The sequence below is a fragment of the Micromonospora sediminimaris genome, from assembly GCF_016863575.1.
GTDB lineage: Bacteria > Actinomycetota > Actinomycetes > Mycobacteriales > Micromonosporaceae > Micromonospora > Micromonospora sediminimaris.
In genome coordinates, this window is record NZ_BOPD01000018.1 from 57,672 (window position 1) to 154,158 (window position 96,487).

The window sequence follows — 96,487 nt, forward strand, 5'->3', positions numbered from 1 at the left end:
TCGCTGTAGGAGAAGGCGCTGGCGCCGGTGGCCCGGCGGTAGCGGTCGGCGGCGTCGTACACATCGGTGGACCATGCTCCGCTGCCCATGGCAGCCTCCTTAGGGGTTGAGGGTGAAGGGGCGGAAGGTGCGCGGCCCGTAGAGGCGGTGCAGCACCTCGTCCAGTTCGCGCAGCAGCAGCCAGGCGTCGTCGGGGCGGGCGCGCAGGAGCCCCTGCCGGCAGCCCCGGGCGAAGTCGAGCAACTGGCGCGGGGCCCGGCGGTCCAGCAGCCAGGTCATGCAGTGGGTGGCCATGAAGATGTCGGTGCCCGGCCCGCACGGCTGACGGTTGGGCACCTCCGGCGGATACCAGGACTCGTGCTCGGGCACCATCGCCGGCACGGTGCCGCCCGGCTCGGTGGAGAAGCACCAGTCGACAAGCACCAGACCGTGCGCGTCGGGGTCGATGAGCACGTGCGACGGCAGCACCGCACCGTGCACCAGGCCCGCCCGGTGCGCCAGGCCGAGGGCGACCAGGAGCCGACGCCACATCCACGCCACGTCCCGGGCGTCCAGCCCGTCCGGATAGGCCCGCCGCACCTCGACCAGGCTGTGCAGGTTGGGCGCGGTGCCGAGCACGGTGATCCGGCGGTCCGCCCCGGTGCCGGCGTCGCGGTGGGTGAAGCTGTCGACCAGCCGGGGCACGTACGGCAGCCAGCGCGGGTCACCCCGCTCGGCAAGCGTGCGCAGGGCGCGTTGCTCGCGGACCATCAGGTCGTTGTCGGCCGCGTCGCGGGGCAGCTTGAGCAGCCGGTCGGCACCGACGTCGTACAGGTCGGCGAGGTCGCCGGAGTACGCGGGCCGCCCGCACCGGTAGCCGTGCAACACGGTGGCCCGCCGGGCCCGCCAGCGGGTGGTCACCCGGAGGAAGGCGTCGATGGCAGCGGCCCGGATCCCCGGACCGACCCAACCGAGCCGGTCCGGGTGCAGAGCACCGACGAGTTCCCGGTAGCGCCGCTCCGGCGCGTCGCCACCGAACAGCTCGTTGTCGTCACGGGCGGCGGTGACCAGGCGGATCGCCTCGTCGGTGGTCATCGCACCGTCTCCTCGCGTGCCGGACGCAGCAGCGCCGGATGCAGCAGCCGAGCGTCACCGGCCCGGTAGAGCCGGGCCCGCGGGCCGCCTCGGGTGCCACCGCGCTCGGTGCTTTCGCCGGTGCTCTCCACGAAGCCGGGCACCGAGAGCACCTTGCGGTGGAAGTTGCCGGCGTGCAGCTGATGGCCCCAGACCGTCTCGTAGACCGCCCGCAGTTCCCCGATGGTGAACTCGGGTGCGAGGAAGCGGGTGGCCAGCGGGGTGTATTCCAGTTTGGAGCGCGCCCGCTCCAGCCCGTCGGCGACGATCTGACCGTGGTCGAAGGCGAGCTGCCGGTTGGCCAACTCGGCGACCGGCGCCCAGGCCGCCTCGTCGGCGTCGGTGCCGGCCGTCGCGTCCGGCAGGTCGGGGGCGAAGGCCAGATGGGCGATCGAGACGATCCGCATCCGGGGATCGCGGTCGGGCGCGCCGTAGGAGGCCAGTTGCTCGACGTGGACGCGGCGGAGTGGCTCGCCGTCGAGACCGGTCTCCTCGGCCAGCTCCCGACGGGCGGCGGCGGCCAGGTCCTCGTCCGGCCGGACGAATCCGCCGGGCAGGGCCCAGAGACCTGCGTACGGCTGCTCGCCTCGGCGGATCAGCAGCAGGTGCAGCGCGCCGTCGCGGATGGTCAGGGCGACGATGTCGACGGTCACCGCGACCGCCGGATAGGCCCGCGGGTCGTAGGCGGCGAGGAAATCCTGCTCGTTCACGCTCGATCACTCTCACTTCGAGAACATCTCTAGTTGAGAACAACCTAACGGAAAAGAGAGGGCCGGGCAAGTGCCCGGCCCCGCTCAGCGGATGGTGCCCGCCAGGTGTGGGCGACCACGCCTGTCGTACAGACCGAAATCCCAGCCCCGGTCGAGCGCCGTGGCGCTGAAGGCGACCGTGCCGGGCAGCGGCACCGGAAGCTTGAACGCCACGTCCACCGTGTACGCCTCGGGCAGCCGGCTCTCCAACGCCGCGAGACACCGCGCCTTGCTCCACATGCCGTGTGCGATGGGCCGGGGGAAACCGAGCAGCCGCGCCCCCAGCCGCGAGGTGTGGATCGGGTTGTGGTCGCCGGAGACCCGCGCGTAGTCCGTACCCACCCGGGGAGTGACCGACCAGCGGGCGGTGGCGGCCGGCGGCGGTGGCCGCTCGCCGTGGTCGCGCCGCTCACCGCCGTCCGGGGTGCGCTGCCGGCCGAGGTACGTCGAGACGCCGCGCCACACCTCCTCGCCGTCGACCGACCCGACGAGTACCACGTCCACCTGCCGTCCCCGGTCGTGCGGACGCAGGTTCTCCGCCCAGGTGGTGAAGTCCAGCCGCTCGCCGATGGTGACCGGCCGCCGCAGCGTGATCCGGTTGCCGACGTGCACCACCCCGGTCAGCGGGATCGGGAACTCGGGCGCGGTGATCAGCCGAAGTGCCAGCGGAAAGCCCATGACGTGCGGAAAGGTCGCGGGCAGCCGATCGGCGAGGCGGAACCCGCAGACCCGGTCGTAGTCGGCCAGCCGCTCCGGATCGACCGCCACCCCGGCGACGGCCAGCTCGACCGCCGGCACCCCGGTGGCTTGCCGGCCGCCCAGCCCCGGCACCGCGTTCAGCAGCGCCCGCCGGTACAACGGACCAGCGGTCGGCATCCGAGGCAGTTCCACCCGGGCCCGCGCCGCGGGTTCGCGGGGGCCGACGGCGGTGTCGGTCGATCGCCGGGCACCGGTCACCGCCTTGCCCGGCCCGGAGAGGTCCCGGGTCTGTTCCAGGTCTGCCCCGCCGGCCAGCGCGGCGGCCCGGATCTCCGGCGTCAGGATCTCGGTCGGCCCGTCGATCAGCTCACCGACCGACAGGTCGTCTCCGGGCTCCTCGCCACGTCCACGCCTGGCCATCACGCCCCCAGCAGGCTCTGGCCGCAGACCCGGACCACGTTGCCGGTGACCGCACCGGACGCCGGCCAGGCCAGCCAGCCGATGGTCTCCGCGACGTCGACCGGCAGCCCGCCCTGCGAGAGGCTGTTCATCCGGCGGCCCGCCTCCCGCAGCACCAGCGGGATCCGGGCGGTCAGCCGGGTCTCGATGAACCCGGGCGCGACCGCATTGACGCTGATCTGCCGTTCCCGCAGCGCCGGGGCGAGCGAGTCGACCAGACCGATGACCCCGGCCTTGCTGGTGGCGTAATTGGTCTGGCCGCGGTTGCCGGCGATCCCGGCGATCGAGGAGACGCCGATGATCCGCCCGCCGGCCGGGATCAGCCCGCGCTCCAGCAGCAGGTCGTTGATGCGTTCCTGGCTGGACAGGTTGACGTCGATGACCTGGTCCCACCGGTCGGCATCCATCCGGCCGAGCGTCTTGTCCCGGGTGATGCCGGCGTTGTGCACCACCACGTCCACCCGTCCGTACCGGCTGGCCAGGTGCTCGGCGAGCCGGGCCGGCGCGTCGGGGGTGGTCAGGTCGAGCTGCACGGCGCTACCGCCGATCTCGTTTGCCACCGTGGCCAGCTCGTCCCCGGCGGCCGGCACGTCCAGCGCCACCACTGTCGCGCCGTCGCGGGCCAGCACCCGGGCCAACGCCGCGCCGATGCCCCGCGCCGCGCCGGTGACCAGCACCACCTGTCCGTCGAGTGGGCGGTCCCAGTCGGCCGGCGCGGTGGCCTGGCCGGCACCGACCCGGATCACCTGCCCCGAGACGTACGCGGAACGGCCCGACAGCAGGAACCGCAGGGTCGCCTCCAGGCTGGTCCAGGTGCCCGGGTCGGCGTCCCGCGTGACGTACACCAGTTGCGCGGTGACCCCTCTGCCGAACTCCTTGCCGATGCTGCGGGTCAGCCCCTCCAGCGCCCGCTGGGCGGTCGCCTCGCGGGGCGTGCCGCACTCGGCCGGCGGTGTGCCCAGCACGATCACCCGGCCGCTGGGCTGAACCGCCCGGGCCTGCGGGTGGAAGAAGTCGTAGAGCTGGCGAAGGTGGGACGACTCGGTGATCCCGGTAGCGTCGAAGACGAGGGCGGCGCTCTCCGGCGTACGACCGGTTGCCGGATCGGGCACGGCGGTGACCGGATCGCGCAGGGCGAGCCCGGCGGCGGCCAGGGCCTTGCCGACCGGCTCGCTGAGCCGCCCGCCGGTGGCGGCGCCGAGCAGGACCAGCCCGGGCAGAATCGGCTCGCCGGGTGCGTGCCGGCGCAGTCGCGGCGGATCGGGCAGCCCGAGGCGCTTGACCAGCGCCCGCCCGGTGCCCGACTGGACGAAGCTCGCATACCTGTCGGTCATAGGCGTAGCCTACTGGTGAGTAAGGTGCGGGCAACACTTTCGAGGAGGCGGATCGTGCAGAACGTTCGACGGGTCGCGATCATCGGCGGCAACCGGATCCCCTTCGCCCGCTCCAACTCGCGCTACGCCAGCGCCTCCAACTCCGACATGCTCGGCGCGGCCCTGGACGGGCTGATCGCCCGGTTCGGTCTGGCCGGGCAGCGGGTCGGCGAGGTCGTCGCCGGTGCGGTGCTCAAGCACGCGAAGGACTTCAACCTCACCCGCGAGGTGGTGCTCGGCTCGAAGCTCGACCCGCGCACCCCGGCATACGACATCCAGCAGGCGTGCGGCACCGGCCTGGAGGCCGTCATCCTGGTCGCCAACAAGATCGCCCTCGGTCAGCTCGACGTCGGAATCGCCGGTGGCGTCGACACCACCTCCGACGCGCCGCTCGCGGTCAACGAGGACATGCGTCGCACGCTGCTCAAGCTCAACTCCGCCCGCACCCTCGGTGAACGGCTGCGGATCGCCGCGAAACTGCGCCCGGCCCAGCCGTTCAAGCCGGAGATCCCCCGCAACGCCGAGCCGCGCACCGGCCTGTCCATGGGTGAGCACGCCGCGCAGACCGCGCTGCGCTGGAACATCGACCGGCAGGCGCAGGACGAGTTGGCCCTACGGTCGCACCAGCGGCTCGCCGCCGCGTACGACAAGGGCTTCTTCGACGACCTGATGACCCCCTACCTGGGGCTGACCCGCGATCAGAACCTCCGCCCCGACACCACCCTGGAGAAGCTGGGCACGCTGCGGCCGGTCTTCGGTGCCAAGGGGCCGGACGCCGAACAGGCCACCATGACCGCCGGCAACTCCTCGCCGCTCACCGACGGCGCCTCAACCGTGCTGCTGGCCAGCGAGGAGTGGGCGCGCGAGCACAACCTGCCGGTGTTGGCCTGGTTCTCCTGGTCCGAGACGGGCGCGGTGGACTTCGTGCACGGCGAGGAGGGGCTGCTGATGGCACCCGCGTACGCCGTGCCCCGGCTGCTCGACCGGGCCGGGCTCACCCTTCAGGACTTCGACTACTACGAGATCCACGAGGCGTTCGCCTCGCAGGTGCTGGCGACCCTGGCGGCCTGGGAGTCGCCGGAGTTCTGCAAGGACCGGCTCGGTCTGGACGCCCCGCTCGGCGCCATCGACACCGACAAGCTCAACGTGAACGGCTCCTCGCTGGCCGCCGGTCACCCGTTCGCCGCCACCGGCGGCCGAATCGTCGCCACCCTGGCCAAGCTGCTCGCCGCAAAGGGCAGCGGACGCGGCCTCATCTCCATCTGCGCCGCCGGTGGCCAGGGCGTCACCGCGATCCTGGACCGCTGAGCGCTGACCGCTGCCCCGATCCGCCTTGACCCCGCCCCGCCCTGCCCTTGCCCCGTTGATCATGAGGTTAACGGCAGTTATTGATCTTCAAGTCGCCGCCAACCTCATGATCAACCCGGACCCGCTCGGGTTGGTGCGGCGGGGGTCGGGAGAATGGGTCCGTGACGACGATCCCTAACGTGCTCGCCAACCGGTACGCCTCGCCCGAGCTGGTCACCCTCTGGTCGCCGGAGGAGAAGATCCGGCTGGAACGACGGCTCTGGCTCGCTGTGCTCCGGGCCCAGCGGGACCTGGGCGTGCCGGTGCCGGACGGGGTGGTCGAGGCGTACGAGCGGGTGCTTGACGATGTCGACCTGGCCTCGATCGCGGCGCGGGAGCGGGTCACCCGACACGACGTGAAGGCCCGGATCGAGGAGTTCAGCGCGCTCGCCGGGCACGAGCACGTGCACAAGGGGATGACCTCCCGGGACCTCACCGAGAACGTCGAGCAGCTCCAGGTGCGCCGTTCACTGGAGCTGATCCGGGATCGGGTGGTGGCGACGCTGGCTCGGCTCGCCTGGCACGCCCACGAGTACGCCGACGTGGTGATGGCCGGCCGATCGCACAACGTGGCGGCTCAGGCGACCACGCTGGGCAAGCGCTTCGCGTCGGCCGCCGAGGAGCTGCTGATCGCGTACGAGCGGTTGGAGGACCTGATCGCCCGGTATCCGCTGCGGGGGATCAAGGGGCCGGTCGGCACCGCCGCCGACCAGCTCGACCTCTTCGACGGCGACGCCGAGAAGGTGGCCGAGCTGGAGCGGCGGGTCGCCGAGCACCTGGGCTTCGGCCGGGTGCTGGGCAGCGTCGGCCAGGTCTACCCCCGGTCGCTCGACTTCGACGTGCTCTCCGCGTTGGCGCAGGTGGCTGCCGCGCCGTCGTCGTTGGCCACCACGATCCGGCTGATGGTCGGTCAGGAGTTGGCCACCGAGGGCTTCAAGCCGGGCCAGGTCGGCTCCAGCGCGATGCCACACAAGATGAACACCCGCTCGTCGGAGCGGGTCAACGGCTTCGCGGTGATCATCCGGGGTTACCTGTCGATGGTCGGCGAGCTGGCCGGTGACCAGTGGAACGAGGGGGACGTCTCCTGTTCGGTGGTGCGCCGGGTGGCCCTGCCGGACGCCTTCTTCGCCGCCGACGGGCTGTTCCAGACGTTCCTCACCGTGCTCGACGAGTTCGGCGCGTACCCGGCGGTGATCAACCGGGAACTGGAGCGGTTCCTGCCGTTCCTGGCCACCACCAAGATTTTGGTGGCTGCCGTCCGCCGGGGCGTCGGCCGGGAAACCGCCCACGAGGCGATCAAGGAGCACGCCGTCGCGGTCGCCCTGGCCATGCGGGAAAAGGGCACCCCGGACAACGACCTCTTCGACCGCCTGGCGGCGGACAGCCGCCTCGCCCTGACCCGCCCCGAGATCGACGCTCTGGTCGCCGACCGCGCCGCCTTCGTAGGCGCCGCCCCCACCCAGATCCAGGCAGTCACCGCCAGAATCACCAGAATCGTCGAATCCCACCCCCAAGCCTCCACCTACTCCCCACCCCCCATCCTCTAACCCCATCCAAAGACGGCGTTGATCAAGAAGTTTTGGTCGGGGATCCACCGGATCCACGACCAAAACTTCTTGATCAACGGGAGCCGGTGCGGGCCGGTGCGGGTGGGTGCGGGGTGCTGGGTGGGGTCAGTCGCGGGTGGGGGTTTCGGGGGCGGTGCCGAGGGTGGGGGCGCTGGGGGGTTCGGCGATCTTGCCGGGCTCCTCGGCGAAGGCTGGTTCCTGGGCCGTCTCGGCGGCCACCAGGGGCTGGTCGGGGGGCATGACGTCGGGGACCTTCGGCACCACGATCACGGCGGTGCCGTAGGCGCAGATCTCCATCCACATCTCGCCGCAGTCGCGGCTGTCGAACCGCATCCCCACCACGGCGTTCGCGCCGAGCCGCCGGGCCTCCTCGCCGAGGCGGGCGACCGAGTCGGTACGCCAGCGGGTGAGGTTGTCCGGCGCCATCGGGTCGTACGCGCCACCGCGCAGGTTCTTCACTCCCTCGCGGTACGGGTTGCGGGTTCTGGCCATGGAGGAGACCACCTCGCCGAGGATCTGGCGGATCTCGTAGCCGGGAAGTTGATCCGTCGTCACGACCAGCACGTTTCCGATGCTGGCAGGCCTGGGTGCGGCACATCGTGAGCCCTGTTCACCTGCTCGGATGCTGAAAAACCGCGCGGCGCGGACGGCGGGCGCAGGGCCCACCATCCGCGCCGCCACGGGCGCTAACCGTCAGACGCCGGAAACGGACCGGATCCAGGCACGGTTGTACGCGACGCTGCCGTAGTTCTGGATGCTCTGGCCGTCGGCGGTGGAGGCGACGCCGACCTGCTGACCGTTGTAGAACTGTGGGCCGCCCGAGTCGCCCCGCCAGGCGTTGCCGTTGATCCGGGTGCTCCGGATCGCCTGCCCGCCGTACGCGTCACTCACGTTCGTGCTGGTGACCCGAACGCTCGCGGTCTTGAGCTGGCTCGACGCCGAGCAGCCGCTGTAGCAGGTCATGCCCCAGCCGTAGATCGAGTTGGTCGAGTTGACCGGCGGGTTGCTGGAGGCCAGCGTGACGTAGCTAGTGCTCACCGAGCTGGACAGGCGCATCAGGGCCAGGTCGTACCGGCCGTAGGTGGCGCTGACCGTGCGGGTGACACCGCCGGAGGAGCGGTAGACGCTGCCCACCCGGACCGACATCGAGCCGCCGAGGCAGTGCCGCGCGGTGAGGACCCACTGCGGGGCGATGATCGTGCCGGAGCAGGTGAACGAGCCGTTGCTGAAGACCGCGGCGGCCCACGGTGCCGAGGAGACGGTGCCGCCGCCGATGATGAGGGGAGCGACGGGTGAGGCGACGGCGCCAGAACTGGCGCCCATCACCGCGGCCATGGCGGTGGCGAGGACCGCGATCAGGGATCGGATGCGCATGGGACTCCTTCGGGGTTCCCAGGACCCGGGTTCACCGGGCCGGCCTGCGGTGACGGACGGGGGTGATCCGCCACCGCGACGTCGGTACATCGACATCTGACGATGTACCGTAGGGCCCGGTGAGGTGTTTCACAAGAGGTTCATTGAAACAAGGTGATGTAACAGTTGGATTTCCCGTCGCCGGACCGCTCGCGACCGGCGGCGGCTCCCAGCTGCTCTGCAGCCAGGGGCTCGTCCGGCCGGGGATGATCGGCAAGGGTCGGCAACGAAGCCGTATCGGGATCGCAACGAACCCGTATCGGTCCCGATCGGTCCGTGCGGGTAGGGTCCGGGCGGCACCCGGACGGCGTCCGGCCGGTGCGTCTGGCGCGGCATCTGCCAGGTAGGCTGGCTGCGCTCGCCCGTTGTGGGTCGGCACCCAACTGCGTACACAGTCAGGAGTGCCCAGTGCCTCGCGTCGTCGTCGACGTCATGCTCAAGCCCGAGATCCTCGATCCTCAGGGCCAGGCCGTCGCAAACGCGCTGCCCCGGCTCGGCGTCAACGACGTCGCCTCGGTACGGATCGGCAGGCGGATCGAGATCGACTTTACCGGTGAACCGGACCTGGACCGGGCTCGGGAGATCGCCGACAAGTTGCTCGCCAACCCGGTCATCGAGGACTTCACGGTCCGTCTGGTCGAGACCGACGAAGCCGCGGAAGCCCGGTCGTGACCGCCCGGGTCGGTGTGGTGACGTTCCCCGGCTCGCTGGACGACGGGGACGCGGCCCGGGCCGTACGGATCGCCGGTGCCGAACCGGTCCGTCTCTGGCACGGTGAGGCGGAGCTGCACGGGGTGGACGCGGTTGTCCTGCCCGGTGGCTTCTCCTACGGCGACTACCTGCGCTGTGGGGCCATCGCCCGGTTCGCGCCGGTGATGGAGAAGATCATCGACGCCGCCGGCGCGGGCCTGCCCGTGCTGGGCATCTGCAACGGCTTCCAGATCCTCTGCGAGGCGCACCTGCTGCCCGGGGCGCTCACCCGCAACCAGCACCTGCACTTCCGTAACCGCGACCAGATCCTGCGCATCGAGACGACCGGGACCGCCTGGACGAACACGTTCCAGCCGGGCCAGGAGGTGCTGATCCCGGTCAAGAACGGCGAGGGTTGCTACGTCGCCGACCCGGCAACGCTGGACGAGCTTGAGGCCCAGGGCCGGGTCGTCGCCCGTTACGTCGGTGGCAACCCCAATGGATCGCAGCGGGACATCGCCGCGATCACCAACCAGGCCGGCAACGTGGTCGGCATCATGCCGCATCCCGAGCACGCGGTGGAGGCGCTCACCGGCCCCTCCCTCGACGGTCTCGGCTTCTTCACCTCCGTGCTGAAGCACCTGGTGGGGACGCCGGCGTGACCGTCCGCGACGGGATCATCGGTCGGCTCACCCGCCCGTCGGGCGGCGAGCGCAACAAGGAGACGTCATGACCACGCATCCGGACCCGGTGCGGGACAACCCGGAGGCGGTCCCGGCGCAGCCGCAGCCGGCCGCCGCTCCGCCGGCCACCCCGGCCCGGCACGCCGCCGCGTCCGAGGCCACCGAGTGGACCGACGGGGTGGACACCGTGCCGCGTGCCGCGGGCACTCCGGAAGAGCTCCAGCCGTACGCCGAGCTGGGGCTCGCCGACGACGAGTACGACCGCATCCGGCACATCCTGGGCCGCCGGCCGACCCAGTCCGAGCTGGCGATGTACTCGATCATGTGGAGCGAGCACTGCTCCTACAAGTCCAGCAAGGTGCATCTGCGGCAGTTCGGCGAGAAGGCCCCGCCGAGCGACCGGCTGCTCGCCGGCATCGGAGAGAACGCCGGTGTGGTGCGGATCTCCGACGAACTCGCGGTGACCTTCAAGGTCGAGTCGCACAACCATCCGAGCTTCGTCGAGCCGTACCAGGGCGCGGCGACAGGTGTCGGCGGCATCGTCCGGGACATCCTGGCGATGGGCGCCCGCCCGGTGGCGGTGATGGACCCACTGCGCTTCGGCGCCGCGGACCACCCGGACACCGCCCGGGTGCTGCCCGGCGTGGTCGCCGGTGTCGGCGGCTACGGCAACTGCCTCGGTCTGCCCAACATCGGTGGCGAGGTGGTCTTCGACCCCTGCTACCAGGGCAACCCCCTGGTCAACGCGCTCTGCCTGGGCGTGCTGCCGGTCGACCGGCTGCAGAAGAAGGACGCCAACGGCCCCGGCAACGTGGTGGTGCTGATGGGGGCCAAGACCGGCCGGGACGGCATCGGCGGCGTCTCCGTGCTGGCCAGCGCCACCTTCACCGAAGGCAGCGAGCAGCGCCGCCCGTCCGTGCAGGTGGGCGACCCCTTCATGGAGAAACTGCTGATCGAGGCGTGCCTGGAGCTGTACGACGCCGAACTGGTCGTAGGCATCCAGGATCTCGGCGGCGCCGGCCTGACCTGCGCCCTGACCGAGACGGCCGCCTCCGCCGGCACCGGCATGCGGGTGTGGCTGGAGCGGGTGCCGCTGCGCGAGCCCTCGATGGAGCCGCACGAGATCCTGGCCAGCGAGTCCCAGGAGCGGATGCTGCTGGTCGTCACGCCGGAGAAGCTGGAGGCGGTGCTCAAGACCGCCGAGAAGTGGGGCGTCTGGGCCACCGCCATCGGCGAGGTCACCGCGCCCGAGTCGGACGGTGCACCGGGCCGGCTGCACATCACCTGGCGGGATCACCTGGTGGTGGACGTACCGCCGGGATCACTTGTGGACGACGGACCGGTCTACGCCCGGCCGATGCGCGAGCCGGCGGACCTGATTCTGCTCCAGGCCGACCGGGCGGAGACGCTGCCCCGGCCGAGCGACCCGGACACCCTGCGCGAGACCGTGCTGCGCATGATCGCCTCGCCCAACCTCTGCGACAAGACCTGGGTCACCGAGCAGTACGACCGCTACGTGCTGGGCAACACCGTGCTCGCCCAGCCGGAGGACTCGGGTGTGATCCGCATCGACGAGCGCACCGGGCTGGGCGTGGCGCTGTCCGTGGACGGCAACGGCCGGTACGCGCGGCTCGACCCGTACCAGGGTGCCAAGTTGGCGCTGGCCGAGGCGTACCGGAACGTGTCGGTGACCGGCGCGACGCCGATCGCGGTCACCGACTGCCTGAACTTCGGCTCGCCCGAGGACCCGGGCGTGATGTGGCAGTTCGCCGAGGCGGTACGCGGCCTGGCCGACGGCTGCGCCGAGCTGGGCATCCCGGTGACCGGTGGCAACGTCAGCTTCTACAACCAGACCGGTGCGGCGGCCATCCACCCGACGCCTGTCGTAGGCGTGCTCGGTGTGCTGGAGAACGTGGCCGACCGGGTGGCGTCGGGCTTCGTCCCGCGTTCCGGCGCCGATCACGACCAGCTCTTCCTGCTCGGCGAGACGCACGTGGAGCTCTCCGGCTCGGAGTGGGCCTGGGTCACCCACCAGCACCTCGGTGGCGTACCCCCGCACGTCGACCTGGCGCGCGAGAAGCAGCTCGCCGGCCTGCTGGCCGACGCGGCCCGGGTCGGGCACCTCAGCTCCGCGCACGACCTCTCCGACGGTGGTCTCGCGCAGAGCCTTGTGGAGTCCTGCCTGCGCCACGGCGTCGGGGCCCGGATCGCGGTGCCGGAGCGGTTCGAGGGCACCTCGATGCCGTTCGTCTTCCTGTTCAGCGAGTCCGCCGGTCGGGTGCTCGTCTCGGTGCCGCGCGGTCACGAGAAGGCGTTCACCGCACTCTGCGGCGAGCACGGCGTGCCGTGGGAGCTGATCGGCGTCACCGACCCGACGGGCGGTGCGCTGGAGGTGCACGGCCAGTTCCGGATCGGCCTGGACGAGCTGCGCGAGGCGTACACCGGCACCCTGCCGGCTCTGTTCGGCGGCGTGCAGCCGTTCGAGGTGACCGCCCCGGCAACTGCCGAGGTCGTCCTCGACGGGCCCGCCGAGGACGATGCGGCTGCCGACATCGACGGTGCGCAGGCCGACGCGACGATGACCGGTCCTGCGCAGTCCCCGAGCCAGACCACCGGCCGGCAGCCGACTGGGACGGAGGCGGCTGAGCGGACCGCCCCGGCGCAGTCCGAAGCTGTGCCGGCATCGACCGGAGCCGCGCCGGTGCCGGCCGAGCAGGCGCCGGGCGCGACGGATGCGACAGGTGAGCCGGCCGACCGACCGGCCGAGCGGGCCACCCCGCCGGTGCGTGGCGACCGTGCCGCGGCGGCCCCGCCGTCGGGCGAGGCCGCCGATCCGGCCGCCCCGATGGGCGACCACGAGGAACCCGGGGCGGACGCTCCGCAACACGGTGACACCGAGCAGCCCCCCGCGCCCGACGAGCGCTGAGGCGTTGGCCGCGGCCGTATTCGCCCAACCCGGGTCGGGGGTCCGATTCGACTGGGGTCTGGCGGGTGCGGCCGAACTCGGCCGGGTCTGCGCGGCACTGGTGGTGGTGGACGTGCTGTCGTTCACCACCACCGTCGAGGTGGCGGTGGGGCGGGGGATGCGGGTGCATCCGTTCCCCTGGGGCGAGCAGGCCGCCACCTACGCACGCCGGGTCGGCGCGGTCGCCGCGACCGGCCGCCGGCAGGTCACCCGCGAACATCCGTGGTCGCTGTCACCGGCCGCGCTGAGTCGGGCTCCGGTGGTGCCCGACCTGGTGTTGCCGTCGCCCAACGGTTCGGCCATCAGCGCCGCCGCCAGCGCCACCGGGCTACCGGTGGTCGCGGCCAACCTGCGCAACGCACGCACCGTCGGGCGTTGGCTGAGCAGCCAGGGGTACGGCTCGACGACCGCCCCGATCGGCGTGGTGGCCGCCGGTGAACGATGGCCGGACGGATCGTTGCGCCCCTCGGTGGAGGACCAGTTGGGTGCGGCCAGCGTGCTGGACGCCCTCTCCGGTGCGCCGGGCGGGCTCTCGGTGGAGGCGGCAATGGCACTGGCCGCGTTGGCCAGCACCCCGGACGTACCGGCGGCGATCCGCGGCTGTGTCTCCGGTCGAGAGTTGATCGAAGGTGGCTTCGCCGAGGATGTCGAGATCGCGGTACGCGTCGACACCTCTGACGTCATCCCACTGCTCCGCCAGGGCGTCTTCTCCGCCGCCTGACCGCTGGCGGTGCACGGCGTCGGGCCGGACCGCCGATCCACACCCGCCGGCCGAGCCCAGAACCGCGAGGCTGCTCGGGCCTTGCCGGCCGCCGCATGGACCGAGAGCCCTCGGCTCGACCGGGGACCGCGATCGGATCTAGTCGTCCAGCCAGTCCAGGCGGCGACCGCCACGGTCCTGGGGCGCGCCCTCGGGTCGGCCGCGGCCGGCCTGCGCCGGGTCGCCGTACCCACCGCCCTGGCCGTAACCACCCTGGTCGTAGCCGTTGTCGTAACCGCCGCGCTGCCGTGGGGGCTCCTGACCGTACCCGCCACCGGCCGGGCCACCACCGTAGCCACCCTGGTCGTAACCACCGCGTGGCGGCGCGTCCTGGCCGTATCCGCCGCCGGCCGGGCCGCCGTAGCCGCCCTGGTCGTAACCGCTGTCGTAGCTGGTGTTGTCGTAGCCACCGCGCTGGTGCCCGGCGTCCTGGCCGTAGCCCCCGGCCGGCTGGTCGTACCCGCCACCGGGCGCCGCGCCGTAGCCGCCGCCCGACTGTCCCGGAGGGTAGCCGCGGTTCGGGTCGCCCTGACCGTATCCGCCACCCGGCTCACCTTCGCCGTAGCCACGGGTCGCGTCGCTCTGGCCGTAGCCACCGGGCTCGCCCGGGCCGTAACCGCGCGTCGGGTCGCTCTGGCCGTAGCCACCGGCAGGGTCGTGGCGACCGTAGTCGCCACCGGCCTCGCCTCTCCCGTAACCGCCGGCCTCGCTCTGCCCGTAACCGCCGGCCTCGTTCTGGCCGTAGCCCGGGCTGGCCTCCGGCTGGTACATCCCGGTGGCGTACGGGTCGGCGGGGGCCGGATAGGCCGTTTCCTCGCCCTGATAGCGGCCGGTCGGCTCGTCGTACCGCTCGCCGTAGCCGCCACCTGCCGGCGGGTAGTCCGGGCCGGCGTTGCCGGCACCGTAGTCGCGGCTGCCGTAGCCACTGCCGGAGGACGGACTGTTGCCATAACCGCTGCCGGAGGACGGGGCGTTGCCGTAGCCCCCGCCCGATGAGGGGGCGTTGCCGTAGCCCGGAGCGCCGTAGCCGGCCGGCTCGTCACCGTAACCGCCACCACCGGACCAGCCACCGGGCCCGCTCGCGGCACCGTAAGGCTGCGGCGGTGCGCCGTAGGGGTCCGGCGGAACGTCGTCGACGACCGGCTGGTGCATCATCGTCGGCGCATTCGCCAACCCGGCGCCGCCGACCATGGTCGGGTCCGGTGCGGCACCGACCCGGTTCACCACCCGGGTCTGGTCGTCCGCACCGGCGAACGAGCCGCGGGCCGCCGGGACCGCGCCGGCCGGAGCGCCGGCGGGAACATCACCGTCGGGCTCGACGTCCTCGTTCTCCTTGCGCTTCATCCAGAGCAGCACGATCGTGCCGACACCGACGGCCACGAAGAGACCGCCCAGCAGGATGAGCAGCCAGTTGCCGAATCCACCGGAATCCTCGTTGGAGGCCGGCGCCTGGGCGGCAGCGCTCTCGGCGGCGGTTTCCTCCTCCTCGCCGAGTTCCTCCTCGAACGGGTCCTCGGTCGGCACTGCGGACTCGCTTGCCGACGGGCTGGCGCTCGGGCTCTCCGACGCCGCGATCGGGAGGGTGATCCGCCGTCCGGTGATGCTCTGCCCGGCGTTGGCGGTGAAGCTCGCCACGGCGTTCTTGTTCTCGGCGCTCGCGCCGATGTCGATCCGCCCGGGCGCGATCGGGTTGTCGCTGCTGCCGGTGAACCGGAAGTTGCCGTCGCCGTTGGTGGTGGTGTCCCGCTGCTTGCCGGCACTGTCCTTCAGCAGGACGTATGCGCCTGCCACCGCGTCGCCGCCCTGGTCGACGACCTTGCCGGAGATCGACCGCACCGTCTGCGGCGCCTGCGTCGTCGGCGGCGGGTTGGGGCCGCGCACCGTCATGTCGCGCTCGTCGCTGCCCTGGTCGCCGCCGGCCCGGGCGGTCACCCGCACCTTGCCGGAGCGCTCCTGACCGGCCGCCACGTCACCCGCGACCAGGTCCACCGTGATCGACGCTTCCTCGCCGGCCGGGATCAACCGGGCTGGAATGTTGCAGTCGCCCTGACAGCTGAGGCCGTTGAAGGTGCTGACGGTGATGCTGAAGGGTAGAGAACTGTCGACGTTCCTGACCCGGAACGTCATCGACGTTTTCTGACCGGACTGGAGGGTACCGTTCGACAGACTCGTGATCTGGACGTCCGGGTCCTCGGCGAAGGCGGGTGTGGCTGGGACGGCGAGCAGGGCACCGATCATCAGCGCCACGACCACACCGGCCCGCTTGTGCCAGGCTCGTCGGTGTGTTGACACGTCCACCGCCTTCCGGACTGACCTCCCCTGACCGGCGGGTGCCGGGCGGGGGAACATCACGGTACGAATACGCCGTCGGCAACTATGCCTTGTCGGGCCGGATCGGCGCGACCCAGGGCCAGCGTGACGGTCGGCGCGATCACGCCGTATCGTCCCGTCGTGTCCTCTCCGTACATTAAGTCCGCCTCGGTAGCGGCGGCGTTGTCGGCGCTCGATGAGGGGCGTACACCCGAACGGCCGGTGCTCCGCGAGGCGGTCAGGGCCTTGTTGACCCTCCTCGCGGATCGCGCCCCCGGCCGATCGGTGGAGGTGCGAGTCCCACCTTACGGTGCAGTTCAGTGCGTTCCGGGGCCGCGACACACCCGCGGTACTCCCCCGAACACGGTGGAGATGGATCCGGAAACCTGGCTCGGGTTGGCCGCGGGGAGACTCAACTGGACGCAGGCGGTTACGGAGGGTCGCGTCAACGCGAGCGGGGCTCGCGCTGACCTGTCTGCATATCTGCCGCTCGAACTGGGGTGATGGCTGGGGCTGGATGACACATAGCGGCGACAGTGTGACTGTATGTGGCGACATGGATTCGCGTACACTGTCAGGCGACGACAGTGTGGTCCCGGCCGAGAGGTGCGGAGCAACCCCCGTGGTTCCGCCAGGCCAGTCCAGACCAGCAAGAGGGAGCGGCAGGTGCCCCGAGGCGACGGCCGGCTGAGCCACGACCTTGATCCCCAGCGACCCGGCCCCCAGGACGCGTGCGGTGTCTTCGGCGTCTGGGCCCCGGGGGAGGAGGTTGCCAACCTGACCTACTTCGGGCTGTACGCGTTGCAGCATCGAGGTCAGGAGGCGGCCGGCATAGCGGTCAGCGACGGCTCCGGCGTGGTGGTCTACAAGGATCTCGGCCTGGTTGCCCAGGTCTTCGACGAGCCAACCCTGGCCAGCCTGCGCGGTCATGTCGCGATCGGGCACGCGCGTTACTCGACGACCGGCGCGTCGACGTGGGAGAACGCCCAGCCGACCATCCGGGCTACCAGTTCGGGCACCACCATCGCGCTGGCGCACAACGGAAACCTGGTCAACACGGCCGAGTTGCAGCGTGAGGTGGCCGAGCGTGGCCTCGGCGCGGACGGTTCGACGAACGACACCTCGTTGGTCACCATGCTGCTGGCCAGCCGGCCGGATCTGTCTGTCGAGGCCGCCGCGCTGGAGGTCCTGCCGCAGCTGCGAGGCGCGTTCAGCTTCGTCTTCATGGACGAGTCGACCCTCTACGCCGCGCGCGACCCGCACGGTGTGCGTCCGCTGGTGCTGGGCCGACTGGATCGCGGCTGGGTGGTGGCCAGCGAGACCGCCGCGCTGGACATCGTCGGTGCCAGCGTGGTCCGCGAGGTCGAGCCGGGCGAGTTGATCGCGATCGACGCGGAGGGGCTGCGGTCCACCAGGTTCGCCGCCCCCGAGCCCAAGGGCTGCCTCTTCGAGTACGTCTACATAGCCCGGCCGGACGCCACCATCGCCGGCCGCAACGTGCATGCCGCCCGGGTCCAGATCGGGCGACAACTGGCCAAGGAGCACCCGGTCGACGCTGACCTGGTGATCCCGGTGCCCGAGTCGGGCACGCCGGCGGCGATCGGCTACGCCGAACAGTCCGGCATCACCTACGGTGCCGGCCTGGTGAAGAACCCGTACGTCGGGCGTACCTTCATCCAGCCGTCGCAGACGCTGCGTCAGCTCGGCATCCGGCTCAAGCTCAACCCGCTTCGGGAGAACGTGCGGGGCAAGCGCCTGGTCGTGGTCGACGACTCCATCGTCCGCGGCAACACCCAGCGCGCGATCGTGCGGATGCTGCGCGAGGCCGGTGCGGTGGAGGTGCACGTACGCATCTCCTCGCCGCCGGTCTCCTGGCCGTGCTTCTACGGCATCGACTTCGCCACCCGCGCCGAACTGCTCGCCAACGGCCTCGACAACGACGGCATCCGGCGCTCGATCGGCGCGGACACGCTGGGTTACGTCTCGTTGTCCGGCCTGATCGCCGCGACCGAGCAGCCGAAGACCCGGCTCTGTCGGGCCTGCTTCGACGGGGAGTACCCGATCGAACTGCCCGTCGGCAACCTGATCGGCAAGCACGTGCTCGAAGGGATCGGACGCCGGGTCGCCAACCACACGGCCGACGAGATCGGATCCGCCGAGCAACTCGTCCCGCCACTCGACAGCAGCTTCGGCGACCTCAAACCGTCGGCGACCACAAACCGCCCGTAGCACCGCCCGGCTGCCGTGCCGGTCACCGTCGACGCGACAGCCGAGAACCACAAAGGGGAGAACCGTGACGCACGTGTCCGAGCGCAGCGGCGCAGGAAGCAGCCCGAGCGGCGCTGGCGGGGACCGTCAGCCCTGGACGGCCGGTTCCGGCCGCCCGGCGCGCAAACGCGCGGTCTCGTACGCGGACGCCGGCGTGTCCATCGAGGCGGGTGACCGTGCCGTGGAACTGCTCAAGTCGAAGGTGAAGCAGACCCGCCGGCCGGAGGTGATGGGTGACCTCGGCGGCTTCGCCGGCCTGTTCCGGCTGGACACCACGAAGTACAAGCACCCGATCCTGGCCTCCTCCACCGACGGCGTCGGCACCAAGCTGGTGATCGCCCAGCAGATGAACATCCACGACACGGTCGGGATCGACCTGGTCGCGATGGTCGTCGACGACCTGGTCGCCTGCGGCGCGGAGCCGCTGTTCCTGCTGGACTACATCGCCACCGGCGAGGTGGTACCGGACAAGGTCGCCGAGATCGGCGCCGGCATCGCCGACGGCTGCCGGTACGCGGGTTGCGCGCTGCTGGGTGGCGAGACCGCCGAGCACCCGGGCGTGCTGCGCCCCGACGAGTACGACATCTCCGCCACCGGCGTCGGGGTGGTGGAGGAGAGCGAGATCCTCAGCTCCGAGCGGGTCGAGGTGGGCGACGTGGTGATCGCGATGCGATCGTCCGGCCTGCACTCGAACGGATACTCCCTGGTCCGGCACGTGCTACTGGGCGCCGGTCGGATGCGCCTCGACGTGGTGATCGACGACTTCGGTCGCCAGCGCACCCTCGGCGAGGAACTGCTCACTCCCACCAAGATCTACGCACAGGACTGCCTCAAGCTGATCGCGGAGGCCGAGGTTCGGGCCCTGGCCCATGTCACCGGCGGCGGGATCCCCGGCAACCTGGTGCGGATCCTGCCGGAGCACGTGGACGCCGTGGTGAACCGCTCGACCTGGAAGCCGCAGCCGGTCTTCGACCTGGTCCAGTCCAAGGGTCGGATCGAGGATCCGGAGATGGAGGCGACCTTCAACATGGGCGTCGGCATGTTCGCCATCGTGTCGGCGGAGGACGCCGACCGGGCGCTGGCCACGCTCACCGGTCGGGGCGTCGACGCCTGGCAGGTCGGCGAGATCATCGAGGGCACCGGTGAGGTGCGGATGGTCGGCCAGCACACCCGAGGATGATCACTTTGCGCTGATCGTCCGACCACCTGATCAGGGCTTCACCCGAGTGGCCGTCGCGGCCTAGCCTGAAGGGCACCCTCGAGAGCTGTGGGGGCGTGCCCCTGCCGGGTCGCGCCCGGCAGCCCAAGACCGCTACGGAGGAGGGCGATGGCTGGGCGGGGACGGTCATTGGGCGGGATGCGGGGCCTGGCCACCGTCCCGTCGTACGTCGTGATGCAGCCCACCACCCTCTGCAATCTCGACTGCGCGTACTGCTACCTGCCGTTTCGGGCGGCGGACCGGCAGATGCCGGTCGCGGTGGCCGAGGCGGTGGCCGCCTCGGTGAACCGGTGGGCGGCCACCGACCGGTTCTCCGTGGTCTGGCACGGTGGGGAGCCGCTGGCCACCGGTCGGGAGCGGCTGGCGGCGCTGATGGCGCCCTTCGGGCCCGAGGTGGAGCACCACGTCCAGACAAACGCCACCCTGATCGACGATGCCTGGTGCGAGTTCTTCGCCCGGCACCGGATGCGGGTGAGCGTGAGTGTGGACGGGCCGCGGGAACGCAACGGTGAGCGGGTAACCCGGGCCGGTCGACCGGCGTACGACCGGATCGTCCGCGGGGTGGCCGCGCTGCGTCGGCACGGGCTGCCGTTCTCGGCGCTCGCGGTGGTCAACGATCCGTCGCCCGGCCGGGCCAGCGAGCTGTACGACTACTTCCTCGACCTCGGTTGCGAGGTGCTCGGCGTCAACATCGAGGAGACCGAGGGAGTCAACACCCGGGACAACGCCCACGCCGCCCCGGCCGTGACCGGGTTCTGGGCCGAGCTGGTCGCGGCCTGGCGGCGGGATCCCCGGATCCACCTGCGGGAGGTGGAGTGGTCGTTGCGGTACGCCGCAGCGGTGCTGGACGGTACGGCGGACGATCTGCTGCCCAGCCGGCTCGACCCGATACCGACAGTGGCGTACGACGGCTCGGTCGTGGTGCTCTCACCCGAGCTGGCCGGTTTCCACGATCCCCGCTACGGCGACTTCTCCAGCGGAAGCGTGCTCACCACCCCGTTGCACACCATCCTGGCCGACGCGGGGGCGACGCCCTGGGTCGGCGAATTCATCGACGGTGTGGAGGCGTGTCGCGCCTCCTGCCCGTATTTCGGTTTCTGTGGCGGAGGCCACGCGGCCAACCGCTACTTCGAGCTGGGGCGTTTTGACGGTACGGAGACCGAGCACTGCCGCAACAGCAAGATCCGCCTACTGGAGGGAGTGTTGGAGCATGCCCGAGACCACCAGTCACCGGGAGCCTGAGACCGTGACGGGAGCCGAGCCCGACCGGGTCGCCGACCGGGTGCGGGAGGCCGCTGTCGGACTCAACGCCCTGCTCCACGAGGCCGAGGTCGCGCGTCAATTACGGGCGGAGGTGGCGGGTGGCGACGGGGCCAGCGCGGTCTGCGCCTGGAACCACTTCGAGAACATCCCGACGTTCTACAACTGGAACAACCGTCCCCGCTGACCTGTCGGTGCCGAGGGCCCGCCACGCTGCCGGAGCATCGTCCGGCCATGGTGGGCCCTCGACTCGTCGGGTGCTGCACGCCGCTGCGTAGCGGGCACATGCGTGAGCACGCGGGCAGTCACCGCGTGCTCAGATGTGACCGGGGGTCAGCGGGTCGGACGGACCCAGTTGTCCGGGTCGTCGTCGGAGTGGTCCTCGTCATCGTCGACGTACTCTTTGTAGTCGTCGTCGAAGTTGCGGTCCGACTTGCCGCTGCCGCCGAGTTCTCGCTGCAAGGCGGCGAGGTCGGTGTTCGGGGAGTGGTACTTCAGCTCCCGGGCCACCTTTGTCTGCTTGGCCTTAGCACGGCCGCGCCCCATGGCTCGACCCCCTCGCACAGAATGCGGGGCAGCCCGAAGGCGGGCCCCGATGACGTCAGGCATCTCTCGTGGCTCTTACGGTACATGGGGATGCCACCGTTCGGCACCTCGGGTTACCTACGACCACGACCGCGCGTTGCGGTTGTCAGGACGTCACCCATTGTACCCGGTAAGGAGCGGTGCCGAGATCGGTCGTGACACGGGGCAAATCTCCGCGAACAGGTCGCAAATTCAGCTTAGAGCGACCGGCAACAGGGCGGTGGCCTCTCGTCTCGCGTCCACCGCCCTGTCGGCAGTTCGGACCGAGGCGTCGGGGGCGGACACCGGCCCGCCCCCGATGGTGCGTCGTCAGCGGAGGTGGATCGTACGCAGCCGGCCGATCTCGGCCATCCGCCGCTCGGCCAGCCGGTCCGCCGCCACGGCCGGCGGCACGCCGTCGGTGTCGGCGAGACGGAGGATCTCCCGCGTGGTGTCGTAGATCCGGGTGGCGCGCAACTTGGCCCGCTCGAAGTCGAAGCCCTCGATCTCGTCCGCGACCTGGATCACGCCGCCGGCGTTCACCACGTAGTCGGGCGCGTAGAGGATGCCCCGGTCGGCGAGCAGCTTCTCCACCCCGGAGTGGGCGAGCTGGTTGTTTGCCGCCCCGGCGACCACCTTGGCTCGCAGCGCCGCCACCGTGTCGTCGTCGAGGGCGCCGCCGAGGGCGCACGGGGCGTACACGTCGATGTCGGCGGCGACCAGCGCGGAGACGTCGTTGACGAGGTGGACCTGTGGGTGCGTGGTGCGCGCCCAGTCCAGCGCCCGCGCGCTGACGTCGGTGGCGACCACCTCGGCCCCGTCTTCCAGGAGGTGACCGACGAGGTACTTGCCGACCTTGCCCAGCCCGGCGACACCGACCCGCCGACCGTTGAGCGTCGGTACGCCCCAGACGTGCTCGGCCGCCGCTCGCATGCCCTGGAACACACCCCAGGCGGTGAGGATCGAGGAGTCGCCCGCCCCGCCGTGCTCGACGCTGCGGCCGGTGACGTACCGGGTCTCCCGGGCGATCACGTCCATGTCCGGTACGTAGGTGCCGACGTCGCAGGCGGTGTAGTACCGGCCGCTCAGGGACTCCACGAAGCGGCCGTAGGCGCGCAGCAGCGCCTCGCTCTTGATCTGCTCGGGGTCACCCCAGATGACCGCCTTGCCGCCGCCCAGGTCCAAGCCCGCGAGAGCGTTCTTGTACGCCATGCCGCGGGAGAGGTCGAGCACGTCGGCGAGGGCGGCCTCCTCGCTGTCGTACGGGTAGAACCGGGTGCCGCCGAGCGCGGGACCCAGCGCGGTGGAGTAGATGCCGATGATCGCCTTCAGGCCGGTCTGCTTGTCCTGGCAGAACACGACCTGCTCGTGACCCGTGGATTCCGGATCGTCCGTGGTGGCGAATACGCCCATGACTGGCTCCTGTGTCGGCGGGCGCCCTTGTGGGGCGCGGACCTGGTCAACGTCGGCGGGGATGCTGCCGGTGTTGCGAGCCTAGTATCGGCGCGCGTCGCGCCGCTCTCCCCAGTGGCCGCCGTCCCGCCCTGCGGGCGGTCCGTCCCGGCTCCACCGCCGTCGAGGGTGCGGGGTGGCGCCGGGCTTTGCCCGGGTTGCTCCTGCGCCGCGCCGGCTCGACCGATGACGCCGAGCAACGCTCGGCTTGCCGTTCGTGGGAGGATCGCGCCGTGCCGTCGCTCTTCGCTTCATACCTGCGCGTGTACGAGCCGCTGACCGCCTTCGACCGGGATCGCCAGTCCTACTGGCGGCGCTACGTCGAGCAGGGGCGGGCCGTGGCGCCGGTCGAAGGGCCCGGCCGGCAGCGCACCTCGGTGATCGAGGCGCTCGGTGCCGGTTGGACGCGGCTGCCGGATCTGCCGGACGAGGCGTACGTGCTGGAGACCGACGAGACCCTGCTGGTGTGCCCGTGGAACCTGCGTATCCGGGTGGCTGAGGCGGCGTTGAGCGCACGGGACGGCGTACCGCCGGTGCTGGCCGACGCCTTCGTGCCGCCGGTGCTGGCCGGGCAGGCCAAGGCCGTGGTGGAGGACTGGCGCAGCGGTGCCCGGGTGCTGGAACACGGCGTCCCCCGCGTGCACGAGCAGATCGCGACCTGGGGCGTGCCGCTGCGCTGGTTCGTGCTCTTCGATGCGCAGGAGCGCAACCACGTCACCGTGCCGGACCGGCGCTCGCTGCGCTTCCGGACGGAGATCTCCAAGGCCCGCCGCCGCTCGTCCCGGGCGCTCGCGGTGCTCCGCAAGTCGGTCGGCGACGCGCCGATCACCGAGGCGGTGGAGGAGGCGGCCCGCTGGCTGGAGGAGTTCCACCCACGTTCGGTGGTTGAACTCGACTACGGCGGGCTCGTGGATCTGCTCTCCGACGAGACGTTGGCCGAGGACGACTCGCCGGAACTGGTCGCGGCCGGGCTGGCCGGGCTGTCCCGGGGCGAGGCGGAGGAGGCCTCGGCGGCGTACGACAAGTTGGTCGCCCGGTGGCGCGCGGTGCAACTTCTGGAGCGTTGCAATTAGGTCACCAATGTCCCTTTTCCGGGCGGCAATGCGAGGCTCCTTCGTAGTTGACGCATCACGAACCGTGATCATGAGTCCGATTAAGTTACTTTCTGGCGTGTAAAAGTCGTATAAATCGGGCATGGTTCATCCGTCCGTCTAGGGACGTTCGGCCGTTCGGCCCATGTCGGACATCGGGGACTAGCCGGACCATGGGAGACGCGTCGGCCGGCGGGACCCCGGCCGATGTCTATACATGTGGAGGAGTGACCGATGGCATCGCGAACGCACGAACCAGAGCCGCTACTCACACCGGCCGAGGTGGCGTCGATGTTCCGTGTCGACCCGAAGACGGTGACCCGTTGGGCGAAGGCTGGCAAGCTGAGCGCCATCCGGACCCTCGGCGGTCACCGCCGATACCGCGAGTCTGAGGTCAGGGCATTGCTGCAGGGTCAGATTCCGCAGCAGCGTCAGGGGGACTGACCGCACGGTTGATAACAGAGCTTCACGAAGGGCGGCGGACTCGTTCCGCCGCCCTTCGCCATGGTCGGGCCGGCGAAGTCCCGCAACGCCGGGCGAGACCGTCAGCCGGTCAGCTCGACGCGGATGCCCACCGTGCCACCCTCCCCCCGACGCAGCCGGCTGCCGAGCAGGGTCAGCCGGCCGATCACCCGGTACTTCTGCTTGATGAGGCCGCGGATGCGGTTGGTCGCGCCGGGGTCGTAGAGGCTCGCCCGGGCGGGTACCGCCTCGCCGTGCGGCCGGCCGCGTACGTCGCAGGGGGCCACCGTGACGTCCCCACTGCGGCGGATCCGTTTCACCTTGCCGGCGTCGGCCGCCGACCACACCGCCAGGGCGTCGCCGTCGCGCACCGCCCAGACCGGGGTCGGCACCGCACGACCGTCCTTGCGGAAGGTCGTCAGGAGGATGTACTTCTCGGCAGAGAGGCGGTCCAACGTGGTCACGCCGCCAGGATACGGGCGCTGCGGCCAACTGACCGGCCAGATAGCGTGAAGCATGTGACGGGGGAGCCACGGATCGGTGACGTCTTCGGGGAACTGCTGCGCGACGCGCTGGCCGTGGCGACGGGCATCGGTCCCCGGCCGCTGGCCGGTGGCCGCCTGCCCCGCCCGGTCATCGAGATCATCGAGCGGGACGACGGGCTGATCAACGGCGCACCGGCCGCTCACTATCTCGACGGACCAGAGGACTGGCAGCCGCACGACCACCGTGCGGTCGACCGGGTACACGGCGCGACACTTGACGTCGGTGTCGGTGGCGGACGGATCGCGCTGCTGTTGCAGGAGCGGGGCGTACCGGTCACCGGGCTGGACACCTCGGCCGGCGCGTTGCAGGTGTGCCGCCGCCGGGGCGTACGCGACCTGGTGCACGCCACAGTTGACGAGCACGCCGCGAGCGGGCGGCAGTACGACACCTTCCTGCTGCTCGGCAACAACCTCGGCCTGATGGAGGGGCGGGAACGGGCTCCCGCCTTCCTCGCCGCGCTGGCGGCGCTGGCCCGGCCCGGCGCACAGGTGATCGCCCACGGCACCGACCCGTACGGCACCCGGGATCCGGTGCACACCACGTACCACGAGCACAACCGGCGGCGGGGGCGCCTCGGCGGGCAGTTGCGGCTGCGCCTGCGCTACCGCGAGCTGGGTACTCCCTGGTTCGACTACCTGGTCTGTTCGCCGGAGGAGCTCGCCGAGCTGGTGCACGGCTCCCCTTGGAAGTTGGTCGACGTGGACAACCACGACGCCCCGTACTATCTCGCCACCCTGAAACTGACCGGCTGAACCGGCGACCCGCGGAAATGTTGAGAAGGGCTCCCTGCTCCGCCGGAGGCGTCAGCAGGGGCCCTTCCCGACACCTCAAACCTGAACGGTCGGCGGAAGCTGCTCCGGGGGGAGCCCGCCGTCGCCGTCGACCACCTCGTCGGGCTGGCCGTCCTCGTCGATGTCGACCATCGTGACGTCCACCTTGCCGTCCCCGTCGGTGTCGAACTGGAACAGGTCGGCCTTGCCGTCCCCGTCGGTGTCGACCACCCACACGTCGGTGCGGCCGTCGTTGTTGGTGTCGGCACGCAGCAGTTCGACGCGCTCGTCGCCGCGCGTCTCGACGGTCCCCTCGGCGCCCGTGCCGTCCACGGTCTCCGGTGCCTGGCTCATCTGCTCGTCCTTCCCTCGGTTGTCGGCGGTCTTACCCGATCCCGCCCGCCCCCACGCATGGCACCGGTGCCGGCGCTGCATAGGGTCGCAGCATGACTGAGCGGAGCGTACGGGCTGACACCCGGCGTGGCGGCGACCCCGCGCGTCGCAGGCGTCAGCCGGGGACCGATTCTCACGGTGCGGTGGTGTCGCGATGACTGAGCGGTTCGTGGTGGTGGGTGCCGGCACGATGGGTCTCGGCATCGCGTACGTGGCGGCCGGCAGCGGTCACACCGTGGAGCTTGTCGAGGTGGACCGGGAGCGTGGTGTCGCGGCGGTGCGGCGGCTCACCGAACTCGGCGAGCGGGCCGTGCGGCGCGGCAGACTCAGCGCCGAGCAGGCCGCTGCCGACCGGGAACGGATCATTCTGCGGGCAGGGCTCGCCGAGGTCGCACCGGCACCGGACGTGGTCGTGGAGGCTGTACCGGAACGGGCCGATCTCAAGCGGGCCGTGCTCGCCGAGGCGGAGGCACTGCACCCGGCGCTGCTGGGCAGCAACACCTCAAGCATTCCGATCGCCGACCTGGCGGCGGAGCTGACCCGGCCGGAGCGTTTCTGCGGGTTGCACTTCTTCAACCCGGTCTGGGCGATGGCGCTGCTGGAGATCGTGGTCGGGCCGGCCACCTCTCCGGAGACCACGGACGCCGCCGTCACGCTCGCCGGTCGGCTCGGCAAGGACCCGGTCGTCGTACGCGACATGCCGGGCTTCGCCACGTCACGGCTCGGCGTGACCCTCGGGCTGGAGGCGATCCGGATGGTCGCCGACGGGGTCGCCAGCCCCGCCGACATCGACAAGGCGATGGTGCTCGGCTACCGACACCCGATCGGGCCGCTGGAACTGACCGACCTGGTCGGTCTGGACGTGCGCCTGGACATCGCGCGGACGTTGCAGAGCGCGTACGGCGACCGGTTCGCCCCGCCGCCGCTGCTGGTGGAGCTGGTCGCCGCCGGCCGGCTGGGCAAGAAGTCCGGGCACGGCTTCTACCGGTGGACCGATGGGGTGCGCTCGGGCGGCAGCGAGCCTCTCGCGACCCCCGGCGGCGCTTCGGAGGGGCCGACCCCGGGCGGTACCGGCTCGCCGGAGGCGGCACGATGAGCGGACTGCGGGTCGAGGAGCAGCCGGACCGACTGGTGGTCACGCTGGACCGGCCGGAGAAGCGCAACGCCATCGACGCCGACCTGATCGCGGCCCTGCACGAGGTCTGCGCCGAGTTGGAGGCACGCCCCCGGATGCTGCTGCTGACCGGCGGCACCGATGGGATCTTCACTGGCGGGGCCGACATCGCCCAACTGCGGGACCGTGGCCGGCTGGACGCACTGGCCGCGATCAACTCGGCGGCCTTCGCCCGGATCCGGGCGCTGCCGATGCCGACCGTGGCGGCGATCGACGGCCCGGCCCTCGGCGGCGGCGCCGAGCTGGCGTACGCCTGCGATCTTCGGGTCTGCTCCGAGCGGGCGGTCTTCGGCCAGCCGGAGGTGCGGCTCGGCATTCTGGCCGGTGCCGGCGCCACCCACCGGTTGCCGGCGCTGGTGGGCGAGACCCTGGCCAAGGAGCTGTTGTTCACCGGCCGGCGGGTGGACGCTGCCGAGGCGCTGCGCATCGGCCTGGTGAATCGGGTGGTGGCCACGCCGGACGAGCTGCTGCCGGCGGCCCACGGGTTGATCGACGAAATGGCCAAGGGTTCGGCGTTGGCGCTGCGGTTGACCAAGCTGGCCGTCGACGCCCCGGCCGCCGCGCATCCACAGCTGGACCTGGTCAGCCAGGCAGTGCTCTTCACCGACGAGGAGAAGCAGCGCCGGATGACGGAGTTCCTGGAACGGCGGCGCGGACGCTGAGGCACCCGCAAGCAGCGACGGCCGCACCGCGTCGCGGTGCGGCCGTCGGCTGGATCAGGAGGCCAGCGCGGCCAGCGGCACGTCGGCGTCGGCGAGCGCCCGGATCACCGCAGCCGACTCGCTGAACCCGATGATCAGCACCGCGTCGGCCCCGAACTCCTTGATCTGCTTGGCGCCCTCGCCGAAGTTGATCGGGGCGGCCTCGGCGTCCTCTCCCGGCTCGTAGCCGAGCAGCTTCACCTTGTCGCCGCCGAAACCGGCCCGCTCCAGCTCGGCCCGGACGACCTCCTGGAGCCCCTTGCCGTAGGAGTCCTCACGCGCCACGATAGCGATCTTCCGCGGCCCGTCCCGAAGGATCACGTCGGCCAGCGCCCGCCCCTGAAGGCTGTCCGGCGGGGCGGTGCGGAAGTAGAGGCCCTTGTCGTCGGCCTCGGTGAGGTCCGCCGCGGTGTTCGACGGGGAGAAGAGGATCAGACCGGCGTCCACCACGTCGGGCAGTACGGCCGCGGAGATGCCCGAGCCACCGGCACCGATGATCACGTGTACGCCGGCATCGACGTGACTGGCCACGGTCGCCTTGGCCACTGCCGGGCTGGTGCCGTCGTCGCCGTCGATCCAGACCACGTCCTCGCCGAGCACCCCACCGGCCGCGTTGATCTCCTTGAGCGCCAGCGCGGCACCGGCCGCCAACGGCGGGTTGGCCAGCGCCAGGTCACCGGTCTTGGGCAGCAGACCACCCAGGACCAGCGGCGCGCCGCTCTCCGGGTCGGGGAAGTCGGCGTCCTGCCGCTTCGCCTTCGGCGGTGCCTTCTTGCTGGCCGTGGACTCGTCCCCGGCGCCGACGAACTCCGTCTTGGCGTCGTTGAGCTGTTGACCGTCGAAGTGCAGGGTGGCGTAACTGGCGGTGGCCGGCTCGCCCGCGTCCGTGAAGCCGGCTCGGGTGATCGACACGCTGCGGTACTCGATGTCGGTGCCCTGGCGGGCCAGCCGGAGGCACTGACTCGCCGTGGTGCAGCTGGTGCCGTTGTTCGTGACGCCCACGATCTGCTTGGCGATGTCCGCAGGGTCGGTCGACCCGGCCAGCTGCGCCGCGAGCGCGCTGATCAGCACCGCGTCGTACGCCTCGGCCGCGTAGAGGTAGTCGGTCAACCTCGGGTCCACGGACCGTAGCCGGTTCTTGAAGTCGTCCGGCAGCGGCGTGAGCGGGGTGGTGCCCTTCATCCCGTCGACCAGGCCGGCGCGATCCTTCAACTCCTCCGGGTACGAGTTGAGCATGTTGCCGTCCGTGCCGTAGAGGCGCACCTGTTGGGTGGTCGCCTCCTCGGGCTGGTCTTCCCCGCAGGCACTGGTGGCGAGCAGGACCGTGGCGCAGGCAGCCAGGATGGCCGTCCGCGAGCCGCGCGACATGTGCATGGTCGTCCTTCCTCGGGCGAAGGTCCGCTGCGCAGACTAGCGTGCCGTGACGGGCGGCGGGACCGTGGAGGCAGGTCTATCCGCAGGTCGCCTCCACCATGTGCGGAGAGTAACCGAAGCGGGCTCCTTGACCGGCACCCGTACTGTGCGGTCCGTGACCGACTCGCCACAGCAGATGTTCGAGGATGCCGCCGCCATCCTCAGCTCGGCCCTCGACGGGGACTCCGAGGCGGTGGTGGGAACCTTCGACGCGGTGGTGGACCGGGCCGGCCTGTCCGGGGCGTACGACGTGGCGTGGTGCCTGGCCGCGACGATGGTCGGGGATCCGGTGCCGCCCGGGGCCTGTGCGCTCGACTTCCCCGGGATCGACCAGGCCGGGTACGACGCTCGTTGGGTGGCTCGTTTCGTCAGCGCGTACGCCAACGCCGACCTCGACACCGCGCGGGCGCTGTTCGGCGCGGCGGCCGCCGACGGGCTGCTGCCGGAGTGCCTGCTCACCCTGGCCGGCTCGACCGTGGCGACGCTGCGGCATCGGGCCGCCTGACCGTTCGAGTCGGTCAACGCGCCCGGCGCGGCGCTCATGCCGGCGAATGGATAAGTGTCGTCGCGTAGCGGGAAAGCAGCTCGTGCCAACCGGCGGTCAGGGCTTGTCGGTAGCCCTCCGCCGCCGAGCCGTGCCGGTCGAAGTGCCGGTGCGTCACCTCGATGAGGGTGCCGGATTCGGCGGGCGTGAAGAGCACCTCGACCTCGCTGGCCTGCGCCGGGTCGGGAACCGGTGCGCGATCCGCGCCGATCTGCCAGGTGAACACCAGCCGGCGGGGTGGATCCCAGGTCAGCACCCGCCCCCAGTCGTTGCGGAAGCCGTATGGCCCGACCTCGTAGAGCATCCCGCCGGGGCGTGGCTCCATGCCCAACTCGGCCAGGATCTCCGGGCCCGACCAGGTGTACTCCATCACCCACCAGTCGGCGAGCCGACCGGTGAAGACCTCGTACGCCCGCTCGGCGGGGGCGGGCACGCGCAGGGTGTTGCGGAGCGCGAACCGCTCAAGGTCCTGCTGGATGTCGGTCGGATCGGCCATCCCCTGTCCCATAGGCCCGGACCATACCGGCTCATGCCCCGGTGCGCAGCTTCCCCCGATGTCCGTCCCGCCTGATGATCGTCGTACTCGTCGCTATCGATCGATCATGTGCTGTCGATGCGCCTTCGTGCCGGGATGGCCGTCCGCAGAGCGGGTATGCGTGGCGGGACGTCGCCGGGCGGTCCGCGACGGTGAGGCGGAGCGGGACATGACAGACAGCGAAGAGCCCTCGGTGTCCAGTGCCGGGCAGCCGACCGGTCCGAACGGTGGCGGTGAGCCGGAGCCGGACGTGCTGCTCGACGTCCCGAAGGTCTCGGTCAAGTCGATCCAGCTCTCCGTGGACCGGCTGGACGCCGACCTGTCCCTGCGGGCCCGGCTCGCCGGTCTGCTTCAACTCGACGCCGGCGTCCGCGTGCACGTCGAGGGCGTCGAACTCGACATCGAGGGCGTGGAGGCGCAGGCCCTGCTGAAGGTGCGTCTGGAGAAGTTGGTGACGATCCTCGATCGCGCGCTGACCACCATCGATCGGAACCCGCAGGTGATCGACGCGCTGGCCCGCACCGCGAGCGCGGCGTTGGAAGACGTGAACCGGGTGGCGGGAACGGCTGCCGACGTGAGCGAACAGGTGGCTGCCGCTGCCGGACCCGCCGTCGGGCAGGCCGTGGGCCGGGCCGAACCCGCTGTCGGGCGGCCTGGCCCGGTGACGGACCGGGCTGCACCTGTCGCTGCCCGGTCCGCTGGGACGGTGGGCCAACCGCTCGCTCGACCTGGCCGGCCCCTCGGCGAGCAGGAGAATTCCACCGGCCCGTCGAGCCCGGCCGCCAGCGGGCCGGGTGCGGTGGCTGCGCAGCCGGGCGGGCCGGGTCCGGTGGCCGCGCGGCCGGGCGGGCCGGGTCCGGTGGCCGCGCGGCCGGGCGGGCCGGGTCCGGTGGCTGGGCGGCCGAGCGGTGCGACGGATGAACTGGGTCAGCAGGTGGGTGCCATCGGCGCGGTCGCTGGCCGGGCACCCGGACGCGAGCCGGACGACCGGGATCGGGGCCAGGCTCGGGTCGAGGGCCGGGCTCGGGATCAGGGCCAGGCTCGGGTCCAGGGCCAGGACCGGGACCAGGGCCAAGGTCGGGAGCCGGAGCCGGCCGAGGACCGGGATTCGAGCCCGGGCCGGGAAGAGGAGCGGGGTGAACAGGGTGGCGGGAGCGGCCGGAGTCAGGATGGGCCCGCGTCGCCGGAGCATGGCCCGCCCGCTCACGGCGAGACGTCCGGCACTCGGCAGTTGGCCGAGCAGGCGGGAGAGACGCTCCTACGGGCCGGGCGCAGCGTGTGGGAAGCGATCCAGGGCGGTGTGGCGCAGAGCCGACAGCAGCACCGGTGAGCCGGTCGGCGTGCCGAGCGCAGACGAGCGCCGGGGTGGATCGTCCGACACGCCCGATGGTCCGCCGGCTGAGGCCGGAAGGGTCTCAACTGGTAGGACCGCAACCTCGGCGCAGCCAAGCGACGCGAGAGCCGCGTCCGCTACCGCCCCGAGGGCCAGCCGACCACTCGCCACCGCACGAGACACCGCAACTCGCGCCCTCCACCGCCCCGGAGACCGCGCCTTACCGCAACCCGCGCCGCCACAGCAGAAGGAGATCGGCTTTCAGCCGGTGAGCCGACCCAACCCGGGCAGGAAACGCCCGACTCGTCCTGCATAGCGGCGGTAGGCGTCGCCGTGGGTGGCGAGCAGATAGGGCTCCTCCACCGCTCGGACCTGCACCTGCAGCGTCACGATCAGGACGAGCAGGGCGACCAGCGCCACGGCATTTGGCACCATGAGACTCAGGCCGAGCATGGTCGCCGCCATGGCGGAGAAGATGGGATTGCGGGCGTACGCGAAAGCACCGACCGTCACCAACTCGGTGCGTTCGTTCGGATCGACTCCGATGCGCCATGAGGCGCCCATGGCGAGTTGGGCGGCAAGTGTCGCGACGAGGCCGGCGGTGGTCACGACGAGGCCGGCGACGTGCAGCGGGCGATGGTCGAGACTGGATAGCGGAGACAGCCCGGCGAGGGCGGCGGCCGGGCCGGCGAGGCCGAGCACGAGGGCCGCGACGAACAGCAGCTTGGCCCACCACCGCAGCGTGCCGGCCGGGCCGGCATCGAGACGCAGGCCGGTGTCTCCGGTGCGCCGCCACTGGGCGAACGTGCGCCAGCCGAACGTGAGCAGCAGACCGAGCAGGTAGAGCAGCAGTGCGAGCCGGGCCATGTCGTCACACCTCTCAGTTGGTGCAGCAGTTGTCGGCGCAGCCCGAGGCTCGACCGGTGGTCTCCGCGACCGGAACGGGTGCGCAGTCGTCGCAGTGCTCGCCGCGCCACGCCTGCACGCCTTCCCTGACCGCGACCCCGGCGATGACGAGGGCGGCGATCGGGTCGGCCCAGGGCCAGCCCAACAGGGCGTTGAGCAGCAGACCGACGAGCAGCACCGCGGACAGGTACGTGCACAGCAACGTCTGGGTGGAGTCGGCCATGACCGTGGCGGAACCGAGTTCACGGCCGGTGCGCCGCTTGGCGGCGACGAGCAACGGCATGGCGATCAGAGACGCCACGGCCAGGCCGATTCCGACCGGGCTGGCATCGGCGTCACCGCCGGCCAGCAGCGAGCGGAGAGCGTCGAAGGTCACCCAGGCGGCCAGGGCGAAGAAGGAGAGGCCGATCAGCCGCAGCGCCAGCCGTTCCCGGTCCTCAGGGACCCGGGAGCGGAACTGCCAGATCACCACTGCGGCGCTGGAGACCTCGACGAACGAGTCCAGGCCGAAGCCGATCAGCGCGGTGGAGGAGGCCGCGGCTCCGGCGGCGATGGCGACCAGACCCTCCAGCAGGTTGTAGCCAGCGGTGGCGTAGGCGAGCCACAGGCTCCGTCGGGACAGCACCGCCCGCCGTTCGGGAGCCAGTGCCCTCGTGCTCACGTCCACGTCCCGTTCGGGGTGCCGGAGAACCGGTTGGTCGGCGACCACCGGCCGTCGTTGCCCCCTGCCGCGAGTTCGACGAAGGGCAGCGGGCAGCTCGGGCTGTCGGCGCAGGCGATCAGGTCGTCACAGCCGGCGGAGATGGCGGCCCGCAGGGTGTCGCGGATGACGGTCAGGTTGGCCAATTTCCGCTCGACCTCGGCGAGCTTGTTCCTGGCCCGAGCTTGCAGGCCGCTGTCAGGCCGCCGGCCGTGCCGGTGGCGACCGGCGTCGAGCAGTTCGGTGACCTCGTCGAGAGTGAAGCCCAGACGCTGGGCCGTCTTGATGATCCGTAGCAGGGTGACCGACTCGGCCGGATAGATCCGGTGCCCACCCGGTGACCGCTGCGGTGCGGCGAGCAGGCCGCGGCGCTCGTAGTAGCGCAGGGTCTGGCGGTTGACGCCGGCCGCGTCGGCCAACTCCCCACTGCGCAGCCCGTACGTCGTCATCGGCGTCGCCGTACGGCGGAGACCCGGTCGGCGAGAGCGTCGAGCACGTCGACATGCCCGGCTGGCACGCGGACGTCCAAGGTCAGCGAGGCCGGATCGGGTCGGAACAGGTCGAAGGCGAAGAACGAGCAGCACGACGACTCGCGGGCGGTCAGATCGCGGGCCGTCTCCTCCACCTGCGTCGCGTTGTCGAGTCGCAGCCGCAGATGCTGCGCCGACACCCGCTCCGCCGCTCGTACCGCCGCGCCGAAGAACCGGTCGAATTCGGCGAGCCGCAACGGCCGTTGCGCCGTCGGCAGGGTGCACGCATCCGGCGCCCACGCCGCTCCGGTGGTGATGTCCTGATCACTCATACCTAGACGGTAAGCCTGTACCCAGGTGCCGGATGCAAGCTCGGGGCCGGGCATTGACCCCACGTGATTGTTTGGTCAGATGACCGTGGATGACCCGGACCCGGTATGGGTCGCACTGCGTCTCGTCAGCGCGCTTCTCAGCCTTGCCGTGGTCGTCCTCGGCGTGCGGGTCGCGGTGACGCGACGGTTTCCCGTGGTCTGGGTACGGGCTGCTCGGCTGACCGAGAGCCAGCGGTCCCAGCCCCTCCGTCGTGGTGGCTTCCTCGCACTGCTCGGTGCGAGCCTGCTCGTGCAGCAGGTGCCGCTTCTCGCCCCCGTGCCCGCCGTGGCCGGACGGGCTCTGTTCGCACTGGCACTGCTTCTGCTCGTGGGCGCGGTGGGATGGTTCGTCCTGCTCCGGCGCTGAGATCAACCAGCGGAGGGCGCAAAAGCAAAACGCCGACCGGCGTTTCCGCTGATCGGCGCTGCAATAGCCCGGCGAAAGGCTATGTGGCCAGGGGCGGGGTCGAACCGCCGACCTTCCGATTTTCAGTCGGACGCTCGTACCAACTGAGCTACCTGGCCGTGGTGCTCGGCTCATGCTACCCAACCTGCGGGATCGCCGCTGGGACGGGTCGCATGCCCCGATACGCAGAACGCCGCGCGAGCTGCGCGGCGTCAGCGCTTGCGGTCCTGACGGGACTTGAACCCGCGACCTCCGCCTTGACAGGGCGGCGAGCACTCCAACTGCTCCACAGGACCTTGCTGGTGTTGCCTCCGGCCTGAGCCGAACCGTGCCCCCAACGGGATTCGAACCCGTGCTACCGCCTTGAAAGGGCGGCGTCCTGGGCCGCTAGACGATGAGGGCGGCCCCGCCATCATTGCACACTCGCAACGTTGAGCGGACTTGCTCCCATCCGGCCCCGCCGGAGGCTTCGAAAGCATACGTGATGGCGTACCGGTCGACCAAACCGGTATGGCGGCAGCCACAACGGCCCGAAAAGTGCCAGCTCGGAGCCGGTCTAGGTGAGCCTGGCGACGCCGTGGTCGCGCTTCAGGCCGGCGATCAACTTCGTGCAGGCGGCGAGGGTGGCCGAGCGGTTACCGCCCCCGTCGTGCAGCAGGACCACGGCGCCGGGGCGGGCCGACCGCTTCACCCGCTTCTCGATGGTGGCCGCGGTCGGCTTGGCCCAGTCCTGTGGGTCGACGGACCAGTGCAACGAGCGCATGTCGAGCTGCTTGGCGACCTTCACCACCTCGGCGGTCCACCGGCCACCGGGCTGCCGGTAGAACGGCACCTTCGCGTCCGGCACCGCCCGCCGGATCTCCCGGTTGGTGCGTACCAGGTCGGCGCGGATCTCGGAGACCGGCCGCCGGGCGAGATCCAGATCGTGGTTCCAGCTGTGGTTGCAGAGCTGGTGCCCCTCCCGGACGATCCGCCGCAGCAGGCCCGGATGCTTGCGGACCTGCTTACCCACCACGCAAAAGGTGGCGGTCACCTTGGCTGCCTTCAGCCGGTCGAGCACCTTCGGCGTCCAGGCCGGGTCCGGACCGTCGTCGAAGGTGAGGGCCACCTTGTCGGTGCCGGTGGTGCGGATCAGTCCGGCCGGCAGTTTCACCGGCAGCGGCCGCAGCCGTGGCTTCGGCGGCACGGTACGGGTCGGCGACGGGGCCGGCTCCGGCGGCAGAGCGGCCGAGGGCGGCGGACTGGACGGGGCGGTGGGCGCTGGGGTGCTGCCGCCGCCGCAGCCGGCGACGAGCAGGACGACCAGGCCGGCGAGGGACGCCAGTAGGGCACGGTGACGCATCGTTCGCTCCCGAGAAGGGTTCGGGGTACGCGGACGCCCCGACGCTAGTTCACCCGACTCGGGGAGACCTACGGCGGGTCAGGAGGCGGCCGGACGGTTCAGCGAATCGTGCAGGGCGACGGTGAGGGAGACCGCCTCGGTCAGGTCGGTCGGGTGGACCACCCCGGTGGGCAGGGCCCGGGCCGGCCAGCCCGGCCCGGCCGCGAGCACCAGCATCGGCCGGCTCGACGCGGTGAGCAGTGCGGTGAGTTGGGCCGGGTCGGCGGTGGCCCGAGTCTGCGACCAGAGCACCACGGCGGCCGGACCGGTCCGGTCGATCGCGGCGAGCAGTGCCGTCGTCGGCACCCGGGCACCGAGCATCCGGTAGCCGACCCCGGCCTCGGCCAACGCTGCGGCAAGCGCCTCCAGCGGCAGGCTGTGCTGCTCCTCGTCGGCGCAGGAGAGCAGGACGCGGGGCGTCCCGGGGGCGGGGCCGGCGGACGCTGCCACGCTGAACGCCGCCGAGATGCATCGGGTCACCAGGTGCTCGACCTCGATCAGCGCACCGGTGGCGGCATGCCGCTCGCCGATACCGACGAGCAGCGGGCGCAGCAGCCGGTCCCAGGTCGCGACCACGCCGTCGGCGGCGATGGCGCGGCCGATCGTTTCACTGATCGCCGCGGCGTCCAGGCGCATCGCGGCGCGGGCCAGTCCCCGGGCCGCCGGCCCGGCCCGGCCGACCGGGATGGTCGTACCACCGCCGTCCCGTCGGCGTACGGCACGGGAGATGTCGACAGGCGCAAGGGCGTCGGGTGCCTGACGAGCCCACCGGGCCGCCTCGGCAGGGCTCACCCCTTCGGCGGTGAGGCGTCGCATCACCTCGAGCCGAGCCAGATCTGCCGGTGTGTAGCGCCGGTGATGGCCCGGAACGTGCTGGCTGGGCCCGAGGCCGTACCGCTGGTGCCAGGTGCGCAGTGTGGTCACCGCGACCCCCAGGCGCTGGGCGACCACGCCCGCGCTCAGCGCCTCATCGGCCACCCGGCCGCTCCGGCGCGTCGTAGGCCGGCTGCCCGGGCGGTTGCGAGGGTTGCAGCAGCCGATCCAGGACGCCACCCAGCCACGGCGCGTAGGCGTCGGGATCCTGGCGGAGCGCGGCGGCGAGCCGGGCCGGCTCGACCCAGCTCAGTTCCGCCACCTCGGTCGGCTCGGGTCGTAGTGACCCGTCGGGGTGGAACTCGCCGCGCAGGACGTGGTCGTACTCGACCTCGACCCGCCCGGTGGCCGGATCCTCGGCGCGGTAGACGTAGACGCCGATCTCGCGCAACGGCACCGGCCCGGCACCCAACTCCTCCGCCAGCCGCCGGTTGGCGGCCTCGGCCAGGGCTTCGCCCGGCTGGGGATGGCCGCAGCAGGAGTTCGCCCAGCGTAACGGGAAGCGGGTCTTCGTCGCGGCGCGCCGCTGAAGCAGCACCCGGCCGTCCGGTGCCACGAGCAGTACGGAGAACGCCCGGTGCAGCTGACCGGGCGGTTGATGGGCGGCGGCGACCGTGGCCTTCCCGACGGGCTGCCCGGTGTCGTCGACCAGTTCGACGAGGTGGCTCTCCCGGGACTGCGGCATCAGCGCCACTCTCCGTTCCTGAGCTCAGGGCTCGGCGCTGCCTCGTTCCTCGTGCTCACCGAGGCTCCCCGGTGATCCGGCTGGCGGCGAGCTTGCCGGAGATGAGCACCATCGGTACGCCGACACCGGGCTGGGTGCCCGAGCCGACGAACACCACGTTGGACAGTGAGCGGTGCAGGTTCGACGGTCGGAACGGGCCCGTCTGGAACAGCGTGTGCGCGGAGGCGAACGGCGTACCGGCTGCCATGCCCTGCTCGGCCCACTCGGCCGGGGTGATCGCCCGCAGCACCTCGACACCCGCGCCGAAGCCGACGTAGCCGCGCTCCTCCAACGTGGCGATGAGCTGGTCGGTGTAGCGGGCGGTGAGGTCGCCGCGCCAGTCGAAGGGCGCCCGGTCGAGGTTCGGCACCGGAGCCAGCACGTAGTAGGTGTGCCGGCCGGTCGGTGCCACCGCCGGATCCGTCCGGCTCGGGTTGGTGACCAGCAGGGACGGGTCGGACATCAGGTTTCCGCGCCGGATCACCTCGTCGAAGGTGCCCTGCCAGGCCCGGCCGAAGTGGATGTTGTGGTGGGCGATGCGGCTGTAGCCCTGGGTCGAGCCGACGTGCAGCACGACACACGAGGGCGAGTAGGTGAGCCGGCGCTGCCGGGCCGGCGGCAGCAGGTCGCGGTAGGCGACCGGGAGGTCGGGGTTGAGCACCACCGCGTCGGCCGGGACGAACTCCCCGTCGGCGGTCACCACCCCGGTGGCCCGCCCGTTCGCGGTCTCGACCCGGGTCACGGTGGTCCCGTACCGGATGCGTACGCCGTGCTTCTCGGCGGCGCCGGCCAACCCTCGGGAGACCGCGTGGATGCCGCCGCGCGGGAAGAAGACCCCGGCCACCGAGTCGAGGTACGCGATGACCGCGTAGATGGCCAGCGCATCGTGCGGGGCGAGACCGGCGTACATCGCCTGGAAGGAGAAGATCCGTCGGGTACGCGGATCCCGGAAGAACTGGTCGATCTTGGTTTGCAGCCGCCGGAAGGCGCCGGTGGCGACGAGTTTGAGCAGGTTGCCGGTGAGCAGGTCGGTCGGCGCGTCGAGATTACGTTCGATGAAGTCGGCCCGCTCCAGACGCCACAGGTTGCGCGCGAAGTCGACGAACCGCAGGTAGCCGTCGGCCTCCCGGGGCCCGCAGACCCGGGAGATCTCCGCCGCCATCGCGGCGGTGTCGGTGAGCACGTCCAGCATGGAACCGTCCGGATAGTAGGCACGGTAGGCCGGGTCGAGCGGCACCAGGTCGAGCCAGTCGGTCAGCTCCTCGCCCACCGCGGTGAGCGCCTCGGCGATGAGATCGGGCATGGTGAGCACCGTGGGGCCGGTGTCGAACTCGTAGCCGTCGACGCTGAGCCGACCGGCCCGCCCGCCCGGCACCGGCTCGCGTTCCAGCACGGTCACCTGGCGCCCGCTGCCCGCCAGGTGCAGCGCGCAGGCCAGCCCGCCGAGGCCGGCCCCGACAACCACCACCCGATCAGTACGCCCGTCAACTGTCCGCACCGGCGACCACCTCTCTGTGCAGGAAGCCCATCATGCCCTCCGGTGCGTGGCGGCGGTCGCGAGGCCGACAAGCGCGGTACGGGCGGTCTCGTCGACGGCGACCGCGTCGAGTGCGGCCAGCGCGTCCTCGACCCGCTCGTCGATCATCCGCTCGATCCGTCGTACGGCGCCGGTGTCGACCACGACCTCGGCGAGCCGGGCGATCTCTGGCTCGTCGGCGCGCCGGCCGGCGCCGTCGAGTGCCCGCAGCTGGGTCGGCGTGGCCAGTTCCCGGGCCAGGACGAGCAGCGCCGTCGGCTTGCCGGTACGCAGGTCGTCGCCGGCCGGCTTGCCGGTGGTGGTCGGGTCACCGAAGACACCGAGCAGATCGTCGCAGAGCTGGAAGGCCTCGCCGACGGCGACGCCGTAGCGGGTGTACGCGGCGGCCAGCGCACTGTCGCCGTCGACGCCGGCAAGGCTGGCACCGAAGAGCAGCGGCCGTTGCACGGTGTAGCTGGCGGTCTTGTACCGGGCCACCCGGAGCGCCCGATCCACCGACCAGCTCTGCGGTTCGGTCTCGCCGAGAACGTCGAGGTACTGCCCGGCGACCGTCTCCACCCGCATCCGGTCGTAGCCGCGCCGTACCTGGAACAGCCGGTCCGCCGGCAGATCGGCGAGGGCCAGCAACTGGTCGGCCCAGACCATGCAGAGATCACCTATGAGCACGGCGACGGCCTCGCCGAAGCGGCCGGAGTCGCCGTTGCGACCCGAAGCGGCGTGCTGGGTGGCCACCGCCACGTGGGCGGTCGGTCGGCCGCGCCGGGTGGCCGAGGCGTCCATCACGTCGTCGTGTACCAGCGCGAAGGTGTGCAGCACCTCCAAGGTGGCCAGTGCGGGCAGCACCGGGGTGACCGGCGTGTCACCGCCGACCGCGCCACGCCATCCCCAGTAGGCGAACGTGGGCCGGACCCGCTTTCCGCCGGAGAGGACGCAGTCGCGGGCGGTGGCGGCGAAGCCGCCCATCGCCGGGTCGATCGCGGCGAGCGCGTCGACCTCGGCGGTCAGGAACTCGGCCAGCGTGTTGTCGACGGCCGTGACGATGTCGCGCGTGTAAGCGGCCAGTACGGCAGCGATCGGGTCGTCTCCACCGATCGGCTGCTCAGGCACCACGCGAAGGAGGTTACCCGTTGGTCCGTCGCTGGCCATGCCGACGAGCGTACCCTAAGGTCTCAAGTTGCGTCGATTGGTGCGTCGAATCAGAGGAGGGGCCGGTGGACCTGGATCTCGCCGCTGCCTACGACAGATGCCGTGAGCTGCACAGACGCCACGGCCGCACCTACTATCTCGCCACTCGGCTGCTGCCCGCATGGAAACGGCGGCATGTGCACGCTTTATATGGGTTCACCCGCTACGCCGACGAGATCGTCGATCAGACCGACGCCCTGCCACCGGCGGAGCGCGCGGCACGGCTGGACGACTGGGGGGGACGGTTCGTCGCCGGGCTGCACGGCGCCCAGGTGACCGATCCGCTGCTTCCGGCGGTGCTGCACACCATCGCCGTCTTCGACCTCGATCGGGAGGACTTCGCCTCGTTCCTCAAGAGCATGGCGATGGATCTGACCGTCACCTCCTACCGCACCTACGAGCACCTGCTGGACTACATGGAGGGCTCGGCAGCGGTCATCGGCACGATGATGCTGCCCATCCTGGGCAGCTCCGATCCGGTGGCGGCCCGGGAGCCCGCCCGGCAGCTCGGCTTCGCGTTCCAGCTGACCAACTTCATCCGCGACGTCGGGGAGGACCTGGCCCGGGGACGGACGTACCTGCCCGACGAGGACCTGGCCGCCTTCGGCGTGACCCGGGACGACCTGGTGGCCTGTCACGCCGCCGGACGAGCCAGCGGGCCCGTTCGCGAACTGATCCGGTACGAGGTGACCCGAGCCCAGGCGCACTACCTCGCCGCAGCGCCGGGCGTGGTGCTGCTCGACGGCGCCTCGCAGGCCTGCATCCGCACCGCCTACCTGCTCTACGGGGGGATCCTCGACGAGGTGGCCGCCCAGGACTACGACGTCTTCGCCCGTCGCGCCACCGTCCCGCAACGGCGTCGGCTGGGGGTGGCGACCCGCGCCCTGCTGACCCCGGCCGGCAGCCCGGTGGCGGTGCCCGGACCGCGGCTGCGGTGAGCGAGCGTACCGCCGTCGTGTTGTTCACCCGCGACCTGCGGGTGCACGACCACCCGGCACTGGCGACCAGCTGCGCCGCCTTCGAGCGCGTGGTGCCGCTCTATGTGCTGGATCCCGCGCTCGCGGAACTGTCGCCGAACCGCACCCGCTTCCTGCACCAGAGTCTTGCCGCGCTCCGCGAGGCGCTGCGTGCGCTCGGCGGTGACCTGGTGCTGCGGCACGGCGATCCGGTGGCCGAGACCGTCCGGCTGGCCGGCGAGGTGGGCGCCGAGGCTGTGGCGCTCTCCGCCGACGTCTCCCGGTTCGCGGCCCGCCGGGCACAACGTCTGCGTGCCGAGTGCGACCGGCACCGACTGCATCTGAGGTTCTTCCCCGGACTGACGGTGGTCGAGCCGGCGGAACTGGCCCCGGGCGGCGGTGACCACTACCGGGTGTTCAGTCCGTACCACCGGGCGTGGAGCGCGCGATCGTGGCGGGAGGAACTGTCCGCACCGGCGACCGTGAGGTTGCCGGCCGGCGTGCCGGTCGGACGTCTCCCGGCGCTGCCGCCGGGAGAGTCGCCGGACGTGGTGACCGGCGGAGAGGACGAGGCGCGGCGTCGGTTGGCGCGGTGGCTGCCCGACGTCACGGGCTACGGCGACCGCCACGACGACATGGCCGGCGACGCCACCTCCCGGCTCAGTCCCTACCTGCGCTTCGGCTGCCTGTCACCGCTGACCGTGGCCAACGCGATCGACGACCGGGAGTCCCCGTTCGTCCGGCAGCTCTGCTGGCGCGACTTCTACCACCAGGTGACCGCCGCCTTTCCCGACCTGCCCCGCAAGGCGTACCGCCGTCGGGCGACCGAGCACTGGCGCTACGACGAGCAGGCCCTCGCCGCCTGGACCGAGGGGCGCACCGGCCTGCCGGTCGTAGACGCCGGCATGCGTCAGCTACGGGCGCAGGGATGGCTGCACAACCGGGCCCGGCTGATCACCGCCGGCTACCTCACCAAGACCCTCGGGCTGGACTGGCGGGACGGGCAGGCGGTCTACTTCCGGTGGCTGCTCGACGGCGACATCGCCGACAACTCGGGCAACTGGCAGTGGGTCGCCGGCACCGGCAACGACACCAGGCCGTACCGGGGATTCAATCCGGTCCGGCAGGCTGAGCGGTACGACCCCGACGGCGCGTACGTGCGGCGGTGGGTGCCCGAGCTGGCGTCGGTGGCCGGCGTGGCGGTGCACCAGCCGTGGCGACTGCCCGACGCGCTGCGCCGCACACTCGACTACCCACCGCCGCTGGCGCCACCCGGCGAACCCCCGGTCTGGTTGCGCTAGTCGGCCCAGACCGTCACCTTCAGCAGGAGCCCGCCGTTGCCGACGCTGTTGACCGCCTGTACCCAGCCTGGGCGGCCCTGCGACGTGGTGAAGCACTTCTGCTGGTTGCCGCCGCCGATGTAGGTGCTCGTGGCACCGTCCCGGCCGGCCACCCGGTAGGTGCGGCAGCGATCGCGGGCCCCCTGCTCCGGCCCCGCGTTGCTGTCGTCGTGGAGCTGACTGTGCCGGGCGCTGCCGTAGAGCACATACCCCCAGTCCAGGTAGAGATCGACGGTGGCGTCCTGGACGTACCTGCGTTCGGCCCGACCGTCGTCCAGGTCGACTCCGGTTTGCTTGTCGAGTTGCACCACGTCGCTGAAGACGACGGTGCCGGCATCATCGACGACCGGCTCGGCGGAATCGCCGGTGCGTGGGCCGGACGTCGGGTCACTGGAGGGGGGCCGGCTGGCCGTGGTCGGGGACACGTCGTCCGGCGCGGCGCCGGCGGGCGTGTCGGCCGGTTGCTCGACGCCAGCTCCCGTCAGTGCCAGCAGGGCACCACCCCCGCCGAGAAGCAGCAGGACGGTGAGGCTCACCGCCGCCGCGCGCCAGCGCCGCTGCCGCAGCCGGTACGCCAGCAGGCCGGCGAGTGCAAGGGTGCCGAGCGCGACCCACAGTGCCCAGAGCGGACCGGCGCGGAGCGCCTGCACCACGCCGACGAACCCGGCGGCGGCGGTGAAAATGTCGGCGGTCAGGCTGGCGAGATCCCGGGAACGGGCCGGTGCCTCGGGGGAACGCCCCGTCGGACCGTCGGACGTTTCGTGCTCCACAAGCCAGGGATATTACTTTCGGTCACTTTTCGATCGCATCCCAGCTGGCCGACAGGTCGGGTCCGGTATCCGTCAGAGGACGGCGTGGTCGGGTGGCCGGGGGCGGGCCGGTGCGCGATGCTGACGGCATGGCGGAGCCGGAACTGGTGGACGTGGTGGTGCTCGGGCTCGGAGTCGGCGGGGAGGAGGTGGCCGGTCGGCTCGCGGAGGCCGGGCTCACAGTGGTCGGCGTCGAACGCAACCTGGTCGGCGGGGAGTGCCCGTACTGGGGGTGTGTCCCGAGCAAGATGATGATCCGGGCGGCGAACGCAATCGCGGAGGCCCGCCGGGTCGACGGCCTCGGCGGCGCTGCGCAGGTCACCCCGGACTGGGCGCAGGTGGCGAAGCGGATCCGCGCAGAGGCCACCGACGACTGGGACGACCGGGTGGCGGTGGAGCGGTTCACCGGCAAGGGTGGGCGCTTCGTACGCGGCAGTGGCCGGATCGACGGTCCGGGCCGGGTGCGGGTCGGTGACCAGGTCTTCCAGGCGCGCCACGGGATCGTGCTGGGCACCGGTACCCGACCGTCGGTGCCGCCGGTGGACGGGCTGGCGGATACCCCGTACTGGACCAACCGTGAGGCGATCGAGGTCGAGGAACTGCCGGGGTCGCTGCTGGTGCTGGGCGGTGGGGCGATCGGGCTGGAGCTGGCTCAGGTGTTCGCCCGCTTCGGCGTACGGGTCACCGTGGTCGAGGCGCTCGACCGGGTACTGGCCGTCGAGGAGCCGGAGTCGTCCGAAGCGGCGGCTGCCGCGTTGCGGGCCGACGGGGTGGAGATCCACACCGGGGTCAAGGCCGCTCGGGTCGAGCACGGTGCCGCCGGCTTCACCCTGCGCGGCACCGGGGGCGAGGTGTTCACCGCCGAGCGGCTGCTGGTGGTGACCGGCCGCCGCGCCCACCTGGACGAGCTGGGGCTGGACACGGTGGGTGTCGACGCGGGTGGGCGGTACCTGCCGGTGGACGACCGGCTGCACGTCACCGAGGGGATCTGGGCGGTCGGCGACGTCACCGGCGAGGGTGCCTTCACCCACGTCGCGATGTATCAGGCGTCCATCGTGGTCGCCGACGTGCTCGACCACATGCGGCGGTCGCAGGGCGGCGCGGACCCGAGCGGTACGGCAAGTGTGGTCGGTGGCGCGGTCGGCGTGGCCAGCTCGCTGGCCGCCACCGGATCGAGTGGTTCGGCGGGATCGGTGCCCCGCGCCGACTACCGGGCGCTGCCCCGGGTCACCTTCACCGATCCGGAGATCGGTGCGGTCGGCCTCACCGAGCAGCAGGCCCGTGATCGTGGAATCAACGTGCAGGTCGGCTTCACCCGGCTGTCGTCGTCCACCCGTGGCTGGATCCACAAGACCGACGAGGACGGCTTCATCAAGCTCATCGCCGACGCCGACCAGGGAGTGTTGATCGGGGCCACCTCGGCCGGACCGGCCGGCGGCGAGGTGTTGTCCGGCCTGGTCGTGGCCGTGCACGCGGCCGTCCCGCTGAGTCAGCTCCGGCACATGATCTACGCGTACCCGACCTTCCACCGGGCGATCTCCGACGCGCTGCGCAATCTCGGACAGTGACCCGGCAGCGCAATCTCCACCGCTACCCGCCGCAGGGTCGGCAGGTCAGGAGGCGGGGGTGCCGTGGCGGCCGGCGCCGGCGGTGAAGCGGGCGGCGCCGGCCGCCGCGTCGGTGGCGAGGGAATGCAGGCCGTAGGTCAGTTCGGTGGCCAGGGCATCGGGCTCGGGCTGGGCGGCGGCGGCAAGGACCGAGGCGCGGTCGTTGCGCAGGCAGGTCTGTGGGTGGCGGGCGATCTCGGCGGCCAACTGCTCGGCCGCCGCCCGGGACTCGCCCGGGCCGACCACGCGGTTGACCAACCCCATCGCGTACGCCTCCTCGGCGGGCACGGCACGCCCGGTGAGGATCAGGTCCATGGCCCGGCTCTCGCCGATGAGCCGGGGCAGCCGGACCGTCCCACCGTCGATCAGCGGCACTCCCCACCGTCGGCAGAAGACGCCCAGCACCGCGTCGGACTCGGCGATCCGCAGATCGCACCAGAGCGCCAGCTCCAGTCCGCCGGCCACCGCGTAACCGGAGATCGCGGCGATGACCGGCTTGCCCAGGACCATCCGCGTCGGACCCATCGGACCGTCGCCGTCCGGCTCGACCCGGTTGCCGCGCGGCGTACCGATCGCCGTCAGGTCGGCACCCGAGCAGAAAGTTCCTCCGGCGCCACAGAGCACCGCCACCGCCGCCGCCGGATCCGCGTCGAAAGCGCGGAACGCGTCAGCGAGCGCCCGGGCGGTCGGCCCGTCGACCGCGTTGCGGACCGCCGGCCGGTCCAGGATCACCGTGGTCACCGGCCCGTTCCGGGCCACCCGTACCGTCATCCCGTCAGCATGCCCCGGCGTCGCCCGGCTGGCTATTCGTCCCCGGCGACCGGTTTGCGGCCGCGTACGACGGGAAGTCGTTACTCGTGCGAGCGTTGTTGACGAAGATCGAGCAAGCCTCCGGCCTCGACCGGTTCGGTGACCGGTTGCAGCAGACCGTGCAGAGTGTGCTGCGCCCGCAGCGGGTCCGCGACCTGTTGCACGGGGTCTGGCTGGGCCACCCGTTGCACCCGGCGATGGTGCAGTTGCCGGTCGGCGCGTGGATCAGCGCGGCGGTGCTGGACCTGATGCCCGGTCAGCGGAGGGCGGCGACCACCCTGACCGCAGTCGGCACGCTGAGCGCCCTGCCGGCGGCGGTCGCCGGGCTCAACGACTGGGCGGGGCTCTCCCGTGACCAGCGTCGGGTCGGGTTGGTGCACGCCGCGTCGAACTCCGTCGGGCTGACGCTGTACGGCGCCTCGCTGGCCGCCCGTCTCTCCGGCCGGCACGGACTCGGGCGCACCCTCGGGTGGCTTGGCCTCAGCGCCGCAGGTGCCGGGGCGTATCTCGGCGGGCACCTGGCGTACAAGCAGGGTGCCCAGGTGAACGTGAGCGTCTCCGACCTGCATCTGATCAGCGACGGCTGGCACCCGGTCGCGGAGATGACCAGCCTGCCGCAGCGGGAACTCGTCACCCGCAAGCTCGACGACGTATCGGTGATCCTCTACCGGCACGGCGACGACGTGACAGTCATGTTGGAGCGTTGCCCGCACCAGAGCGGCCCGCTCGGCGAGGGCGAGGTACAAGAGATCGATGGGCACGCGTGCGTGGTGTGCCCGTGGCACGGCAGCACCTTCCGGCTCAACGGCGGTGAGGTGGTGCACGGCCCCTCCCCGAACGACCAGCAGATCCTGCCGACCCGGATAGTCGACGGCCGCCTGGAGGCCCGGCTGCCCTGACCCGGGAGCCGACCGACCGGATGTGTGGCAGTGACGGTGGTCAGTGGTCGGCGTGTCGGCCACTTCGACTGCCACACATCACGGACGTGGGGTGCGGCTGCGAGGTGTCAGTCTTTGCGGTGTCGGCCGATGGGCAACTCGCGGGGAAGGGTGACGGGCGGCTGGTGGCGGGTGCCGGTGCGGGACATGGCCGGTCGGCGGCGCAGGCCGAGCACCGCGCCGATCTGCGCGCCGACGATGCTGGCCACGGCCAGCACGGCGGAGACAGCTAGCGGACGGTTCACCCGATCGGGTTCGCCGGCCCGGGCCGCGCCCACTGTCACCACCGGTGCCTGCTCCTGGGGCGTCTCGGCCGGCTCCGGTTGCCGCCCTTCGGGACTGGCCGGTGTGGTGGTGGCCGATGCCGGTCGCTTGGTCGGGTCACCGGGTAGTTCCGCCGCCTCACCGGGCCGTTCCACCGAGTCGCCCGGATTGGCCGGTGCCGGCCGGGTCGGCTCGGTGCGCTCCGGCCCGGGGGTGGGACGGGGCTTCGGTGCGACGAGCCGGCCGGTGGCGTGTGGCCGGGCACCCTGGTCACGCGCCTCCTCGGGAAGTTTGATGAGCTGGCCGGGGCGGATCCGGTCCGGGTCACGCAGCTTGTTGAGCGCGGCCAGCCGGTGGTAGTCGTCGAAGTCGTCGAGGTACCGGTCGGCGACCCCACCCAGGTAGTCGCCCTTGGCGACCCGGTAGACCTGTGCGTCGGCGGGGGCACCGAGCCGATCCGCCCGCACGGCTTCCGCTGGCCCGGTGGTCGCCGGTGCCGCCATCGCGGGAGCCGGAGTGAACGCGACGGCGGTTGCCGGGCCCCCGCCGTATGCCGTCGCGCCGTACGCCGTGGTGGCGGCCGTGGCGGCGGGGCTGGCGGCGAGGATCAGCGCTACCGACCCGACCAGCGCGGCGGCGGCCCGCTGCTGCCGGCCCATGCCGGGCAGCCGGGGTGCGGGCCGGTCCAGTGCCTGTGCGCCCAGCTCCACGAGCACCGACAGGGCGAAGGTGGCCCAGCCGAACCAGCCGGCGACGGCCAGCGCCCGCAGGAAGAGTTGCCCGTCGTCGCGGCTGGTAAGCGTGGTGCCGATCTCCGCGAGCGTGGGTACGTGGTCGGGGAGCGGGTTGCCGGCGAAGGCCAGCAGCGCGATCGGCCCGCCGACCAGCAGACCGATCAGCACGACCAGCGCACCGAAACCGGTGAGCACCCGACCGACCCGCCGTACGGCGGTGCCACCCGATGCGGCCATGGCTACCTTCCTTCCTAGGACCCGGTAAGCGCCCGCGCGGTCGCCTCACCGGAGACGGTGACGGTGTCTGAGAAGCCGAACAGGCCGAGCGCCGCCCGGTCGTAGGTGACCTGGACGCGTACCCGGATCAGGGTCTCGCCGTCGACCACCGGGAAGGTCACGGTGTGATCGCTGGCCCCGGCGGTGGCGAGGTAGCTCCGGACGGCGCGGCAAGCCTCGCGTCGGTTGATCCGCTTGGGTCCGCCCTCAATGGCGGTGGCCCGGTCGATGGCCTGGCCGCCCGCGCGGGCCGCCTCGGCGGCCAGATTCTCGGCGCGTTGCAGTGTCCGCAGCTGACCTGCGCCGTCGAACGCCATGCCGATGATGGCCAGCACCCCGATCATGGCCACGGCCAGGAAGATGCTCACCCGACCGGCGTCGCCCCGCCCGGCCGTCATCCCCGGCTCCGGTAGCGGTCCAGCGGCGAGGTGAACGACGCGGTGATTCGTTGTCCGTCCGGCATCGTCAGCGCCGGCAGTTTGATGTCCGAGTAGGAGACGGTGCAGGCGATCTCGACCGTGACCGTGGCGTTCTGCCCGAGGTCGCTGCTGAAGGCACGGTTGAAGGAGGTCGACCGTCCGTCGACCGCGCCGCGGAAGGTCACCTGAGGGGCCCCCGAGCAGGACACCCCCCGCCAGTCGAGCTGGCGGCGGGCCGCCTCCCGGGCCTCCCGGCGGGCGGTGGCGGCGTCCCGGGAGATCGACGCCGCCCGGGCCGCGTCGTGCGCGGCCGCCTCCAGCGCCGCGCTGGCCACCGCGGTACGCCCGGCGACCCCGCCCAGCACCATCATCGCCACGAAGGCCGGCGCCAGCACCGCCACCTCGATCGAGACGGAACCCCGGCTCATGGCTCGGTCCATCGTTCCACCGTCCCGTGTGCCGTCTGCCGGACGGCGAAGCTGACGCCCGGCACCACCGACAGGGCCTTGCCGGTCACCGTGCAGTTCACGTCGGTGTCCGTGGCGGCGCAGCTGGGCCCCGGGTCGTCCCAGTCGACCAGCCAGTCCCCGGCGGCCTGGAGGAACTCGGCCGCACGCTCCTCCCCGGCACCCGTTGGGGCGTCGTAGAGCCGAGCCGCGTTGACGCCGCTCTGCGCGGCGTTGAGCGCGGTCGACCGGGCGACGAACACGACGGCGACCTGGATCGAGGCGAACAGCATCACCAGGATCGCCGGCAGGGCCACCGCCAGCTCGACCGGATTGCCGCCCCGCTCGGCGTCCCCGGGCAGCAGACGGTGCCGGGTGGCGGCGACCACCCGGCACCAGCCGGCGGTGAGGCGACGGGACATCGATCAGTCGGCCGTCGGGTCCTGGTGGGCCGGGATGTTGTCCATCCAGTCGTTTGCCGCACCGAGGGCGGCGGCGGTCACCGCCATCGCCACGGCCACCAGACCAAAGATGATGACGGCGGTGGGCACCGGGCTGTCGCCACGGTCGCCGCGCAGTTCGGCCAGCCGCGCTCGCAGCGCGACGTGCAGGTAGGTGATTACGGACATCGGGGCTCCTTCACTCGGGTCGGCCTAGAGGCGGGCCAGGAACGGGTAGATGGCGAAGCCGAGCAGGACAAAGACCAGCAGCGCGCCGGGGATGTCGAGCCGGCTGGTCACCCCCTCGGCCCGGGCCAGGTTGTCGGTGCGGATCTGATCGCGCAGCGAGTCGGCCCGGCTGCGCAGGGTCTCGTGCACCTGCGCGCCCTCGCTGCCGGAGGAGCGCATGATCGCGCCGACATCGCCCAGCTCCGGGATGCCGATCCGGTCAGCGAGATCGCGTAGCTCGTCCCAGGGCGAGTGCATCTGCATCTGGGCCATCCGCAGCGCCTCGGAGATCCGGTCGAAGACCCAGCCCTCGCAGATCGCGGCGGCCCGCTCCAGCGACTGCACCGGACCGTGCGCCGCGGACAGTTGCAACGCGACCAGGTCGAGGTAGGTGCAGACCGCCTGACGGAACTCGTCCCGCGCGGTGTCGGCCCTGGTCAGCACCGACCGGTGGGCCACAAGCGCGCAGAGCAGCGCCAGGCCGAGGCTGCCCAGGACCGGTACGGCCAGCGGCAGCGAGACGCCGACGGTGAAGAGGGTGACGCTGAGCAGCGCCGGAGCGGAGAGTCCGATCAGGGCGGACAACAGCAGGGAGAGGGCGTACTGCTCGGGGGTGCGGTCGAGCAGGGCCAGTTGCCGGTGTGGGGGTCGCAGCCAGCGGGCCATCCCGGTGAGCCAGTCCAGCCGCCGGTCGGCGGGCCCGGTGCGGGCGCTTCCCGGCGGTTGGTGCAGCCGGCGTAGTGCCGGGCCGAGCGCGGGAGTCGCCGGGACCAGCTCACGGACCACCAGGAACACGCCCAGGCCGAGCGTGGCACCGGCCACCACCGCGAGGGTGAGGTGCAGGTTCACGCCACCACCTCGCTCGGGTCGGGTGCCGGCAGGAAACGGGCCGGTCGGGGCGGCTGGCTCATCGACCGCACCCAGGCCAGCAGCGCCACAAAGGCCGCACCGAGCACCGCCATCACCACCTGCCCGAACGGGGTGTCGTACGGCTGCACGTACTCGCGGTTGAGCAGCCCGTACGCGATGGTGGCCAGCGTCATCCCGGTGAGGAAGCGGACCGCGAACCGGGGCTGGGTGCGCTTGGCCTCGATCTCCCGGCGGGTCGCGACCTCCGCGGCGGCGGCCGAGGCGATCGAGCCGAGCACGTCGCCGAGGCGCTCACCCCGGTCGGTGAGGTGCAGGATCAACGCGGCCACCACCTGGTCGCAGACCGGGTCGCCGATCTCGTCGGCGAAGGCAAGCAGGGCGGAGCGGGCCAGCCAACCGGCCTGGAGCCGGGCGGCGAGCAGGCGTACCTCCTCCTGGATCTCCTCCGGTGCGGTGGTGACCGTACCGATGATCGCCTGCTGGAGCCCCTGCCCGGTGGCGGAGACGTCCTTGAGCCGGCGGGTCCACTCGCCGACCGCCTCGATCCGGGCGATGGCCCGTTGCTCGGCCCGCCCGACCGAGAACAACCACGGGGTGCCCGGCACCGCCACCGCCACCAGCAGGCCCACCACGGGCAGGCCGGTCAGCAGGAACGCCAGCGCACCGGCGACCACCGCGCCGATCAGCAGCGCCTGGTGCGCTTGCTGCTCCCGGGCCGTGGTGCCGGAGCCGCGCCAGAGTCGCCCGAGCCCGGGGCCGGCTCCGGGTGCCCGGCCGGGCGGCCGGCGGGTGCCGACGAGCGCGACGACCGCCAGCACCAGGCCGGCCACGCAGGCCGCCCCCGAGACCAGGGCGATCAGCTCGATGTTCGTACGCACCGGCTCACCGCCGACCGAGTCGGGTCTGCCGGGGCCGACGCCAGGCACCCTGGCCGGCTTCGATCCAGCGGCTCAGCAACCGGGCGTCGTAGCCCACCCGCAGCAACTGGTCCCGGACCCGTTCCGGCAGGTGTCGAGGGACCGCCCGGCCGTCCGGGCCGGGACCGAAGACCTGCGTGGTGGTGATCCGGCTGCTCTCACCGACGCCCAGTACCTCCTCGACGTGCGAGACGAAGCGGTGCTTGCGCCCGCCGATGCCGGTCTCGTCGTCGACGGTGACGTAGACGATCAGGTCGAGCGCATTGCCGGCCATCCGGCGGGCCTGGTCGACCGTCATCTCGCGGCCGTGGGCGAGCGCCAACTCGATGATCCGCTCGCTCACCCCGGCCGGGGTTCGCGCGTGGATCGTGCACATCGATCCCCGGCTGGTGGTCATCGCCTGGAGCATCGGCACGATCTCCCGGGACCGCACCTCACCGACGATGATCCGCAGCACGCCCATCCGCAGCGAGACCGGGATCAGGTCGGCGATGCTCACCTCCCCGGCCGGTCGACCGTCCGGCCCGCGTTCGCCGTGCCCCTCCCGGGCCTCGAAGCTCATCACCGCCCGGTGGCGATCGCCGCGGCGGGCCGGTAGCAGCTCCCGACTCTCCTCCAGCAGCACGTACGGTTCGTCCGGCGGGATCTCGCTCATCATCGCCCGGATCACGGTGGTCTTACCGGCGCCGGCCAGCCCGGCGACCATGATGTTCAACCCGGCCCGCATCGATGCCCGGAGGAAGTCGCGCAGCAGCGGGTCGATCATTTCGTCCAGGTCGCCCCGGCCACCGGCCAGGTCGTCCAGGGTCACGTCGAGGGTGTTGTGCTTGCGGATCACCGCGTACGGGCGGTGACTGACCAGGAACACCGCGGCCAGTCGGCTGCCGTCCGGAAGTTGCAGGTCCAGGGTGGGCTTCGAAGTGGACAGGGAGCGTTCCGTGGCGCCGGCCCGGCGGGCCGCCGCCTGGAGTATCTCCACCAACTCGTCGTCGCTGTCCGCGATCGGGTCGGCCCAGTCGACCCCACCACCGTGCCGGGTGATCCGCACCTGGTCACAGCCGAGGATGTGCACCTCCTCGATGGTGTCGTCGACAAGCAGGGTCTGAAGTCGACCGAGGCCGGCCAGTTCGGCGGTCACCTGGTCGAGCAGCAGCCGCTCCTCGCCCGCGGCCATCGGCGTGCCGGCGCGGCGCACCGCGTCGGCGTACTCGGCGACCAGCTCGACCGCGAGCCGGGCGCGCTCGGTGTCCTCCTCGGCGACACTGAACTCGCGGCCACGCTGCCAGCGGGTGAGCCGCTCGCTGAGCTGCCGGCGCAGCTCGCGCACCACCTGGAAATCCACCCGTGGCCGGGGCGGCGGCGCCGCTGGTGGTGTCGCGACTGGCACCGACCCGTTCGGTGGTTGGTGCCAACCGTTGACCGGGGGCAGCGGCGGGGCGGTGGAGGTGGCGCCCGGTGGTTGCCGGCGCGGGTCGGACGAGACCGGTTCAAATCGCATCCGGCACTCCCTGGGAGACGGGCCACGCCAGCCGGGCCCGCCGCCGTTCCAGCAGCGCGCCGATCGGCACCTCCAGCTCGCGGGCCGCCCGCAACAGCGGTCGGGTGGCCCGCACGGTCCCGCCCAGACTCAACACCTCGGCGGTACGCGGATCGTGCGGCAGCCGGGCGATCACCGGCAGCTGAAGGGCCTTGCTGACCTCGCTTCTGCCGTGGCCGCCGCCGATCAACAGCAGGCGCAGGGTGCCCGACGGCACCCGATGCTCGGCGAAGTCCCGCTCGATGGCCTGGAGCATGGCCCGGGTGCCGGACAGGTCGGGCAGCTGCGCCCGACTTACCACCAGCACCACCGAGGCGGCGCGCAGCAGCGGCCAGGGCGGACCGAGGACGTGCAACCGGCCACAGTCGACAAGCACGTCGTACGGTGGGTCGCCGCGCTCCAACCCGGTGAAGAAGTCCGCGAACCGCTGCCAGAGCGGCGTGACGCTGCCGGCCTGGGCCGGGTCGACCACGCCCGGCAGCAGCAGCCGTTCCCGGCGCGGCGCGTCCAGGTCGACCAGCTGCGACCAGAATGCGCTCTCCAGACTGCCGTCGCGCAGCTCGCCGACGGCCAGCTCACCGATGCCGCGCGGCCCGTCGAGCGCCCCACCGAGATAGCCGGCGAGGACGGAGCCGCCGGCCGGGTCGCATTCGGCGAGGATCAGCCGCCGGTGCCAGCTCAACGCACAGGCCAGCGCGGTGGTGGTGACCCCCGGCGAACCCTTGGCCGAGACCAGCGCGATGATCGCCATGCTCAGGCCGCCTTGGTCAGTACGACCGCGATCCGATCCTGGGCAGCCAGTGCCACCACGGCCGGTACGTCCCGGACAGCGAGCGCCAGGTAGACGACAACCTCGTCCCGTCCGTCGGTGGAGACGGCGTCGGTGACGGTCGCGGTGAACCGGGTGGCACCGGACGACGAACCTCCGCCGCTGTCGTTGCTCGGCGTGCTGACCAGCAGTATCTGGTCACCGGGGCGCAGCTTCGGCGCCGGCACCTGGGCCGCGCGCAGCCCGAGAGCGAGCTGCTGCTGCCCGGGGCCGAGCAGTGGTTCGTCGGTGAGCTGGGCCATCGTCAGCAGGGAACCCGGGGCCAGCGAGACGGCGGCGCGCATCCCGATCACGTCGGCGAGCCGGGAGGCGGGCACCGGTTCGAGTCCCTGCCCGCCGGCCACCTGCACCGAGATCAGGTCGTCGGCGCGGAGCACGCTGCCCACCTCGACCGCCCGGGCCACCGCCAGGTAGCTGCCGGTCGCCCGGACCGAGGTCACCGCGAACGCCGAACCGAGGCCGCCGAGGGCGATCAGCAGGACGGCGAGGCCGAGCAGCCCGGGCCGGACCCGGCGTTGGCGGACCACCCGGGGAGGGGCGACCGGCGCATCCACCGGAGTGTTTCCGTTGCGGGTCGCCACGCTCATCGGGTCACACCTTTCGTTCGCGACTGCGGGGCTCGCAGGACCGGCTCACTCCTCGCGCTCACGGACCTCACCTTTCGTTCGCGACTGCGGGGCTCGCAGGACCGGCTCACTCCTCACGCTCACCGGGTCACCACCTGAAGCTCGTTGATCTGGATGACGATCGGGCCCGTGGTGCGGGTGACACCGCCGATGCTCCCGCTGTCGCCGCCGTTGCTGGTCCACGTCACCGACCAGTGCGTGGTCGCCCGGACGGTGTACGTCCCGGCCTCGGCGTAGCCGTCGTGGTAGCCGCAGTCGGGGGAGCGTCGTCCGGCGTGCGGGCCCCGGCGTTCGTACTCAGTACCGGCGTCGGCGCAGGTGACGGTGTCGCCGTTGCCCATGTCCCAGACAACCCGGTTCACCTTGGCCCGAATCGTCACCTCGAGGCCTCGGTCCTCGGCGGTGGCGCTCTGTGGGCCGAATTGCTCGCGACCCCATTCGGCCCACATCCAGACCGGCAGACCGACCAGCCCGGGGCCGATGGACTTGCGGGGCGCGACCGACGCGCGGGGCGCGCGCAGGGTGATCGAGGCGAACGCCCGACGGGCCAGTTCCTCCGGGTCCGGCGGAGCGCCGAAGCCCTGCGGCGGCGCGTCCAGCAGCACTGTCCGCTGGTCACCGACCGCCCCGCCGTAGCAGGTACGCACGTACCACTGCTGGCCCTCGGGCGCCTCCGGCTGCGGCTCGGCCAGCTTGTAGTAGCAGCCGTCGCCGCTGTTGAACCAGCCGAGCACGTCGTCGTAGCAGGGGATGGTGCGGCCCTCCCACTGGCAGACGCCGCCACCGCCCCCACCGCCGTTGTCGCCGCCGCTGCCGTTGTCCCCACCGTTGCCGCCGCCACCTGGGGTACCCGGGTCGTCGTCCCAGACGTTGCAGTTCGGTTGGGCCGGCGGGCATTCGGCACCGGGGTCGGCGGCGGTCGCCGGAACCGCGCCAGCGGTCGCCAGCAGCACCGCCAACGCGCCGCCGAGCAGAGTCCGCCGGACGGCACCGGTACGCGGGGCGGCCGGGCGGCGGCGGTAGGTCAGCCCGGTCAGCACGGCTGGTCCTGGTGGGCCGCGCCGGTGCTGATCCGCCAGCGACCGTCGGGATAACGGGTCGCGGTGGCGGTGGCCAGGTGGCGGGAGCCTCGGGTGCCCGGTACGACCTTGTCGTCGGCGACGTAGATCAGCCGGTAGTTGCTGGCGTCGACGCAGTCCTGGATCTCCACTGTGGGGGGTGTGGCGTCCAGGTCCATCGAGATGACGGTGGGCCCTTCGGAGCGAAGCGTGCCGGCGCTCACCGCGCCGTTCTGGCGGGCCTGCCGCAGGCTGAACCGGACCCTGGTCAGCAGCGGGTCCGCGAGGAACCGGGTCAGCGCCGGCTCCTGTGGGTCGCTGCGCCGGCTCGCCGTGCGGGACGCCGAGAGGTAGCCGGAGTAGGCCGCCAGCGCCGCCTTCTCCGCAGCCGTCTCCTCGGCGGCCCGCTCGGCGCCGGCTGGTCTGTGCCGTTCGGGTGTCGCGGTGGTGGACGTCTCCTGGGTGTTGCCGCAGGCGGTGCTCGTGCCGACCGTGGCCACCGCGACCAGGCCGGCCGTCCAGCGGCTCAGCTGCCGTGCTCGCACCTCGTGCCCTCCTCGGTGCCGACCGGCGGACGTCGAATCAGCGTCGCCGGGCGTGCGGCGGCGCGATCGGACGGATCTTTCCGGCCCTGTTTCGTGCCCAGCCGCATTTGCTCTTGTGGATCTCCTGCTAACGCATTGGCCTGGCTGCTCGTCGGTAACGGACGTGGGTTGCGTCACATCCAAGGGGCGAGCATAGGCTGACGCTGGCCGATGCAACAGAGGCAATTCATTCGAACACTCTGAGTTATGAATGGTGGTGGCGCCGCATGGTTACCGGTAGATTGCCGGCGTTGATCGACCCGGGGTGCGGCTCGGGCGGGTGCGGGTGGCGAAGCGGACGATCCCACCGCCGGGTGGGCGGCCCACCGGCTGGTCGCAATAGGGCGGGAAATGGCAATCGGTCCGATCCGTCCCCGGCAAAAAAGGGGCCAACTGGCCGCCAGTTGCGATCTATGGGAATTCCATCTGCCCGTTCCGGGCATCTGAGCCGACGGCGGCGCGGCGGCGCGGCGGACGGCGTCGGACATTCGGACCGCCACCCGAACCGACCGGGCACACTACCCTCCGTGAAGGGGTGGTCGAGATGACCCGGCAACCTGCTCCGCCGGTGCCCCGGGCGGCCGCGCCGGATGATCCATCACCCGGGCACATCACCCGGTCGTGGCCGCGCGCCTCGGCTCTGCTGACGATCACCCCACTGCTCCGGTACGCCGTCGCCCGGCACGCCGTACCCCCGGGAACCGTCTGCCGGACCGGCTGCGACGCCTGTGGCGCGCCGATCGGCCCGCACCGCCCCTGGCCGGCGCTCGGCCCGACCGCCCGCTGCGGCGGCTGCGGCGCCCGGGTCGGTGCCCCGCCGGCCACCGTCGAACTGGCCGCGCTGGCCGCCCTGGCCGCGCTGCTGCTGACCCGCCCACCCGCCGTCGAGGTGGCCGCCGCCGGCTGGTGGTTGGCCTTCGCGGTGCCGTTGATCTTCATCGACGTCGCGGTGCACCGGCTGCCGAACCGACTGACCTGGCCGGCCGCCGTCGGCACCTGGCTGCTGCTCGGGCTGGCCGCGCTGACCGGGGCCGGTGCGACACCATGGCTGCGTGCCGTCGCCGCCGGGCTCGGGCTGGCCCTCTTCTTCGCCACCACCACCCTGTTGCTCGGTACGCGAGGCTTCGGCATCGGCGACGCCAAGCTCGCGCTGAGCGCGGGTGCCCTCCTCGGCTGGTACGGCTGGAGTGTGCCGGTGCTCGGGCTGCTGCTCGCGCTGACCCTGTCCGGACTCGTCGCCCTGGGCCTGCTGGTGAGCCGTCGGGCCCGTTGGTCGAGCCACCTGCCGTTCGGGCCGTACCTGGTGCTCGGCACGCTCGGCGCGTTGCTGCTGGTGTGGTGAACGACGCTGCTGGTGTGGTGAACCGGGCGGTGGGGAATTGTCAGCTCGCAGGGACCGGCGGAGAGTCCTGGAGGTACTGTGCACCCCACCCCTGACCAGCGAACGGACGAGCCGCAGCCCGACGAGCGGTGGCGGATCCGGCGGACCTGGGACGACCTGGACCGGCTCGGCGAGACCGAGTCGGTCTTCGCGTTGAGCAACGGATGGCTGGGCTGGCGCGGCACCCTCGACGAGGGCTTGCCGGTCGACATGCCGGGCAGCTACCTCAACGGGCTGCACGAACGACGTGAGCTGAACTACCCCGAGAACGGCTACGCCTTCCCGCAGCTCAGCGACACCGTGATCAGCCCGCCGAACGCCACGTTGGTGCGGCTCTGGGTCGGTGACGAGCCGCTGGACCTGCGCACCGGCACGGTGCTCGCCCACGAGCAGGTGCTCGACCTGCGGGCCGGGGTGATCGAACGGCTCACCGAATGGATCTCGCCGGCCGGCTACGGGGTGCGGGTACGCAGCACCCGGCTGGTGTCGCTGTCCCGCCGCCGGGTCGCCGCTGTCGACTGGACGGTGGAACCCCTGGACGGACCGGTCGACCTGCGGATCTGCGCGGACCTGCTGGCCAATGAGCATGTCCCCGAGCGGGCCGACGACCCCCGGGCCGCCTCGCTGATCCAGGATCCGCTGACCGCCGAACTGCACCGCGTCGACGGTGCCGACGCGCTGTTGGTGCACCGTACCGAGCGCAGCGAGCAGCGGGTCGCCGTCGCGGTCGCCCATCGATCGGCGGCGCCGGCACACGTGACCACCGATGCCGACGCCACCCCGGATCGGATCCGGGTGACTCTCGCCGGGCCGCTGCGAGCCGGCGAGCGGGTGCGGCTGACCAAGTTCGCGGCGTACGAGTGGGCGCCCGTTGCGGACTCGTCCGTCGACGAACTGGGGGCGCAGGTGACGGCCGAGGCGGACGCGGCGCGTACGGTCGGCTTCGACGACCTGCTCGCCGAGCAGCGGACTGCCCTGGACGACGCCTGGCGTACCGCCGACGTGCTGCTCGACGGCGACGACGAGTTGCAGCTGGCGATCCGGTTCGCCATGTTCCACCTGATCCAGGCGGGCCGCTCGGACGGCGACCGGACCATCCCCGCCAAGGGGCTGACCGGCAACGGTTACGACGGGCACGTGCTCTGGGACACCGAGGGTTACGTGCTGCCGGTGCTTACCTACATCGCGCCGGCCGTGGCCCGGTCGGCGTTGCGCTGGCGGCACGCGCACCTGCCGCAGGCGTACGACCGGGCGGCGAAACTGCGGCTCACCGGCGCCACCTTCCCCTGGCGGACCATCAGCGGCCGGGAGTGTTCCGGCTACTGGCCGGCCGGCACCGCCGCGCTGCACGTGAACGCCGACATCGCCGACGCGGTCCTGCGCTACGTCGGTGCCACCGGCGACGAGGATTTCCTGACCGGCCCCGGGCTGGACCTGCTGGTCGCCACGGCTAGGTTGTGGCACGGTTTCGGGCACTTCACCGACGACGGCAGCTTCCACATCGTCGGTGTCACCGGCCCGGACGAGTACGCCGCCCTTGTCGACGACAACCTGTTCACCAACCTGATGGCGCGGCGGAACCTGCGCGGCGCGGCCGACGCCGTCGAGCGGCACCCGGAGGCGGCCGGCCGGCTGGGCGTGGACCCGGCCGAGGTGGCGGGTTGGCGGGCCGCCGCCGAGGCGATGACCTTGCCGTACGACCCCAAGCGCGGAGTGCACCAGCAGGCGGCCGGGTTCACCGACCGGCCGGAGTGGAACTTCGCCGACACCGGCGACGACGACTATCCGCTGCTGCTGCACTTTCCCTACCTGGAGCTGTACCGGCACCAGGTGGTCAAGCAGGCCGATCTGGTGCTGGCGATGCTGCGCTGCCCGGGCGAGTTCACCGCCGAGGAGAAGGCCGCCAACTTCGCCTACTACGAGGCGCGGACGGTGCGGGACTCGTCGCTGTCCGCCGCGCCGCAGGGGGTGCTCGCCGCCGAGCTGGGCCACCTCGATTTGGCGTACGACCTGTTCGCCGAGTCGGTGCTCCAGGACCTGGAGGATCTCGGCGACAAGACGGGCGACGGGCTGCACCTGGCCTCGCTGGGCGGGGCCTGGCTGGCGCTGGTGCAGGGCTTCGGTGGCCTGCGCGACGACCGGGAACTGTTGTCGTTCGACCCGCGGCTGCCCGACCGGATCGACCGCCTCGCGTTCAGCCTGCTCTGGCACGGCCACCGGCTGCACGTCACGCTGACCGCCGACGAGGCCCGCTACGAACTGCCGGACGCCGACGCTGACGTGGCGATCGAGCTGTGGCATCACGGCGAGCGGCTGCGGGTGGCCGCCGACCATCCGACCACCCGACCCATGCCCCCGCTACCCGATCTCGGCCCCGAACCACCCTCGCCACCCGGCCGTCGCCCGGCCCGCCGCTGACCGCATGGGTTGTCAGTGGACCGGCTCACCCAGGTCACCGTGGACCGGGCCGCCGGACATCCGCTGCCGCACGGCCGCCAGATCCTCGAAGGCGTACGCCCAGTTGTGGCACTTGAAGCTGCGCAGTCCCTCGATCGGTGACCGGCAGTCGGCGCAGCGTACGCCGGGTATGGCGGCGGGCAGGCCGGTGTTGACGTAGCGGCGGTCACCGAGGATCACCGTCGCGATCATCATCGGGTCGTGCACGCCCTTCAGGGCCGAGGCGACGATGTCGTACCAGGTGATCCGACGACCGCACTTCGGGCAGTCCGGCTGGTCGCCGCTGACCCACAGGGGCGCGCCGATGGTCCGGGGCGGCATGTTGAGCAGCTTCTCAATCCGCCGTACGTCGGCCTCCGGAGTGGTCCAGCGGTGCCGGCCGGGCAGTGCGGCAGGCGAGTCGTAGACGGCTTGGAACAGGGCGGGGTCGACCTCGACGGTCTCGCGTTCGCTGGTCATCGGCGTCCTCCGGACTTCTCGGCGCCCCCACCGTGGTCACCGGTGGGTGGCGGGCACAACCGGATCAACGACACGGCGGGACGGCCGGCCCCGGTTGGGGCGTACCCGGGTGGGAGCACGACCCCGAACCGGGCCGGCCGAGACGGTCAGGCTGGCGAGGCGGCGAGCGGCGTCGTTCGCGGCGTCTCGGTGAGTGCCCGCTTCCGGACGCCGAAGACGACCAGGTAGCCGAGAATCCAGAGTTCGCCGACGGTGGCGGGGACCACCAGCAGGTCGCCGACGATCCCGGCGCCGGGGGCGAGGTACCCGACGAACGTCATCAGCACGTAGCCCACACCACCGGCGACGAGGATCCAGCCGAGGGCCCGGGGCAGCCAACCCGAACGCAGCACGCACCAGCCCATCGGCATCAGCCAGAGGCCGAAGAAGAGTCCGCCCACCGCCCACAGGTTCTCGCTGACGAGGTACAGCAGCTGGACCGTGTCGGCGGCCCCACCGGCCTCGCCGGTGGCCACCGCGACCGCGGTCCCGAGCATGGCGGCGCTGCCGAGGATGGCAACGGCGTTGACTATGCCGAAGGCGGCGATGCTGCCGGCGGCGGTGCGGTTGACGGTATGGAACAGCCGGTAGAACCAGACGGCGGCCAGCGTCTGGGTGAGGACGACGAGCAGTTCGAACGCCACTCCGAGGCGCGCCAGTGACTCGTTGGCGACCAGGTTGGCGAGGGTCGCGTCGGCGTCACCGGACTCGAAGATCATGGGTCGGATGGTGAGGAAGCCCAGTGCGCCGGCGATGCCGAGCCCAAGGTAGAAAAGCCCGGTCGTCCGGGCGGTGCGGATCAGCGGATGCATGGTGGCTCCTTTGGTTGCGGCAGCTCTGGTGGCGAGATCAGCCTTACGTCGTAAGGCAACCATACGTTGTAAGGTCAAGGGAAGATGGGAGCCGCATGGGAGCGAGAAGACGCCGGGAGCCGCTGAGCCGTGACCGGGCGCTGGTCGCCGCGATCGCGCTGGTTGACGCGGAGGGGATAGCGGCGCTGACGATGCGCCGGCTCGCCGCCGACCTCGGCGTCGAGGCGATGTCGCTCTACCACCACCTGCCCGGGAAGGAGGGGCTGCTCGACGGCCTCGTCGATGCCGTGGTCGCCGAGATCGTCACGGCCGCCGACCAGGCCGAGACGGAGGCGGCCGGCGGAAACTGGCGTACCCGGCTACGGTCACGTTTCCTTGCCGCACGCGCGGTCATGCTGCGGCACCCGTGGGCGCCCGCCCTGCTCACTTCCCGCTCGACCATTCCCGGCGGGGTGTACGGCTACTACGAAGGCATCCTCGCCATCCTGATCGACGGCGGCTTCTCGTACCGGATTGCCCACCGGGCGCTGCACGCGTTCGGCAGCCTGGCTCTCGGCTTCGCTCAGGAGGTCTTCCAACCCGCCGCCGGTGCGGAGGTCGACGCCGACGCGGCGGAGGCGGAGCTGGCCGCGCTGTCCGCACAGCTGCCCCACCTGGCCGCGATGGTGGCCGCCGAGCTGCACGACGCCACCGACCCCACCCTGGGCTGGTGTGACAGTCAGACCGAGTTCGAGTTCACCCTCGATCTGCTCTTCGACGGTCTGGAACAGGCTCGCGGCGCAGCCGGCCCGGCGGCACCCCGTACGCCCGCTTGAAGGCACGACAGAACGCAGCCTCCGACTGGTAGCCGAACCGCCGCGCCACCACCGGCAGTGGTTCGTCACTACGACCGAGATGGTCGTGGGCGAGTTGCAGTCGCCACGCGGCCACGTACCGCATGACGGGTTCGCCGACCAGCGCGGTGAAGCGTGCGGCGAACGCCGACCGGGACATGCCCGCCTCCCGGGCCAGATCGGTCACGCGCCAGTCCCGCTCGGGCGTACGGTGCAGCGCGGTGAGGGCCTGCCCGATCTGGGGATCACGCAGCGCCGCCAGCCATCCCTGGCGCGCCTCGGGTGCGGCATCCAACCAGGCGCGGATCGTCTGGATGACCAGCACGTCCGCCAGCCGGGTGAGCATCGTCTCGCCGCCCGGACGCAACGTCTGCGCCTCGCTGGCCACGAACCGGAGCGTGCTGTGCAACCACCCCGTCTCGTCGTCGAACCGGTCCAGGTGCAGCACGGTCGGCAGTTGAGCGACCATCCGCTGCGCCGCGACGTGGTCCAGCCGCAGCACCGCGTACGTGACCTGGGTCAGCTCGCCGCCACCGCCGTACCGCATGATCTCGTAACGCTCGCTGAGCCGCTGCACCGGAATCGAGAAGAGTGCCTCGGTCGACGCCTGCGGATCACTGCGGAAGCGGTGCGGAATGCCGTGCGGGATCAGCGTCAGACTGCCCGGCCCGACCAGGCGCGGTTCGACGCCGTCCGCCTCAAGCCAGCACCGCCCAGCCGTGACCACCTGCAACGTCATGCAACCGGGCAGGGCCGGCACCGCCACGCCCCACGGTGCGGTCAGCTCGGCGCGGCAGTACAGCGTGCCGGTGAGCCGGAGGAGATGCAGGGTCTCGCCGAGTGGGTCACTGGATGCCGCGACCTCGCAGGCCGGTGTCGTCCACATCGCTCAAGGCTCTCGCAGATGTGCCTGTCGTCCAAGCGGCTGGACGACAGGCAAAGAAATCCGGCAGCACGATCATTGTTCCACCACCGAATCCGCATCAGGCTGGGTTGGCAGCGAAAAGCAATCCTCTCCGGAACGGAGCCACCCATGTCCCGACCGTCAGTACTCGTCACGGGCGCGACCGGCAAGACCGGCCGACGCGTCGCCGACCGCCTCATCCGCCTCGGACATCCGGTGCGGCAGGCTTCCCGCCGTGGCGAACAGCCCTTCGACTGGGCGAGGCCGGAGACGTGGTCGGCCGCGCTGCGCGGCATCGACGCCGTGTACCTGTGCTACTTCCCGGATCTGGCCGCCCCGCAGGCGTCCGACGTGGTCGAGGCGTTCGTCGACGTCGCCCGTAAGACGGGCGTGCGCCGGCTGGTGCTGCTGTCGGGTCGTGGGGAGGCGGGTGCGCAGCGCTGTGAGGCGATCGTCGCCGGCTCCGGGCTCGGGTACACCATCGTGCGGGCCAGCTGGTTCACGCAGAACTTCACCGAGGGCCAGCTGGCGCAGGCCGTCCACGACGGCCTGATCGCGCTGCCGGCGGGCCAGGTCGCCGAGCCGTTCGTCGACGTGGACGACGTCGCGGACGTCGCCGTCGCCGCGCTCGCCGACCACCGGCACGACGGGCGGGCGTACGAGGTCACCGGCCCCCGCCTGCTGACCTTCGACCAGGCGGCAGCGGAGATCGCCGAGGCCACCGGTAGGGAGGTGCGCTACCTGCCGGTCACCGCCGAGCAGTTCCACGACGGCCTGGTCGGGCAGGTCGGGCCGGAGCACGCCCGGCTCCTCACCGACCTCTGTATGGAGGTCTTCGACGGGCGCAACGCCAGCCTCGGCGACGGCGTCCACCAGGCACTCGACCGGCAGCCGGTTGACTTCGCCGAGGTCTGCCGACGGGCCGTCGCTGCCGGGACGTGGCAGCGGTGAGCGGCCGGAACACACCTACCGGAGCACCACCCGCCCCTCCACCCGGAAGGATCGGCCTGACCGTCGCCGGACTGGTCGCGATCGTCATCGGTGGAGCGTTGCTGACCGTTCCGGCGACGTTCCACGCCGGAAACGGCATCGAGTACGCGGGCAACAGCAGCCTGCTCAGTGAGACCCGCGGTGCCGGAGGGGCGCTGCTGGCCACCGGCGTACTCGTCATGCTCGGCGGGCACGTCCGACGGCTGACCTACCCCGCCGCCCTGGTCGGCGCCGTGGTCTACCTGGCCTACGGCCTGTCCCGGCTGCTCGGCATGGCGCTCGACGGGCCACCGGCTGCCGGACTCGTGGCCGCCATGGTGGTCGAGTTGATCCTCGGCGCCGTCTGCGGCCGGCTCGTCCTGCGGTACGACCGACGACCCGTGCTCACTGGAACAGGCGGGTGATGGCGTGTTGCAGCCGGATGATGTCGGTCATCGTGTAGCGGCCCTCGCCCGGCCCGGGATCGGTGCCCACCGGTGGCTGCTGCTGCCCGGAGGCAAGGGCCAGGACCTGGTTGGCGGGGTCGGGCAGGTAGGTGAGCCCGACCACCCCGAACCGGGCCTGGCCGCGGTCGCGGGCGGCGGCCCGGCCGGACAACTCGTCAAACGTCGGTGGCCTGTCGAAACGGCCGGCGTAGAACTCGATGACCGGGTACTCGTTGCCGCCCGCGACCTCGCGTACGAATGCAGCGTGGAAGCTCGACCCCACCTGAATGGACACCACGTCTCCGGGGCGCAGGAGCGTCAGCGTCCCGGGCCGGCGCGGCCGGCGCGTCAGCGGAGTCGGCGGCGTGGCGAGGAAGTCCTTGATGGCCGGAGACTGCCGGGCGAAGGCGTCGGAGAGCACGACGTCGCGATTGAGTGAGTCGATGGCAGCCGACGCGTGGGCCGTGACAGCCTCATCGGCGAGGCCGTACCGGTGCAGCAGAACCGCCATCGCCACCCAGCCACGGTGCCGGGTCGCCGCAGCGGTGTCGTCGGCGTCGAGCAGGCACCGCCAGCGGGTGAGGATCGGTGGAACGACCCGTCGCGCCAGCTCGCGGTGATCGTCCGGTACGGCCACCAGCTGCCAGCCCACCCACCGGGCCAGATCCTCGTTCAGCGCGCGGACGAGGGCCGGCGCGGCGAGCTTGTCCAGAATCTGCTGATGTCTCACGCCGAGCGAGTCTGGCAGACCTCCGCACCTCGTCACCTGGCCCGCCGCTGCGCAAAATCCCGCCAGCTGGGTACGGGGAGAGGCATGGCTCTCGAACAACCTTCAGGCGACCTCTCGTGATCACCGGTACCTGGCCGCTCCTGCCCAGCGTGGTCGCGCTGGTCGCCGCCCTCGCGGCGATCCTGTCCGCCGGCCGGGCGTTGGTCCGGACGGCCGACGAACTGGCCGACCGGACCGGGATGGGCGAGGCGGTGGCCGGCGCCCTTCTGCTCGGCGCGGTGACCTCGTTGCCCGGCATCGCCACCACGATCATCGGGTCGGTTCGGCAGGACGCCGAGTTCGCCCTCGCCAACCCGATCGGTGGCATCGCGGTGCAGACGGTGTGGCTGGCCATCGCCGACCTGCTCTACCGCCGTTCGAACATCGAGCACGCGGCGGCGTCCCTGGAGAACGTCTTACAGGCGGTCGTGCTGGTGGCGCTGCTCTGCCTGCCCGTGGTGGCGTACGCCACGCCTGAACTCACCGTGCTCTGGGTGCACCCGGCGAGCCTGCTGATCCCCGTCATCTACCTGTACGGTCTGGTGCTGCTGCGCCGGCTCCGCCGGGAACCGATGTGGTTCGCCCGGCGTACCACGGAGACCCGTCAGGACGAGCCGGCTGCCCAGACATCCGGGATGAGCCTGCGTCGGCTGTGGCTCCGACTGGCCGCGCTGGCGGCTGTCGTGGCCGCCACCGGCTACCTGATCGGTCAGGGTGGCCTCGGCGTGGTCGCCGCCTCCGGCCTGCCCAGCGGATTCGTGGGTTTCACCATCACCACGGCGATCACCTCGCTGCCGGAGTTGATCACGCTCATCGCGGCGATCCGCATCGGGGCGCTGACCCTCGGCATCGGCAACATCCTCGGCGGCAACGCGTTCGACTCCCTGATGATCTTCCTCGCCGACGCCGCCTACCGGCCCGGGTCGATCTACTCGGAGGCGAACCTGTCGGGGCTGCTGTTCACCGGCATGACCACCCTGATGACGGCCACGCTGACCGCCGGGCTGCTGATCAGGGAACGCCGGGGCATCGGCTTCGAAGGGGCCGCCATCCCGATCATCTACCTGGCCACCGTCGCGCTGCTGCTTCTGCGGCCCGGCTGAGGGCCGGAATCTAGACGAACGCCGTGACGCCGCCGTACTCGGCCACCGGCGCGACGCCGACCTGCGCGTACTCGACAAGCAGCAGACCGTTCGGCGTCGCCTCGTGGTGAACGAGTCGCAGGCCGACGGGTGCGCTCGGGTGGTCCAGTAGACGCCGTCCGGAACCTGCCACGGTGGGAGCGACGACGAGCCGGAGCGTGTCGACCAGACCGGCCGCCAACAGGGCCTTGCCGAGCCGCGCACTCCCGTGAATCTGAAGCTCCCGTCCCGGCTGCGTCCTGAGCTGCCCGACGGTCTGGATCGGGTCGCCGTGGAGCAGCGTCACGGGACGCCAACTGCCCTCGGTGAGGGTGTTGGTGACGACGTACTTCGGTAGCGAGTTCATCCGTTCCGTGAACGGGTCGTTCGGGTCGGTGATCTGCGGCCAGTCGCGGGCGAACGCCTGGTACGTCCGTCGCCCCAGCAGCAGACCGTCGGCAAGATCAAGCCATTCGGAGGTGCGCTTGACGAAGAGCGGGTCCAGGTAGGGCACGAGCCAACCGCCCTGGGTGAAGTCGCCACTCGGATCCTCGGTCGGCGAGCCGGGCCCCTGGCTGACCCCGTCGAGGGTCACGAACTCGGTCAGGGCGATCTTCATCGTGTCTCCTCACTTTCGGCGAATCCGGCGAGCTGGGCGGTCACCGAGCCCCAGCCGTCGGCGAAGCCGAGTTCCTGATGACGGGCGCGAGCGGCGGGATCACCATGGCGGACGACGACCCGGTAGTCCGTGCCGTCCGGGTGATCGTTGAAAGTGACCTCGGCGGTCATGGCGACCGGGACAGGACTCGCGGGCCGCCAGGCGCTGTCGACGGCGTTCGTGAACACGATCCGCTCGTATTCGTCGACGACCAGGAAGGTCGCGTCCATGTGCGGGACGAACTCACCGCCGTCGTCGCTCAGCCGGGTCACGAACCCGCCGCCGGGCCGGACGTCCAAGCGGTCGACGCGGCAGTGAGCAGGGGCCGGAACCCACCACTTCGCCAGCCGGGACTGGTCGGTCCACGCCCTCCAGACGGTGACGCGGGGTGCGCGGATGACCCGCTCCACGGACAGGTCCAGGTCGGGTTTCACTCTTGGTGCTCCTCAAGGTCGGTGACGAAGCGTTCGAGGCGGTCGGTGCGCTCTTCCCAGATTTGGCGCTGCTCGGCGAGCCAGTGGTCGATGACGGCGAGGCGCTCCCGGTTGAGCACACAGGTGCGTACCCGCCCGGCCTTGGCCGTCTGGATCAGCCCGCTGGACTCGAGGACCCGTACGTGCTTCATGAACGACGGAAGGGTCATCGGGAACTCGCTGGCGAGTTCACCGACGGTCGTCGGACCACGGCCGAGGCGGCGGAGGACCCCGCGTCTCGTCGGGTCGGCGAGGGCCCCAAACACGCCGTCGAGCTGCGCCGAATACTGAGCCATGTGGCTAAGTATCCTGTAGGACGATACTTAGCGCAACGGCTAAGTATTCAGGTGTGCACGCGGCGTCCGCGCCGCGCCAGGTGAAGAATCTGCGCGCTGCGCCGACGGCTCGGTTGTACGAATTCTTGTACGACATGTTCGGGAGGCGTGATGCGCACCGTTACCTACTCCGAAGTCGGGCAGAACCTGGCCAAGATGCTCGACTACGTCGTCGACGCTGAGGAAGTTGTAGTTACCCGCTCCGGCCGTGAGTCTGCCGTGATCATCATCTCGCTGCGCGAGTACGAGTCGCTGAGGGAGACGGCCTACCTGATGGCTAGCCCGGCCAACGCCCGCCGTTTGAACGAAGCAGTCGAAAAGCTGCGCAACGGGGGTGGAGAGGTGCACGACCTGATCGATCCCGAGGCCAGTCCCGGCGGGGCCTCGGCGACATGAAGGTCCAGTTCGCCGGACGAAGCTGGGAGGACCATCTGACCTGGCGAATTGACCTCAACGCCGGTCTCTTCGCGCTCGAAACCTACGTCCACTGGCTGCCGAAGAAGGATCGGCCACGCGGCCTGGTCGGTGGCCCCTGCGACAGGCAGGCAGCGAGCGACCGGAAGCTCCCACCGACCAAGATCGGAGCTGAGTTGTGCCCTCGCTGTGCCCGATGATCTTCACTAGGCGTTACCGCAGCTCATCGGCGGTGTGTGGTGGGCCGCCAGGGACTCGAACCCTGAACCTATGGATTAAAAGTCCACAGCTCTGCCATTGAGCTAGCGGCCCGCGCCGCTCAGGTTACCGGACACCGACGGGAGCGGGCTCGCGGCTTCCGGCCCGCCGTCGATGCCTGGTGGCGGCTCCCGTGAGATCGGGGTGGACGTCGGCTGGCAGGATCGGCTGGGTCGACGTCCGGACTCGTCGTTGGCCAGGCTGCCTCGCGTCCTGCCGGGCCGCCCCGCGTCCTGGAGGTGCCGCAGATGTCGGAGCCGATCCGCCTCGCCGTCCTGGCCGGGGCCACGCTGACCACCGGGCTGGTGGCGGGGCTGTTCTTCGCGTACGCCTGCTCGGTGATGCCGGGTCTGGCCGCGACCGACGGTCGGACCCTGGTCGGCACCATGCAGTCGATCAATCGGAAGATCATCAACGGCTGGTTCCTGTCGGCGTTCCTCGGTGGGCCGCTGCTCGTGGCGGTGGCCGTTGTCGGGTATCTCGGCACCGGCGGTGCGGTGCTCGGCTGGCTCGTCGTCGCGCTGGTCAGCCATCTGGTCACCCTCGGTGTCACGGGCCGGTGGAACGTGCCGCTCAACAACCGGTTGGAAGCCGCCGGGCCGGTCGACGGGATCGACGATCTGGCGGGGGTACGGCAGTGGTTCGAGGGGCCGTGGGTGCGGTGGAACCTGGTCCGGACGGTCAGCTCGATCGCCGCCTTCGCCTGCCTGATCGGCGCGCTGCTCGCCCGCTGAGCGACCGGTGTCAGCGGCACCCCGGGATCGGCGGGCGACGGCGGGCTGACTGCTGCGCTTGGAAAGCGGCTGACCGGGTACGGACCGGGCATGCGGATCGTGGTCGTGGGAGCGAGCGGGAACGTCGGTTCGGCGGTGCTGCGCCGGTTGCGGCGCGAGCCCGGTGTGGAGATCGTCGGGGTGGCGCGGCGGCTGCCGCCGGCGGGGGCGGGCGAGCCGTACGACGCGGTGCGGTGGCACTCCTGCGACATCGGCCTGGCCGGTGCGGCGGATGAGCTGGCCGGTGTCTTCGCCGGTGCCGATGCGGTGGTGCACCTGGCCTGGCAGATCCAGCCCAGTCACGACCAGCACGTGTTGCGTCGTACCAATGTCGGGGGCAGCCGGGCGGTGGTCGACGCGGTGCTGCGCGCCCGGGTGCCGGCCCTGGTGTACGCCTCGTCGGTCGGCACCTACGCACCCGGTCCGAAGGACATGCCGGTCAGCGAGCGCTGGCCGGCCACCGGGGTGCCCGGGTCGTCGTACAGCCGGGACAAGGCGACGGTGGAGGAGATGCTCGACGGGATCGAGCGGAGCCATCCGGCGCTACGGCTGGTCCGGCTGCGTCCTGGGTTGATTTTTCAGCGGGACGCCGGCACCGAGATCAGCCGGTACTTCCTCGGCCCGCTGGCACCGGTGCGGCTGCTGCGGTTCGGCCGGCTGCCACTTGTGCCGACCAACCGGCGGCTGCGAATGCAGGTGGTACACGCCGACGACGTGGCTGACGCGTACGCCCGCGCGGTCATGGGCGACGCCCGCGGTGCCTTCAACGTCGCCGCGGACCCGGTGCTGACTCCCGAGCTGGTGGCCCGGCACTTTCACGGGTGGACGGTGCCGGTGGCCGCCCCGGTGCTGCGGGCCGCTGCGGCGCTCACCTGGCGGGCGCGGCTGCAACCGGTCGATGCCGGCTGGGTCGAGTTGGCCCTCAACGTGCCGCTGATGTCCAGCGAGCGGGCCGAGACCGAGCTTGGCTGGCACCCGAGCGTCGACTCGGTCACCGCGCTGCGTGAACTCTTCACCGGCCTGGCCGAGCACGCCGGAACCGCCAGCCCACCCCTGTCCATCTCGCCCACCCTCCCCGCCGGCCACGGCAACCCCTACTGACCCGCCGCCGCTGTTGACCAAGAGCCTTGAGTCGAAAAACCACCTCGACGGTGACGCAAACTTCTTGATCAACCGAGAATGATCGACGGGTCAGCGGATGGTGGAGGCGGTGAAGGTGGGCTTGCCGGAGCCCTGGTAGAAGATGCCGGGGTGGGTCTGGAAGCCGTGGCTGGGGTTGCGGCGCAGGGTCGAGTTCTCGATGCGCAGGGTGCCGGTGCGGTCGTTGCTGACGAAGAAGACGGCCCCACCGCCCTCCCGGGCGTCGTTGTCCTCGACGACCGTGCCGGCGAGGCGTACGGAGAACTTGTTGCCGTCGCAGTAGATCGCCCCGCCGCTGCCGCCGCCAGGCGTGCCGGAGCGGGCCGGGTTGGCGCCCTCACCTACCGCCTCGTTGTCCCGCAGCACACTGTTGAGGACCACCCAGGACACGCCGATGCTGCTCAACGCGCCGCCGTTGGCGCAGGATCCGCCGGTGAACGTGCTGTTGACCACGTACACCGGCTGGTCGTCGTGCTGGTCGAGGACCCGGATCGCGGCACCGCCCAGGTCCGGGCCGGAACGGTCGCAGCGGTTGTCGACGAAGCGCGAGTTGACCACCTTGAAGCGGCCACCCCGGACGAAGATCGCCCCACCGCCGCCGCCGTCGGTGCGCTGGCCGGTGGAGTCGCCGTCGGCGAAGGTGAGGTTCTGCACGGTCAGCTGCGGGTGATCCTGGTCGTCGCAGTGCGAGGTGGTCCAACCCTGCAACGCGTCGCAGGTGTTCATGTAGAGGATGCGCCGTTTACCCTGCCCGCTGAGGGTGACCTTGCCGCCACCGTCGAGCACCACCTGCGGGCCGTTGGCGTTGCGTACCTTTGCGGTGGCGGTCATCCGGATGGTCACCGGGTCGGGGCCGCAGTCGAAGGTGATGATCCCGCCGGCCGCGACCGCCCGGATGACGGCGGCGGAGGTGCAGCTGTCGGCGGTGCCGTTGCCGACGGTACGGGTCGGCTTCGACGTGTCGACCGCCTGCCCGGCCGCCGGTACGGTCACCCGTCCGGTCGGGTTGCCGGTGCCGCGTCCGCCCCGGGACGCGCCGGTCGGCTTGGGGCTGGGACTGCTGGTCGGGCTGCTGCCCAAGCCGGTCTGGGCCGCCGGGGTGGCCTGTGCGCCCGGTGCCTGCCCCGCGCTCGGCGTCGCGGACGTGCCGCTCGCCGGGGCCTGCGCGCCGCGCGGGTCGGCGCTCGGCACGGACGGGCTGCACGCGGCCAGGTTGGCGATGGCGACGCCGAACGCGACCGCGGCGATTGAGGATCTGAGGCGCACCCCGTGATGCTAGGTCCTGTGTCAACGAACCTGTGCCCCGACGTGGGCCGGCAGGATCAGGCGATCGGCACGTGGTGCAGGTGTCGCCGCCGACGCAGCCGGACGGCGAAGACGCCGGCCACCGTCACGATCAGCAGCACCGTGACCACCAGCCCGTGCAGAAAACCTCGGGTCAGGTAACCGTCGTCGGTGTGGTCCACCGCCCAGGTGGCGATCTCCCGGCTGGACCAGAACGGCGTCAGCTTCGCCCCCGCGTCGGCCGGGTCGAGCAGCATCTGCATCGCCACCACGGTGAGCAGCAGCAGCGTGCCCTCCAACTCGCGGGGCAGCAGGGCGCCGATCAACATGCCGAACGGCGCGGCCACGGCCACGCAGCAGAGCATCGCCACGGCGATCCCGCCGTACCGCAGGTTGTTCGCGTCGACGACGGTGAGCAGGAAGAACGGCACCGAGATCGCCAATCCGAGCCCCCACAGGCCGAGCATCCGACCGAGGTAGAGGTGGTGCGGCCGGTAGCCGGTGAGCCGGAGCCGGGGCTCCAACTCGCGGGCCGCGCTGGTGGCGAAGAGGGCCGCGGTGCTGACCGCCCAGCTGATGCCGAGCAGCAGCGCGCGCACCGACTGCCCGACGTAGGAGTCGCGTCGGATCAGCCAGAAGGTCAACGGCATCAACAGCAGGAGCAGGAGTACGCCCCGGCGGCGCGCCAGCTCCCGCAGCGTCATCTCGGCCACGGTGACCAGCCGGTTCACGATCGGCCTCCCTGGTGAGCGGGGGTCAGGTCGAGCACCAGGTCGACCCGGTCGAGCTGGTTGAGCAGGTGGGTCACCACGACGATGGCCCGCCCCTCGTCACGTAGCCGGGTCAGCTGGTCCCAGAGGTTGACGTAACTACCCTGGTCGAAGCCCTGGTACGGCTCGTCGAGCAACAGCACGTCCGGCTGCGCCAGGGTGGACATGGTGAGGTTCAGCTTCTGCCGCGTACCCCCGGAGAGGTGGCGGGCGAGCACGGCGTTCTCGGCGTCCCAGCCGAGCTGCCGGGCCGCCGCCCGGCCGGCCTGCCGGGCGGGCCCCCGTGGCACGCCCTGACCGGCACCCACCAGCACGAAATGCTCGTCGGGCAGCAGGAAGTCGGCGGTGCCGCCCTGCTGCGGGCAGTAGCCCAGCCGGCCCGAGACGGTCACCTCCCCGGCGTCCGGCGAGACCAGACCGGCGCAGATCCGCAGGAACGTGCTCTTGCCGCAGCCGTTCGCGCCGACCACCGCGGCGATCTGCCCGGCCCGTACGGTCAGCGTCGCGTCGCGGAGCACCACCTGCCGGCCGTACCGCTTGGTGATGCCTCGGGCGTGCAGCCGGACGGGGCCCGGACGCGGGCCGGGCGTGGTGCCGATGCTCTCCACGATGGCGGCCGCATACGCCTGCGGCGAGCCGAAGACCAGCCACGGATCACCGCCGCCCTCGCGCAGATGGGTGGCCGCCTCGGCGACCACGTGCCGGGCGGCGTCGCCGCCCACCCGGCGCTGGTACAGCTCGGCCGCGAATGCGCGCAGCCAGTCGTCGGCGTTCACCCGTCGACCCCCTTCGTGACGATGCCGGTCACCGGGGCCACGAACGCCAACCAGGCGTTGCCGCCGTGCCGCAGCGCCGCTCGCCCGTCGTCGGTGAGTTGGTAGTACTTGCGTGCGGGACCGGAATCGCCCTCCCGCCACCGCGCGGTGACCAGCCCGGTGCGTTGCAGCCGCAGCAGCACCGGGTAGAGCGTGCCGCCCTGGATCGGTCCGACGCCCGCGGCGTCGAGCGACTGGGCGAGCTGATAGCCGTAGGACTCGCCGTCGCGCAGCAGGGCGAGCACGCAGAGATCGAGCACCCCACGCAGCCACTGCCCCCGACGGTCGGAATCCACAGGCCGAACCCTAGTGCCGCTATCTAGATGGCACAACTACCTAGTGCGGTACGGCGGTCCGACCGGCCGCTGCCGGCGTACCTCAGCCGGTCACGACATCGGAGATCACCACGGTGACGTTGTCCGGCGCACCGGCCTGGTGGGCGAGCTTCACCAACTGCTCGCCGCACTGGTGGCGGTCGGCGTGCATGCCCAGCGTGGCGGCGATCGCGTCGTCGGCCACGTAGTCGGAGAGCCCGTCGCTGCACAGCAGCAGCCGGTCACCGGCGGCCAGGGTCACCGCGCCCATCGTCGGTGGCGCGTCGGCACCCTGCACCGCCCGGGTGACAAGCGAGCGCTGCGGGTGGTGGCGGGCCTGCTCGGGGGAGAGGGCGCCCTGGTCGACAAGCGCCTGCACGAACGTGTCGTCCCGGGTCAGCTGGCGCAGTTGACCGTCGCGGAGCAGGTAGCAGCGGGAGTCGCCGACCTGCGCCAGCACCAGCGTCTCCCCGGCCAGCAGAGCCGCGGTCAGCGTCGTACCCATGCCGTCGCGGGCGGGGTCGGCGGCGATCGCGGCGTGGATGCGCTGGTTGGCGGTGCTCACCACGGCACGCAGCGCCTCGGTGGCGGCCTCCGGTGCGGTCGGCGGAACCAGCTCGTCGAGGATCCGGATGACGATCTCGCTGGCCACCTCGCCGGCGGGCAGTCCACCCATGCCGTCGGCCACCGCGACGAGGCGCTCGCCGGCGAGGGCGGAGTCCTCGTTGTTGGTCCGGACCAGACCGATGTCGTTGAGGATGGCCGAGCGGAGGATCAGCGTCATGGGACAAGCTTGCCAAGAAGACCCTTCCCGCGTCTCTACGCACTACTGCGTAGGGTTGAGGAATGTTGCCGGTGTCCATGGTCGGGCGCGCCGGTGAGCTGGCTGAGCTGGACCGGGCCTGGTCCAGCGTGGTCCTGGGCCGCCGCCGCTCCCCGGCCGTCGCGGTCGTCACCGGAGGGCCGGGCGTGGGCAAGAGCCTGCTGGTCGCCGCCGCGCTGGACGCCTTCACCCCGCGACCGGAGGTGGTGCTCAGCGGCACCGCCCGGGTGCACAGTCCCGCACCGTACGACTGGTTGGCGGCGGTCCTGAGCGGCCGGGACACCACCCGGCTCGACCTGCCGGCCGACGCGCTTGCCTGGCTCGCTCAGCAGCCCACCGCGCCGCGTGAGCGCTACGCCCCCGGCACCCTGCTCCGGCTGGCCGTGCGTACCGTCCGGGTGTTGGTCGGTGCCGGTCCGGCGGTGCTCGTGGTGGAGGACCTGCACGCCCTCGACCCGGCCAGCCTCAACCTGGTCGGCGAACTCGCCACCGCCGACGGGCTGCCGGCCCTGCTGGTGGTGGCGACCAGGCCCGCCGCGCGCGCGGTCTCACCGGAACTCGCCGGCCGCACCCTGGCGCGCCTGTGCGGGGTACGCGGAGTGGTGCGCCAGCACCTCGGCCCGCTGCGTCCGGCCGAGGTCGCCGAGGTGCTGACCCAGGTGTACGCGGACCCCCGCCCCGAACTGGTGCACGAGGTCTGGCGGCGCACCGACGGCAACCCGTACGCGCTCACCGAACTGCTCGCCGCGCACGCCGGGCAGGGTATCGACGCCCTGCTGGCACCGGCGGCACCTCCGTCGGGCTCGCGTCTCCCGCCCGAGTCGAGTCCGGTCGTGCCGACGTCCCGCCGGGCCGTGCCCGAGTCCCTGTCCCCGGTCTGCCTGACCGGCCGGGAGGCGGAGGTGCTCGACTGCCTGGTCGCCGGGATGTCCAACAAGCAGGTGGCTCGCGCCCTGGGCATCTCGGTACGCACGGTCACCGTGCACGTGTCGAACCTGCTGCGGAAGACCGGCACCGCCTCCCGTACCGAGGTGGCGCTCTGGTCGGTCCGCCAGCGACCCACCCAGACCCAGAGCGTCGATCATGAAGTTGTTGCCCGGGCAAGCGCCCCGCAGCAGTAACTTCATGATCGACAGAGCGCTCCGGGGGTGGGGGTTACTCCTCTGGGGGGAGGGTGGCGGCGGGGGTGTTGAGGGTGACTTCGGTGGGGGTGACTGTGGAGATCTGATCGGCGAGGACGTAGACGGCGCCGGTGGGCACCAGGTCGGTGGAGACCTTCAGGTAGCCGGTGCGCAGCAGCCGGGCGGCGAGGTCCGCCGGCACGTCCGGCTCCTCCACGGTCGCGGATTCGATCAGTTCGTCCAGGCTGCTGCCGGGGTCGGTGGTCGGTGCCTGCACGGTCACCGCGTTCGGGTCGCCGCGTTGCACGAGGTCCACGGTGCCCACGTCGACGCCGGCCGAGTCGACCACCCGCATGCCGGTGGTGACCCGCGAGAGGGTTGTCCGTTGATCGATGCCCTGCTGCTCCATCCCCGCGCGGTTCCCGCCCACCCCACCCCCTAAACCCCCCCACCCCCACCCACCCACCCCCGCCCCACCCACCACGCCTCGCCGCTCCCGTTGATCAAGAAGTTTTGGTCGGGATCCGCGGCGAACTCCGACCAAAACTTCTTGATCAACGCGGGCCGGGGTGGGGACGCGGGCCGGGGTGGGGACGCGGGTCGGGGTGGGGGTGGGGGCGGGGGGTTAGTTCGCGCCAGGTGTCGGTGCCTTGGAGTAGGGCGCGGATGGTGTCCTCGGCCGCGTCGACGGTGTCGTACTCGTAGAACCGGGAGACGCCCTCGGCGCCACCGGCGCGCTGCTCGACGAACCATCGGTCGGCATCCGCCCGGAGGAAGACGTCCCGCCGGGCCAGTCGCCCCCATTTCCCGTTCCACCAGTGCTTTCGCTGCTCCATGGCGGGACTCTATCGAACATCTGTTCGACACAAGTCGGCCCCTGCGGGATTCCCGCAGGAGCCGGTGTGCACTTGCCGGATTCAGCGCGCGGCGGGCGGTTCGTCCCGTCGGCCGAGCACGTCGTCCAGGGCGCCGCGCTGCTGAGCCGGGGTGGTCCGGCCGGCGGCGACGAGGGCGTCCCGGATCTCGGTGAGCAGCTTGACCTCCTCGCTCGGCGCGGCCGGCGGCGGCTCCTCGCCCCGCTGGCGGCGCTCGGCCAGCCGGTTCATCGGAAACACCACCAGGAAGTACAGCGCGGCGGCGGTGAGCAGGAACGTGATCGTCGCGTTGACGAAGGCGATCCAGTCGAAGGCGATGTCCCGGAACTCGGGCGCGGTGCCGGCGATGCCCTTGTCGCTGCCGGTGATGAGCAGCACGAAGACCCGGATCAGTGGCTCCAGGAAGGACTTGGTCAGCTGGGTGACCACGCCGGTGAACGCGGCGCCGATGACGACGCCGACCGCGAGGTCGACGACGTTGCCGCGCATGATGAAGTCTTTGAATCCCTTGATCATCCATACTCCCGAGGTGTCCCGTTTTTGTCGGGGACAACCTATGCCCCGGGTGGGGGCTCCAGAAAAGCGCCGGCTTCCCGGGCGGCCAGCTCCGAATCGCCGGCCCTGATCGCCGCCACCAGCCGGGCGTGGTCGACGTGCCGGTCCGGCGTCAGCGCGTCGCCCATGGCCTGGGTGAGCGTGCTGCGCATCGCGGTGCCGATCGAGGCGTACAGCTCGGCGAGCATGGTGTTGTGCGCCGCCGCGACCACGGCGGTGTGCAGCGCGGCGTCGGCCGCCACGAACTCGGCGACCCGGCCGCCGCGCCAGGCCGCCTCCCGGGCGGTGAGCGCGTCGTCGAGGGCGGCCAGGTCCTCGGGGGTACGCCGCCGCGCGGCGAGCCGCGCGGCCTCCACCTCGAAGGCGCGGCGTACCTCGATCACCTCGGTCATCCGGTCGTCGGTGAGTCGGCGGGCCACCACCGGGGCGAGTTCGTCGGTGGAGAGCACGTAGGTGCCGGAGCCCTGGCGGCATTCCAGCACCCCCGCGTGGGCCAGGGCGCGGACCGCCTCGCGCACCGTGTTGCGCCCTACGCCGAGTGTCTCGACCAGTTGCGGCTCGGTCGGGATCCGGCCGCCCACCGGCCACTCGCCGTCCATGATCCGTTGCCGGAGCTGGACGATCGTCTCCCGGACCCGCCGTCCGCGCGGCGGAACCGGGGTGGAATCGGCTGCGGGTGGCACTGGTTACAACCTCTCGCCGGAATTCATCCCATGATTGTAGGTTCAAGGTCATGCCCCCGTCACCCCCTGCCGTCCCCGCCGTCCCGACGGACGAGATCACCCGCCAGGCCGTCTCGACGGGTGCGGTCGACGGTCAGGGTGTCCCGACCGTCGAAGCGGGCGCGGTCAGCCCGGCCGGCGGCGCGGCTGCGACCGCGTCCCGCGTCAACGCGGGATGGCTGGTGCTGGCCGGGATGCTGCTGGTGGCGCTCAACCTGCGGGCCGCCGTCACCAGCCTCGGTGCGCTGCTCGACGAGGTACGCGTCGGCCTGGCCCTCTCCGGGACGATGGCCGGCTTCGTCACCACCCTGCCCACAATCGCGTTCGCCGGACTCGGGGCGGCCACCCCGTGGCTGGTCCGCCGGTTCTCCCCGGCCAGGCTGCTGGTGCTGGCGATGCTGGCTCTCACCGTCGGGCAGGTGCTGCGGGCGGTCACCGGTTCCGCCGTGGTGTTCCTCTTCACCAGCGCGCTCGCGCTGTCCGGCATCGCGGTGGCGAACATCCTGCTGCCGATGCTGGTCAAGCAGCACTTCCCGCATCGCACCGGGCTGGTCACCGGGGCGTACACGATGGCGCTGACCGTGGGCACGACGGTGGCCGCCGCCTCCGCGGTGCCGGTGGCGCACGCCTTCGGCAGTTGGCGGGCCGGACTGGGCGTCTGGGCCGGGCTGGCGGCGGTGGCCGTACTCCCATGGCTGCCGGCGGCGCTGCGCGGCCGGGCCGCCGCACGACGCAGTGGCGCCACGCTCCGCTCGGGAGTGCGGCCCGGACGCACCCGGCTCGGCTGGGCGATGGCGGTCTACTTCGGGGCGCAGTCGCTGAGCGGGTACGCGATCATGGGCTGGTTGGCCCAGATGTTCCGGGACGCGGGTTTCCGCCCGCAGGACGCCGGGCTGCTGCTTGCCGGAGTGACCGCACTCGGGGTGCCGATCGCGCTGCTGATGCCGACGCTGGCCGGCCGACTGGGCAGCCTCCGGCCGTTGGTCTTCGCGCTGACCACTGCCTCCAGCCTGGCGTACCTGGGTCTGGCGTTCGCGCCGCGCGGCGGGGCACTGGTGTGGGTGGTGCTGCTGGCCTTCGGGCAGGGCGCGTTTCCGCTGATCCTGGCCACCATCGGGCTGCGGGCCCGCACCGCCGACGGCACGGTCGCGCTGTCGGCCTTTGCGCAGAGCACGGGCTACGTCATCGCCGCGTCGGGTCCGCTGCTGGTCGGGATCCTCCACGACGCGACCGGGGGATGGCTGGCGCCGATCGGTTTCCTGCTGGTCGCCCTGGCCGTGCAGACCTGCGCAGGCGTGCTGATCGCTCGCCCCCGCTACATCGAGGACGAGCGTTGAGCCGTCGGGGTCAGGAGGAGGCCGGCGTCGGATCGCCGGCGACCGCCTGCTCGACTGTGGGATACGTGTGCAGCACCTCGACCAGGCCACTCACCTCCAGGATCCGCAGTACGCCGCGCTGTGGCGCGGCGAGTCGGACCACTCCGCCGGCCTCGTCGCAGCTGTTCTTCGCGCGGACGAACACCGACAGACCGGTAGAGTCACAGAACGAGACGTCCGACAGGTCGAACACGAGGCGGCTGCGCCCCTTGTCGAGCAGGTCGGTGATCTGGTCCTGCAACTGCGGTGCGGTGGCCATGTCCAGCTCGCCAGCGACCGACACGACGACCACGTCACCGCGCTGCTCCGTGTGCACCGTCAAGGACATTTGCCAGACCTCCTGTTTATCGGTGGAACGGTATCCCACCCGGACCGCGATACGCAGAACGGGAGCAGGATCAGGTGGCCACCGTCATTCCGTTGCACTGCGACAAGTAGTTGTCGGGCCTCGGTGATAGAGTCCGGCCGGTCCAGGTCTAGGGGGTATTGCCATGGCGCTCAGCGCTGACGAGAGCGTCCGGTTGGGTGAGCTGCTGACCAGCCGGGCCGAGCCGGTCACCCAGCGGTGGACCGAGACCATCGCCAGGCAGTTGCGGGGCCGGCTCAGCCAGGCCGAGCTGGTCCGGCAGGTGCAGGAGCTGCACCGCGCCATGGTCGACGCCCTCAGCAAGGGCGCAGTCGACCTGAACGCCGAGGAGGCCACCGAGCTGCGGGCCGTGCTCGCCGAGTTCTCCCGCGGGCAGGCGCGGCAGGGCTTCTCCGCCACCGAGACCGCCACCGGCGTGTTCGCTCTCAAGGAGGCGCTGCTCAGCACCCTGAAGGCCGACCAGAGCGTCGAGACGCTTCGCGACTACGTCGCTTTCTCCGCGTTTGTCGACCAGATGGGCCTGTTCACCTTCGAGACCTTCGTCCGCACCCGGGAGAGCCTGATCGCCGACCAGGCCGAGCAGCTGCTGGAGCTTTCCACCCCGGTGGTCAAGCTCTGGGAGGGCGTGGTGGCGGTGCCACTGGTCGGCACGCTCGACTCGGCCCGTGCCCAGGTCGTGATGGAACGGCTGTTGCAGACCCTGGTCGACACCGGCTCGCCGTACGCGATCATCGACATCACCGGCGTACCGGCGGTGGACACGCAGGTGGCCCAGCACATCCTGAAGACGGTGGTGGCCGCCCGGCTGATGGGCGCCGACTGCATCATCTCCGGCATCCGGCCGCAGATCGCGCAGACCATCGTCGCGCTCGGCATCGAGTTCGGTGACATCGCCACCAAGGCGAGTCTCGCCGACGCGCTGCGGCACGTGCTGCGGCTCACCGGGGTCGAGACCTCCCGCCGCCAGTCGCGTCGGGAGGCGTGATGGAGCGGGTGCCGATCCTCAAGATCGGCGACATCCTGCTGGTCTCCATCCAGGTGGACATGTCCGACCAGACGGCGGTCGCGCTCCAGGAGGACCTGGCCGAGCGGATCGTCGCGACCGGCTGTCACGGGGTGATCATCGACATCACCGCACTGGACATCGTCGACTCCTTCGTCGGTCGGATGCTCTCCACCATCGCCTCGATCTCGCGGGTGCTCGACGCGGAGACGGTGGTCGTAGGGATGCGCCCGGCCGTCGCCATCACCCTGGTCGAGCTGGGGCTGTCACTCAACGGCATCCGTACCGCACTCAACGTCGAGCGGGGGATGGAACTCATCGCGATCGAGCGGGCTGACGACGACCACGATGAGCCGGACGACGATCCTGTCCCAGAGCCGACGGCGTCACCGTGACCAGCGGGGTCGACCTGGGCCGCCCCCAGACGCAGTCGGTCGGCAGCGACGAGGACGTCGTACGCGTCCGCCAGCTGGTACGCACCGCGGCCGTGGCGGTCCGGCTCTCCCTGGTCGACCAGACGAAGGTGGTCACCGCGGCCAGTGAGCTCGCCCGCAACACGCTCGTCTACGGCGGCGGCGGAACGGTCGAGGTGACCGCCATCGACAACGGCCGGCGACCCGGCATCCGGATCGTCTTCGCCGACTCCGGCCCCGGCATCGCCGACCTGGATCTCGCGCTGACCGACGGCTACACCACAGGTGGTGGCCTCGGCCTCGGCCTCAGTGGTGCCCGCCGACTTGTCGACGAGTTCGACATCCAGACCGCGCCCGGTCAGGGCACCCGGATCACGATCACCAAGTGGTCCCGGTGACCGTCGAACCGGTCACCGACCGGGGCACCTGGTTCCGGGTGGAGAACGGCAGCGCCGGCAGCGCCGTGCGGCGGGCCGCCGAGCGGCTGGGCAGTCAGTTGGGTCTGCCCGCCGGACGGATCGCCGACCTGGCCATCGTCGCCGCCGAGCTGACCAGCAACCTCATCAAGCACGCCGACGACGGGTTGCTGCTGCTCCGGCCGGTACGCCGGGAGCTGGACGCCGGGGTGGAGATGGTCGCGATCGACACCGGCCCGGGCATGGTCGACCTCGCCGACTCCGCCCGCGACGGGCACTCCACCGCCGGCACCCTCGGCATCGGTCTGGGCGCGATCGTCCGGCAGGCGAGCTGGTTCGACGCGTACTCGCGGCCGGGCCGGGGAACGGTCATCGCCGTGCGGGTCTTCGCCGCCCCGGACACCGCAGCGTCCTGGGTCGGCGGGCTGACCCGACCGTTGACCGGAGAGACGGTCAGTGGGGACGGTTACGCGGTCCGCATCGTGGACGATCGCCGTCAGGTGATGGTCAGCGACGGTCTGGGGCACGGGCCGCTGGCCGCGGCGGCCACCGACGCGGCGCTCGCCGCCTTCCGGGACGCCCCGGCGGCGTCGCCGGCTGAGGTGGTCGGTCACCTGCACCGGTCGATGTCGCACACCCGGGGTGCGGCGCTCGCGGTGGCCGAGCCGGACCCAGCGGCCGGCGTGCTGCGCTACGCCGGACTGGGCAACATCACCGGCGTCGTGGCCACCGGCGACGGTCAGCGTCGCGGCCTGGTCTCCCTGCCGGGCATCGCCGGGCACCAACGACCAGTGATCCGGCAGTACGACTATCCCTTCGAGGTGGGCAGCCTGCTGGTCATGCACACCGACGGCGTGGTCGACCGGTGGCAGCTCGCCGACTACCCGGGTCTGACCGGGCGGGCACCCCTGGTGGTGGCCGCCACCCTGCTGCGCGACGCCGGCATCCGGCGCGACGACGCCGGGGTGCTGGTGGCGAGGTCCTGGTCATGACCACCACGCCGTTGCTACAGATGACACTGCGGGTGGAGCAGGACATCTTCGTGGTCCGCCAGCGCGGCCGGGAGGTCGCCGCAGCGGTCGGACTGGAGCATCAGGACCAGGTCCGGATCGCCACCGCGTTGAGTGAGGTCGGCCGGGACCTGCTGCGGGCGGTCGGCGGTGCCGACGTGGTGTTCGCCGTCGTCGAGTCGCCGGACGGGCGTTGTCACCTGCGGGTCGATCTCACCCCGGTGGCGCCCCTGCCAGGTGGGCGGTACGAACCGGAGTCGGGCGCGGTGGCACGCCTGGTGGACACATTGAGCGTCCTGACGGTTCAGCGGGATACGGTCGTCAGGATGTCCCGACGGGTTCCGGCCACCGCCCGGACGCTCACCACCGAGCGTCTGGCGGAGTTGCGCGCCCAGCTCGGCGAGAGCGCCCCGGGCACCGCCGAGGAGGAACTCGCCACCCAGAACCGCCAACTTATCAACGCCCTGGACGAGGTACGCAACCAGCGCGACGAGCTGGCCCGGCTCAACGAGGAGCTGGAGCAGACCAACCAGGGCGTGATGGCGCTCTACCAACAGCTCACCGACGAGTTGGAGGCGACCAATCAGGGCGTGGTGGCCCTCTACGCGGAGCTGGACGAGAAGTCGGCGCAGCTGCGCGCGGCGAGCGAGTCCAAGAGCCGTTTCCTGGCCAACGTCAGCCACGAGCTGCGGGCACCGGTGACCGCCATCATCGGGCTGGCCCGGCTGCTCGGCGACTCCGCGTCCGATCCGCTGACCACCGAGCAGGAACGCCAGGTCGGGCTGATCCGTTCCTCGGCGTCGGATCTGCTCACGTTGGTCAACGAGCTGCTCGACCTGGCCAAGGCGGAGTCGGGCCGGATCGAGCCGGAGTGGTCCGAGGTGGACCTGCGGGCCGTCTTCGGTCAGCTGCGCGGCACGCTGCGGGCGTTGCCAGCCGCTGACGGGGTCGAACTGGTGGTGGAGGAGCCGGCCACGCCGGCCACGGTACGCACCGACGAGGTGCTGCTCGCCCAGGTGCTGCGCAACCTGCTGCACAACGCTCTGAAGTTCACCACCGAGGGCGAGGTCCGGCTGCGGGCCGAACGGCATGGTGACGGTTGGCGGCTGACCGTTGCCGACACCGGTCCGGGCATCCCACCGGAGCTGCACGATCGGGTGTTCGAGGAGTTCTACCAGGCCCCCGGCCCGACCCGGGTCGGCGGCACCGGCCTCGGCCTGCCGTACGCCCGGCGGTTGGTGAATCTGCTCGGCGGCACTCTGGACCTGGCCAGCGAGCCGGGTCGAGGCAGCACGTTCACGGTCTGGCTGCCCGCGGACGGGACGTGACGTGGACGGCGCGGCGACAGTGCTGGTGGTCGACGACAGTCGGACCAAGCGCTACCTCCTGGTGAACTGGCTGACCCGAGCCGGCTTCACCGTGTTGGAGGCGGAGACGGGTGGCGAGGCGCTGAGCCGGGTCGGGGTGGACCCGGTCGACCTGGTCGTGCTCGACGTCCGGTTGCCGGACATGAGCGGCTTCGAGGTGTGCGAGCAGATCAAGTTGGCGCATCCGGCGTTGCCGGTGATCCACGTGTCCGCGCACGCGGTCGACACGAACGACCGGACCCAGGGCCTGACCCGGGGGGCGGACGCGTATCTGGCCGAGCCGATCGAGCCGGAGGAACTTGTCGCCACCGCCCAGTCGGTGTTGCGGTACTACCAGGCCCGGCGGCGAGCCGAACTGCTCGCCGAGCGGCTCACCGGGCTGGCGGACACCACCGTCGCGGTGCACGCCGCGCCGAGCTTCACCAGACTGCTACAGGTGGCGGCGGCCGGCGCCGCGGAGATCTTCAAGAGCCCTGCCGCGGTGGTCGCCGAGACCTTCGACGGCGACTGCCTCGCCGGCATCTGTGCCGGGCCGGGTGCCGAGCCCCGCGTGGTGACCTGGGTCGTCGATGACACCGGGGTGCCGACCGGCGCCACCGTCACGGTGCAGGAGCCGGGCGGTTGGTCGCTTGTCGACTGGCCGGCCGGCGACACGGTCACCGTCGCCGCCGCCCGGCTGCGCGAGGACCGCGCGCCGCTCTACGTCGTGGTGCCCACCGCGACGCAGACCGCCCGTACCCCGGTGCTGGTCCAGCTCGCCCAGGCGGTGGCCTCCGCCGTGGAGGCGCAACGCTCCTTCGACGAGGAACACCGGATCGCGGTGACGCTGCAACGCAGCCTGCTGCCGCGCCGGATCCCGCAGATCACCGGTCTCGACCTGGCCGTACGCTACGAGCCGGCCAGCGCCCAGACCGAGGTGGGTGGCGACTTCTACGAGCTGGTGATGCTCGACGGTCACCTGTTGCTGGCCATCGGGGACGTGGCCGGCCACTCCCTGCACGCCGCCACCATCATGGCCGAGCTGCGGCACGCGCTGCGGGCGTACGCGGTGGAGGGGCACCAGCCGGGCGAGATCCTGCACCGGGTCAACGAGCTGATGCGTACGCTGCTGCCCAGCGAGCTGGCGACGATCTGCGTACTGCTGCTGGAGCCGACCACCGGTCACATCCGGCTGGCCAGCGCCGGCCACCTGCCCCCGTTGATCATTCAGGACGGCAAGGTGGAGTACGTAAATCATGCCGCGCCCCTGCTCGGGGTGCGTGCGCCCCGCCCCGCCGACCTGGAGTTCGTGCTGCCGGCCGGGGCGACGATGGTCTTCTACACCGACGGCCTGATCGAACGGCGGGACGCGACGATCGACGAGGGGCTGGCCGCCCTCGCGGCCTGCGCCGCCCAGGTCGACGACGACCTCGACCGGTACTGCGAACGGCTGCTCGTCGAACTGGCCCCGGACGAGATCCAGGACGACGTCGCCGTGGTCGTCCTGCGCCGTCGCTGAGGTGCGACGCCCTCGGTTGCGAGCGGCCCTTCCTAACGCCGACCCTGGGCGTACGCGGCGGGGGAGACGCCGGTCGTCGCGGTGAAGTCGCGTACCAGGTGGGCCTGATCGCTGTAGCCGAGTTCGACGGCGAGCCCGGCCCAGTCGAGCGGCCCGTCCGCCGCCCGCTCGATCGCCTCGTGCAGCCGGTAGCGGCGGATCACCCACTTGGGACCGACCCCGACGTGAGTGAGGAAGAGCCGCTGCAACCTGCGGACGGATACGCCGTGTTCGCTGGCGAACTCGTCGACCCGGCGTACGTTCCGGTCGGTCCGGATCGTCTCGACCAGGCGCATCACCTCGTCGTTGACGGGATCTGCTCGGGGTGCCCAGCCGGTCAGCAGTGCGTTCAGCGCCTGGCAACGTTCGGTGTCCGTACCGGCGCAGACCACATGATCGGGTACGGCACCGGGGAGCGGCTGCCGGCGGCCGGTCAGCTCGGCGACCGACCGCCGCCAGAATGGATGGAAGCCGCCGGGCCGGAACTGCACGCCGCTGACCCGCCCGGAACCGGTGAGGGTGATCGAGAAGAGTTCCTGACTGACGCCGGCCAGCTCCGCGCGTTCCGGTTCGTCACCGTCGCGCTGGAACACCACATTTACCGCCGGATGCGGGACGATCCGCTGCTCGAACGGTTCGCTGAGGTCCCAGTCGATCAGCCAGTAGTGCTCCACCCAGTGGCGTAGCGGAACCGCGGGCAGGTGCCGTCGGAACCGCACCCGCCGCTTCAACCCGGCCGGGTCGAGGATGCCTCGGCTATCGCCGCGCGGCTGTCGCATTTGTTCAAGACCGCCCTCATACGCTGGCCCTATGGCCACTCAGACTAGCGACCTGCTGGCGGCTGCCGCGCCGCGAACCGTGGCGGTGGTCCGGCAGATCACCGATGACCAGCTCGACCTGCCCACCCCCTGTCAGGACTATCAGGTCCGTGACCTGCTGAACCACCTGTACGAGGTGGTGGTCAACTTCCAGGCGCTCGCCGGGCGCTCGTCGGTGACCTGGGCAGACAAGCCTGACCATCTCACCGACGGCTGGCGGGACCGGTTCGAGACCGAGACCGGCCGGTTGGTCGAGGCGTGGTCGGACCCGGCCAGCGAGGAGGGTGTCTCGCCGGGAATGGGCATGCCGCAGCCGGTGGTGGGTGCGATGGCGCTGCTCGACCTGACCGTGCACGGGTGGGATCTCGCGGTCGCCACCGGTCAGCCGTATGAGCCGGCGCCCGAGGTGCTGCCCGCGCTGCACGAGTTGGCCGCTCAGCTCGCTCCGACCGCCCGGCAGATGGGTGTATTCGGCGAGGCGGTGCCGGTCGACGGCACCCTGCCGGAGTTGCCCCGGCTGCTTGGCATGACCGGCCGCGACCCGGCCTGGACACCGCGCTGACCCAGTGACTTGACGGCCACTATTCACTGAGTGAATAGTGGCCGGGTGTCCACACCGCACCTGCTGCTGGGGCTGCTCGCCACCGGCACCATGCACGGGTACGAGCTGAAGCGGGCCCACGACACCCGGCTGCCGCAGGCCCGCCCGTTGGCGTTCGGGCAGGTCTACGCCACGCTGGGGCGGCTGCTGCGGGACGGTTTGGTGGCCTCGACCGGGCCGGAGCGCCTCGCCGGGCCGGATCGGACGGCGTACACGCTGACCGAGCAGGGGCGGGCCACGCTGGACCAGTGGCTGAGCAGCGTCGAGCCACCGATGCCGTACGTGAACAGTCCGCTGTTCGCAAAGGTCGTGGTGGCGTTGCTGGTGGCCGACGTGGACCGGGCGCGGGCATACCTCGTCGCGCAGCGGCGCGCGCACACCGAGCGGTTGCGTGAGCTGACCGCACTGAAGACGGCCCCGTCGGTCACCGTCGACGACATCGTGGCGGCCGACTACGCCATCGCTCATCTCGACGCCGACCTGCGGTGGTTGCACACCACCCTGGACCGGGTCGCCGACTGGCACCGGGAGGTGCACCCGTGACGCAACTTCAGGCTCGCGGTCTGGTGAAGTCGTACGGACCGACACCCGCGCTGCGGGGCATCACCCTCGACATCGACGAGGGGGAGATAGTCGCGGTGACCGGGCCGAGCGGCTGCGGCAAGTCCACCCTGCTGCACTGCCTCGCCGGCATCCTGCGGCCCGACGCGGGCGAGGTGAGTTGGCGTGGGCACCGGCTGGACACCTGGTCCGAGGCGGCCCGCTCCCGGCTGCGGCGTACCGATTTCGGGGTCTTGTTCCAGTTCGGTCAGCTCGTCCCCGAGCTGACCGCGGCGGAGAACGTCGCCCTTCCGTTGTTGCTCGCCGGCACGGGGCGGCGAGCGGCACGGACGGCGGCGCTTACCTGGTTGGAGCGGCTGAGTGTGGCGGAGTGCGCCGACGTGCGTCCCGGCGAGATGTCCGGCGGTCAGCAACAGCGCTGCGCCACCGCCCGGGCACTTGTCACCGAACCACGGGTGCTCTTCGCCGACGAGCCGACAGGTGCGCTGGACACCCTCGCCGGGGAGCAGGTGCTGACGCAACTGGTCCGGCTGGCCCGGGAGCACCGCACGAGCGTCGTCCTGGTCACCCACGAGCCACGGATCGCCGCGTACGCCGATCGTGAGGTCGTCCTGCGCGACGGCGTGATCGACCACACCGGTCTGGGCCTCGACGCGCCGCTCGCCGGCGGCTCCCGGTGAGCCTCGCGACCCTGACCAGGCTGGCCCTCGCCGGCAACCGCACCGACGCCGCCCGGGTGGCGCTGACCGCGCTGAGCGCCCTGCTGGCCACGCTCGCCGGGCTCGCGGCCCTGACGGTGCTGGCCATCGAGAAACCGCCTGGTGACGCGTGGCAGCAGTCCGAGCAGTACGTGAACGCGTTGCTGCGCGAGCCGGGGCTGCGCGGCGGGACGGCGTTCGCGCTTGTGATGCTGACCATCCCGGTGCTGGCCCTGGCCGGCCAGAGCGCCCGGCTGGGCGCGCCGTCGCGGGACCGACGGCTCGCCGCGTTGCGGCTGGCCGGCGCGACCCCCGGCCAGGTGACCCGGGTCGCCATGCTGGAGACCGGGCTCGCCAGCCTCGCCGGAACCGTTCTCGGGCTGGCCTGCTACCTCGGCGGGCGGGAGGTGCTGCACCGGCCGGACGACAACGGCCAGTTGGCCCTGCCCACCGACGTGCTGCCGCCGGTGCCGGCGATGGCGGCGGTGGTGCTCGGGCTCCCGGTGCTCGCCGCGGCGGCCACCGCCGTCCTGCTCCGTGCGGTCGCCACCACACCGCTGGGGGTGGTCCGCCGGGCCGGACGCACCGGGTCCCCCCAGCCGTGGCCGGCGCTGCTGATCGGGCTCGGAGTGCTGGCGGCGGCGGTTGTCGAACCGATCCAGTGGGCCCTACGGGGGGCCGCCCTCGAATGGCTGGCCCTGGTCGCCATGGTCGGCATCTTCGGCGCGGTGATGGGGGTGATCTTCGGGGCCGGCTGGATCGCGCACCTGGCCGGGCGGACGCTGCACCGTCTCGCCAGGCGTCCGGCCGCGCTGCTGGCAGCCCGCCGGTTGACCGACGACCCTTGGGCCAGCAGCCGCACCTTCGCCGCCCTGCTGGCCGCCCTGATCATCGCTGGCGGCGCGGCGGCCTTCCGAGCCTCGTTCCAGCTCAGGGCGGAGCTGGAACAGGAGCAGAACCGGCTGGCCGGTTTCGGCGACGACGCCTTCCACGACTCCTTCTACCTGAACACCATGGATCTGGTCGACCTCGCCGTGGCCGCAGCGGTGGCCATCGCCGCCGCCGGCCTGCTCGTCACACTTGTGGAGGGGATCGTCTCCCGCCGCCGGACGTACGCCGCCCTGGTGGCGACCGGCGTGCCCCGGGCCACCATCGGCACCTCGATCGCCTGGCAGGTGCTGGCCCCGGTGGTGCCCGCCGTGCTGATCGCGCTCGGCGTCGGGTACGCCATCGGCCGACTGCTCACCGGCGACCTCAGCCCGGGCGCGCGCCGGCCGGACGTACCGCTTGAGCAGCTGGCGGTGCAGGGTGCCGGCGCGATCGTCGCGGTGCTGGTCGTGGTCGGGCTGGGGGTGCTCTTCCTGCGGTCCACCACAGCGGTGGAGGAGCTACGCGCCACCTGAGCCGCCGTCGGCGCTCGCGGGATGCGGGATGTCGGGCTTTCCTGCCTCCAGGAAGCCGCGAGATGCCGCATCCCGCGAGCTGACCCGGCTGGCCAGCCGGGTCAGGCGCGGCCGAAGCGGTCCAGGGTCCAGGCGTTTATGAACGCCTCCTCCCGCCAGGCGTCGTAACGCCCGCTCGGCCCGCCGTGACCCGCCTCCATCTCGGTCTTGAGCAGGTAGTCACCCTGCGGCGCGACCGCCCGCAGCCGCGCGATCCACTTCGCCGGCTCGTGGTAGAGCACCCGCGTGTCGTTGAGGCTGGTCATCGCCAGGATCGCCGGGTAGTCCAGGGCGGCGACGTTCTCGTACGGGGTGTACGACTTCATGTACGCGTACACCTCGGGGTCCGCCAGCGGGTTGCCCCACTCCTCCCACTCGGTGACGGTGAGCGGCAGCGACGGGTCCAGGATCGTGTTGAGCGCGTCCACGAACGGCACCTGCGCGACGATGCCGGCGAAGGCGTCCGGGGCCAGGTTGGCCACCGCGCCCATCAGCAACCCGCCGGCCGAACCACCCCGGGCGACCAGCCGGTCCGGTGCCGTCCAGCCCGCCTTCGCCAGGTGTCGGGCACAGGCCACGAAGTCGGTGAAGGTGTTCTTCTTGGCGAGCATCTTGCCGTGGTCGTACCACCGGCGACCCAACTCGCCACCGCCCCGGATGTGCGCCACCGCGAAGATCACCCCACGGTCCAACAGGGACAGTCGGCCGACCGAGAACCACGGGTCCATGCTCGCCTCGTACGAGCCGTAGCCGTAGATGACGCAGGGCGCCGAGCCGTCCCGGGGGGTGCCCCGCCGGTACACCAGGGAGATCGGCACCTTGGTGCCGTCGTCGGCCAGCGCCCAGTCGCGCTGCTGCTCGTAGTCCTCCGGCCGGTACACCTGACCGTCCGGCCCGGGCAGCACCGGCCGTTGGCGCAGCAGCGTCATCTCCCGGGTGACGAGGTCGTAGTCGTACACCGAGTCGGGCGTGACAAGCGAGGTGTAGCGCAGCCGCAGCCGGCCGGTGCGGTACTCGGGGTTGGCGTCCAGGCCGACGGTGTGCAGTGGCTCCGGGAACTCGATGTCGTGGGCGTCACCGCCGCCGACGGGCAGGACCCGCAGCCCGGTCAGGCCGTTGCTGCGTACCGTGACGACCAGGTGGTCGGCGAAGGCGTCGACCGACTCCAGCCGGGTGCCCGGCGAGTGCTCGATCAACGGCACCCAGTCGCCCGGGGCGTCGGCCGAGGTGTACGCGAGGGCGAAATCCTCGGCATCGTCGTTGTGCAGGATCAGGAACCGGTGGCCGTGGTGCTCCACCGAGTACTCGACCCCCTGCCGGCGGGGTGCGATCACCGCCGGCTCGCCCGTCGGGTTGCCGGCCGGGATCACCCGTACCTCGCTGGTGAGCTTGCTGGCGATGTCGATGAGGACGAACCGCTCCGAGCGGGTCAGCTCGACACCGACCCAGAACCGCTCGTCGTCCTCGGTGTGCACCACCACGTCCTCGGTGGTGGCGGTGCCGATGACGTGTCGCCAGACCCGGTTGGGTCGCCACGCCTCGTCAACGGTCACGTAGAACAGCACCGAGGCGTCGCCGGACCACGCGGTGCCGTAGAAGGTGCCGGGAATCTCGTCGGGGAGCAGCTCACCGGTGCTGAGGTCCTTCACCCGCAGGGTGAACCGCTCGTCACCGGAGAAGTCGGTGGAGTAGGCCAGGTAGCGCCCATCGGGGCTGACGTCGAAGGCGCCGAGCGAGAAGAAGTCGTGCCCCTTGGCCAACTCGTTGCCGTCCAGCAGGATCTGCTCCCCGTCGAGCGGGGCGCCATCGGTGCTGATCGGCGGGGTGGTCTCGTCGGGGCGGACCGCCCGACGGCAGTGCACGCCGTACTGCTGGCCCTCGACGGTGCGGGTGTAGTACCAGTGCTGGCCCTTGCGGGTCGGCACGGACAGGTCGGTCTCCTGGGTACGCCGCCGGATCTCCTCGAACAATGTCGTACGCAGCCCGGACAGGTGCGCCGTCCGGGCCTCGGTCCAGGCGTTCTCGGCGTTCAGATAGTTGATCGTTTCCGGATCGTCCTTGGTGGCGAGCCAGGCGTACTCGTCGACGACGGTGTCGCCGTGGTGGACACGTTCGGTCGGCACCCGCCTGGCCGCGGGAACGGGGGTCTCGGTGGTCACGGCGCCACGTTACCGGCCGTAGCGACATGTGGCGCGGTGCAATTCCACCTCCAATCGTTCGAACACATGTACGATCGCCGGCATGGTGCCACCCCCTTCCGCCGGTACGTCCGGTGTCCGCGACATCACCCGCCGACTGAGCGAGATCTGCGGTCCGCGCTTCGCGCGCCGCGCCGGTCCCGCCGACGAGGTGGCCGGGAGCACGGCCCGCTGGGTGGCGGTGCCCGGTGGTCCGCACGCGGCTGCGCAGGTGTTGCGACTGGCCGCCCGGCACGACCTGAGCGTGGTGCCCCGAGGGGCCGGCACCAAGATCGACTGGGGTGCGCCGCCCGAACGGGTCGACATCATGCTCGACACCGGGAGACTGGCCGGCATCGGCCACCAGTCGCCGGACCGGGGCACTGCCGAGATCGGCGCCGGTACGCCGCTGCGTGCGGTACAGGCCGCCCTGGAGCGCACCGGCCGGCGGCTCGCGTTGGACGCTCCCTCACCCGGTGCCACGCTCGGCGGAGTGCTGGCGGCGGACGAGGCCGGTCCGTTGCGTCACCGACACGGCACCGCCTGCGATCAGCTCGTCGGCCTGCGTTACCTGGCTGCCGACGGTGAGCTGGCCGAGGCGGGCGGCGGGGCGGCCGGGCTGGCCGAGGCGCGACTGCTGTGCGGTTCGGAGGGAGCACTCGGCGTGCTGGTCAGCGCGACGCTGCGGGTGCAGGCGGTGCCGGCCGCCCGGGTCTGGGTGACCCGGCCGGTGTGGACCCCGCTGGAGGTGCACGACCTGATCCGGGCGGTGCTCGCGGCCCGGCTCGACCCGGCCGCGATCGAGCTCGATCTGCCGGTCGGCACCGGCTGTCGCCCACGACGGGACCGCCGTGCCGAGTCGATGGCACTGCACCCGTCGATGACCGGGCGCGCGTCGACCGGCCCGGCGGGCACCGGTTCGCTTGTGGTGCTCCTGGAGGGCGGCCCCGCGGAGGTGGCGGAGCGCACCGACCGGTTGATCGGTCTCTTCGGCTCCAGCACCGTGGTCGCCCGGACGGCGCCACCGTGGTGGCGCAGCTACCCCTTCGCCCCCGGCGACACGGCCTTGCGGCTGGAGGTGCCGATGACCGATCTGCACGCCGCCGTCTACGCCCTGCGCGACGCGGCCGGTGGGCCGGTGCCGGTACGCGGCTCGGCCGGGCTCGGCGTGGTGCACGCCGCCCTGCCCGGGGCGATGGCACCGAGCCGGGTCGCGTCGATCCTGGCCGCGGTGCGTGGCGTGCTGCTCGCCCGACAGGGCCGGTGCGTGGTGCTCGCCGCCCCGCCGGCCGTCCGCCGTACCGTCGACCTGTGGGGCGAGCGGGCCGATCTGGCCCACCTACGCGCCGTCAAGCAGCACCTGGACCCGACCCACCGCCTCGCCCCCGGCCGCCTCCCCGGCGGCCTCTGACCCACCCCTGCCCAGCCCCACGCCGCCCCGCACCCGCGCCGCCCCGCACCCCAGCCCCGCGCCGATCTTGCACTTTTGGTCGCCGAAATACCCCTCTTGCCCTGGTATGCGGCGACAATAAGTGCAAGATCGCGGCGCGGGGCGAGCGGCGCGGGGCGCGGGGGAGGGGTTAGGCGGCGTCGTTGCGGAGGACGAGGATGGCGATGTCGTCGCGGGGCTCCTCGACCGAGAAGTTGATCGCGGTGGAGCGTAACCGGGCCGCCACCACGTCCGCCGAGTAACCGGCCAGCGGCGCGGCGGCGTCGCGCAGCCGCCCGGTGCCGAACAGTTCCCGGCCCCGGCGACGCTCGGTCACCCCGTCGGTGTAGAAGACCAGGCAGTCACCCGGGGCGAGGGCGAGTTGCGCGGTGGGGGAGGCGATCGTGTCGAGCAGCCCGAGTGCGGTACCACCGGTGCCGACGAAGGCGGCCGGGCCGCCGCTGGATCGCAGCAGCACCGGCCGGTCGTGCCCAGCCAGGTGCAGCCCGACGTCGAGCCGGTCGCCCTCACCCGGCCCGACCGCCGCCAACGCCAGCGTGCAGTAGCGGCCGGCACCCCGATCCACAAGCGTCTCGTTGAGCCGGGCCAGCACCTCGGGCAGCGGCTTGCCGTCGCCGGCCAGCACCCGGATGACGTCCCGCACCAGCCCGGTGACCGCCGCCGCCTGCACTCCCTTGCCGGAGACGTCGCCGATCACCACCAGCCAGCGCCCGTCCGGCAGCGGCACCACGTCGTAGAAGTCGCCGCCGACGTCGACGTCCCCGCCGGTCGGCACGTACTCGGCGGCGAAGCCGATGCCCTCCACCACCGGCAGGACCGGCGGCAGCAACGACTGTTGCAGGGTCTGGGCCACCCGGCGGCGCTCGGCATGGATGCGGGCGTTCTCGATGGCGAGGGCGGCCCGTCGGGCCACGTCCTCCAGCACCGCGATCTCGTCCGGATCCTGCCGGTGCCGCTGGTGCCGTCCGACGGCCAGGGTGCCGAGGCGCTGCCCTCGGGCGATCAACGGTACGGCGAAGCCCTCCATCGGCGCGCCGAGCGGGGTCCGGGTGCCGTTGCGGCTGGCCTCCCGTAGCCGAGCCAAAATGGAATCAGGGCCGGCCTCGCGGAGCGTGGCGTGCAGCTGCGGCAGCACCGACTCGTCGGCGTGGCTGGCCGCCGCGAGCCGGAGCCGGCCCCACTCGTCGGTGGTGTGCACCGCGCACCACTGGCCGAGCCGGGGCACCACCAGCTGCGGGATGAGTGCCATGGTCAGTTCCACGTCCAGCGACTGGGCGAGCAGCTCGCTGGCCTCGGCGAGGAAGGTCAGCCAGGCCTGCCGGCGTACGTCCGCGCGGCGCAGCCGGTCGTTCTCCAGGTGCAGCGAGAGCCGCTCGGCGGTCAGCACCGCCAGCGGCTGGGCGTACGCGGTGGGCGCGGCGTCCAGTTCCAGCTCACCGGCGTACGGGCGGTGCACGGCCAGCGGCACCCGGAGCAGGTCGTTACCGGCCCGGGGCTGGCGGCCGTACCGGGCGAGGACCTGGGCGCCCTGGCCGTCGCCGCGGTCCAGCCGGACCACCCCGCCGGCGGCGCCGACCATCTCCGCCACCCGGGTCAGCAGGCCGGCGGCGAAGTCCGGCAGCGGATCCTCGGCGTACGGGTCGGGGGTGGTCTGCATCAGCGCGTTCATCGCACCGGGGCTGGGCACGGCGGTCTGTCCGGCGCTGTCCGGTTGGGCGGCGCTCGCCGGTGGCGCGGGTGTGGCCGGTCCCTTGCCCTTCCGATCGGACCGGTCCAGCCGGAACCACACGCCCTTGCCGGTGCGCAGGTAGGTGGTGCCCCAGCGGCTGGCGAAGTGGTCGACCAGCAGCAGCCCACGCCCCCGTTCGGCGACCTCGGCGATGTCGGTCGCCTGGTTGCGTACGCCGACGGTCAGCTCGTCGACCGGGCCGGCGGCGAAGTCGGAGACCGTGACGGTCAGCCCCGCCTGGTCGGCGGTGACCTCGATGTCCAGTTCGGTGCGGGCGTGCTCGACCGCGTTCGTGGACAGCTCGGTGGTCAACAGAAGTGCCTCGTTGAGCAGTTCGTCCAGGTCCGCCTCCGCGAGCACGGACCGGACGACCGCGCGCGCGGCGGCCGGTGTACGGCGGTCGGCGGGAAGCCGGACGCGCCGCGCGTGCTCGTCTGGGCCCGTCTTCGCCGCGGGCCCCGCCTCCGCTGACACCCTCGTATCCTCCACCGACACCTCTGAAGTGCCAAGCCGATCACCACCGGGGCTTTGCCGTCGGACCGTGCCGTGCCGTGGCGTTTTCGAGGTCACGGGGACAATGATGGGGTGGCCGGTGGGAGCCGGTGTACCCCGAGGTGAGCGAGGAATGATGACCACGGCGAAACAGTCGGTGACCGCGGAGACCTCCGCCGCCGACCACGAGGCGGTCCTCACCGAGCTGGCGGAGGCGCTACGGCGGGTCCGTGGCGGTGATCTCAAGGTGCGGTTGCCCCGGCGTTCGGGCGCGGCCGGTGAGGTGGCGGACGCCTTCAACGACGTGGTGTCGCTCCAGGAGCGGCAGCACCTGGATCTGCGCCGGATCAGTCGGGTCGTGGGCCGCGACGGCCGGCTGACCGAGCGGCTGGACGAGGAAGGGCTGGACGGCTCCTGGGCGGAGGGGCAGCGGGCGGTCAACTCGCTGATCGACGACCTGGGTCGACCCACCACCGAGATCGCCCGGGTCATCGTGGCGGTCGCCGACGGTGACCTCACCCAGCACATGGCGCTGGAGATCGACGGCCGCCCGCTGCGGGGTGAGTACCTGCGGATCGGTCGGACGGTCAACACCATGGTCGACCAGCTCTCGTCCTTCTCCAACGAGGTGACCCGGGTGGCCCGGGAGGTGGGCACCGAGGGCAAGCTGGGCGGCCAGGCCGACGTCCGCGGCGTCGCCGGCACCTGGAAGGACCTCACCGACTCGGTGAACACCATGGCGTCGAACCTGACCGGCCAGGTCCGGTCGATCTCCCAGGTGGCGACCGCGGTGGCCAAGGGTGACCTCTCGCAGAAGATCACCGTCAGCGCGCGCGGCGAGGTCGCCGAGCTGGCCGACACGATGAATTCGCTCACCGACACGCTGCGCCTCTTCGCCGAGCAGGTGACGCGGGTGGCCCGGGAGGTGGGTACCGAGGGCAAGCTGGGCGGTCAGGCGGAGGTGCCGGGCGTAGCGGGCACCTGGAAGGACCTGACCGACAGCGTCAACTCGATGGCGTCGAACCTGACCGCCCAGGTGCGGAACATCGCTCAGGTCTCCACGGCTGTGGCCCGGGGTGACCTGTCGCAGAAGATCACCGTGGCCGCGCAGGGCGAGATCCTGGAACTCAAGGACACCGTCAACACGATGGTGGACCAGTTGTCGTCGTTCGCCGACGAGGTGACGCGGGTGGCCCGTGAGGTGGGTACCGAGGGCAAGCTGGGCGGTCAGGCCCAGGTGCGCGGCGTCTCCGGCACCTGGCGTGACCTCACTGAGAACGTCAACCAGCTCGCCGGGAACCTGACCAGCCAGGTCCGCAACATCTCCCAGGTCTCCACGGCCGTCGCCAAGGGTGACCTGAGCCAGAAGATCACGGTCGACGCCCGGGGCGAGATCCTGGAGCTGAAGAACACCG

103 protein-coding genes and 4 tRNA genes (1 of these 107 running past the window's edge) are annotated in these 96,487 nt (G+C 71.7%); 46 read left to right on the forward strand and 61 right to left on the reverse strand.

The window, feature by feature from the left end:
• From Vse01_RS15635 to Vse01_RS15655, 5 genes are all read right to left on the reverse strand, one after another.
• Positions 1-89, reverse strand: the start of a protein-coding gene (locus tag Vse01_RS15635; RefSeq protein WP_093403806.1) for a hypothetical protein. Its footprint begins 871 nt before the window's first position; the window shows 89 of its 960 coding nt (coding positions 1-89); the start codon lies at positions 87-89; the stop codon falls past the left edge of the window.
• A 10-nt stretch (positions 90-99) separates the two neighbouring features.
• Positions 100-1,074, reverse strand: a complete 975-nt coding sequence (locus Vse01_RS15640; RefSeq protein ID WP_093403808.1) for a protein kinase family protein — start codon at positions 1,072-1,074, stop codon at positions 100-102.
• The gene (locus Vse01_RS15645; RefSeq protein WP_093403809.1) at positions 1,071-1,823 is read right to left on the reverse strand and encodes an NUDIX hydrolase; all 753 of its coding nucleotides are present in this window, start codon (positions 1,821-1,823) and stop codon (positions 1,071-1,073) included. The genes Vse01_RS15640 and Vse01_RS15645 overlap by 4 nt, the downstream gene beginning before the upstream one ends.
• Before the next feature lie 84 nt (positions 1,824-1,907).
• Entirely contained in the window at positions 1,908-2,738 is an 831-nt protein-coding gene (locus Vse01_RS15650; protein WP_232511225.1) for a MaoC/PaaZ C-terminal domain-containing protein, read from the reverse strand.
• Between the two features lie 242 nt (positions 2,739-2,980).
• Positions 2,981-4,354 (reverse strand): 3-oxoacyl-ACP reductase, encoded by a 1,374-nt coding sequence (locus Vse01_RS15655; RefSeq protein ID WP_093403812.1) that lies wholly within the window; start codon positions 4,352-4,354, stop codon positions 2,981-2,983.
• Positions 4,355-4,408: 54 nt separating this feature from the next.
• Here Vse01_RS15655 and Vse01_RS15660 point away from each other — a divergent pair, with 54 nt between their 5' ends.
• The gene (locus tag Vse01_RS15660; protein WP_093403814.1) at positions 4,409-5,701 is read left to right on the forward strand and encodes an acetyl-CoA C-acetyltransferase; all 1,293 of its coding nucleotides are present in this window, start codon (positions 4,409-4,411) and stop codon (positions 5,699-5,701) included.
• A gap of 161 nt (positions 5,702-5,862) precedes the next feature.
• Positions 5,863-7,287 (forward strand): adenylosuccinate lyase, encoded by a 1,425-nt coding sequence (purB, locus tag Vse01_RS15665; RefSeq protein WP_093403816.1) that lies wholly within the window; start codon positions 5,863-5,865, stop codon positions 7,285-7,287.
• A gap of 126 nt (positions 7,288-7,413) precedes the next feature.
• Here the strand turns inward: purB and Vse01_RS15670 are convergent, their stop codons facing one another.
• Positions 7,414-7,977 (reverse strand): YbjQ family protein, encoded by a 564-nt coding sequence (locus tag Vse01_RS15670; protein ID WP_093404167.1) that lies wholly within the window; start codon positions 7,975-7,977, stop codon positions 7,414-7,416.
• A gap of 24 nt (positions 7,978-8,001) precedes the next feature.
• Positions 8,002-8,682: a S1 family peptidase gene (locus tag Vse01_RS15675; RefSeq protein WP_093403817.1), complete on the reverse strand. Its 681-nt coding sequence runs from the start codon at positions 8,680-8,682 to the stop codon at positions 8,002-8,004.
• 447 nt (positions 8,683-9,129) lie between these two features.
• On the opposite strand from Vse01_RS15675, the gene purS reads away from it, so the two are divergent.
• The 4 genes from purS to Vse01_RS15695 all read left to right on the forward strand — a co-directional run bounded on the left by purS (position 9,130) and on the right by Vse01_RS15695 (position 13,780).
• On the forward strand, positions 9,130-9,393 hold the full coding sequence (gene purS / locus Vse01_RS15680; RefSeq protein WP_093403819.1) for a phosphoribosylformylglycinamidine synthase subunit PurS: 264 nt from the start codon (positions 9,130-9,132) through the stop codon (positions 9,391-9,393).
• Positions 9,390-10,073, forward strand: coding sequence for a phosphoribosylformylglycinamidine synthase subunit PurQ (gene purQ, locus Vse01_RS15685; protein ID WP_093403821.1), 684 nt, complete (start codon positions 9,390-9,392; stop codon positions 10,071-10,073). The genes purS and purQ overlap by 4 nt, the downstream gene beginning before the upstream one ends.
• Positions 10,074-10,140: 67 nt before the next feature.
• Positions 10,141-13,020: a phosphoribosylformylglycinamidine synthase subunit PurL gene (gene purL / locus Vse01_RS15690; RefSeq protein ID WP_232511212.1), complete on the forward strand. Its 2,880-nt coding sequence runs from the start codon at positions 10,141-10,143 to the stop codon at positions 13,018-13,020.
• 4 nt (positions 13,021-13,024) lie between these two features.
• On the forward strand, positions 13,025-13,780 hold the full coding sequence (locus tag Vse01_RS15695; RefSeq protein WP_093404169.1) for a 2-phosphosulfolactate phosphatase: 756 nt from the start codon (positions 13,025-13,027) through the stop codon (positions 13,778-13,780).
• A gap of 138 nt (positions 13,781-13,918) precedes the next feature.
• Here the strand turns inward: Vse01_RS15695 and Vse01_RS15700 are convergent, their stop codons facing one another.
• Complete coding sequence (locus tag Vse01_RS15700; protein ID WP_444980321.1) at positions 13,919-16,171, reverse strand: carboxypeptidase regulatory-like domain-containing protein; 2,253 nt, start codon at positions 16,169-16,171, stop codon at positions 13,919-13,921.
• 99 nt (positions 16,172-16,270) lie between these two features.
• Here Vse01_RS15700 and Vse01_RS15705 point away from each other — a divergent pair, with 99 nt between their 5' ends.
• The 5 genes from Vse01_RS15705 (at position 16,271) to amcA (ending at position 21,063) form a co-directional block, all read left to right on the forward strand.
• Positions 16,271-16,633, forward strand: a complete 363-nt coding sequence (locus tag Vse01_RS15705; RefSeq protein ID WP_093404170.1) for a sterol carrier family protein — start codon at positions 16,271-16,273, stop codon at positions 16,631-16,633.
• A 162-nt stretch (positions 16,634-16,795) separates the two neighbouring features.
• On the forward strand, positions 16,796-18,358 hold the full coding sequence (gene purF / locus Vse01_RS15710; RefSeq protein WP_139233132.1) for an amidophosphoribosyltransferase: 1,563 nt from the start codon (positions 16,796-16,798) through the stop codon (positions 18,356-18,358).
• 64 nt (positions 18,359-18,422) lie between these two features.
• Positions 18,423-19,577 (forward strand): phosphoribosylformylglycinamidine cyclo-ligase, encoded by a 1,155-nt coding sequence (purM, locus tag Vse01_RS15715; RefSeq protein WP_093403824.1) that lies wholly within the window; start codon positions 18,423-18,425, stop codon positions 19,575-19,577.
• Between the two features lie 177 nt (positions 19,578-19,754).
• Positions 19,755-20,858 (forward strand): cyclophane-forming radical SAM peptide maturase AmcB, encoded by a 1,104-nt coding sequence (gene amcB, locus Vse01_RS15720; protein ID WP_307818657.1) that lies wholly within the window; start codon positions 19,755-19,757, stop codon positions 20,856-20,858.
• The gene (amcA, locus tag Vse01_RS15725) at positions 20,827-21,063 is read left to right on the forward strand and encodes a multiple cyclophane-containing RiPP AmcA (protein ID WP_093403827.1); all 237 of its coding nucleotides are present in this window, start codon (positions 20,827-20,829) and stop codon (positions 21,061-21,063) included. The genes amcB and amcA overlap by 32 nt, the downstream gene beginning before the upstream one ends.
• A gap of 146 nt (positions 21,064-21,209) precedes the next feature.
• Here amcA and Vse01_RS15730 read toward each other — a convergent pair whose 3' ends face one another.
• Positions 21,210-21,422, reverse strand: coding sequence for a DUF3073 domain-containing protein (locus tag Vse01_RS15730; protein WP_093403828.1), 213 nt, complete (start codon positions 21,420-21,422; stop codon positions 21,210-21,212).
• 348 nt (positions 21,423-21,770) lie between these two features.
• Complete coding sequence (locus tag Vse01_RS15735) at positions 21,771-22,853, reverse strand: Glu/Leu/Phe/Val family dehydrogenase (protein ID WP_093403830.1); 1,083 nt, start codon at positions 22,851-22,853, stop codon at positions 21,771-21,773.
• A gap of 272 nt (positions 22,854-23,125) precedes the next feature.
• Here Vse01_RS15735 and Vse01_RS15740 point away from each other — a divergent pair, with 272 nt between their 5' ends.
• Both Vse01_RS15740 and Vse01_RS15745 read left to right on the forward strand, forming a co-directional pair.
• On the forward strand, positions 23,126-23,965 hold the full coding sequence (locus Vse01_RS15740; protein ID WP_093404172.1) for a DUF8083 family protein: 840 nt from the start codon (positions 23,126-23,128) through the stop codon (positions 23,963-23,965).
• 252 nt (positions 23,966-24,217) lie between these two features.
• On the forward strand, positions 24,218-24,427 hold the full coding sequence (locus Vse01_RS15745; RefSeq protein WP_007073996.1) for a BldC family transcriptional regulator: 210 nt from the start codon (positions 24,218-24,220) through the stop codon (positions 24,425-24,427).
• Positions 24,428-24,528: 101 nt separating this feature from the next.
• Here Vse01_RS15745 and Vse01_RS15750 read toward each other — a convergent pair whose 3' ends face one another.
• Entirely contained in the window at positions 24,529-24,909 is a 381-nt protein-coding gene (locus Vse01_RS15750; RefSeq protein WP_093403831.1) for a PPOX class F420-dependent oxidoreductase, read from the reverse strand.
• 54 nt (positions 24,910-24,963) lie between these two features.
• On the opposite strand from Vse01_RS15750, the gene Vse01_RS15755 reads away from it, so the two are divergent.
• Entirely contained in the window at positions 24,964-25,743 is a 780-nt protein-coding gene (locus tag Vse01_RS15755) for a class I SAM-dependent methyltransferase (RefSeq protein ID WP_093403833.1), read from the forward strand.
• A gap of 75 nt (positions 25,744-25,818) precedes the next feature.
• Here the strand turns inward: Vse01_RS15755 and Vse01_RS15760 are convergent, their stop codons facing one another.
• Positions 25,819-26,115 carry a hypothetical protein gene (locus Vse01_RS15760; protein WP_093403834.1) on the reverse strand — a complete coding sequence of 99 codons (297 nt, stop codon included), beginning with the start codon at positions 26,113-26,115 and terminating at the stop codon, positions 25,819-25,821.
• Between the two features lie 193 nt (positions 26,116-26,308).
• Between Vse01_RS15760 and Vse01_RS15765 the strand changes: the two genes are divergently transcribed.
• Both Vse01_RS15765 and Vse01_RS15770 read left to right on the forward strand, forming a co-directional pair.
• Positions 26,309-27,250, forward strand: a complete 942-nt coding sequence (locus Vse01_RS15765; RefSeq protein WP_093403836.1) for a 3-hydroxyacyl-CoA dehydrogenase family protein — start codon at positions 26,309-26,311, stop codon at positions 27,248-27,250.
• A complete protein-coding gene (locus tag Vse01_RS15770; protein WP_093403837.1) occupies positions 27,247-27,990 on the forward strand; it encodes an enoyl-CoA hydratase/isomerase family protein in 744 nt (247 codons plus the stop codon). The genes Vse01_RS15765 and Vse01_RS15770 overlap by 4 nt, the downstream gene beginning before the upstream one ends.
• Positions 27,991-28,044: 54 nt before the next feature.
• Here Vse01_RS15770 and Vse01_RS15775 read toward each other — a convergent pair whose 3' ends face one another.
• The gene (locus Vse01_RS15775; RefSeq protein WP_093403839.1) at positions 28,045-29,403 is read right to left on the reverse strand and encodes an ABC transporter substrate-binding protein; all 1,359 of its coding nucleotides are present in this window, start codon (positions 29,401-29,403) and stop codon (positions 28,045-28,047) included.
• A 154-nt stretch (positions 29,404-29,557) separates the two neighbouring features.
• On the opposite strand from Vse01_RS15775, the gene Vse01_RS15780 reads away from it, so the two are divergent.
• Positions 29,558-29,947: a hypothetical protein gene (locus tag Vse01_RS15780; protein ID WP_093404173.1), complete on the forward strand. Its 390-nt coding sequence runs from the start codon at positions 29,558-29,560 to the stop codon at positions 29,945-29,947.
• Positions 29,948-29,981: 34 nt separating this feature from the next.
• Here the strand turns inward: Vse01_RS15780 and Vse01_RS15785 are convergent, their stop codons facing one another.
• Positions 29,982-30,494 carry an SRPBCC family protein gene (locus Vse01_RS15785; RefSeq protein WP_093403841.1) on the reverse strand — a complete coding sequence of 171 codons (513 nt, stop codon included), beginning with the start codon at positions 30,492-30,494 and terminating at the stop codon, positions 29,982-29,984.
• A 196-nt stretch (positions 30,495-30,690) separates the two neighbouring features.
• Between Vse01_RS15785 and Vse01_RS15790 the strand changes: the two genes are divergently transcribed.
• Positions 30,691-31,851, forward strand: coding sequence for a hypothetical protein (locus tag Vse01_RS15790; protein ID WP_139233133.1), 1,161 nt, complete (start codon positions 30,691-30,693; stop codon positions 31,849-31,851).
• Positions 31,852-32,115: 264 nt separating this feature from the next.
• On the opposite strand, the gene Vse01_RS15795 is transcribed toward Vse01_RS15790, so the two are convergent.
• Genes Vse01_RS15795 through Vse01_RS15810 form a run of 4 tightly spaced genes read right to left on the reverse strand, consistent with a single transcriptional unit; the run spans position 32,116 to position 34,262 of the window.
• Positions 32,116-32,721, reverse strand: a complete 606-nt coding sequence (locus tag Vse01_RS15795; RefSeq protein ID WP_093403844.1) for a methyltransferase family protein — start codon at positions 32,719-32,721, stop codon at positions 32,116-32,118.
• Between the two features lie 13 nt (positions 32,722-32,734).
• On the reverse strand, positions 32,735-33,421 hold the full coding sequence (locus tag Vse01_RS15800; RefSeq protein WP_093404175.1) for a cation efflux transmembrane domain-containing protein: 687 nt from the start codon (positions 33,419-33,421) through the stop codon (positions 32,735-32,737).
• Positions 33,418-33,909, reverse strand: a complete 492-nt coding sequence (locus tag Vse01_RS15805; protein WP_093403846.1) for a MerR family transcriptional regulator — start codon at positions 33,907-33,909, stop codon at positions 33,418-33,420. Before Vse01_RS15805 ends, Vse01_RS15800 begins: the two co-directional genes overlap by 4 nt.
• Entirely contained in the window at positions 33,906-34,262 is a 357-nt protein-coding gene (locus tag Vse01_RS15810; RefSeq protein ID WP_093403847.1) for a hypothetical protein, read from the reverse strand. The genes Vse01_RS15805 and Vse01_RS15810 overlap by 4 nt, the downstream gene beginning before the upstream one ends.
• A gap of 79 nt (positions 34,263-34,341) precedes the next feature.
• Here Vse01_RS15810 and Vse01_RS15815 point away from each other — a divergent pair, with 79 nt between their 5' ends.
• Positions 34,342-34,668 carry a hypothetical protein gene (locus tag Vse01_RS15815; protein WP_093403849.1) on the forward strand — a complete coding sequence of 109 codons (327 nt, stop codon included), beginning with the start codon at positions 34,342-34,344 and terminating at the stop codon, positions 34,666-34,668.
• A gap of 84 nt (positions 34,669-34,752) precedes the next feature.
• On the opposite strand, the gene Vse01_RS15820 is transcribed toward Vse01_RS15815, so the two are convergent.
• From Vse01_RS15820 to Vse01_RS15855, 8 genes are all read right to left on the reverse strand, one after another.
• A tRNA-Phe gene (locus Vse01_RS15820) sits at positions 34,753-34,826 on the reverse strand.
• Between the two features lie 103 nt (positions 34,827-34,929).
• Positions 34,930-35,003 (reverse strand) — tRNA-Asp (locus Vse01_RS15825).
• A 33-nt stretch (positions 35,004-35,036) separates the two neighbouring features.
• Positions 35,037-35,109 (reverse strand) — tRNA-Glu (locus Vse01_RS15830).
• A 154-nt stretch (positions 35,110-35,263) separates the two neighbouring features.
• The gene (locus Vse01_RS15835) at positions 35,264-36,049 is read right to left on the reverse strand and encodes a polysaccharide deacetylase family protein (protein ID WP_093403850.1); all 786 of its coding nucleotides are present in this window, start codon (positions 36,047-36,049) and stop codon (positions 35,264-35,266) included.
• 78 nt (positions 36,050-36,127) lie between these two features.
• The gene (locus Vse01_RS15840; RefSeq protein ID WP_093403851.1) at positions 36,128-37,066 is read right to left on the reverse strand and encodes a MerR family transcriptional regulator; all 939 of its coding nucleotides are present in this window, start codon (positions 37,064-37,066) and stop codon (positions 36,128-36,130) included.
• Positions 37,056-37,646, reverse strand: coding sequence for an isopentenyl-diphosphate Delta-isomerase (idi, locus tag Vse01_RS15845; protein WP_093404176.1), 591 nt, complete (start codon positions 37,644-37,646; stop codon positions 37,056-37,058). The genes Vse01_RS15840 and idi overlap by 11 nt, the downstream gene beginning before the upstream one ends.
• 55 nt (positions 37,647-37,701) lie before the next feature.
• A complete protein-coding gene (gene crtI / locus Vse01_RS15850) occupies positions 37,702-39,183 on the reverse strand; it encodes a phytoene desaturase family protein (RefSeq protein WP_093403853.1) in 1,482 nt (493 codons plus the stop codon).
• A 30-nt stretch (positions 39,184-39,213) separates the two neighbouring features.
• Complete coding sequence (locus tag Vse01_RS15855; protein ID WP_093403855.1) at positions 39,214-40,368, reverse strand: polyprenyl synthetase family protein; 1,155 nt, start codon at positions 40,366-40,368, stop codon at positions 39,214-39,216.
• A gap of 65 nt (positions 40,369-40,433) precedes the next feature.
• On the opposite strand from Vse01_RS15855, the gene Vse01_RS15860 reads away from it, so the two are divergent.
• Both Vse01_RS15860 and Vse01_RS15865 read left to right on the forward strand, forming a co-directional pair.
• A complete protein-coding gene (locus tag Vse01_RS15860) occupies positions 40,434-41,345 on the forward strand; it encodes a phytoene/squalene synthase family protein (RefSeq protein ID WP_093403857.1) in 912 nt (303 codons plus the stop codon).
• The gene (locus Vse01_RS15865) at positions 41,342-42,664 is read left to right on the forward strand and encodes a cryptochrome/photolyase family protein (RefSeq protein ID WP_093403859.1); all 1,323 of its coding nucleotides are present in this window, start codon (positions 41,342-41,344) and stop codon (positions 42,662-42,664) included. Before Vse01_RS15860 ends, Vse01_RS15865 begins: the two co-directional genes overlap by 4 nt.
• On the opposite strand, the gene Vse01_RS15870 is transcribed toward Vse01_RS15865, so the two are convergent.
• A complete protein-coding gene (locus tag Vse01_RS15870) occupies positions 42,661-43,473 on the reverse strand; it encodes a hypothetical protein (protein ID WP_093403861.1) in 813 nt (270 codons plus the stop codon). The two genes, Vse01_RS15865 and Vse01_RS15870, sit on opposite strands and share 4 nt — an antisense overlap.
• Before the next feature lie 128 nt (positions 43,474-43,601).
• Here Vse01_RS15870 and Vse01_RS15875 point away from each other — a divergent pair, with 128 nt between their 5' ends.
• Positions 43,602-45,080 carry a dihydrolipoyl dehydrogenase family protein gene (locus tag Vse01_RS15875; protein ID WP_093403863.1) on the forward strand — a complete coding sequence of 493 codons (1,479 nt, stop codon included), beginning with the start codon at positions 43,602-43,604 and terminating at the stop codon, positions 45,078-45,080.
• 45 nt (positions 45,081-45,125) lie between these two features.
• On the opposite strand, the gene Vse01_RS15880 is transcribed toward Vse01_RS15875, so the two are convergent.
• Positions 45,126-45,890, reverse strand: coding sequence for a crotonase/enoyl-CoA hydratase family protein (locus Vse01_RS15880; RefSeq protein WP_093403865.1), 765 nt, complete (start codon positions 45,888-45,890; stop codon positions 45,126-45,128).
• An 86-nt stretch (positions 45,891-45,976) separates the two neighbouring features.
• On the opposite strand from Vse01_RS15880, the gene Vse01_RS15885 reads away from it, so the two are divergent.
• Positions 45,977-46,828 carry a Rieske (2Fe-2S) protein gene (locus tag Vse01_RS15885; RefSeq protein WP_093403867.1) on the forward strand — a complete coding sequence of 284 codons (852 nt, stop codon included), beginning with the start codon at positions 45,977-45,979 and terminating at the stop codon, positions 46,826-46,828.
• 107 nt (positions 46,829-46,935) lie between these two features.
• Here the strand turns inward: Vse01_RS15885 and Vse01_RS15890 are convergent, their stop codons facing one another.
• The 12 genes from Vse01_RS15890 to Vse01_RS15945 form a co-directional block, all read right to left on the reverse strand.
• Positions 46,936-48,102, reverse strand: a complete 1,167-nt coding sequence (locus Vse01_RS15890; protein ID WP_093403868.1) for a LysM peptidoglycan-binding domain-containing protein — start codon at positions 48,100-48,102, stop codon at positions 46,936-46,938.
• Positions 48,103-48,116: 14 nt separating this feature from the next.
• Complete coding sequence (locus Vse01_RS15895; RefSeq protein WP_093403870.1) at positions 48,117-48,539, reverse strand: pilus assembly protein TadG-related protein; 423 nt, start codon at positions 48,537-48,539, stop codon at positions 48,117-48,119.
• Entirely contained in the window at positions 48,536-49,000 is a 465-nt protein-coding gene (locus Vse01_RS15900; protein WP_093403871.1) for a TadE/TadG family type IV pilus assembly protein, read from the reverse strand. Before Vse01_RS15900 ends, Vse01_RS15895 begins: the two co-directional genes overlap by 4 nt.
• The gene (locus tag Vse01_RS15905) at positions 48,985-49,428 is read right to left on the reverse strand and encodes a TadE/TadG family type IV pilus assembly protein (RefSeq protein WP_093403873.1); all 444 of its coding nucleotides are present in this window, start codon (positions 49,426-49,428) and stop codon (positions 48,985-48,987) included. The genes Vse01_RS15900 and Vse01_RS15905 overlap by 16 nt, the downstream gene beginning before the upstream one ends.
• Before the next feature lie 3 nt (positions 49,429-49,431).
• Positions 49,432-49,635 (reverse strand): hypothetical protein, encoded by a 204-nt coding sequence (locus tag Vse01_RS15910; protein WP_093403874.1) that lies wholly within the window; start codon positions 49,633-49,635, stop codon positions 49,432-49,434.
• A 24-nt stretch (positions 49,636-49,659) separates the two neighbouring features.
• Complete coding sequence (locus tag Vse01_RS15915) at positions 49,660-50,523, reverse strand: type II secretion system F family protein (protein ID WP_093403876.1); 864 nt, start codon at positions 50,521-50,523, stop codon at positions 49,660-49,662.
• On the reverse strand, positions 50,520-51,422 hold the full coding sequence (locus Vse01_RS15920) for a type II secretion system F family protein (protein WP_093404177.1): 903 nt from the start codon (positions 51,420-51,422) through the stop codon (positions 50,520-50,522). Before Vse01_RS15920 ends, Vse01_RS15915 begins: the two co-directional genes overlap by 4 nt.
• 4 nt (positions 51,423-51,426) lie before the next feature.
• Positions 51,427-52,959, reverse strand: a complete 1,533-nt coding sequence (locus Vse01_RS15925; protein WP_093403877.1) for a TadA family conjugal transfer-associated ATPase — start codon at positions 52,957-52,959, stop codon at positions 51,427-51,429.
• On the reverse strand, positions 52,949-53,749 hold the full coding sequence (locus tag Vse01_RS15930) for a CpaE/TadZ family protein (RefSeq protein ID WP_093403879.1): 801 nt from the start codon (positions 53,747-53,749) through the stop codon (positions 52,949-52,951). Before Vse01_RS15930 ends, Vse01_RS15925 begins: the two co-directional genes overlap by 11 nt.
• A 2-nt stretch (positions 53,750-53,751) precedes the next feature.
• Complete coding sequence (locus tag Vse01_RS15935; protein ID WP_093403880.1) at positions 53,752-54,414, reverse strand: SAF domain-containing protein; 663 nt, start codon at positions 54,412-54,414, stop codon at positions 53,752-53,754.
• 119 nt (positions 54,415-54,533) lie between these two features.
• The gene (locus Vse01_RS15940) at positions 54,534-55,493 is read right to left on the reverse strand and encodes a hypothetical protein (RefSeq protein ID WP_373870677.1); all 960 of its coding nucleotides are present in this window, start codon (positions 55,491-55,493) and stop codon (positions 54,534-54,536) included.
• The gene (locus Vse01_RS15945; protein WP_093403882.1) at positions 55,487-56,056 is read right to left on the reverse strand and encodes a hypothetical protein; all 570 of its coding nucleotides are present in this window, start codon (positions 56,054-56,056) and stop codon (positions 55,487-55,489) included. Before Vse01_RS15945 ends, Vse01_RS15940 begins: the two co-directional genes overlap by 7 nt.
• A gap of 583 nt (positions 56,057-56,639) precedes the next feature.
• Here Vse01_RS15945 and Vse01_RS15950 point away from each other — a divergent pair.
• A complete protein-coding gene (locus Vse01_RS15950) occupies positions 56,640-57,437 on the forward strand; it encodes a prepilin peptidase (RefSeq protein ID WP_093404180.1) in 798 nt (265 codons plus the stop codon).
• A gap of 78 nt (positions 57,438-57,515) precedes the next feature.
• Positions 57,516-59,894: a glycoside hydrolase family 65 protein gene (locus Vse01_RS15955; protein WP_093403883.1), complete on the forward strand. Its 2,379-nt coding sequence runs from the start codon at positions 57,516-57,518 to the stop codon at positions 59,892-59,894.
• A 12-nt stretch (positions 59,895-59,906) separates the two neighbouring features.
• Here Vse01_RS15955 and Vse01_RS15960 read toward each other — a convergent pair whose 3' ends face one another.
• Both Vse01_RS15960 and Vse01_RS15965 read right to left on the reverse strand, forming a co-directional pair.
• On the reverse strand, positions 59,907-60,392 hold the full coding sequence (locus tag Vse01_RS15960; RefSeq protein ID WP_093403885.1) for a DUF8243 domain-containing protein: 486 nt from the start codon (positions 60,390-60,392) through the stop codon (positions 59,907-59,909).
• Between the two features lie 146 nt (positions 60,393-60,538).
• Positions 60,539-61,243 (reverse strand): DUF4386 domain-containing protein, encoded by a 705-nt coding sequence (locus tag Vse01_RS15965; protein WP_093403886.1) that lies wholly within the window; start codon positions 61,241-61,243, stop codon positions 60,539-60,541.
• A gap of 95 nt (positions 61,244-61,338) precedes the next feature.
• On the opposite strand from Vse01_RS15965, the gene Vse01_RS15970 reads away from it, so the two are divergent.
• A complete protein-coding gene (locus tag Vse01_RS15970) occupies positions 61,339-62,058 on the forward strand; it encodes a TetR/AcrR family transcriptional regulator (RefSeq protein WP_093403888.1) in 720 nt (239 codons plus the stop codon).
• Here Vse01_RS15970 and Vse01_RS15975 read toward each other — a convergent pair.
• A complete protein-coding gene (locus tag Vse01_RS15975; protein WP_093403889.1) occupies positions 61,979-62,962 on the reverse strand; it encodes an AraC family transcriptional regulator in 984 nt (327 codons plus the stop codon). The genes Vse01_RS15970 and Vse01_RS15975 overlap by 80 nt on opposite strands.
• Before the next feature lie 147 nt (positions 62,963-63,109).
• Between Vse01_RS15975 and Vse01_RS15980 the strand changes: the two genes are divergently transcribed.
• Both Vse01_RS15980 and Vse01_RS15985 read left to right on the forward strand, forming a co-directional pair.
• A complete protein-coding gene (locus tag Vse01_RS15980; RefSeq protein WP_093403891.1) occupies positions 63,110-63,931 on the forward strand; it encodes an NAD(P)H-binding protein in 822 nt (273 codons plus the stop codon).
• Entirely contained in the window at positions 63,928-64,374 is a 447-nt protein-coding gene (locus Vse01_RS15985; RefSeq protein ID WP_170863414.1) for a DUF4345 domain-containing protein, read from the forward strand. The genes Vse01_RS15980 and Vse01_RS15985 overlap by 4 nt, the downstream gene beginning before the upstream one ends.
• Here Vse01_RS15985 and Vse01_RS15990 read toward each other — a convergent pair.
• Entirely contained in the window at positions 64,355-65,125 is a 771-nt protein-coding gene (locus Vse01_RS15990) for a hypothetical protein (protein WP_170863415.1), read from the reverse strand. The genes Vse01_RS15985 and Vse01_RS15990 overlap by 20 nt on opposite strands.
• Positions 65,126-65,241: 116 nt before the next feature.
• Between Vse01_RS15990 and Vse01_RS15995 the strand changes: the two genes are divergently transcribed.
• Entirely contained in the window at positions 65,242-66,267 is a 1,026-nt protein-coding gene (locus Vse01_RS15995) for a sodium:calcium antiporter (RefSeq protein WP_170863416.1), read from the forward strand.
• Between the two features lie 10 nt (positions 66,268-66,277).
• Here Vse01_RS15995 and Vse01_RS16000 read toward each other — a convergent pair whose 3' ends face one another.
• The 3 genes from Vse01_RS16000 to Vse01_RS16010 are packed head-to-tail and all read right to left on the reverse strand — an operon-like array spanning position 66,278 to position 67,712.
• Complete coding sequence (locus Vse01_RS16000; protein WP_093403896.1) at positions 66,278-66,904, reverse strand: dihydrofolate reductase family protein; 627 nt, start codon at positions 66,902-66,904, stop codon at positions 66,278-66,280.
• The gene (locus Vse01_RS16005) at positions 66,901-67,377 is read right to left on the reverse strand and encodes an SRPBCC domain-containing protein (RefSeq protein WP_093403897.1); all 477 of its coding nucleotides are present in this window, start codon (positions 67,375-67,377) and stop codon (positions 66,901-66,903) included. Before Vse01_RS16005 ends, Vse01_RS16000 begins: the two co-directional genes overlap by 4 nt.
• The gene (locus Vse01_RS16010; RefSeq protein ID WP_093403899.1) at positions 67,374-67,712 is read right to left on the reverse strand and encodes an ArsR/SmtB family transcription factor; all 339 of its coding nucleotides are present in this window, start codon (positions 67,710-67,712) and stop codon (positions 67,374-67,376) included. The genes Vse01_RS16005 and Vse01_RS16010 overlap by 4 nt, the downstream gene beginning before the upstream one ends.
• 150 nt (positions 67,713-67,862) lie before the next feature.
• On the opposite strand from Vse01_RS16010, the gene Vse01_RS16015 reads away from it, so the two are divergent.
• Positions 67,863-68,147, forward strand: coding sequence for a type II toxin-antitoxin system Phd/YefM family antitoxin (locus Vse01_RS16015; RefSeq protein WP_093404183.1), 285 nt, complete (start codon positions 67,863-67,865; stop codon positions 68,145-68,147).
• Positions 68,148-68,402: 255 nt separating this feature from the next.
• On the opposite strand, the gene Vse01_RS16020 is transcribed toward Vse01_RS16015, so the two are convergent.
• A tRNA-Lys gene (locus Vse01_RS16020) sits at positions 68,403-68,477 on the reverse strand.
• Positions 68,478-68,671: 194 nt separating this feature from the next.
• Here Vse01_RS16020 and Vse01_RS16025 point away from each other — a divergent pair.
• Both Vse01_RS16025 and Vse01_RS16030 read left to right on the forward strand, forming a co-directional pair.
• The gene (locus Vse01_RS16025; RefSeq protein WP_093403902.1) at positions 68,672-69,157 is read left to right on the forward strand and encodes an anthrone oxygenase family protein; all 486 of its coding nucleotides are present in this window, start codon (positions 68,672-68,674) and stop codon (positions 69,155-69,157) included.
• A gap of 90 nt (positions 69,158-69,247) precedes the next feature.
• Positions 69,248-70,297, forward strand: a complete 1,050-nt coding sequence (locus tag Vse01_RS16030; RefSeq protein ID WP_093403904.1) for an NAD-dependent epimerase/dehydratase family protein — start codon at positions 69,248-69,250, stop codon at positions 70,295-70,297.
• A gap of 90 nt (positions 70,298-70,387) precedes the next feature.
• On the opposite strand, the gene Vse01_RS16035 is transcribed toward Vse01_RS16030, so the two are convergent.
• From Vse01_RS16035 to Vse01_RS16055, 5 genes are all read right to left on the reverse strand, one after another.
• On the reverse strand, positions 70,388-71,602 hold the full coding sequence (locus Vse01_RS16035; RefSeq protein WP_093403905.1) for a hypothetical protein: 1,215 nt from the start codon (positions 71,600-71,602) through the stop codon (positions 70,388-70,390).
• A gap of 56 nt (positions 71,603-71,658) precedes the next feature.
• A complete protein-coding gene (locus Vse01_RS16040; RefSeq protein WP_093403907.1) occupies positions 71,659-72,351 on the reverse strand; it encodes an ABC transporter permease in 693 nt (230 codons plus the stop codon).
• Complete coding sequence (locus tag Vse01_RS16045; RefSeq protein ID WP_093403909.1) at positions 72,348-73,166, reverse strand: ATP-binding cassette domain-containing protein; 819 nt, start codon at positions 73,164-73,166, stop codon at positions 72,348-72,350. The genes Vse01_RS16040 and Vse01_RS16045 overlap by 4 nt, the downstream gene beginning before the upstream one ends.
• Entirely contained in the window at positions 73,163-73,501 is a 339-nt protein-coding gene (locus tag Vse01_RS16050; protein ID WP_093403911.1) for a PadR family transcriptional regulator, read from the reverse strand. Before Vse01_RS16050 ends, Vse01_RS16045 begins: the two co-directional genes overlap by 4 nt.
• 82 nt (positions 73,502-73,583) lie before the next feature.
• On the reverse strand, positions 73,584-74,303 hold the full coding sequence (locus Vse01_RS16055) for a PP2C family protein-serine/threonine phosphatase (RefSeq protein WP_093403912.1): 720 nt from the start codon (positions 74,301-74,303) through the stop codon (positions 73,584-73,586).
• A gap of 62 nt (positions 74,304-74,365) precedes the next feature.
• On the opposite strand from Vse01_RS16055, the gene Vse01_RS16060 reads away from it, so the two are divergent.
• The gene (locus Vse01_RS16060; RefSeq protein ID WP_093403914.1) at positions 74,366-75,463 is read left to right on the forward strand and encodes a helix-turn-helix domain-containing protein; all 1,098 of its coding nucleotides are present in this window, start codon (positions 74,366-74,368) and stop codon (positions 75,461-75,463) included.
• Positions 75,464-75,497: 34 nt separating this feature from the next.
• On the opposite strand, the gene Vse01_RS16065 is transcribed toward Vse01_RS16060, so the two are convergent.
• The 4 genes from Vse01_RS16065 to Vse01_RS16080 form a co-directional block, all read right to left on the reverse strand.
• Positions 75,498-75,872, reverse strand: coding sequence for a hypothetical protein (locus Vse01_RS16065; protein ID WP_093403915.1), 375 nt, complete (start codon positions 75,870-75,872; stop codon positions 75,498-75,500).
• A gap of 145 nt (positions 75,873-76,017) precedes the next feature.
• Positions 76,018-76,299 carry a hypothetical protein gene (locus Vse01_RS16070; RefSeq protein ID WP_204019249.1) on the reverse strand — a complete coding sequence of 94 codons (282 nt, stop codon included), beginning with the start codon at positions 76,297-76,299 and terminating at the stop codon, positions 76,018-76,020.
• Positions 76,300-76,380: 81 nt separating this feature from the next.
• Positions 76,381-76,854 (reverse strand): large conductance mechanosensitive channel protein MscL, encoded by a 474-nt coding sequence (gene mscL / locus Vse01_RS16075; RefSeq protein WP_093403918.1) that lies wholly within the window; start codon positions 76,852-76,854, stop codon positions 76,381-76,383.
• A gap of 38 nt (positions 76,855-76,892) precedes the next feature.
• The gene (locus tag Vse01_RS16080) at positions 76,893-77,576 is read right to left on the reverse strand and encodes a FadR/GntR family transcriptional regulator (protein WP_093403920.1); all 684 of its coding nucleotides are present in this window, start codon (positions 77,574-77,576) and stop codon (positions 76,893-76,895) included.
• A gap of 50 nt (positions 77,577-77,626) precedes the next feature.
• On the opposite strand from Vse01_RS16080, the gene Vse01_RS16085 reads away from it, so the two are divergent.
• The gene (locus Vse01_RS16085; protein WP_232511214.1) at positions 77,627-78,952 is read left to right on the forward strand and encodes an MFS transporter; all 1,326 of its coding nucleotides are present in this window, start codon (positions 77,627-77,629) and stop codon (positions 78,950-78,952) included.
• 10 nt (positions 78,953-78,962) lie between these two features.
• On the opposite strand, the gene Vse01_RS16090 is transcribed toward Vse01_RS16085, so the two are convergent.
• Complete coding sequence (locus tag Vse01_RS16090) at positions 78,963-79,319, reverse strand: STAS domain-containing protein (protein WP_093403921.1); 357 nt, start codon at positions 79,317-79,319, stop codon at positions 78,963-78,965.
• Between the two features lie 163 nt (positions 79,320-79,482).
• Here Vse01_RS16090 and Vse01_RS16095 point away from each other — a divergent pair, with 163 nt between their 5' ends.
• From Vse01_RS16095 to Vse01_RS16120, 6 genes are read left to right on the forward strand one after another with little or no spacing between them, the layout of a single operon-like run.
• A complete protein-coding gene (locus tag Vse01_RS16095) occupies positions 79,483-80,343 on the forward strand; it encodes an STAS domain-containing protein (RefSeq protein WP_093403923.1) in 861 nt (286 codons plus the stop codon).
• Positions 80,343-80,756 carry an STAS domain-containing protein gene (locus Vse01_RS16100; protein ID WP_093403924.1) on the forward strand — a complete coding sequence of 138 codons (414 nt, stop codon included), beginning with the start codon at positions 80,343-80,345 and terminating at the stop codon, positions 80,754-80,756. Before Vse01_RS16095 ends, Vse01_RS16100 begins: the two co-directional genes overlap by 1 nt.
• Positions 80,753-81,172: an ATP-binding protein gene (locus Vse01_RS16105; protein ID WP_093403926.1), complete on the forward strand. Its 420-nt coding sequence runs from the start codon at positions 80,753-80,755 to the stop codon at positions 81,170-81,172. The genes Vse01_RS16100 and Vse01_RS16105 overlap by 4 nt, the downstream gene beginning before the upstream one ends.
• Positions 81,160-82,182, forward strand: coding sequence for a SpoIIE family protein phosphatase (locus tag Vse01_RS16110; RefSeq protein ID WP_232511215.1), 1,023 nt, complete (start codon positions 81,160-81,162; stop codon positions 82,180-82,182). Before Vse01_RS16105 ends, Vse01_RS16110 begins: the two co-directional genes overlap by 13 nt.
• On the forward strand, positions 82,179-83,528 hold the full coding sequence (locus tag Vse01_RS16115) for a sensor histidine kinase (RefSeq protein ID WP_093403927.1): 1,350 nt from the start codon (positions 82,179-82,181) through the stop codon (positions 83,526-83,528). The genes Vse01_RS16110 and Vse01_RS16115 overlap by 4 nt, the downstream gene beginning before the upstream one ends.
• Position 83,529: 1 nt before the next feature.
• Positions 83,530-85,065, forward strand: coding sequence for a SpoIIE family protein phosphatase (locus tag Vse01_RS16120; RefSeq protein WP_093403929.1), 1,536 nt, complete (start codon positions 83,530-83,532; stop codon positions 85,063-85,065).
• Between the two features lie 32 nt (positions 85,066-85,097).
• Here the strand turns inward: Vse01_RS16120 and Vse01_RS16125 are convergent, their stop codons facing one another.
• Complete coding sequence (locus Vse01_RS16125) at positions 85,098-85,883, reverse strand: helix-turn-helix domain-containing protein (protein WP_093403930.1); 786 nt, start codon at positions 85,881-85,883, stop codon at positions 85,098-85,100.
• A 31-nt stretch (positions 85,884-85,914) separates the two neighbouring features.
• On the opposite strand from Vse01_RS16125, the gene Vse01_RS16130 reads away from it, so the two are divergent.
• From Vse01_RS16130 to Vse01_RS16145, 4 genes are read left to right on the forward strand one after another with little or no spacing between them, the layout of a single operon-like run.
• Positions 85,915-86,484 carry a TIGR03086 family metal-binding protein gene (locus Vse01_RS16130; RefSeq protein ID WP_093403932.1) on the forward strand — a complete coding sequence of 190 codons (570 nt, stop codon included), beginning with the start codon at positions 85,915-85,917 and terminating at the stop codon, positions 86,482-86,484.
• A 45-nt stretch (positions 86,485-86,529) separates the two neighbouring features.
• Positions 86,530-87,066: a PadR family transcriptional regulator gene (locus Vse01_RS16135; protein WP_093403933.1), complete on the forward strand. Its 537-nt coding sequence runs from the start codon at positions 86,530-86,532 to the stop codon at positions 87,064-87,066.
• Positions 87,063-87,764: an ABC transporter ATP-binding protein gene (locus tag Vse01_RS16140; RefSeq protein WP_093403935.1), complete on the forward strand. Its 702-nt coding sequence runs from the start codon at positions 87,063-87,065 to the stop codon at positions 87,762-87,764. The genes Vse01_RS16135 and Vse01_RS16140 overlap by 4 nt, the downstream gene beginning before the upstream one ends.
• On the forward strand, positions 87,761-89,185 hold the full coding sequence (locus Vse01_RS16145; protein ID WP_093403937.1) for an FtsX-like permease family protein: 1,425 nt from the start codon (positions 87,761-87,763) through the stop codon (positions 89,183-89,185). The genes Vse01_RS16140 and Vse01_RS16145 overlap by 4 nt, the downstream gene beginning before the upstream one ends.
• Positions 89,186-89,286: 101 nt before the next feature.
• On the opposite strand, the gene Vse01_RS16150 is transcribed toward Vse01_RS16145, so the two are convergent.
• Positions 89,287-91,383 (reverse strand): S9 family peptidase, encoded by a 2,097-nt coding sequence (locus tag Vse01_RS16150; protein WP_093403938.1) that lies wholly within the window; start codon positions 91,381-91,383, stop codon positions 89,287-89,289.
• Between the two features lie 82 nt (positions 91,384-91,465).
• Here Vse01_RS16150 and Vse01_RS16155 point away from each other — a divergent pair, with 82 nt between their 5' ends.
• Positions 91,466-92,812, forward strand: a complete 1,347-nt coding sequence (locus tag Vse01_RS16155) for an FAD-binding oxidoreductase (protein WP_093403940.1) — start codon at positions 91,466-91,468, stop codon at positions 92,810-92,812.
• A 169-nt stretch (positions 92,813-92,981) separates the two neighbouring features.
• On the opposite strand, the gene Vse01_RS16160 is transcribed toward Vse01_RS16155, so the two are convergent.
• Positions 92,982-95,054, reverse strand: coding sequence for a SpoIIE family protein phosphatase (locus tag Vse01_RS16160; protein ID WP_093403941.1), 2,073 nt, complete (start codon positions 95,052-95,054; stop codon positions 92,982-92,984).
• 154 nt (positions 95,055-95,208) lie between these two features.
• Here Vse01_RS16160 and Vse01_RS16165 point away from each other — a divergent pair.
• The coding region (locus tag Vse01_RS16165) for a HAMP domain-containing protein (protein ID WP_204019250.1) at positions 95,209-96,487 on the forward strand (1,279 nt) is incomplete at its 3' end.

Bases quoted from the DNA above. Each gene is read 5' to 3' on its own strand.
- Vse01_RS15650 (WP_232511225.1), bottom strand. From the start codon at position 2,738: ATGCCGACCGCTGGTCCGTTGTACCGGCGGGCGCTGCTGAACGCGGTG.
- Vse01_RS15640 (WP_093403808.1), bottom strand. From the start codon at position 1,074: ATGACCACCGACGAGGCGATCCGCCTGGTCACCGCCGCCCGTGACGAC.
- Vse01_RS16115 (WP_093403927.1), top strand. From the start codon at position 82,179: ATGACCACCACGCCGTTGCTACAGATGACACTGCGGGTGGAGCAGGAC.
- Vse01_RS15950 (WP_093404180.1), top strand. From the start codon at position 56,640: ATGACCCGGCAACCTGCTCCGCCGGTGCCCCGGGCGGCCGCGCCGGAT.
- Vse01_RS15975 (WP_093403889.1), bottom strand. From the start codon at position 62,962: ATGTGGACGACACCGGCCTGCGAGGTCGCGGCATCCAGTGACCCACTC.
- Vse01_RS15815 (WP_093403849.1), top strand. From the start codon at position 34,342: ATGACCGTGGATGACCCGGACCCGGTATGGGTCGCACTGCGTCTCGTC.
- Vse01_RS15810 (WP_093403847.1), bottom strand. From the start codon at position 34,262: ATGAGTGATCAGGACATCACCACCGGAGCGGCGTGGGCGCCGGATGCG.
- Vse01_RS15895 (WP_093403870.1), bottom strand. From the start codon at position 48,539: ATGACGGCCGGGCGGGGCGACGCCGGTCGGGTGAGCATCTTCCTGGCC.
- Vse01_RS15925 (WP_093403877.1), bottom strand. From the start codon at position 52,959: ATGCGATTTGAACCGGTCTCGTCCGACCCGCGCCGGCAACCACCGGGC.
- Vse01_RS15880 (WP_093403865.1), bottom strand. From the start codon at position 45,890: ATGACGGTACGGGTGGCCCGGAACGGGCCGGTGACCACGGTGATCCTG.
- Vse01_RS15855 (WP_093403855.1), bottom strand. From the start codon at position 40,368: ATGGCCAGCGACGGACCAACGGGTAACCTCCTTCGCGTGGTGCCTGAG.
- Vse01_RS15910 (WP_093403874.1), bottom strand. From the start codon at position 49,635: ATGTCCGTAATCACCTACCTGCACGTCGCGCTGCGAGCGCGGCTGGCC.
- idi (WP_093404176.1), bottom strand. From the start codon at position 37,646: ATGCCGCAGTCCCGGGAGAGCCACCTCGTCGAACTGGTCGACGACACC.
- Vse01_RS15770 (WP_093403837.1), top strand. From the start codon at position 27,247: ATGAGCGGACTGCGGGTCGAGGAGCAGCCGGACCGACTGGTGGTCACG.
- Vse01_RS16000 (WP_093403896.1), bottom strand. From the start codon at position 66,904: ATGAAGATCGCCCTGACCGAGTTCGTGACCCTCGACGGGGTCAGCCAG.
- Vse01_RS15765 (WP_093403836.1), top strand. From the start codon at position 26,309: ATGACTGAGCGGTTCGTGGTGGTGGGTGCCGGCACGATGGGTCTCGGC.
- Vse01_RS15960 (WP_093403885.1), bottom strand. From the start codon at position 60,392: ATGACCAGCGAACGCGAGACCGTCGAGGTCGACCCCGCCCTGTTCCAA.
- Vse01_RS15905 (WP_093403873.1), bottom strand. From the start codon at position 49,428: ATGTCCCGTCGCCTCACCGCCGGCTGGTGCCGGGTGGTCGCCGCCACC.
- Vse01_RS15980 (WP_093403891.1), top strand. From the start codon at position 63,110: ATGTCCCGACCGTCAGTACTCGTCACGGGCGCGACCGGCAAGACCGGC.
- Vse01_RS16090 (WP_093403921.1), bottom strand. From the start codon at position 79,319: ATGTCCTTGACGGTGCACACGGAGCAGCGCGGTGACGTGGTCGTCGTG.
- Vse01_RS16025 (WP_093403902.1), top strand. From the start codon at position 68,672: ATGTCGGAGCCGATCCGCCTCGCCGTCCTGGCCGGGGCCACGCTGACC.
- Vse01_RS15890 (WP_093403868.1), bottom strand. From the start codon at position 48,102: ATGGCCGCATCGGGTGGCACCGCCGTACGGCGGGTCGGTCGGGTGCTC.
- amcB (WP_307818657.1), top strand. From the start codon at position 19,755: ATGCGGGGCCTGGCCACCGTCCCGTCGTACGTCGTGATGCAGCCCACC.
- Vse01_RS15970 (WP_093403888.1), top strand. From the start codon at position 61,339: ATGGGAGCGAGAAGACGCCGGGAGCCGCTGAGCCGTGACCGGGCGCTG.
- Vse01_RS15875 (WP_093403863.1), top strand. From the start codon at position 43,602: ATGGCGGAGCCGGAACTGGTGGACGTGGTGGTGCTCGGGCTCGGAGTC.
- Vse01_RS16010 (WP_093403899.1), bottom strand. From the start codon at position 67,712: ATGGCTCAGTATTCGGCGCAGCTCGACGGCGTGTTTGGGGCCCTCGCC.
- Vse01_RS15760 (WP_093403834.1), bottom strand. From the start codon at position 26,115: ATGAGCCAGGCACCGGAGACCGTGGACGGCACGGGCGCCGAGGGGACC.
- Vse01_RS15805 (WP_093403846.1), bottom strand. From the start codon at position 33,909: ATGACGACGTACGGGCTGCGCAGTGGGGAGTTGGCCGACGCGGCCGGC.
- Vse01_RS15795 (WP_093403844.1), bottom strand. From the start codon at position 32,721: ATGGCCCGGCTCGCACTGCTGCTCTACCTGCTCGGTCTGCTGCTCACG.
- Vse01_RS15965 (WP_093403886.1), bottom strand. From the start codon at position 61,243: ATGCATCCGCTGATCCGCACCGCCCGGACGACCGGGCTTTTCTACCTT.
- Vse01_RS16065 (WP_093403915.1), bottom strand. From the start codon at position 75,872: ATGGAGCAGCAGGGCATCGATCAACGGACAACCCTCTCGCGGGTCACC.
- Vse01_RS16085 (WP_232511214.1), top strand. From the start codon at position 77,627: ATGCCCCCGTCACCCCCTGCCGTCCCCGCCGTCCCGACGGACGAGATC.
- Vse01_RS16125 (WP_093403930.1), bottom strand. From the start codon at position 85,883: ATGCGACAGCCGCGCGGCGATAGCCGAGGCATCCTCGACCCGGCCGGG.
- purL (WP_232511212.1), top strand. From the start codon at position 10,141: ATGACCACGCATCCGGACCCGGTGCGGGACAACCCGGAGGCGGTCCCG.
- Vse01_RS15675 (WP_093403817.1), bottom strand. From the start codon at position 8,682: ATGCGCATCCGATCCCTGATCGCGGTCCTCGCCACCGCCATGGCCGCG.
- Vse01_RS15655 (WP_093403812.1), bottom strand. From the start codon at position 4,354: ATGACCGACAGGTATGCGAGCTTCGTCCAGTCGGGCACCGGGCGGGCG.
- Vse01_RS16095 (WP_093403923.1), top strand. From the start codon at position 79,483: ATGGCGCTCAGCGCTGACGAGAGCGTCCGGTTGGGTGAGCTGCTGACC.
- Vse01_RS16155 (WP_093403940.1), top strand. From the start codon at position 91,466: ATGGTGCCACCCCCTTCCGCCGGTACGTCCGGTGTCCGCGACATCACC.
- mscL (WP_093403918.1), bottom strand. From the start codon at position 76,854: ATGATCAAGGGATTCAAAGACTTCATCATGCGCGGCAACGTCGTCGAC.
- Vse01_RS15745 (WP_007073996.1), top strand. From the start codon at position 24,218: ATGGCATCGCGAACGCACGAACCAGAGCCGCTACTCACACCGGCCGAG.
- Vse01_RS16015 (WP_093404183.1), top strand. From the start codon at position 67,863: ATGCGCACCGTTACCTACTCCGAAGTCGGGCAGAACCTGGCCAAGATG.
- Vse01_RS15790 (WP_139233133.1), top strand. From the start codon at position 30,691: ATGACAGACAGCGAAGAGCCCTCGGTGTCCAGTGCCGGGCAGCCGACC.
- Vse01_RS16130 (WP_093403932.1), top strand. From the start codon at position 85,915: ATGGCCACTCAGACTAGCGACCTGCTGGCGGCTGCCGCGCCGCGAACC.
- Vse01_RS15775 (WP_093403839.1), bottom strand. From the start codon at position 29,403: ATGCACATGTCGCGCGGCTCGCGGACGGCCATCCTGGCTGCCTGCGCC.
- amcA (WP_093403827.1), top strand. From the start codon at position 20,827: ATGCCCGAGACCACCAGTCACCGGGAGCCTGAGACCGTGACGGGAGCC.
- Vse01_RS15730 (WP_093403828.1), bottom strand. From the start codon at position 21,422: ATGGGGCGCGGCCGTGCTAAGGCCAAGCAGACAAAGGTGGCCCGGGAG.
- Vse01_RS16070 (WP_204019249.1), bottom strand. From the start codon at position 76,299: ATGGAGCAGCGAAAGCACTGGTGGAACGGGAAATGGGGGCGACTGGCC.
- Vse01_RS16060 (WP_093403914.1), top strand. From the start codon at position 74,366: ATGTTGCCGGTGTCCATGGTCGGGCGCGCCGGTGAGCTGGCTGAGCTG.
- Vse01_RS15785 (WP_093403841.1), bottom strand. From the start codon at position 30,494: ATGGGACAGGGGATGGCCGATCCGACCGACATCCAGCAGGACCTTGAG.
- Vse01_RS16030 (WP_093403904.1), top strand. From the start codon at position 69,248: ATGCGGATCGTGGTCGTGGGAGCGAGCGGGAACGTCGGTTCGGCGGTG.
- Vse01_RS16100 (WP_093403924.1), top strand. From the start codon at position 80,343: ATGGAGCGGGTGCCGATCCTCAAGATCGGCGACATCCTGCTGGTCTCC.
- Vse01_RS15670 (WP_093404167.1), bottom strand. From the start codon at position 7,977: ATGGTGGGCCCTGCGCCCGCCGTCCGCGCCGCGCGGTTTTTCAGCATC.
- Vse01_RS15835 (WP_093403850.1), bottom strand. From the start codon at position 36,049: ATGCGTCACCGTGCCCTACTGGCGTCCCTCGCCGGCCTGGTCGTCCTG.
- Vse01_RS15900 (WP_093403871.1), bottom strand. From the start codon at position 49,000: ATGGACCGAGCCATGAGCCGGGGTTCCGTCTCGATCGAGGTGGCGGTG.
- Vse01_RS15735 (WP_093403830.1), bottom strand. From the start codon at position 22,853: ATGGGCGTATTCGCCACCACGGACGATCCGGAATCCACGGGTCACGAG.
- Vse01_RS15930 (WP_093403879.1), bottom strand. From the start codon at position 53,749: ATGGCGATCATCGCGCTGGTCTCGGCCAAGGGTTCGCCGGGGGTCACC.
- Vse01_RS16055 (WP_093403912.1), bottom strand. From the start codon at position 74,303: ATGACGCTGATCCTCCGCTCGGCCATCCTCAACGACATCGGTCTGGTC.
- Vse01_RS15935 (WP_093403880.1), bottom strand. From the start codon at position 54,414: ATGAGCGTGGCGACCCGCAACGGAAACACTCCGGTGGATGCGCCGGTC.